95 protein-coding genes, 3 pseudogenes and 1 riboswitch (2 of these 99 cut by a window edge) are annotated in these 115,343 nt (G+C 72.1%); of the genes and pseudogenes, 68 read left to right on the forward strand and 30 right to left on the reverse strand.

Annotation, left to right across the window (positions count from 1 at the left end; genetic code table 11):
* From SRB17_RS35705 to SRB17_RS35740, 8 genes are all read left to right on the forward strand, one after another.
* Nucleotides 1-1,081, forward strand: partial view of an RsmB/NOP family class I SAM-dependent RNA methyltransferase gene (locus tag SRB17_RS35705; protein WP_323376815.1) — the 3' portion only. The gene continues 338 nt to the left of window position 1, outside the view; only the last 1,081 of its 1,419 coding nucleotides appear in the window; its start codon lies off the left edge, out of view; it ends in the stop codon at nucleotides 1,079-1,081.
* A gap of 133 nt (nucleotides 1,082-1,214) precedes the next feature.
* Nucleotides 1,215-1,901 (forward strand): ribulose-phosphate 3-epimerase, encoded by a 687-nt coding sequence (rpe, locus tag SRB17_RS35710; protein ID WP_153544710.1) that lies wholly within the window; start codon nucleotides 1,215-1,217, stop codon nucleotides 1,899-1,901.
* 90 nt (nucleotides 1,902-1,991) lie between these two features.
* Nucleotides 1,992-3,035 carry a sugar-binding domain-containing protein gene (locus tag SRB17_RS35715; protein WP_323376816.1) on the forward strand — a complete coding sequence of 348 codons (1,044 nt, stop codon included), beginning with the start codon at nucleotides 1,992-1,994 and terminating at the stop codon, nucleotides 3,033-3,035.
* 1,080 nt (nucleotides 3,036-4,115) lie between these two features.
* On the forward strand, nucleotides 4,116-4,523 hold the full coding sequence (locus SRB17_RS35720) for a ribonuclease domain-containing protein (protein ID WP_228396464.1): 408 nt from the start codon (nucleotides 4,116-4,118) through the stop codon (nucleotides 4,521-4,523).
* Complete coding sequence (locus SRB17_RS35725) at nucleotides 4,520-4,834, forward strand: barstar family protein (RefSeq protein WP_153544712.1); 315 nt, start codon at nucleotides 4,520-4,522, stop codon at nucleotides 4,832-4,834. Before SRB17_RS35720 ends, SRB17_RS35725 begins: the two co-directional genes overlap by 4 nt.
* A 133-nt stretch (nucleotides 4,835-4,967) precedes the next feature.
* A complete protein-coding gene (locus SRB17_RS35730; protein WP_323376820.1) occupies nucleotides 4,968-6,410 on the forward strand; it encodes a GuaB1 family IMP dehydrogenase-related protein in 1,443 nt (480 codons plus the stop codon).
* Nucleotides 6,411-6,698: 288 nt separating this feature from the next.
* The gene (locus SRB17_RS35735) at nucleotides 6,699-8,189 is read left to right on the forward strand and encodes an amino acid permease (protein ID WP_323376822.1); all 1,491 of its coding nucleotides are present in this window, start codon (nucleotides 6,699-6,701) and stop codon (nucleotides 8,187-8,189) included.
* A gap of 27 nt (nucleotides 8,190-8,216) precedes the next feature.
* Nucleotides 8,217-8,669, forward strand: a complete 453-nt coding sequence (locus SRB17_RS35740; protein WP_031174468.1) for an Lrp/AsnC family transcriptional regulator — start codon at nucleotides 8,217-8,219, stop codon at nucleotides 8,667-8,669.
* 18 nt (nucleotides 8,670-8,687) lie between these two features.
* Here SRB17_RS35740 and SRB17_RS35745 read toward each other — a convergent pair whose 3' ends face one another.
* Nucleotides 8,688-9,428: a GntR family transcriptional regulator gene (locus tag SRB17_RS35745; RefSeq protein ID WP_153544716.1), complete on the reverse strand. Its 741-nt coding sequence runs from the start codon at nucleotides 9,426-9,428 to the stop codon at nucleotides 8,688-8,690.
* A 213-nt stretch (nucleotides 9,429-9,641) separates the two neighbouring features.
* Between SRB17_RS35745 and SRB17_RS35750 the strand changes: the two genes are divergently transcribed.
* The 10 genes from SRB17_RS35750 (at nucleotide 9,642) to SRB17_RS35795 (ending at nucleotide 21,621) form a co-directional block, all read left to right on the forward strand.
* Nucleotides 9,642-10,802 carry an ABC transporter substrate-binding protein gene (locus tag SRB17_RS35750; RefSeq protein ID WP_323376823.1) on the forward strand — a complete coding sequence of 387 codons (1,161 nt, stop codon included), beginning with the start codon at nucleotides 9,642-9,644 and terminating at the stop codon, nucleotides 10,800-10,802.
* Nucleotides 10,799-11,698, forward strand: coding sequence for an ABC transporter permease (locus SRB17_RS35755; protein WP_153544720.1), 900 nt, complete (start codon nucleotides 10,799-10,801; stop codon nucleotides 11,696-11,698). Before SRB17_RS35750 ends, SRB17_RS35755 begins: the two co-directional genes overlap by 4 nt.
* A complete protein-coding gene (locus SRB17_RS35760; protein ID WP_153544722.1) occupies nucleotides 11,683-12,504 on the forward strand; it encodes an ABC transporter permease in 822 nt (273 codons plus the stop codon). Before SRB17_RS35755 ends, SRB17_RS35760 begins: the two co-directional genes overlap by 16 nt.
* 5 nt (nucleotides 12,505-12,509) lie before the next feature.
* On the forward strand, nucleotides 12,510-13,580 hold the full coding sequence (locus SRB17_RS35765; RefSeq protein WP_153545027.1) for an ABC transporter ATP-binding protein: 1,071 nt from the start codon (nucleotides 12,510-12,512) through the stop codon (nucleotides 13,578-13,580).
* A 14-nt stretch (nucleotides 13,581-13,594) separates the two neighbouring features.
* Entirely contained in the window at nucleotides 13,595-15,061 is a 1,467-nt protein-coding gene (locus SRB17_RS35770) for an HAD-IA family hydrolase (protein ID WP_323376824.1), read from the forward strand.
* Nucleotides 15,062-15,156: 95 nt separating this feature from the next.
* A complete protein-coding gene (locus tag SRB17_RS35775) occupies nucleotides 15,157-18,027 on the forward strand; it encodes an ATP-binding protein (protein WP_228396444.1) in 2,871 nt (956 codons plus the stop codon).
* Nucleotides 18,017-18,454 (forward strand): roadblock/LC7 domain-containing protein, encoded by a 438-nt coding sequence (locus SRB17_RS35780; RefSeq protein ID WP_153544724.1) that lies wholly within the window; start codon nucleotides 18,017-18,019, stop codon nucleotides 18,452-18,454. Before SRB17_RS35775 ends, SRB17_RS35780 begins: the two co-directional genes overlap by 11 nt.
* 7 nt (nucleotides 18,455-18,461) lie before the next feature.
* Nucleotides 18,462-18,839 (forward strand): DUF742 domain-containing protein, encoded by a 378-nt coding sequence (locus SRB17_RS35785; RefSeq protein ID WP_323376825.1) that lies wholly within the window; start codon nucleotides 18,462-18,464, stop codon nucleotides 18,837-18,839.
* A 243-nt stretch (nucleotides 18,840-19,082) separates the two neighbouring features.
* The gene (locus SRB17_RS35790; RefSeq protein ID WP_153544728.1) at nucleotides 19,083-19,871 is read left to right on the forward strand and encodes a carbon-nitrogen hydrolase family protein; all 789 of its coding nucleotides are present in this window, start codon (nucleotides 19,083-19,085) and stop codon (nucleotides 19,869-19,871) included.
* Between the two features lie 52 nt (nucleotides 19,872-19,923).
* The gene (locus SRB17_RS35795) at nucleotides 19,924-21,621 is read left to right on the forward strand and encodes a flavin monoamine oxidase family protein (RefSeq protein ID WP_153544730.1); all 1,698 of its coding nucleotides are present in this window, start codon (nucleotides 19,924-19,926) and stop codon (nucleotides 21,619-21,621) included.
* A gap of 39 nt (nucleotides 21,622-21,660) precedes the next feature.
* On the opposite strand, the gene SRB17_RS35800 is transcribed toward SRB17_RS35795, so the two are convergent.
* A complete protein-coding gene (locus SRB17_RS35800) occupies nucleotides 21,661-22,590 on the reverse strand; it encodes an LLM class F420-dependent oxidoreductase (protein WP_153544732.1) in 930 nt (309 codons plus the stop codon).
* A 103-nt stretch (nucleotides 22,591-22,693) separates the two neighbouring features.
* Nucleotides 22,694-23,380 (reverse strand): DUF5995 family protein, encoded by a 687-nt coding sequence (locus SRB17_RS35805; protein WP_153544734.1) that lies wholly within the window; start codon nucleotides 23,378-23,380, stop codon nucleotides 22,694-22,696.
* Nucleotides 23,381-23,733: 353 nt separating this feature from the next.
* Between SRB17_RS35805 and SRB17_RS35810 the strand changes: the two are divergent.
* Nucleotides 23,734-24,202, forward strand: a pseudogene (locus tag SRB17_RS35810) (glycoside hydrolase family 6 protein); the annotation flags it as partial.
* Here the strand turns inward: SRB17_RS35810 and SRB17_RS35815 are convergent.
* Nucleotides 24,154-25,560 (reverse strand): uracil-xanthine permease family protein, encoded by a 1,407-nt coding sequence (locus SRB17_RS35815; protein ID WP_153544736.1) that lies wholly within the window; start codon nucleotides 25,558-25,560, stop codon nucleotides 24,154-24,156. The pseudogene SRB17_RS35810 and the gene SRB17_RS35815 sit on opposite strands and share 49 nt — an antisense overlap.
* 146 nt (nucleotides 25,561-25,706) lie before the next feature.
* Here SRB17_RS35815 and SRB17_RS35820 point away from each other — a divergent pair, with 146 nt between their 5' ends.
* On the forward strand, nucleotides 25,707-26,987 hold the full coding sequence (locus tag SRB17_RS35820; protein WP_153544738.1) for an alginate lyase family protein: 1,281 nt from the start codon (nucleotides 25,707-25,709) through the stop codon (nucleotides 26,985-26,987).
* An 84-nt stretch (nucleotides 26,988-27,071) separates the two neighbouring features.
* Nucleotides 27,072-27,530 (forward strand): acyl-CoA thioesterase, encoded by a 459-nt coding sequence (locus tag SRB17_RS35825; RefSeq protein WP_323376827.1) that lies wholly within the window; start codon nucleotides 27,072-27,074, stop codon nucleotides 27,528-27,530.
* Here SRB17_RS35825 and SRB17_RS35830 read toward each other — a convergent pair.
* Nucleotides 27,490-28,704: an MFS transporter gene (locus SRB17_RS35830; RefSeq protein WP_153544742.1), complete on the reverse strand. Its 1,215-nt coding sequence runs from the start codon at nucleotides 28,702-28,704 to the stop codon at nucleotides 27,490-27,492. The genes SRB17_RS35825 and SRB17_RS35830 overlap by 41 nt on opposite strands.
* 132 nt (nucleotides 28,705-28,836) lie before the next feature.
* Here SRB17_RS35830 and SRB17_RS35835 point away from each other — a divergent pair, with 132 nt between their 5' ends.
* The gene (locus SRB17_RS35835) at nucleotides 28,837-30,435 is read left to right on the forward strand and encodes an ROK family transcriptional regulator (RefSeq protein WP_153544744.1); all 1,599 of its coding nucleotides are present in this window, start codon (nucleotides 28,837-28,839) and stop codon (nucleotides 30,433-30,435) included.
* A 107-nt stretch (nucleotides 30,436-30,542) separates the two neighbouring features.
* Here SRB17_RS35835 and SRB17_RS47730 read toward each other — a convergent pair.
* The 3 genes and pseudogenes from SRB17_RS47730 to SRB17_RS35850 form a co-directional block, all read right to left on the reverse strand.
* Nucleotides 30,543-30,882: pseudogene (locus SRB17_RS47730) on the reverse strand (DUF5958 family protein).
* Nucleotides 30,883-30,926: 44 nt separating this feature from the next.
* The gene (locus SRB17_RS35845) at nucleotides 30,927-31,670 is read right to left on the reverse strand and encodes an SDR family oxidoreductase (protein ID WP_153544746.1); all 744 of its coding nucleotides are present in this window, start codon (nucleotides 31,668-31,670) and stop codon (nucleotides 30,927-30,929) included.
* A gap of 104 nt (nucleotides 31,671-31,774) precedes the next feature.
* Nucleotides 31,775-32,665, reverse strand: coding sequence for an RNA polymerase sigma-70 factor (locus SRB17_RS35850; protein ID WP_153544748.1), 891 nt, complete (start codon nucleotides 32,663-32,665; stop codon nucleotides 31,775-31,777).
* Between the two features lie 291 nt (nucleotides 32,666-32,956).
* A riboswitch (FMN riboswitch) is annotated at nucleotides 32,957-33,087 on the forward strand.
* A 157-nt stretch (nucleotides 33,088-33,244) separates the two neighbouring features.
* On the opposite strand from SRB17_RS35850, the gene SRB17_RS35855 reads away from it, so the two are divergent.
* The 10 genes from SRB17_RS35855 (at nucleotide 33,245) to SRB17_RS35900 (ending at nucleotide 41,308) form a co-directional block, all read left to right on the forward strand.
* Entirely contained in the window at nucleotides 33,245-33,853 is a 609-nt protein-coding gene (locus SRB17_RS35855; RefSeq protein WP_323376828.1) for a riboflavin synthase, read from the forward strand.
* Nucleotides 33,850-34,491, forward strand: a complete 642-nt coding sequence (locus SRB17_RS35860) for a nicotinamide mononucleotide transporter family protein (protein WP_323376829.1) — start codon at nucleotides 33,850-33,852, stop codon at nucleotides 34,489-34,491. Before SRB17_RS35855 ends, SRB17_RS35860 begins: the two co-directional genes overlap by 4 nt.
* The gene (locus SRB17_RS35865; RefSeq protein ID WP_153544750.1) at nucleotides 34,488-35,771 is read left to right on the forward strand and encodes a bifunctional 3,4-dihydroxy-2-butanone-4-phosphate synthase/GTP cyclohydrolase II; all 1,284 of its coding nucleotides are present in this window, start codon (nucleotides 34,488-34,490) and stop codon (nucleotides 35,769-35,771) included. The genes SRB17_RS35860 and SRB17_RS35865 overlap by 4 nt, the downstream gene beginning before the upstream one ends.
* Before the next feature lie 29 nt (nucleotides 35,772-35,800).
* On the forward strand, nucleotides 35,801-36,286 hold the full coding sequence (gene ribH / locus SRB17_RS35870) for a 6,7-dimethyl-8-ribityllumazine synthase (protein WP_323376830.1): 486 nt from the start codon (nucleotides 35,801-35,803) through the stop codon (nucleotides 36,284-36,286).
* A gap of 34 nt (nucleotides 36,287-36,320) precedes the next feature.
* A complete protein-coding gene (locus SRB17_RS35875) occupies nucleotides 36,321-36,593 on the forward strand; it encodes a phosphoribosyl-ATP diphosphatase (RefSeq protein ID WP_016434182.1) in 273 nt (90 codons plus the stop codon).
* A gap of 62 nt (nucleotides 36,594-36,655) precedes the next feature.
* Nucleotides 36,656-37,504, forward strand: coding sequence for an ATP phosphoribosyltransferase (gene hisG, locus SRB17_RS35880; protein WP_153544754.1), 849 nt, complete (start codon nucleotides 36,656-36,658; stop codon nucleotides 37,502-37,504).
* Between the two features lie 14 nt (nucleotides 37,505-37,518).
* Complete coding sequence (locus tag SRB17_RS35885; protein WP_153544756.1) at nucleotides 37,519-37,983, forward strand: PH domain-containing protein; 465 nt, start codon at nucleotides 37,519-37,521, stop codon at nucleotides 37,981-37,983.
* A 225-nt stretch (nucleotides 37,984-38,208) separates the two neighbouring features.
* Complete coding sequence (locus SRB17_RS35890; protein WP_323376831.1) at nucleotides 38,209-39,543, forward strand: hemolysin family protein; 1,335 nt, start codon at nucleotides 38,209-38,211, stop codon at nucleotides 39,541-39,543.
* Nucleotides 39,540-40,628 carry a hemolysin family protein gene (locus SRB17_RS35895; protein ID WP_153544761.1) on the forward strand — a complete coding sequence of 363 codons (1,089 nt, stop codon included), beginning with the start codon at nucleotides 39,540-39,542 and terminating at the stop codon, nucleotides 40,626-40,628. Before SRB17_RS35890 ends, SRB17_RS35895 begins: the two co-directional genes overlap by 4 nt.
* Before the next feature lie 50 nt (nucleotides 40,629-40,678).
* Complete coding sequence (locus tag SRB17_RS35900) at nucleotides 40,679-41,308, forward strand: DUF6461 domain-containing protein (RefSeq protein ID WP_153544763.1); 630 nt, start codon at nucleotides 40,679-40,681, stop codon at nucleotides 41,306-41,308.
* A 60-nt stretch (nucleotides 41,309-41,368) separates the two neighbouring features.
* Here the strand turns inward: SRB17_RS35900 and SRB17_RS35905 are convergent, their stop codons facing one another.
* Nucleotides 41,369-45,808 carry a Tat pathway signal protein gene (locus tag SRB17_RS35905; protein WP_228396445.1) on the reverse strand — a complete coding sequence of 1,480 codons (4,440 nt, stop codon included), beginning with the start codon at nucleotides 45,806-45,808 and terminating at the stop codon, nucleotides 41,369-41,371.
* Between the two features lie 438 nt (nucleotides 45,809-46,246).
* On the opposite strand from SRB17_RS35905, the gene SRB17_RS35910 reads away from it, so the two are divergent.
* Genes SRB17_RS35910 through SRB17_RS35925 form a run of 4 tightly spaced genes read left to right on the forward strand, consistent with a single transcriptional unit; the run spans nucleotide 46,247 to nucleotide 50,497 of the window.
* Nucleotides 46,247-47,170: a hypothetical protein gene (locus SRB17_RS35910; RefSeq protein WP_153544765.1), complete on the forward strand. Its 924-nt coding sequence runs from the start codon at nucleotides 46,247-46,249 to the stop codon at nucleotides 47,168-47,170.
* A 47-nt stretch (nucleotides 47,171-47,217) separates the two neighbouring features.
* Nucleotides 47,218-48,492: a peptidoglycan-binding protein gene (locus SRB17_RS35915; RefSeq protein WP_323376833.1), complete on the forward strand. Its 1,275-nt coding sequence runs from the start codon at nucleotides 47,218-47,220 to the stop codon at nucleotides 48,490-48,492.
* Nucleotides 48,489-49,208, forward strand: coding sequence for an ABC transporter ATP-binding protein (locus SRB17_RS35920; RefSeq protein ID WP_153544767.1), 720 nt, complete (start codon nucleotides 48,489-48,491; stop codon nucleotides 49,206-49,208). Before SRB17_RS35915 ends, SRB17_RS35920 begins: the two co-directional genes overlap by 4 nt.
* Nucleotides 49,205-50,497, forward strand: a complete 1,293-nt coding sequence (locus tag SRB17_RS35925; protein WP_153544769.1) for an ABC transporter permease — start codon at nucleotides 49,205-49,207, stop codon at nucleotides 50,495-50,497. Before SRB17_RS35920 ends, SRB17_RS35925 begins: the two co-directional genes overlap by 4 nt.
* 11 nt (nucleotides 50,498-50,508) lie before the next feature.
* Here the strand turns inward: SRB17_RS35925 and SRB17_RS35930 are convergent, their stop codons facing one another.
* Nucleotides 50,509-51,042 carry a hypothetical protein gene (locus tag SRB17_RS35930; protein WP_153544771.1) on the reverse strand — a complete coding sequence of 178 codons (534 nt, stop codon included), beginning with the start codon at nucleotides 51,040-51,042 and terminating at the stop codon, nucleotides 50,509-50,511.
* A 154-nt stretch (nucleotides 51,043-51,196) separates the two neighbouring features.
* Between SRB17_RS35930 and SRB17_RS35935 the strand changes: the two genes are divergently transcribed.
* Nucleotides 51,197-51,649, forward strand: coding sequence for a peptidase inhibitor family I36 protein (locus SRB17_RS35935; RefSeq protein ID WP_153544773.1), 453 nt, complete (start codon nucleotides 51,197-51,199; stop codon nucleotides 51,647-51,649).
* 70 nt (nucleotides 51,650-51,719) lie between these two features.
* Here SRB17_RS35935 and SRB17_RS35940 read toward each other — a convergent pair whose 3' ends face one another.
* Nucleotides 51,720-53,579: an AAA family ATPase gene (locus SRB17_RS35940; RefSeq protein ID WP_153544775.1), complete on the reverse strand. Its 1,860-nt coding sequence runs from the start codon at nucleotides 53,577-53,579 to the stop codon at nucleotides 51,720-51,722.
* A 428-nt stretch (nucleotides 53,580-54,007) separates the two neighbouring features.
* Entirely contained in the window at nucleotides 54,008-54,676 is a 669-nt protein-coding gene (locus SRB17_RS35945) for a hypothetical protein (protein ID WP_194294242.1), read from the reverse strand.
* Nucleotides 54,677-54,859: 183 nt separating this feature from the next.
* Here SRB17_RS35945 and SRB17_RS35950 point away from each other — a divergent pair, with 183 nt between their 5' ends.
* The 5 genes from SRB17_RS35950 (at nucleotide 54,860) to SRB17_RS35970 (ending at nucleotide 60,061) form a co-directional block, all read left to right on the forward strand.
* The gene (locus tag SRB17_RS35950; RefSeq protein WP_153544779.1) at nucleotides 54,860-55,816 is read left to right on the forward strand and encodes a hypothetical protein; all 957 of its coding nucleotides are present in this window, start codon (nucleotides 54,860-54,862) and stop codon (nucleotides 55,814-55,816) included.
* Nucleotides 55,817-55,897: 81 nt separating this feature from the next.
* On the forward strand, nucleotides 55,898-57,439 hold the full coding sequence (locus SRB17_RS35955; RefSeq protein WP_323376834.1) for an amino acid permease: 1,542 nt from the start codon (nucleotides 55,898-55,900) through the stop codon (nucleotides 57,437-57,439).
* 289 nt (nucleotides 57,440-57,728) lie between these two features.
* On the forward strand, nucleotides 57,729-59,099 hold the full coding sequence (locus SRB17_RS35960) for a peptidase C39 family protein (protein WP_153544781.1): 1,371 nt from the start codon (nucleotides 57,729-57,731) through the stop codon (nucleotides 59,097-59,099).
* A gap of 54 nt (nucleotides 59,100-59,153) precedes the next feature.
* Entirely contained in the window at nucleotides 59,154-59,300 is a 147-nt protein-coding gene (locus SRB17_RS35965) for an SCO1431 family membrane protein (RefSeq protein WP_153544783.1), read from the forward strand.
* A gap of 107 nt (nucleotides 59,301-59,407) precedes the next feature.
* Nucleotides 59,408-60,061, forward strand: a complete 654-nt coding sequence (locus tag SRB17_RS35970; protein ID WP_153544785.1) for a TetR/AcrR family transcriptional regulator — start codon at nucleotides 59,408-59,410, stop codon at nucleotides 60,059-60,061.
* 57 nt (nucleotides 60,062-60,118) lie between these two features.
* On the opposite strand, the gene SRB17_RS35975 is transcribed toward SRB17_RS35970, so the two are convergent.
* On the reverse strand, nucleotides 60,119-61,351 hold the full coding sequence (locus tag SRB17_RS35975; protein ID WP_153544787.1) for a glycoside hydrolase family 18 protein: 1,233 nt from the start codon (nucleotides 61,349-61,351) through the stop codon (nucleotides 60,119-60,121).
* Nucleotides 61,352-61,698: 347 nt separating this feature from the next.
* Here SRB17_RS35975 and SRB17_RS35980 point away from each other — a divergent pair, with 347 nt between their 5' ends.
* From SRB17_RS35980 to SRB17_RS35990, 3 genes are all read left to right on the forward strand, one after another.
* Nucleotides 61,699-62,871: an acyl-CoA dehydrogenase family protein gene (locus tag SRB17_RS35980; protein ID WP_153544789.1), complete on the forward strand. Its 1,173-nt coding sequence runs from the start codon at nucleotides 61,699-61,701 to the stop codon at nucleotides 62,869-62,871.
* Between the two features lie 345 nt (nucleotides 62,872-63,216).
* The gene (locus tag SRB17_RS35985) at nucleotides 63,217-64,317 is read left to right on the forward strand and encodes a hypothetical protein (protein WP_323376835.1); all 1,101 of its coding nucleotides are present in this window, start codon (nucleotides 63,217-63,219) and stop codon (nucleotides 64,315-64,317) included.
* Between the two features lie 30 nt (nucleotides 64,318-64,347).
* Nucleotides 64,348-65,445 carry a phosphotransferase family protein gene (locus tag SRB17_RS35990; RefSeq protein WP_153544791.1) on the forward strand — a complete coding sequence of 366 codons (1,098 nt, stop codon included), beginning with the start codon at nucleotides 64,348-64,350 and terminating at the stop codon, nucleotides 65,443-65,445.
* Nucleotides 65,446-65,451: 6 nt separating this feature from the next.
* On the opposite strand, the gene SRB17_RS35995 is transcribed toward SRB17_RS35990, so the two are convergent.
* Complete coding sequence (locus SRB17_RS35995; protein WP_153544793.1) at nucleotides 65,452-65,886, reverse strand: hypothetical protein; 435 nt, start codon at nucleotides 65,884-65,886, stop codon at nucleotides 65,452-65,454.
* A gap of 244 nt (nucleotides 65,887-66,130) precedes the next feature.
* Between SRB17_RS35995 and SRB17_RS36000 the strand changes: the two genes are divergently transcribed.
* From SRB17_RS36000 to fxsA, 4 genes are all read left to right on the forward strand, one after another.
* The gene (locus SRB17_RS36000; RefSeq protein WP_069782031.1) at nucleotides 66,131-66,571 is read left to right on the forward strand and encodes an Lrp/AsnC family transcriptional regulator; all 441 of its coding nucleotides are present in this window, start codon (nucleotides 66,131-66,133) and stop codon (nucleotides 66,569-66,571) included.
* Nucleotides 66,572-66,633: 62 nt separating this feature from the next.
* Complete coding sequence (locus tag SRB17_RS36005) at nucleotides 66,634-68,244, forward strand: amidohydrolase (RefSeq protein ID WP_153544795.1); 1,611 nt, start codon at nucleotides 66,634-66,636, stop codon at nucleotides 68,242-68,244.
* 559 nt (nucleotides 68,245-68,803) lie between these two features.
* A complete protein-coding gene (locus tag SRB17_RS36010) occupies nucleotides 68,804-69,601 on the forward strand; it encodes a polyprenol monophosphomannose synthase (RefSeq protein ID WP_323376837.1) in 798 nt (265 codons plus the stop codon).
* A gap of 87 nt (nucleotides 69,602-69,688) precedes the next feature.
* Entirely contained in the window at nucleotides 69,689-70,240 is a 552-nt protein-coding gene (fxsA, locus tag SRB17_RS36015) for an FxsA family membrane protein (RefSeq protein WP_153544799.1), read from the forward strand.
* 82 nt (nucleotides 70,241-70,322) lie between these two features.
* Here fxsA and SRB17_RS36020 read toward each other — a convergent pair whose 3' ends face one another.
* The 4 genes from SRB17_RS36020 to SRB17_RS36035 form a co-directional block, all read right to left on the reverse strand.
* The gene (locus tag SRB17_RS36020) at nucleotides 70,323-70,697 is read right to left on the reverse strand and encodes an RNA polymerase-binding protein RbpA (protein WP_003977404.1); all 375 of its coding nucleotides are present in this window, start codon (nucleotides 70,695-70,697) and stop codon (nucleotides 70,323-70,325) included.
* A gap of 278 nt (nucleotides 70,698-70,975) precedes the next feature.
* Entirely contained in the window at nucleotides 70,976-72,322 is a 1,347-nt protein-coding gene (locus SRB17_RS36025; protein WP_323376841.1) for an MFS transporter, read from the reverse strand.
* Nucleotides 72,323-72,385: 63 nt separating this feature from the next.
* Nucleotides 72,386-73,162, reverse strand: coding sequence for a glycerophosphodiester phosphodiesterase (locus SRB17_RS36030; protein WP_323376842.1), 777 nt, complete (start codon nucleotides 73,160-73,162; stop codon nucleotides 72,386-72,388).
* The gene (locus SRB17_RS36035; RefSeq protein ID WP_323376844.1) at nucleotides 73,159-73,812 is read right to left on the reverse strand and encodes a hypothetical protein; all 654 of its coding nucleotides are present in this window, start codon (nucleotides 73,810-73,812) and stop codon (nucleotides 73,159-73,161) included. Before SRB17_RS36035 ends, SRB17_RS36030 begins: the two co-directional genes overlap by 4 nt.
* A 102-nt stretch (nucleotides 73,813-73,914) precedes the next feature.
* On the opposite strand from SRB17_RS36035, the gene SRB17_RS36040 reads away from it, so the two are divergent.
* Entirely contained in the window at nucleotides 73,915-75,426 is a 1,512-nt protein-coding gene (locus tag SRB17_RS36040) for a PLP-dependent aminotransferase family protein (protein ID WP_153544803.1), read from the forward strand.
* A 182-nt stretch (nucleotides 75,427-75,608) separates the two neighbouring features.
* Here SRB17_RS36040 and SRB17_RS36045 read toward each other — a convergent pair whose 3' ends face one another.
* Entirely contained in the window at nucleotides 75,609-77,213 is a 1,605-nt protein-coding gene (locus SRB17_RS36045; RefSeq protein WP_323376845.1) for a hypothetical protein, read from the reverse strand.
* 40 nt (nucleotides 77,214-77,253) lie between these two features.
* A complete protein-coding gene (locus SRB17_RS36050; RefSeq protein WP_153544805.1) occupies nucleotides 77,254-77,448 on the reverse strand; it encodes a hypothetical protein in 195 nt (64 codons plus the stop codon).
* Between the two features lie 311 nt (nucleotides 77,449-77,759).
* On the opposite strand from SRB17_RS36050, the gene SRB17_RS36055 reads away from it, so the two are divergent.
* The 5 genes and pseudogenes from SRB17_RS36055 to SRB17_RS36075 form a co-directional block, all read left to right on the forward strand.
* The gene (locus SRB17_RS36055; protein WP_153544807.1) at nucleotides 77,760-78,152 is read left to right on the forward strand and encodes an ankyrin repeat domain-containing protein; all 393 of its coding nucleotides are present in this window, start codon (nucleotides 77,760-77,762) and stop codon (nucleotides 78,150-78,152) included.
* A gap of 301 nt (nucleotides 78,153-78,453) precedes the next feature.
* A complete protein-coding gene (locus SRB17_RS36060) occupies nucleotides 78,454-79,872 on the forward strand; it encodes a HEAT repeat domain-containing protein (RefSeq protein WP_153544809.1) in 1,419 nt (472 codons plus the stop codon).
* Between the two features lie 174 nt (nucleotides 79,873-80,046).
* The gene (locus tag SRB17_RS36065) at nucleotides 80,047-81,174 is read left to right on the forward strand and encodes a glycosyltransferase family 4 protein (protein ID WP_153544811.1); all 1,128 of its coding nucleotides are present in this window, start codon (nucleotides 80,047-80,049) and stop codon (nucleotides 81,172-81,174) included.
* Nucleotides 81,171-82,346, forward strand: coding sequence for a glycosyltransferase (locus SRB17_RS36070; RefSeq protein ID WP_153544813.1), 1,176 nt, complete (start codon nucleotides 81,171-81,173; stop codon nucleotides 82,344-82,346). Before SRB17_RS36065 ends, SRB17_RS36070 begins: the two co-directional genes overlap by 4 nt.
* Nucleotides 82,343-83,176: pseudogene (locus SRB17_RS36075) on the forward strand (SGNH/GDSL hydrolase family protein); the annotation flags it as partial. The gene SRB17_RS36070 and the pseudogene SRB17_RS36075, both read left to right, overlap by 4 nt.
* Nucleotides 83,177-84,192: 1,016 nt before the next feature.
* On the opposite strand, the gene SRB17_RS36080 reads toward SRB17_RS36075, so the two are convergent.
* Nucleotides 84,193-85,032: a putative hydro-lyase gene (locus SRB17_RS36080; protein ID WP_153544815.1), complete on the reverse strand. Its 840-nt coding sequence runs from the start codon at nucleotides 85,030-85,032 to the stop codon at nucleotides 84,193-84,195.
* A 110-nt stretch (nucleotides 85,033-85,142) separates the two neighbouring features.
* Here SRB17_RS36080 and SRB17_RS36085 point away from each other — a divergent pair, with 110 nt between their 5' ends.
* The 4 genes from SRB17_RS36085 (at nucleotide 85,143) to SRB17_RS36100 (ending at nucleotide 93,212) form a co-directional block, all read left to right on the forward strand.
* On the forward strand, nucleotides 85,143-85,844 hold the full coding sequence (locus SRB17_RS36085) for a GntR family transcriptional regulator (protein ID WP_153544817.1): 702 nt from the start codon (nucleotides 85,143-85,145) through the stop codon (nucleotides 85,842-85,844).
* Between the two features lie 117 nt (nucleotides 85,845-85,961).
* Nucleotides 85,962-87,491, forward strand: coding sequence for a hypothetical protein (locus SRB17_RS36090; RefSeq protein ID WP_323376847.1), 1,530 nt, complete (start codon nucleotides 85,962-85,964; stop codon nucleotides 87,489-87,491).
* 31 nt (nucleotides 87,492-87,522) lie between these two features.
* Nucleotides 87,523-88,401 (forward strand): hypothetical protein, encoded by an 879-nt coding sequence (locus SRB17_RS36095; protein ID WP_323376849.1) that lies wholly within the window; start codon nucleotides 87,523-87,525, stop codon nucleotides 88,399-88,401.
* Between the two features lie 65 nt (nucleotides 88,402-88,466).
* Nucleotides 88,467-93,212 (forward strand): hypothetical protein, encoded by a 4,746-nt coding sequence (locus SRB17_RS36100; RefSeq protein ID WP_153544821.1) that lies wholly within the window; start codon nucleotides 88,467-88,469, stop codon nucleotides 93,210-93,212.
* Nucleotides 93,213-93,229: 17 nt separating this feature from the next.
* On the opposite strand, the gene SRB17_RS36105 is transcribed toward SRB17_RS36100, so the two are convergent.
* Nucleotides 93,230-93,760, reverse strand: a complete 531-nt coding sequence (locus SRB17_RS36105) for a hypothetical protein (RefSeq protein WP_153544823.1) — start codon at nucleotides 93,758-93,760, stop codon at nucleotides 93,230-93,232.
* Between the two features lie 420 nt (nucleotides 93,761-94,180).
* Here SRB17_RS36105 and SRB17_RS36110 point away from each other — a divergent pair, with 420 nt between their 5' ends.
* The 4 genes from SRB17_RS36110 to SRB17_RS36125 are packed head-to-tail and all read left to right on the forward strand — an operon-like array spanning nucleotide 94,181 to nucleotide 98,727.
* Nucleotides 94,181-97,243: a nitrate- and nitrite sensing domain-containing protein gene (locus tag SRB17_RS36110; RefSeq protein ID WP_153545048.1), complete on the forward strand. Its 3,063-nt coding sequence runs from the start codon at nucleotides 94,181-94,183 to the stop codon at nucleotides 97,241-97,243.
* Nucleotides 97,240-97,674 (forward strand): roadblock/LC7 domain-containing protein, encoded by a 435-nt coding sequence (locus SRB17_RS36115; RefSeq protein WP_153544825.1) that lies wholly within the window; start codon nucleotides 97,240-97,242, stop codon nucleotides 97,672-97,674. The genes SRB17_RS36110 and SRB17_RS36115 overlap by 4 nt, the downstream gene beginning before the upstream one ends.
* A gap of 9 nt (nucleotides 97,675-97,683) precedes the next feature.
* Nucleotides 97,684-98,079, forward strand: a complete 396-nt coding sequence (locus SRB17_RS36120; RefSeq protein WP_153544827.1) for a DUF742 domain-containing protein — start codon at nucleotides 97,684-97,686, stop codon at nucleotides 98,077-98,079.
* 39 nt (nucleotides 98,080-98,118) lie between these two features.
* Entirely contained in the window at nucleotides 98,119-98,727 is a 609-nt protein-coding gene (locus SRB17_RS36125) for a GTP-binding protein (RefSeq protein WP_153544829.1), read from the forward strand.
* A gap of 140 nt (nucleotides 98,728-98,867) precedes the next feature.
* Here the strand turns inward: SRB17_RS36125 and glpK are convergent, their stop codons facing one another.
* The 5 genes from glpK to SRB17_RS36150 form a co-directional block, all read right to left on the reverse strand.
* Nucleotides 98,868-100,391 (reverse strand): glycerol kinase GlpK, encoded by a 1,524-nt coding sequence (glpK, locus tag SRB17_RS36130; RefSeq protein WP_153544831.1) that lies wholly within the window; start codon nucleotides 100,389-100,391, stop codon nucleotides 98,868-98,870.
* A 66-nt stretch (nucleotides 100,392-100,457) separates the two neighbouring features.
* Nucleotides 100,458-101,207 (reverse strand): MIP/aquaporin family protein, encoded by a 750-nt coding sequence (locus SRB17_RS36135; protein WP_153544834.1) that lies wholly within the window; start codon nucleotides 101,205-101,207, stop codon nucleotides 100,458-100,460.
* 382 nt (nucleotides 101,208-101,589) lie between these two features.
* A complete protein-coding gene (locus tag SRB17_RS36140) occupies nucleotides 101,590-103,239 on the reverse strand; it encodes a GGDEF domain-containing protein (RefSeq protein WP_323376850.1) in 1,650 nt (549 codons plus the stop codon).
* A 159-nt stretch (nucleotides 103,240-103,398) separates the two neighbouring features.
* Nucleotides 103,399-104,589 (reverse strand): lipid-transfer protein, encoded by a 1,191-nt coding sequence (locus SRB17_RS36145; protein ID WP_153544838.1) that lies wholly within the window; start codon nucleotides 104,587-104,589, stop codon nucleotides 103,399-103,401.
* A complete protein-coding gene (locus SRB17_RS36150) occupies nucleotides 104,586-105,011 on the reverse strand; it encodes a Zn-ribbon domain-containing OB-fold protein (protein ID WP_323376865.1) in 426 nt (141 codons plus the stop codon). Before SRB17_RS36150 ends, SRB17_RS36145 begins: the two co-directional genes overlap by 4 nt.
* A gap of 97 nt (nucleotides 105,012-105,108) precedes the next feature.
* Between SRB17_RS36150 and SRB17_RS36155 the strand changes: the two genes are divergently transcribed.
* A complete protein-coding gene (locus SRB17_RS36155) occupies nucleotides 105,109-105,918 on the forward strand; it encodes a M15 family metallopeptidase (RefSeq protein WP_153544842.1) in 810 nt (269 codons plus the stop codon).
* Between the two features lie 46 nt (nucleotides 105,919-105,964).
* A complete protein-coding gene (locus tag SRB17_RS36160) occupies nucleotides 105,965-106,501 on the forward strand; it encodes an NUDIX domain-containing protein (protein WP_323376852.1) in 537 nt (178 codons plus the stop codon).
* Nucleotides 106,502-106,511: 10 nt separating this feature from the next.
* Here SRB17_RS36160 and SRB17_RS36165 read toward each other — a convergent pair whose 3' ends face one another.
* Nucleotides 106,512-108,872, reverse strand: a complete 2,361-nt coding sequence (locus SRB17_RS36165) for a glycoside hydrolase family 31 protein (RefSeq protein ID WP_153544846.1) — start codon at nucleotides 108,870-108,872, stop codon at nucleotides 106,512-106,514.
* A gap of 215 nt (nucleotides 108,873-109,087) precedes the next feature.
* Here SRB17_RS36165 and SRB17_RS36170 point away from each other — a divergent pair, with 215 nt between their 5' ends.
* Complete coding sequence (locus tag SRB17_RS36170) at nucleotides 109,088-111,064, forward strand: acetoacetate--CoA ligase (protein WP_153544848.1); 1,977 nt, start codon at nucleotides 109,088-109,090, stop codon at nucleotides 111,062-111,064.
* 16 nt (nucleotides 111,065-111,080) lie between these two features.
* Here the strand turns inward: SRB17_RS36170 and SRB17_RS36175 are convergent, their stop codons facing one another.
* Nucleotides 111,081-112,400: an aminotransferase class I/II-fold pyridoxal phosphate-dependent enzyme gene (locus tag SRB17_RS36175; protein ID WP_323376853.1), complete on the reverse strand. Its 1,320-nt coding sequence runs from the start codon at nucleotides 112,398-112,400 to the stop codon at nucleotides 111,081-111,083.
* Between the two features lie 56 nt (nucleotides 112,401-112,456).
* Between SRB17_RS36175 and SRB17_RS36180 the strand changes: the two genes are divergently transcribed.
* Nucleotides 112,457-113,728 (forward strand): MFS transporter, encoded by a 1,272-nt coding sequence (locus SRB17_RS36180; RefSeq protein WP_323376854.1) that lies wholly within the window; start codon nucleotides 112,457-112,459, stop codon nucleotides 113,726-113,728.
* Between the two features lie 24 nt (nucleotides 113,729-113,752).
* The gene (locus tag SRB17_RS36185) at nucleotides 113,753-114,646 is read left to right on the forward strand and encodes a hypothetical protein (RefSeq protein WP_153544850.1); all 894 of its coding nucleotides are present in this window, start codon (nucleotides 113,753-113,755) and stop codon (nucleotides 114,644-114,646) included.
* A 116-nt stretch (nucleotides 114,647-114,762) separates the two neighbouring features.
* Here the strand turns inward: SRB17_RS36185 and ptsP are convergent, their stop codons facing one another.
* A protein-coding gene (gene ptsP, locus SRB17_RS36190) for a phosphoenolpyruvate--protein phosphotransferase (protein ID WP_153544852.1) crosses the window boundary here: on the reverse strand, nucleotides 114,763-115,343 show its 3' end. It continues 1,090 nt past the right edge of the window; 581 of the gene's 1,671 nt are visible here — the last part of the coding sequence; its start codon lies beyond the right edge, outside the window; the stop codon is at nucleotides 114,763-114,765.

Below are 115,343 nucleotides of genomic sequence, written 5' to 3' on the forward strand. Positions count from 1 at the left end.
GCGGATCCCGACGCACGCCGCCGTGTCCTCCTCCGTGGAGCTGGCGCGGGTGGTGCTCGGTGACGGGCGCGCCAAGTTCGTCAACGCCGTGCTGCGGAAGGTGGCCCAGGACGACCTCGAGGGGTGGATCGAGAAGGTCGCGCCCCCTTATGACGAGGATCCGGAGGATCACCTCGCGGTCGTCCACTCGCATCCCCGCTGGGTCGTCTCCGCCCTGTGGGACTCCCTCGGTGGCGGGCGCGCCGGCATCGAGGACCTGCTGGCGGCCGACAACGAACGGCCCGAGGTGACCCTGGTCGCGCGGCCGGGGCGGGCCACCGTCGAGGAACTGCTCGGTGAGGAGGCCGCCGTGCCGGGGCGCTGGTCGCCGTACGCCGTGCGGCTTGCCGAGGGCGGGGAGCCGGGCGCCGTGCCGGCGGTGGGCGAAGGACGGGCCGGAGTGCAGGACGAGGGCAGCCAGCTGGTCGCCCTCGCGCTCGCGGGCGCGCCCCTGGAGGGGTCCGACAGCATGTGGCTCGACGGGTGCGCCGGGCCGGGCGGGAAGGCCGCCCTGCTGGCCGCCCTCGCCGCGGAGCGCGGGGCCACGCTGCTCGCCTCCGAGAAGCAGCCGCACCGGGCGGGTCTCGTCGCCAAGGCGCTGGCCGGCAACCCGGGGCCCTACCAGGTGATCGCCGCCGACGGCACCCGGCCGCCGTGGCGGCCCGGCACCTTCGACCGCGTGCTCATGGACGTGCCGTGCACCGGGCTCGGCGCGCTGCGCCGGCGTCCCGAGGCCCGCTGGCGGCGCCGCCCGGAGGACCTCGACAACTTCGCGCCCCTCCAGCGCGCCCTGCTGCGCACCGCGCTCGACTCGGTGCGCGTCGGCGGGATCGTCGGCTACGCGACCTGCTCCCCGCATCTCGCCGAGACCCGCGCGGTCGTCGCCGACGTCCTCAAGCAGCACCCCGACGCCGAGCTGATCGACGCCCGCCCCCTGCTTCCGGGCGTGCCCGCACTGGGCGAGGGCCCGGACATCCAACTCTGGCCCCACCTCCACGGCACGGACGCGATGTACCTGGCCCTGATCCGCAGAACCGGTTGAAACGCCGCTGGGTGACAGCGCCCCGAAAGGGGCGCGGGGAACTGCGCGAGCAACCACCACTCACCCGCAGACGAATCACCACCGCAATGGACCGCCGTTACAGCCCAGCGCAGCGGCATGGCAGGCTTGGGGCATGGCCGTGCAGATCAACCCCAGCATCCTGTCCGCCGACTTCGCCCGCCTCGCGGAGGAGGCCAAGGCGGTCCAAGGCGCCGACTGGCTCCACGTCGACGTCATGGACAACCACTTCGTCCCGAACCTCACGCTCGGCGTGCCGGTCGTGGAGTCCCTGGCGCGCGCGACGGACACCCCGCTGGACTGCCACCTGATGATCGAGGACCCCGACCGGTGGGCGCCCCAGTACGTCGAGGCGGGCGCCTCCTCCGTCACCTTCCACGTGGAGGCCGCCGCCGCTCCGGTGCGACTCGCCCGGGAGATCCGCGCCAAGGGTGCCCGCGCCTCCATGGCGCTGAAGCCCGCGACGCCGATCGAGCCGTTCGAGGACCTGCTCCCGGAGCTCGACATGCTGTTGATCATGACGGTCGAGCCCGGCTTCGGCGGCCAGGCGTTCCTCGACATCATGCTGCCGAAGATCCGCCGCACCCGTGAGCTGATCAGCAAGCACGGCCTGCAGCTGTGGCTCCAGGTGGACGGCGGTGTCTCGGCCTCCACGATCGAGCGGTGCGCGGACGCCGGAGCGGATGTGTTCGTGGCAGGCTCGGCGGTGTACGGGGCGAAGGACCCGGCGGAGGCGGTCCGTGCCCTGCGCGCGCAGGCCGACACGGCTGCCGCCAAGGCGTCCTGGGCATGCGACCACTGAGCCACAGGTACGTGAACGGTTAAGTGATCGGCCCCTATCGGGGCCGATCCGCAGCGCCGAATCTGCAAGGATGAACGGCGAATCCAGAGTGTGAACAGCAGTGAGGAGATCGCCGTGTCGGGTATGTCGGCGGGCCGGTCAGCCATGCGGATGGGACCCGCTGAGCTGGTGCAGGCGGCGGCCATGGCCCGCCGCTTCTACCTCGAGGGCAAGTCCAAGATCCAGATCGCGGAGGAGTTCGGCGTCAGCCGCTTCAAGGTGGCCCGGGTCCTGGAGACGGCTCTCGAACGGGATCTCGTGCGCATCGAGATCCGTGTCCCGGCCGAGCTGGACGCCGATCGCTCCGACGCGCTCCGTGCCCGCTACGGCCTGCGGCACGCTGTCGTGGTCGAGTCCCCGGCCGAGGCCGAGGAGACCCCCGACCCCGAGAACCTGGGGGAAGTGGCCGCCGACCTGCTCGGCGAGCTCGTCGACGAGGGGGACGTGCTCGGGCTGGCCTGGGGCCGGTCCACCATCCACATGGCGGCGGCGCTGGACCGGCTGCCGCCGTGCACGGTGGTGCAGCTGACGGGCGTGTACGACGCCGGGACCTCGGAGCGTGGCTCGGTCGAGGCCGTGCGCCGCGCCGCCCAGGTGTCGGGCGGCGACGCCCACCCCATCTACGCGCCGATGCTGCTGCCGGACGCGGCCACCGCGGCCGCGCTGCGCAACCAGACCGGGATCGCCCGGGCCTTCGAGTATTTCGACAAGGTCACGGTCGCCTGCGTCTCCATCGGCTCCTGGGAGCCGGGCATCTCGACCGTGCACGACATGCTCAGCGACGAGGAGCGGGCGCACTACGCCTCGCTCGGCGTCGCCGCCGAGATGGCCGCGCACCTCTTCGACGCCGAGGGGCGCCGGATCGGGCGGGACCTGGGGGAGCGGTGCATCACCGTCAAGGCCGACCAGCTGCGTCGTATCCCGGAGGTCGTGGCGATCGCCGGCGGTCAGCGCAAGGCGTCCGCGATCGACGCGGTGCTGCGGTCCGGGCTGGTCACCAGCCTGGTCACGGACACCTCCGCCGCGGACTACCTGATGACGGCCGGCCCGACGCCGAAGCCGGCGCTCAGCCGCGCGGACCCCGACGGCCACTGAGGGCTCCGCGGCGGGCGGGGTTCTCGCGGTGGGGGCAACGGGGCGGATCGACGGGGCAGGTCGTACGGCGAGACCACGGGCCGGCACTGGGCCGGCTCTCGTGGTCGGTCCACGGGCCGTTGCGGGTCTCAGCGACAGGCCCAGCGGTTTGCGGCGGGCGGTGGCGGTCGGCGCGTCGTGGGCCCTCCACTGCGGGGGCGAGTGGGTGTCGGCTCGCCGTGTGCGGCGGGTGTGGCTCGTCGTGTCGGCGGTCGAGGTCGGTGCGGCCGCTGGGGTGGGCGTGCGGGCGTCGTCGGTCGCGGACTGGCCGGTGTTGTGCGGGGGCGGGCGGGTGTCGGCTCGTCGTGTCCGGCGTGGTGCGGCACGTTGCGTCGGGGCGGGCGGCGGCGGGTCGCGGCGGCGTGGGAACCGTGCGGCCGTGGCAGCATCGTCGGCATGTCGCCGTGGTTCGTCCCTCGCATGCCCAGATGGCCCGTGACATCGTCCCGGGCGGCCGGACGGCCGTCACCCCGGACGGCCGGGCAATCCATGGCGCCGCCCCACACGCCTGGACGCCCGTCAACGCTGCCCCGCACGCCCAGCCGGCCCCTGACGGCGCCCCGCACCCCCGGGCGGACCCCCACGCTGCCCCGCACGCCCAGCCGGCCCCTGAGGCCGTCCCGCACCTCCACGCGACCCCTGGCGCTGCCCTGCACGCCCAGCCAGCCCCTGACGACGCCCCGCACGCCCAGCCGGCCCCTGAGGCCGTCCCGCACCTCCACGCGACCCCTGACGTCGCCCCGCAGTCCTGGGCGGACCTACGCACCGCCCCGCACCCCCGGGCGGACCCCCACGCTGTCCCGCACGCCCAGCCGGCCCCTGACGGCGCCCCGCACGCCCAGCCAGTCCCTGACGCCGTCCCGCACACTGAGCCAGACCCTCACGGCGCCCCGGACACCAAGCCGGCCCCTGACGCCGTCCCGCACACCAAGCCGGCCCCTGACGGCGCCCCGCACCCCCGGGCGGACCTACGCACCGCCCCGCCCGATCTGCCCCGCCCCCGGAGGCTCCTCATGGGCACCGGCCCGCGTTGTCGCCGGGCTGGTGGCCGTTGTTCTCGTCGTCCTGCTCGCCGGATGTTCGTCCGGTTCGGGGGCCGGTGCCGGCGCCGGGGTGAGGACGGGGCCGGGAGTGGTCGGTACGAGTGCGTCCGTGCCGGCGTGGGCGCACGGTATGGGCACGGTCAGGGAGTCGCGGCTGCCGGTCGAGGCGCGCAGGACGCTCGTACTGATCGACAAGGGCGGGCCCTTCCCGTACGCCAAGGACGGTGTCGTCTTCGGGAACTTCGAGGGGCATCTGCCGAAGCACCGGCGCGGCTACTACCACGAGTACACGGTCAGCACGCCCGGCTCGCACGATCGCGGTGCCCGGCGCATGGTCACGGGGCAGGGCGGCGAGATCTACTACACCGATGATCACTACAACTCGTTCCGGGCGGTGCTGAGATGAAGGAACTCGTGGTCACGCTGGACCTCGACGGAGTCGCGGACAAGGCCGGCCTGATGGACCGTGCGGCCCGTGCCCTCGCGCTGCCCGACTGGTTCGGCCGCAACTGGGACGCCCTGGCCGACTCCCTCGGTGACCACACGGTGTGGCCCGAGGACGCGGTCGAGAGGGGACTGCTGATCGTCGTGCGGAACTGGCGGCCGTACGCCGAGGCCCGGCCGGACGAGTGGCGGATCGCGCAGGAGGTGTTCGCCGAGGCCGCGGACCACACACCCGCCCTGTCCGTCGCCCTCGCTCTCGGAGGATCCTCCTAAGTGATCGGCGCTCACCCTGGAGGTTCTGTGCCGGCATGACAACCCGCCCGACATGGGACAATGAAGTACGTGCTCTTTTCCCCCTGGCGCACCCGTCGGGGGGTCACCTCTGATCGACTGGGATGTGCGGCACGTGCGTTTCCTCAATGACATCCAGCCCGCGTACGACCTGACGTACGACGACGTGTTCATGGTGCCGAGCCGCTCCGCGGTGGGCTCGCGTCAGGGTGTGGACCTCAGCTCGCCGGACGGCACGGGCACCACCATCCCGCTCGTCGTGGCCAACATGACCGCAATCGCCGGCCGCCGCATGGCCGAGACGATGGCCCGCCGCGGCGGTCTGGTGGTCATCCCGCAGGACATCCCGATCGACGTCGTCACCGACGTCGTCTCCTGGGTGAAGAGCCGGCACCTGGTGCTCGACACGCCGATCGTGCTGGCCCCGCACCAGACCGTCGCCGACGCCCTGGCGCTGCTGCCCAAGCGCGCCCACAACGCCGGTGTGGTCGTGGACGAGGAGCAGCGGCCCGTCGGCGTCGTCACCGACGCGGACCTCACCGGCGTCGACCGCTTCACCCAGCTCGAAGTGGTCATGTCCAAGGACCTGCTGCTGCTCGACGCGGACATCGACCCGCGCGAGGCCTTCAACACCCTGGACCACCACAACCGCCGCTACGCCCCGGCCGTCGACAAGGACGGCAAGCTGGCCGGCATCCTCACCCGCAAGGGCGCCCTGCGCGCCACGCTGTACACCCCGGCGGTCGACGCGAACGGCAAGCTGCGCATCGCCGCCGCCGTCGGCATCAACGGCGACGTGGCGGGCAAGGCCAAGCAGCTGCTCGACGCGGGCGTGGACACGCTCGTCATCGACACCGCGCACGGCCACCAGGAGTCGATGATCACCGCCGTCAAGCTGGTGCGGGCGCTCGACCCGCAGGTGCCTATCGTCGCGGGCAACATCGTCTCCGCCGAGGGCGTGAAGGACCTGATCGACGCCGGCGCGGACATCATCAAGGTCGGTGTGGGCCCCGGCGCCATGTGCACCACCCGCATGATGACCGGCGTGGGCCGGCCGCAGTTCTCCGCGGTCCTGGAGTGCGCCGCCGAGGCGAGGAAGTACGGCAAGCACGTGTGGGCCGACGGCGGTGTCCGCCACCCGCGCGACGTGGCCATGGCCCTCGCGGCCGGCGCGTCCAACGTGATGGTCGGCTCCTGGTTCGCCGGCACCTACGAGTCCCCGGGCGACCTCCAGCACGACGCCAACGGCCGCGCCTACAAGGAGTCCTTCGGCATGGCGTCCGCGCGTGCGGTCGCCAACCGTACGTCGGAGGAGTCGGCGTACGACCGTGCCCGCAAGGCGCTCTTCGAGGAGGGCATCTCCACCTCGCGCATGTTCCTCGACCCGGCCCGCCCGGGTGTCGAGGACCTGATCGACTCGATCATCGCGGGTGTCCGCTCCTCCTGCACCTACGCCGGTGCCGGCTCCCTGGAGGAGTTCGCCGAGAAGGCCATCGTGGGTATCCAGAGCGCCGCCGGCTATGCCGAGGGCAAGCCGCTGCACGCGAGCTGGAGCTGAGCCCAACTCCCTTCCGTACGGCCCCCGTTGTTCCCGTTCGCCGGGAGAACGGGGGCCGTTGCCCTGCAACGGTCGACAGCCGGCGCACAACGATTTGTCATTCCGGGCCGAGGAACGCAATGATCATGCGGGGACGCGCAAGGTTGCTGCATTACGCCCGTGAAGGCCACCCCCGTAAGGTGCTGCGCTGTACGTGGCGTGGCGGGGACTCCGCTCGGTCGGCTCCTGCCCTCGCAGGCTGCCACCGGTCCCCGAACGCAATGACCGGCAGGACGAAGGAGCCAGCGCGTGCTCGACCAAGGCGCACCCCCGCACGACCGCACAGCGACCGCCCCCGCATCCCCGGGCGTCGCCGCGCGCCTCATGCGGCGCAAGCCCGTGGAACGCCTGGTCGCGGAGGGCGGCCAGGGCGAGGGAGGCTCGCTCCGGCGGTCCCTCGGCCTGTGGCAGCTCACCATGATCAGCATCGGTGCCACCCTCGGCACCGGCATCTTCGTCGTCCTCGGCGAGGCCGTCCCCAAGGCGGGTCCGGCCGTCACCCTGTCCTTCGTGATTGCCGGCCTCACCGCGCTGTTCTCCGCCCTGTCCTACGCCGAGCTGGCGGGCACCATCCCCGTCTCCGGCTCCTCGTACTCGTACGCATACGCAACGATGGGCGAACTGATCGCCTGGGTCTGCGGCTGGTGCCTGCTGCTGGAGTACGGCGTTTCGGTCGCCGCCGTGGCCGTCGGCTGGGGCGAGTACCTGAACGAGCTGCTGAGCGGCACCATCGGCGTCACCATCCCGAAGGCCTTCGCCAACCCGCCCGGCGTCGACGGCGGTGTCTTCAACCTGCCCGCCCTGATCGTCGTGATCCTCGCGATGGTGTTCCTGCTGGGCGGCGCCAAGGAGTCCGCGCGGGCCAACACCATCATGGTGTCCGTGAAGATCGCCGCGCTGATCCTGTTCTGCGCGATCGGCTTCATGGGCTTCAAGTCCGGCAACTACTCCCACTTCATGCCGCTCGGCATGGCGGGCGTCAGCGGCGCCGGCGCCACGCTGTTCTTCTCGTACATCGGCTTCGACGCCGCCTCCACCGCCGGTGAGGAGGCCAAGGACGCCCAGCGCGACCTGCCTCGCGCGATCATGCTGTCCCTGGTCATCGTGACCGCCCTGTACGTGCTGGTCGCCGCCGTCGCCGTCGGTGCCAAGCCGTGGCGGAGCTTCAACGACTCCGAGGCCACGCTCGCCCAGATCATGAAGGACGTCACCGGGCAGAGCTTCTGGGGCACCCTGCTGGCCTTCTGCGCGGTCATCGCCATCGCGAGCGTCGTCCTGACCGTGCTCTACGGCCAGACCCGCATCCTGTTCGCCATGTCCCGCGACGGCCTGGTGCCCAAGATCTTCGCCAGGGTCCACCCGAAGACCGGCGCCCCGCGCGCCAACACGGTCATCGTGTCACTGTTCTGCGGTGTCCTCGCCGCCGCGATCCCGCTCGGCCAGCTGGCGGACGCCACGAGCATCGGCACGCTGTTCGCCTTCGCGCTGGTCAACGTCGCGGTCGTGGTGCTGCGCCGGACGCGCCCGCACATGAAGCGCACCTTCCGCGTCCCGCTGTCGCCGGTGCTGCCCGCGCTGGGCTTCGCCTTCTGCGTGTGGATGATGGGCAGCCTGTCCACCGTCACCTGGATGGTGTTCGGTGTCTGGATGGCCGTCGGGCTCGTGTTCTACTTCGTATACGGCTATCGCCGTTCCCGTCTCGCGACCGGTGACGGCCTCGCGGTGACGGCAGAGAAGTGACCGGACCGAAGAAGTGAAACACCCGCTGTGCTGAACGATCTCGACGAACGTATCGTGCACGCCCTCGCCGAGGACGCCCGCCGCTCCTACGCCGACATCGGGCAGATGGTCGGCCTGTCCGCGCCCGCGGTGAAGCGGCGCGTGGACCGGCTGCGGGCCACCGGAGCGATCACCGGATTCACCGTGCGGGTGGATCCGGCGGCGCTCGGCTGGGAGACCGAGGGCTACATCGAGATCTACTGCCGGCGGAACACCTCGCCGGACACCATCCAGCGGGGCCTGGAGCGGTATCAGGAGGTCGTGGCCGCGTCCACCGTGACCGGGGACGCGGACGCGATCGCGCAGGTCTTCGCCTCCGACATGCGTCACTTCGAGCGGGTGCTGGAGCGGATCGCCGGGGAGCCGTTCGTGGAGCGGACCAAGTCGGTGCTGGTGCTGTCGCCGTTGCTGCGGCGTTTCTCTTCGGGGGCGCCGGGGTAGGCGGCGGTCCCCGCGGCTCTACTCCGCCGTCTTGCGCGCCAGCGCATTGTTGTCGATCGAGTTCCGCACGCTGAAGCTCACCGCGTCCGAGCGGTACCGGTCGTCCGACCACTCCACCGGCCGCCCTTCCCGGGTCGTCGTCACGCGTCGCACCCGCAGCAGCGGACTCGTGCGGCGAACCCCCAGCAGCTCGGCGTCCTGCGCCCCGGCGGCGACCGCGTCGATGACATGCTCCCCGTACGCGAAGACAAGCCCCGTGTCGTCGTACAGCCGCTGGGTGACCGAGGGGCACTCCGGCTCGATCGACTCGACCGCCGGGGAGATCCAGTCGGCGTACACCGTGCGTTCGAGCAGCACCGGTTCGCCGTCCAGACCGCGCACCCGGAGCACGTGCAACACCTGTGTGCCGAGGGGAAGTTGGAGGCGTACGGCGTCCTCGGCCGTGGCAGGGCGGTACTCCTGGGACACCACCTGGCCCGTGGCCTCGCGGCCCATCGCGCGGGCCCACTGGGCGAAGCTGCGCAGTTCCTCGAAGCTCTGGCTGCGGCGGCTCGCGAGCACGACGCGGCGGGCGCCCTGGCGGGAGCCGATGAGCCCCTCGGAGGTCAGGGCGGCGACGGCCTGGCGGACCGTACCGCGTGAGACGCCGTAGGCCGCGGCGAGCTCCGACTCCGAGGGCAGCCGGCTGCCGACCGTGTACTCCTCGCGGTCGATCGCGCGCCGCAGCTCGTCGGCGATCTCCTCGTGTCGCGCCGTCATGCTTCCCCTCTGCTCAGGTCACTGTGCACAGCGTGACCAGCCTAATCGAGACCTGAGCGTGATCTGAAACGGCCTGGATTGTGCAGCCAACCAGGGCCCAAAGTTTCGCTCCCGTTTACAGACAGGACACCGCGAGCGGGCGTACTGTGACCCAACTTGTTCAGACAAGTTCTCCGCACTGCCTCAACCCTCGTGTGCACCCCTGGAGAGATCGTGACCGTGTCCCTGCCGAGAAACGCCGTCCTCGGCGGCTCCCTCGCCGTCGTCGCCGCGCTCGCGCTCAGCGCCTGCGGCGCCGCCCCCGACAACGCGTCGACCACCACCAAGGACGGCAAGAACGCCGCCACCGCCACCTCAGCGGCCGACTTCGGCGGCATGGCCGCCCTGGTCAAGGCGGCCAAGAAGGAAGGCACGCTGCACATCATCGCCGTGCCCCGCGACTGGGCCAACTACGGCGCGATCATCGACGGCTTCCAGAAGAAGTACGGCATCAAGATCCAGGACGAGAGCCCCGACGGCTCCAGCCAGGACGAGATCAACGCCGTCACCACGCGCAAGGGGCAGGACCGCGCCCCCGACGTTCTCGACCTGGGCTCCTCGTTCGCGCTGAGCGCCGCCCAGCAGGGGCTGCTCGCGCCGTACAAGGTGACCTCCTACGCCGACATCCCCGAGGGCCAGAAGGACCCGCAGGCCCGCTGGTACAACGACTACGGCGGCTATGTCTCCATCGGCTGCGACGCCAAGCGCGTGAAGACCTGTCCGACCAGCTTCAAGGACCTGCTCAAGCCCGAGTACAAGGGCCAGGTCGCCCTCAACGGCAACCCCACCAAGTCCGGCTCGGCCTTCGGCGGCGTCTACGCGGCGGCCCTCGCGAACGGCGGCTCGTTCGACGACATCCAGCCCGGCCTTGACTTCTTCGCCAAGCTGAAGAAGAGCGGCAACTACACGCCCGTCGAGTCCACCCCGGCCACCGTCGAGAAGGGCGAGACGCCCATCTCCATCGACTGGGACTACCTGAACGCCGGTTACGCCGACGAGTTCAAGTCCAAGGGCCTCGACTGGAAGGTTGCCGTCCCGAGCGACGGCCAGTACGCCCAGTACTACTCCCAGGCCATCAACAAGGACGCCGCGCACCCGGCGGCCGCCCGCCTGTGGCAGGAGTACCTGTACAGCGCCGAGGGTCAGAACCTGTGGCTGGGGGGCTACGCCCGCCCGGCCCTGATGACCGCCATGGAGAAGGCCGGCACCCTCGACAAGACCGCCGCCGCCAAGCTCCCGAAGGTCACCGGCACGCCGTCCTTCCCGTCCGAGACCCAGCAGAGCAAGGCCAAGACGGTCATCGCGCAGGGCTGGGGGAAGGCCGTCTCCGGATGACCGCCGCTCTCCCGCGCGCGGACGTGGCGCCCGTCGCTTCGCAGAAGCGGCGGCGCCGCGCCCCCGGCTGGCTCGCCGTCGTCCCCCTGCTGGTATTCGTCGCGATCGCCTTCGGCCTGCCCGCGGTGGCCATCGTGAACGGCGCCTTCTCGGTCGACGACGCCACCACGGGCGCCACCAGCTACACCGGCGCCAACATGACGGCCTCGCTGAAAGGCCCGTACCTCACCGCCCTGCTCGGCAGCGTCAAGCTGTCCGCGATCTCCGCCGCGCTCGGCGCCCTGCTCGGGCTGCCGCTCGCCCAGGCCGTGGTCAGCTCCCGCTCCCGCTGGCTGCGCGAGGCCGTGCTGACCGCCTCGGGCGTGCTCGCCAACTTCGGCGGTGTCCCGCTGGCCTTCGCCTTCGTCGCCACCCTCGGCAACGCGGGCGTCCTCACCGTGCACCTGGGCCTGAAGGACAGCGGCTGGGACCTCTACAGCTTCTGGGGTCTGGTCCTCGTCTACCTGTACTTCCTCATCCCGCTGATGGTCCTCACCATCACGCCCGCGCTGGACGGCCTGCGCGCGCAGTGGCGCGAGGCCGCGCTGAACAACGGCGCCACCGGCGTGCAGTACTGGCGGCACGTGGCCCTGCCCGTGCTCGCGCCCTCGCTGCTCGGCGGCCTGGTGCTGCTGTTCGGCAGCGCCTTCGCCGCCTACGCCACCGCCGCCGCCATGGTCGGCAGCGCGGTCCCGCTGGTCACCCTGCAGATCGCCGACGCCCTGTCCGGCAACGTGCTGGTCGGCCAGGAGAACGTCGCCCTCGCCCTCAGCCTCGACATGGTCCTGGTGGCGGGCCTGGTGATGGCCGTGTACCTGCCCCTTCAGCGACGGAGTGCCCGATGGCTCGACGCCTGACCCCGTGGCGGTGGGTCGTCCTCGGCCTCGCCGCCCTGTACTTCCTGGTGCCGCTCGCCGCCTCCGTGATCTTCACGGTGGACGTCCCCGGCCAGGGCGTCACCTTCGACGCCTACACCAAGATCCTCTCCGCCGACGGCTTCCTCTCCAGCCTGCTGCTCTCGCTGGAGCTGGCCGTCGCCACCATCGCGGTCGTCCTGCTGCTGATGGTGCCCGCCGTGGTCGCGCTGCGGCTCGGCGCGCCCCGGCTGCGGCCGGTGGTGGAGGTGGTGTGCTCGCTGCCGCTGGTGGTGCCGCCGATCGCGTTCGTCGCCGGCATCGCCACCGTCCTGAAGTGGGGCCCGGAGCATCTCTCCCGGACGCCGCTGTTCGAGACGTTCGTGGTGATCCAGAACGACAGCTTCCCCGTCGTGCTCGTCCTGGCCTATGTCGTGATGGCCCTGCCGTTCGTCTACCGCGCCCTGGACGCCGGCCTGCGCGCCATGGACGTACGGACCCTGGTCGAGGCGGCCCGCAGCTGCGGCGCCTCCTGGCCCAAGGCGCTCGTCCGGGCCGTGCTGCCCAATCTGCGCGGGGCCCTGCTCAACGCGTCCTTCCTCACGCTGGCCCTGGTCCTCGGCGAGTTCACGGTCTCCCACCTGCTGGGCTACGCCCCCTTCGCCGTGTGGATCTACAACGTCGGCGGCGAGCAGGCCCAGATGTCCGTCGCCGTGTCCGTGCTCAGCCTGCTCGTCACCTGGGCCCTGCTCCTCGCGCTCGCCGGTGCCGGCGGCGGACGCAACCGAACCGCACCTTCCCGGGGATGACCTATATGACCGCCACCCTGCCCGAGACCCGCACCCAGGCCGCCACCGTCGAATTCCGTGCGCTGCGGCGGGAGTTCGGGTCCACCGTCGCCCTCGACGGCCTCGACCTGACCGTCCGCCCGGGGGAGTTCCTGGCCCTGCTCGGACCCTCCGGCTGCGGCAAGACCACCGCGCTGCGCATGCTCGCCGGGTTCGAGCACCCCGACTCCGGCGCCGTGCTGGTGGACGGCGAGGACGTCACGCACGTACCGGCCCACCGCCGCGACGCCGGCATGGTCTTCCAGTCGTACAGCCTCTTCCCGCACCTGAACGCCGTCGACAACGTCGCCTTCGGGCTGCGCATGCGCGGCGTGCGGACGGCCGAACGGCGGGCCCGCGCAGCCGAGTTGCTGGAGCTGGTGGGACTCGCCGACAAGGGCGAGCGCTATCCGCACCAGCTGTCCGGCGGCCAGCAGCAGCGCATCGCGCTGGCCCGCGCCCTGGCCCTGCGCCCGCGCGTGCTCCTGCTCGACGAGCCGCTGTCCGCGCTGGACGCCAAGGTGCGGCTCACCCTGCGCGAGGAGATCCGCCGGCTCCAGCAGGAGCTGGGCATCACCACCCTGTTCGTGACCCACGACCAGGAGGAGGCCCTCTCGGTCGCCGACCGGGTCGCCGTCATGCGCGCCGGCCGCCTCGAACAGTGCGCCGAACCGGCCGAGCTGTACGGCCGCCCCGCCACCGCCTTCGTCGCCGAGTTCGTCGGCACCATGAGCCGGATCCCGGGCGAGCTCAAGGACGGCACGGTCGAGGTGCTCGGGCAGCGGCTGCCGGCCGACGGCGAGGTGCCCGACGGCCCGGTGGACGTGCTGGTGCGGCCGGAGGCCGTCCGGGTGGGCGCCGACGCGCAGGGCACCGCCCGGATCGTCGCCACCGCCTTCCTCGGCGCGGTCGTCCGCGTCACCGTACGGCTCGCCGACGGCACCGAGGTCAAGGCCGACCTGCCCGCCCACGAGGCCGGCGGACTCGGCGCCGGAGCCGCCGTCGACGTGTCGCTGCCCGAGCGGCCGGTGCTCGTGGCCGAACGTATCCAGAAGTGAGGAATCTCCCGAACGTGACCCCCCAGACCCATCAACGCCCGCTGCAGGCCGTTCTGTTCGACATGGACGGCACGCTCGTCGACACCGAGCGGCTGTGGTGGGAGGCGGTCGAGCAGGTCGCCGGGCGCCCGCTGACCGAGGCCGACCAGCCCGACGTGCTCGGCCGCCCGGTCGAGCACACCGCCGCCTGGCTCGGTACGGCGACGGGCCGGCCGGAGGCGGACCTCGCGGCCGAACTGCACCGCGAGTTCGCCGACCGCGTCCGCACCGGGATCGTGCCCCGGCCCGGCGCGCCGGCCCTGCTGGACGCGCTGGCCGCCGCCGGTGTCCCGGTCGCCCTGGTCACCGCGTCCCCGCGCGCTGTCGCCGACGTCGTCCTCGACGCCCTCGGCGCCGAGCGGTTCGCGGCCTCCGTCACCGCCGACGACACAGCCCGCACCAAGCCGGCGCCCGACCCCTACCGGGCCGCCTGCCGTGCCCTCGGTGTCGACCCCGCCGCCTGCGTGGCCGTCGAGGACACCGAGACCGGCGTCGCCTCCGCCGAGGCCGCCGGGTGCGCGGTCCTCGCCGTACCGTCCCTCGCGCCGATCGGGACCGCGCCCGGCCGGACCGTACGGGAGAGCCTCACCGGGGTGACGGTCGAGGAACTGGGGCGGATGGTCGCGCCCGAACTGCGGGTCATGAGCTGGAACCTGTGGCTCGGCGGCAGCGAGGTCGACGACCACCGGGCCAAGCAGCTCAAGGTCGTCCTGGAGAGCGGCGCCGACGTCGTCGGACTCCAGGAGACGGGCGGCAGCGCGGCCCAGGAGCTCGCCGAGGCGCTCGGCTGGCACCACCACCGGGCCGGCGAGAACCTCGGCGTCATCAGCCGCCACCCCATCACCGCCCGCTTCGGCGACCCGGACGTCGGCTTCTACGGCGCCGCGGGCGTCCGGATCGCGGTGGCACCCGGCCGCGAGGTCGACGTGTGGACCGCGCATCTGCACTACACGCCGTACGGCCCCTACGAGTCCGCCTTCGACGGACTGCCGGCGGCGGAACTCATCGCTCACGAGGAGCTGCGGCTGGCGCAGATGCGGGACGCCCTGGACCGCATCGCCCAGTCGTCCGGTTCGGGTGTCCCGGTCGTCCTGGTCGGCGACTTCAACTGCCCCTCCCACCTGGACTGGCCGGACGTGGCCTGGCCGGTGACCCAGGCCGCCGAGGACGCGGGCTTCGCCGACTCCTACCGCGAGGCCCACCCGGACCCGGCGGCCGAGCCCGGCCACACCTGGTCGCCGATCCACCCGGTGCACGAGGACGGCAGCGGACGGCCCGAGCCGCAGGACCGGATCGACTACGTCCTGCACCGGGGCCTGACCGTGCGGGACGCGCGAACCCTCGTCACCGGCACCCCCCGGCCCTGGCCGGACGTCGCGGACAACGACTGGCCCTCCGATCACGCGGCGGTCGTCACCACCTTCGCCTTGACCAGGATGTGACCGGGGGTTACCACAGGTCACCATTGCGTTGCGGGGTGACTGTCCCGTAGGTTGTGCCGCACTTTCTACCGACTGGTAACCCCGGCAGGTACTCCATGCGCTGGCCCCTCGGCCGTCCCACCACCGTCCGCGCCCGGATCGTGGCCCTCGCGCTCGCTCCGGCCGTCGCGCTGATGACGCTGTGGGGCTTCGCGATGGTGTCCGTCACCGCCGAACTGCGCGGGCTGATCCGGCTCCAGGGGGTGTACGAGGACTTCGGCACCCCCGTGGACACCGCGATCGGGCAGATCCAGATCGAGCGCCGGATGTCCGCCGCCTACCTGGGCGCCTGCCTCGACACGGCCACGGGTGGTCAGCTGCTCGAACAGCAGCGCCGTACCGACCGGGCCGTCGACGCCATGCGGCAGGCGATCCGGGGTGGCGACCGCAGCCGGCTCACGGCCCGGCAGCGGCAGGCGCTGGACACCATGGCGGCGGTGACCGGGAAGCTGGAGGGGCTGCGCTCGAAGGTGCTGTCCCGGCACATCACCTGGGACCGGGCCGTCGACGAGTACAGCGCGCTCGTCGAGCCCGGCTTCGACGTGGAGTCCACGCTCACCGCCCTCCAGGCCGGACAGCTCGCCCGCGAGGCGCAGGTCGTCATCGAGCTGGTGCGGGTCAGGGAGTTCGTCTCGCGCGAGGACGCGCTGGTCGCCGGGGCGCGGGCGGCCGGCACGCTGACCGACCGGCAGTACGACACGCTGACCGCCACCATCGAGGACCGGCGGGTGTTCCAGCGGACGTACGTGCCGGACCTGCCCACCGACTCGCGTGCCCTGTTCGAGGACTTCCAGCGCGGGGACCTGTACCGCTCGCTGGTACGCGGCGAGGACGCGCTGCTGCGGGCCGGAGCCGCGGGCGCCGGGCAGGCCGTCGCGGCGGACACCTGGCGGTCCACCACCGACCGGGCTGTGAAGCGGTACATGCAGCTGTGCACGCGGTCCGCCGAGAACTCCGCGGCACGCGGGCGGGCCTTCGCCTATCGCGAGCTGACCAAGTCGGCCGTCGTCGGCGTGGTGGGGCTTGCCGCCGTGGGGCTGTCGCTGTGGTTCGCGGTGCGCGGTGCGCGGCGCATCTCGCGGCGCCTGGAGACCCTGCGGGACGCCGCCGACGTCCTGACACAGCGCCGGCTGCCCGAGGTCATGCGGCGGTTGAGCGCCGGCGAGGAGGTCGATGCGGCGGCGGAGGCGCCACCGCTGGCCGCCGACGAGGTGCGCGACGACGAGATCGGGCAGGTCGGCCGTTCCTTCAACACCGCGCGGCTCGCCGCCGTCGAGGCCGCCGTCACACAGGCGACCCTGCGCCGCGGCCTGTTCGCGGTACTGCTCAACATCGCGCGCCGCAACCAGGCGCTGGTGCACCGCCAGCTGAAGCTCGTCGACACCCTGGAACGGCGCACCGAGGACCCCGACATCCTGCGCGAGCTGTTCCGCATCGACCACCTGACCACGCGCATGCGCCGGCACGCGGAGAGCCTGATCATCCTCTCCGGCGCCACGCCCGGCCGCCGCTGGCGCCGGCCCGTGCCCGTCGCGGACGTCGTCGCCTCGGCCGTCAGCGAGATCGAGGACTACGCGCGCGTGGTGGTGCCGCCGATGCCGGATTTGGGCGTGGCGGCGGACGCGGTCGCCGACGTCGTCCACCTCATCGCCGAACTCCTGGAGAACGCCACGGTCTTCTCGCCGCCGCACACCCAGGTCACGCTGCGCACCGGGCGGGTCGGGAGCGGGTTCGTGCTGGAGATCGACGACCGGGGCCTCGGCCTCGACGCCGACGCCCGCGCCCAGGCCCACGCCACCCTCACCGACCCCGACGCCTTCGACCCCACCCGCCACGACCGCCTCGGCCTCTACGTCGTCGGCCGCCTCGCCGCCCGCCACGGCATCGAGGTGAGCCTCGGGGACTCGCCGTACGGCGGCACGACGGCGGTGGTGCTGTTGCCGGAGGCGGTGCTGGCGCAGGCGGAGCCACGCGAACGGGGCGCAGCCGTGGGTGAGTTGCTGTCCAGAAAGCGGCCGGCCGAACCCGGACCGGGCGAGCCGCAGCGCCCGCCCGCCGGTGAACCGCCCCGCCGCAACCGACTCGCGTCCGTGCCTGCGCCGGGTGCGGGGGCCGTGTCCGTGCCCGCCCTCGACTCCGAGTCCGTGTCCGAGGTGCCGAAGGGGGACCGGTCGTCGGCCTCGCCTGTGTCCGGGTTGCCGGCGACGGCGCCGACGCCGGTACCCCGGACGGCGGCGCCTGCCCGTGGTTCGGAGGCCAAGTCCGGGGTCATCAGGGGGGAGTGGCCGTCGTCCGCGCCCAGGACCGGCCCCGAGACCGTATCCGGGTCGACGGTGGCTCCGCCCGCTCTGCCCAGCCGGACCCGGCAGGCCTCCCTTGCCCGGGAGCTGCGGGACGAACCGCCGCCGCGCGACACCGGACCCGAGCGCGAGATCGACGCCGAGGACATGCGCGCGATCTTCGGCGCCTTCCAGCGCGGCCTCGACCGTGGCCGCAAGGGCCTGCCGGCGACTCGCGACACCGCTGCCGCGCAGCCGACGGCACCGCAGTCCCCCGGGGGCGCGGGGAACGGCGCCACCAGCCCCCACGCACCCGCGCCTGAACACGCGCCCACCCCCGCACCCGCCGCGGAACCCGCACGCGCCGCGGAACCCGCACGCGCCGCGGAACCCGCACGCGCCGCGGAACCCGCACGCGCCGCGGAACCCGCACGCGCCGCGGAACCCGCACCGGCCCCGGAACCCGCACCGGCCGCGGAACCCGCACCGGCCCCGGAACCCGCACCGGCCGCGGAACCCGCACCGGCCGCGGAACCCGCACCCGCCGCTCCGGAACACGCCCCCACCCCCGACCACCCGGACGACGTGATCACCGACGCCATGACCACCCACGCCGACGAAGGGACCGACTCCGACGATGGACGGTGACGACCAGATCCCCGAGCCGACCGCATCGCCCGCCGCAGCGCCCGGCACGGGCCTCGGCTGGCTGCTGGACGATCTCGTGGCGCGCACCGAGCACGTCCGGCAGGCCGTGCTGCTGACCGCCGACGGCCTCCCGCTCAGCAGCTCGGACGGGATGCGCCGGCGGGACATCGAGCACCTGGCCGCGGTCTGCTCCGGCTTCCACGGCCTGGCCCGCTCGGCTGGCGAGCGGTTCGCCGCCGGCGAGGTACGGCAGACCATGGTGATGCTCGACGACGCCTACCTCTTCATCACCCCGGCCGGGCACGGCAGCCGGCTCGCCGTCCTCAGCGAGGCCGGCACCGATGTCGGCCAGCTCGCCCACGAGATGGCCCTGCTCGTCCGTCGACTCGGCCGCCACCTGGACGCGGCCGCCCGCAGCCCCAGATGATCCCGCGGTGAGCGACGAGCACTGGTACGAGGACGAGACCGGTTCGATGGTGCGCCCCTACACGGTGACCCGCGGCCGCACCCGGCCCGCAGGCGCGCACCCGATCGACCTGATGTCCCGGGTCACCGCGCTGGACACCGACGTGCCGGGACCGGACGTCGACCATGCCCGTGCCGCCCTGCTCGACCTGATCCGGCGCGGTCCGCGTCCCGTGGTGGAGCTGGCCGCGGACGCCGACCTGCCCCTGACCGTCCTGCGGGTGCTGCTCGGTGACCTGGCCGAGGCGGGCCTGATCCGCGTCGACGAGCCCCGCCGCCCGGCCGGTGACCCGGCCACCGACCCGCGACTGCTGCAGGAGATCGTGCGGCTGCTGCGGGAGATCTAGCTGCCGGGACACCGCCTCCCCGTCCGGCGGGGAACCCCAGCCGTGACCTGCGTCTCAGGGGCGACGGGAACCGGCCACGGGAGCGCGCAACGAATCGCCGTCCGGCCCGGACTCCACGCAATGAACCGCGCACGGGCGCGCAACGGCTCCTTCTTGTCCGGCCGAGCGCGCCGACCGTACCTTTTTCATGGCCCCGAAAACGTCGAGGGCCACCCCCGAAGCCACTTTCCGGTGAGGATCCGCATGCGCACCGCCCTGCTCCAGAGCTCCGGCCGCCCCGGCTCGATCGCCGAGAACCTCAAGGTCCTCGACGAGGCCGCGGGCCGTGCCGCCGCCGCGGGCGCCGCGCTGCTCGCCGCACCGGAGATGTTCCTGACCGGGTACGCGATCGGCGACGACATCGCCCGCCTCGCCGAGCCCGCCGACGGCGACAGCGCGGACGCGATCGCCGAGCTGGCCCACCGGCACGGCCTCGCCATCGTCTACGGCTACCCGGAGCGCGACGGCGAGACCGTGTACAACTCCGCCCAGCTGATCTCCGCCGACGGCACCCGGCTCGCGAACTACCGCAAGACCCACCTCTTCGGCTGCTTCGAACGCGATCACTTCACGCCGGGCGAGCAGCCGGTCGTGCAGGCCGAGCTGAACGGCCTCACCGTCGGCCTGATGATCTGCTACGACGTCGAGTTCCCGGAGAACGTCCGCGCCCACGCCCTGGCCGGCACCGACCTCCTCGTCGTCCCGACCGCGCAGATGCACCCCTTCCAGTTCGTCGCCGAGTCCCTCGTGCCGGTGCGCGCCTGGGAGAACCAGATGTACGTCGCCTACGTCAACCGGGTCGGCCAGGAAGGGGAGTTCGAGTTCGTCGGCCTCTCCGTGCTCGCCGGTCCCGACGGCGTCGCCCGCACCCGGGCCGGCCGCACCGAGCAGCTGGTGTTCGCCGACGCCGATCCCGCCTTCCTGGCCGCCTCCCGCGAGGCCAACCCGTACCTGGAGGACCGCCGCCCCGGTCTGTACGGGTCCCTCGGCTGAGCCGCCGTAACAGCCTCCCCCTGTTTCACCTCGTGCAAGGAGTCCGTACCCCATGACGTCCACGGTGCCCAACGCCGTCGAGCACACCGACGAGCAGCAGCCGCCGATCACCATGTTCGGCCCGGACTTCCCCTACGCCTACGACGACTTCCTCGCCCACCCGGCGGGTCTCGGCCAGATACCCGCGACCGAGCACGGCACCGAGGTCGCGGTCATCGGCGGCGGCCTGTCCGGCATCGTGGCCGCGTACGAGCTGATGAAGATGGGCCTCAAGCCCGTCGTCTACGAGGCCGACCAGATCGGCGGCCGGCTGCGCACGGTCGGCTTCGAGGGCTGCGACGAGTCGCTGACCGCCGAGATGGGCGCGATGCGCTTCCCGCCGTCCTCCACCGCCCTCCAGCACTACATCGACTTGGTGGGCCTGGAGACCAGTCCCTTCCCGAACCCGCTGGCCGAGGCCACCCCCTCGACCGTCGTGGACCTCAAGGGCGAGTTGCACTACGCCGAGACCATCGACGACCTGCCCCAGGTGTACCGGGACGTCGCCGACGCCTGGAACAAGTGCCTCGAAGAGGGCGCCGACTTCTCCGACATGAACCGCGCCATGCGCGAGCGGGACGTCCCGCGCATCCGCGAGATCTGGGCGAAGCTCGTCGAGAAGCTCGACAACCAGACCTTCTACGGCTTCCTCTGCGACTCCGAGGCGTTCAAGTCCTTCCGGCACCGTGAGATCTTCGGCCAGGTCGGCTTCGGCACCGGCGGCTGGGACACCGACTTCCCGAACTCCATCCTGGAGATCCTGCGCGTCGTCTACACCGAGGCCGACGACCACCACCGCGGCATCGTCGGCGGATCCCAGCAGCTGCCGCTGCGCCTGTGGGAGCGCGAGCCGGAGAAGATCGTCCACTGGCCGTACGGCACCTCGCTGAAGTCCCTGCACGTGGACGGCGAGCCGCGCCCGGCCGTGACCCGGCTGCACCGCACCGCGGGCAACCAGATCACCGTGACGGACGCGAACGGCGACATCCGCACCTACAAGGCGGCGATCTTCACCGCCCAGTCCTGGATGCTGCTGTCCAAGATCGCGTGCGACGACTCGCTGTTCCCGATCGACCACTGGACGGCGATCGAGCGCACCCACTACATGGAGAGCTCCAAGCTCTTCGTCCCGGTCGACCGGCCGTTCTGGCTCGACAAGGACGAGGACACCGGCCGGGACGTCATGTCGATGACCCTGACCGACCGCATGACCCGCGGCACCTACCTGCTGGACGACGGCCCGGACAGGCCGGCCGTGATCTGCCTGTCCTACACCTGGTGCGACGACAGCCTGAAGTGGCTGCCGCTGTCCGCGAACGAGCGGATGGAGGTCATGCTGAAGTCACTCGGCGAGATCTACCCGAAGGTCGACATCAGGAAGCACGTCATCGGCAACCCGGTGACGGTCTCCTGGGAGAACGAGCCCTACTTCATGGGCGCGTTCAAGGCCAACCTGCCGGGCCACTACCGCTACCAGCGGCGCCTGTTCACCCACTTCATGCAGGAGAAGCTGCCCGAGGACAAGCGCGGCATCTTCCTCGCCGGCGACGACATCTCCTGGACGGCCGGCTGGGCCGAGGGCGCGATCCAGACCGCGCTGAACGCGGTCTGGGGCGTCATGCACCACTTCGGCGGCGAGACCGACCCGGCCAACCCCGGCCCGGGTGACGTGTACCACGAGATCGCCCCCGTGGAGCTGCCCGAGGACTGACAGAAGAGCGAGCAAGGACCAAGGCGCGGGCGGCCGGACTCAGACTCCGGCCGCCCGCGCCTTTTCAAACACCTCCGCGGCGACGTCCGCCAGCTCGCGCGCGTCCCGCGCGGTGCCCTGAAGGTCGATGAGGATCTCGTCCAGTCCGATGCCGGCGTGCTCCACGAGGTCCGCCACGATCTGGTCGACATCGCCCTGGAAGGGCCGGCGGTCCGCCCCGTCGTACGGCTTCGCCCGACGGCTGGTGTTCACCCGCAGCACCGTCCGGATCGGCTTCGTACGGCCCCGCTCCTCGGCCAGCTCCCGCAGCTGCCGCCACTGGGCGGCGACCGCCTGCGCACCGATCCCCACCGGCAGCCACCCGTCGGCATGGTCGACGAGCCTGCGGAAGGCCCGCCCGCCGCCCGCGGCCAGCAGCACCGGGATCGGCCGGGCGGGCTTGGGCCCGACCACGGCAGAAGTGATCTTGGTCAGCTGCCCGTCGTGGACGACCGGATCGGGACCCCACACGGCCCGGCACACCTCGATGATCTCGTCCAGGACCGCGCCGCGCTCCGCGATCGGCCGGACCCCCGAGGCCGCGTACTCGTCCAGCGACCAGCCGGTGCCGAAGCCCGCGACGACCCGGCCCCCGCTCGCCGCGTCCAGCGAGGCCAGCGCCTTGGCGAGCTGGAACGGCAGGTGCAGCGGCGCCACCAGGACGCTGGAGCCCAGCTCGGCCCGCTCGGTGGCCGCCGCGGCCAGGGTGAGGGTGACCAGCGGGTCCGCCACGTTCCGGTACTCGTCGGGCCAGGGCAGGCCCTCGACGCCGTACAGACCCTGGGTGGCGGGCTCGGGGAACAGAGCCCGTTCGAAGACCCACAGGCTGTCGTAGCCGATCCGCTCGGCGGCGCGTGCCACCGCGGGCACGTCCGTGCCGATCGCATACTGCCGCATCTGGGGGAGGCCCAGGCCGAGACGGATCGCCATACCGCTGCTCCTCTGTGATCGGATCGGATACCCGCCGGACAACGTACGGCGATCATCGGGGTGTTCCTCGGGCGACTCGCGCAGGGGCGCAATCCGGCCAGGTTCAGTCGGCGAGCGGCGTCAGCAGCATCCGCCCCGCGAAGCCCACCACCGTGTCCAGCCGTTCGGCGAACTCCCCGGCCATGTCGGCGCAGTGGCGCAGCGCCCACAGGGCCCGCGCCGCCACCCAGGCCGCGTCGCGGGCCCGCTCCAGGCTCCAGGAGCCCAGCAGATGGGTGAGCGGGTCGGCGATCTGCAGCAGATCGGGGCCCGGCATCAGATCCTCGCGGATGCGTTCCTCCAGCGAGACGAGGAGTTCGCCCACGCGGTCGAACTCGTCCTCCAGCTCGGGTGGTTCACAGCCGAGTGTTCGGCAGGCGTCCACCACGGCGAGCGCCAGGTCGTGCCCGATGTGCGCGTTGATGCCGGCCAGCGCGAACTGCAGCGGACGTACCCCGGGGTGCCGGCGGAGCTGGAACAGCGGACGCCAGCAGGCGGGCGGTCGGCGGTCGGCGGCCGCCGCGTCGACCGCCGCCAGGTAGCGCTCGGCGAACCGCACGTCCAGCGCGGTCGCCGCCCGTGGATCCGGGAACCCCCCGCCGTCCAGGCGCCGGTCGACCTCCTCGGTGACGGTGAGGTAGACGCGGTTGAACACGGCGACGCCGTCCCGTCCGGGCAGGGACGCGTCGAGCGCGCGCATCCGGGAGACGACCGTGTCGACGGGGGTGGTGAGGTGTTCCAACTGCGCCATGGGGGAAGGGTCCCAGCCCTGGGCCGGCGCGCGCGCCGACCGGCCCGGTGCTTCGCCGGAACGGGGGAACGGACCGCCGCGGTACGGAAGCGGGGGAGCGGCACCGTGTCAGGCTTGCGTGCCCGCCGCCTGGCCGAGCGCCGGGCCGCGCGCCGGCGTGCCCTGCGGCAGGGGTGCTGGTCGGCTCCGTCGTGGGCGTGGTCTCGGCACAGAACGCCCGGCGGGAGGGCTGTCACAGGTCGACGATCGTCCGCAGGCCCGTCGTGGCTGATCGCGACCACGCGGCGGCAGCCGCAGTTCGGACACGGCTCCATGCCCCTTCGGGGCGCGGCCGACCCGCCGCGACGCATCCCGCCCGGGCCGGCAGGTTCCTGAAGCCTGCGAACCCGAGGGCCCCCGTGGACGACGACGCCGGCGACTCCGGCTGGAACCCGCCGGCCCGGCAGGCCGTGCTGCTGCGGCAGGAGGGGCGGCCGCCGCCGACGGTGTCCTCGGCAACGTCTCCGGCTGCCGCACCACCGCCGGCGAGACCGCCTACGACCGTCAGGTCCTCGACGCGTTCGGCGGCCCGGCGCGCCTCGGTGCCGTGATCGACACCAGCCGCGACGGCAACGGCGCCCCGCCGGACGGCCGGTGGTGCGATCGGCCGGCCGGAAGATGGGCCGGGCGCCGACCCCGGACACCGGCGAGGCCCGGATCGACGCGTGGGTGATGCCGCCGGGCGAGTCCGGCGGCTGCCGGGGCGTGGTCGCGACCGTCACACCGTCGTACGCCTATGACGTGGCGCGCGGAGCCTTCTCGTCGTCGGATTCCGTGTCGTAGGCGGACGTGCCCTCGTCCAGGAGCGGCTCCTGCTGTTTCAGATGGGCCGGGGCGAAGGCGCGCAGCGCGTGGTAGCCGGTGATGACGACCAGGGTGCCGAGGGCGATGCCGCTGAGCGAGAAGTTGCTGGTGAACTTCAGGCTGACGTTGCCGACGCCGATGATGATGCCCGCGGCGGCCGGCACCAGGTTCAGCGGGTTGCGCAGGTCCACCTTGGCGTGCAGCCAGATCTGGGCGCCGAGCAGGCCGATCATGCCGTAGAGGATCACCGTGATGCCGCCGAGGACACCGCCCGGGATCGCGGCCACGACCGCGCCGAACTTGGGGCAGACGCCGAAGAGCAGGGCGAAGCCGGCGGCGGCCCAGTAGGCGGCGGTGGAGTAGACGCGGGTCGCGGCCATCACGCCGATGTTCTCGGAATAGGTGGTGTTCGGTGGGCCGCCCATCGCGGTGGACAGCATGGACCCGACGCCGTCCGCCGAGATCGCCGTGCCGAGCTTGTCGTCCAGCGGGTCGCCGGTCATCTCGCCGACGGCCTTGACGTGGCCCGCGTTCTCCGCGACCAGCGCGATCACGACCGGCAGCGCGACCAGGATCGCCGACCACTGGAAGGAGGGCCCGTGGAAGTGCGGCAGGCCGATCCAGTCGGCCTTGGAGACGCCGGAGAGGTCGAGCCGCCAGTGGTCGGTGACCTTGCCGCCGGGGCCCATGGAGTGGATCTTGCCGAAGACCCGGTCGAAGGCCCAGGAGATGCCGTAACCGAAGACCAGCCCGAGGAAGATCGCGATCCGGGACCAGAAGCCGCGCAGACAGACCACGGCAAGCCCGGTGAACAGCATGACCAGCAGCGCCGTCCACTGGTCCTGGGGCCAGTAGGTGGCCGCGGTCACCGGGGCGAGGTTGAAGCCGATCAGCATGACGACCGCGCCGGTGACGATCGGCGGCATGGTGGCGTGGATGATCCGCGCTCCGAAGCGCTGCACCGCGAGCCCCACCAGGAACAGCACCACGCCGACGACGAACACCGCGCCGGTCACCGTGGCGCTCGTACCGCCCTGGGCGCGGATGACGGCGGCCACGCCCACGAACGACAGGGAACAGCCCAGATAGCTCGGCACCCGGCCGCGGGTGGCGAGCAGGAAGATCGCGGTCGCCACGCCCGACATCATGATGGCCAGGTTCGGGTCGAGGCCCATGAGGACGGGCGCGACGAAGGACGCGCCGAACATCGCGACCACGTGCTGGGCGCCCAGGCCCACGGTGCGGGGCCAGGAGAGCCGTTCGTCGGGGCGTACCACCGCTCCGGGCGCGGGCGTGCGCCCGTCACCGTGCAGTTTCCAGCGCACGCCGAGGTCCATGGTGAGGTTTCGCTTTCTTACGTACGTGAAGACGGTCCGAACCATTGTCACGGGTAAGGAGCGGTTCTACGCTCGCACGGTCCTACTCATGAACTACGTTCACATATCTGGTCAACTCTGTGATCAGTGGCAGATCGGAGTGCTCGATGAGTGGAAGATCCCGTGCGGCCGTGCTGCTGGCTGCGGTGGTGACGCTCGGGGCCGCGCTCGTGCCGTCCGCGCACGCCGCGTACGCCCCCTCCGCGCACGCGGCGCCGCAGGCCCCGAGGACCGCCGTCCTCGACGGCGGCCGCCTTCGGCAGACCCGCGCCCGGCTGGACCACGACCCCCGGCTCCGGCGCGCACTGCGGGACCTGACCGCCCGCGCCGACACCTGGCTGGACCAGGGCCCCTGGACGGTCGTCGACAAGCCGAGGCCCGCCCCTGGCGGCGACGTCCACGAATACCTGAGCCAGGCCCCCTACTGGTGGCCCACGACCACCCCCACCGCCGACAACCCCTGGGGCTGCCCGTACGTCCAGCGCGACGGGCAGCGCAATCCGGAGGTCGACAGCGGGACGGACCGGCAGGACGCCGAGAAGGTCTTCGACTCGACGTACGACCTCGCGCTCGCCTGGTACTACACCGGCGAGCGGGCCTACGCCGAGAAGGCCGGGCAGATCCTGCGCACCTGGTTCCTCGACCCGGCCACCCGGATGAACCCCGACCTGGAGCACGCCCAGTTCATCCCGTGCACGTACGACGGCCGGGCCATCGGCATCATCGACTTCTCCCAGTCGTACACCAGCGTGCTCGACGCCCAGGCGATCCTCGCCGCCGGCGCCCCCGGCTGGAGCGCCGCGGACCGCTCCGCGATGGGCAGGTGGAACGCCGACTTCCTGGACTGGCTGAAGAACAGCGACTTCGGCAGGCAGGAGGGTGCGGCCGCCAACAACCACGGCACCTTCTACGACATGCAGCTCGCCGCGCTCGCCTACGCCACCGGTGACACCGCCCTGGCCCGGCGGACCGTGCTGGACGCGCGGGCCAGGCGGATCGCCCCGCAGATCGCGGCCGACGGCAGCCAGCCCCAGGAACTCGCCCGCACCCGCAGCTGGCACTACTCCACCTTCGACCTGGTCGCCTACACCCGGCTCGCGGCGATCGGCCGGCACGTGGGCGTGGACCTGTGGTCGTACCGGGGTCCGGACGGTCAGAGCCTGGTCAAGGCGGTCGACTATCTGCTGCCCGCCGCGACCGGCGCCGCCGCGTGGCCGCACCCGGAGCTGGAGTTCCACCGGTACGCGGCCACGGACGTCGTGCACGCGGCGGCCGACGCCGGCGATCCGGCGGCAGAGGCGGCCGTGGCGAAGCTGGAGGCGCCGCCCGGCGGCGACCTGTGGGCGCTGCGGCCGGCCGCCGAGCAGCTGGACTCCATAGCGGGCTGAAGCGGACCGATGGACCTGGGAGGGGCTTCTGAGCGGTCGCTTAGTATGGATCGTCAGCAACAGCAATGTTCAGGAGCCCCTCCCGTGACCGCCGAAGCCCCGATCGCGCCCGTCGTCTCCTACGGCCGGCTGATCCCCGTCACCGTGCACTTCGACGACCTCGACGCGCTCGGCCTCCTGCACAACGCCCGCTACCCGCTGCTGGTCGAGCGCGCCTGGACCGAGCTGTGGAACGAGCACGGGGTCCGCTTCGACGGCGACTGGCACGCGGCCGGCGACGCCTGCAACGCGGTCCGTGAACTGCGCATCGGCTACGAGGCACCCGTGACCAGCCCCGGCACCTACGCCGTCCACCTCTGGCTGGACCGGCTCGGCACCACCGGCCTGACCTACGGCTTCCGCTTCTGCTCGGCCGACGGCACGCGGACGTACGCCCAGGGCACCCGGGTGCTGGTCCGGCTCGACGCCACGACCCTGCGTCCGGCGCCCTGGTCCGACGCCTTCAGGGCCGTGGGTCGGGAACTGCTGCGGCCGGCCGGCTGACCTCGGTCCGGCCGCCGCGCTCGGCGCTGCGCAGCACGCCCGCGAACACCGCGAGCCCGCACGCCAGCGCCGTCACCACGCAGAACGACACGACCAGGCTGGTCGCCTGGGCCACCCCGCCGATGAGGCTCGGAGCGATCAGGCCCGAGGTGTAGGTGATCGTCGCCACGCCCGCGATGGCCTGGCTGGGGTTGGGCCCGGCGTGTCCGGCCGCCGCGAAGCAGAGCGGTACGACCACCGCGATGCCGAGCCCCATCAGCGCGAACCCGCCGATCGCCACCGCCGGATGCCCGGCGACGACGATCAGCAGACCTCCCAGCACGGCCAGGATGCCGCCGGCCCGGACGGTACGGACCGCGCCGAAACGGTTCACCAGGGCGTCCCCGGCGATCCGGGCCACGGCCATCGTCAGCATGAAGCCGGTCGTGCAGGCCGCCGCCACCCCGGCCGAGCTGTCCAGCCGGTCCCGCAGGAACACTGCCGACCAGTCCAGGCTCGCGCCCTCCGCGAACACCGCGCAGAAGCCGACCGTGCCGATCAGCAGCGCCGAGCGCGGCGGCAGCGCGAACCGCGGCGGCGGCTCCTCGTCCTCGGCGGGCTGCAGATCCAGCACCCAGGTGCAGGCCACCAGTCCGAGTACGGTCAGCACGGCCGAGGCGAGCGAGAAGTGCAGACGGGCGTCCGAGCCGAGGTGCGCCGCGAGCGTGCCGGCCGCCGAGCCGATCAGGGCGCCCGTGCTCCACATGCCATGCAGTCCCGACATGATCGACTTGTCCAGCAGCCGCTCGATCTCGACGCCGAGCGCGTTCATCGCGACGTCGGCCATGCCCGCGCTCGCGCCGTAGGTGAACATCGCCAGGCACAGGGTGTACAGATTCGGCGCGAGCGACGGCAGGACCAGGGAGAGCGTCCACAGCGCGAGCAGCCCGCGCAGGGCCGTACGGCTGCCGAAGCGGTGGCTGATCCGGCCCGCCAGCGGCATCGCACAGGAGGCGCCGAACGCCGTGAAGGCCAGCGCGAAGCCCAACTGGCCCGCGCCGAGCGAAGCATGGTCCTGGATCCACGGCACCCGGGTGGCGAAGGTGCCGGTCACGGCGCCGTGCACGGCGAACACGGCCGCCACGGCGTACCGGGCGCGCCTCACGTCGTCACGCGCGAAGCCCACGTCACTCATGTTCCAGCCCCTCCCCACGGCTCGCCCTCGCGGCACCCGCCGTAAACTATCAGGGACCCTGCCTGATAGATAGACGGTTTCACGGCCGCCGCCGGCGTCCCGCGGTCCCGTCGATCTGGGAGGATTCCCGTCATGCCCGCATCACCCAGCACCGCCCGGGCCATCAACGACCGCCTGGCCCTGCGCCTGTTGCAACAGGAAGGCCCGCTCACGGCCGGGCAGTTGAAGCAGCTGACGGGTCTGTCCCGGCCGACGGTCGCCGACCTCGTGGAGCGGCTCACCGCCGCCGGGCTGATCACGGTGGTCGGCGAGTCCGGTGAGCAGCGCCGGGGCCCCAACGCGCGGCTGTACGGCATCGTCGCCGACCGGGCCCACCTGGCCGCGCTCGACGTCCGTACCGGTGGTGTCTTCGTCCTGGTCTCCGACCTGGTCGGACGGGTGCTGGCCGAGGCGTCCGTGCCGATCGACGGGGACACCGGCACCGGTCCCGCCGTGGAGCAGGCGGTGGCCGCGGTGGAGCGGACCGCCAAGGAGGCCGGGGCGATGGGGGCGCCCCCGCGCGAGGGCGTTCGAGCGTGGGGGAGGCTGCACACCGTCGGCATCGGCGCGCCGGGCCTCATCGACCCGGCCACCGGCGACCTGCGCGACTCCGGCGGACTGCCCGAGTGGCACCGCAGCCTGGCCGCGGCCCTGCACGAACGGTTGCCAGGCGCCCGCGTCACCGTCGAGAACGAGACCAACCTCGCCGCCCTGGCCGAACAGCGTGAGGGCGCCGCCCGGGACCGGGACACCTTCGTCCTGCTCTGGCTGGGCCACGGCGTCGGCGCTGCGGTCGTCCTCGACGGCACCCTGCGCCGCGGCGCCTCGGGCGGCACGGGCGAGATCGGCTTCCTGCCGGTGCCGGGCACGGATTCACTGCCTTCGGCCAGGGACTGCGACGGAGGCTTCCACTCCCTGGCGGGCGCGGCGGCGATCGGCACCCTGGCGGCGCAGCACGGCCTGCCGGTCCCGGCCACGATGGACGGACCGGGCACGGCGATGGTGATCCGGGAGGCCGTGGCGGAGCTGTCGGGAGCGGGAGCCGACTCCGGCGCGGCAGGTGCGGGCGGCGAACGGGGCGCGGGTTCGGACGCTTCGGGGTGTGAGCGGCCCGCTGGTCCGGGTGGTGCGGGGTTCGAGCGGTCTATTGGTTCGGGTGGTGTGGGGTTGGAGCGGTTCGGTGGTCCGGGCGGTACGGGTCCCGAACAGCGCGCCGGCTCGGGCGGTGCGGGGTTCGAGAGGTCTGCTGGTTCGGGTGGTGTGGGGTTCGAGCGGTTCGGTGGTCCGGGCGGTACGGGTCCCGAACAGCGCGCCGGCTCGGGCGGTACGGGTTTCGAGGGGTCCGCTGGTTCGGACGGCGCGGGTCCCGAACGGCCGGCCGGTGTGGGCGGGCCGGCTTCCGGGCGGTCCGCCGAGCGTTTTCTCCATGCCCTCGCCGATCGGATCGCCATCGGTGCCGCGTCCGTGGTGGCCGTGCTCGACCCCGGCTGTGTAGTGCTGGGCGGCGAGGCCGGGCAGGCCGGCGGCGCGGTACTCGCGGGGCTGGTGGAGGAGCGGCTCCGCCGTATGTCCCCCCTGCTCACGGAGGTACGGCCGAGCACCCTCGGCGGCACGGCGGTGCTGCGCGGCGCCCTGCTGACCGCCCGCGACCGCGCCCAGGACGACCTGTTCGCACCCCAGGACCGGAACTGACCGCAAGCCGGCCGTTCTCCCGCCCGGCCCCACCGGTCGCCCGGTGCGCACCCCCGCCGGCGTTCCGCGAACCAGGACCGATCGCCCGCCGCCCCCGACCCCGAGGCTCAGCCGGCCGGTGTCCCGGGCTCGGGCCCGCCCGTCCCTCGGTGCCAGAAGTGGCTGCAGCCGGCGGCGCAGAACCGCTCCCGACTGCGTGCGTCCGCCGCCCACAGGACCTGGATCAGCAGCCGGAACGCCTTGATCCGCTCATGGTCCGGCGTCAGCGCGGCCACCTTGCCCAGCTGGATGCCGATCGGGCCGCGCGAGACGAGGACCGACGCGGGCCTGGACGCAGAAGTGGTACAGATCGCGCCGTACGGCGGACTGCTCCTCGGTGTTCAGGCCCTCGAACCAGGCGATCCCCTCCGGCAGCGGCCGCAGGCCCTGGGCGAGTTCGTCGAGCATCACCTCCTGCGCGTCCACCCCGTCCCTCCCTCCCGGCCGATCCGTCACCCGCCGAAGCGGCGCCCCAGATACTCCTCGAACGTCGTCTTCCCCACCGCCTGTTCCGGCGCCAGCAGTCCGCCCTCGCGGCAGGCCCGGTAGGTCCGGCCGAACAGCGGCACCGGTGCGACCGCCCGGCGCCGCCCGGTCGCGCGGAGGTACGCGCGGGCCAGCGAGTCCAGGGGCCGTACTTCGGGGCCGCCCATGTCCGCCACCCGCCCGGCCGGCGCGGCGAGCGCCAACTCGACCAGCCGGTCCGCGACTTCGGTCACCTCCACCGGCTGGTCCGGGACCCCGGCCGGGACCAGCATGACGGGCGGCTTGGCCAGTGCGCCGAGGACCGTGGCCAGCAGGTCGTGGAACTGGGTCGTGCGCAGGACGGTCCAGCCGAGCCCCGACTCCTCGATCCGCCGCTCCACGTCCAGCTTGGTCTTGTAGTAGCCGAGCGGGACCCGGTCGATGCCGACGATGGAGATGTAGACCAGATGGCCCACCCCGGCCCGCCGGGCCGCGCCGATCAGCTGATCGGCGGAGGCCTCGTCCCCACCCCGCTGCGTGGTCGCGCAGTGCACCACGGTCTCCACGCCGGCGAGCGCGGTGTCGAGCCCGCTGCCACCGACGCGCAGATCGACGGCGTACGGCGGCGTGTGCCGGCTGAGCACCCGCACCTCGCGCCCGTCCGCCCGCAGCCGCTCCGTCACCTGCGTGCCGAGCGTGCCGGTCCCGCCGGTCACCAGGATGGTGGTCATGCTGATCCCGTCCTTCCGGACTCGGGGTGTCCCCGGTCGGAACACCCTCCTGCGCTGAGACCACGCAGCCCCCCGGAAATGTGACAGGCCCCGGGACGGCCCTGCTACGACCGGGTCAGCTGCCGCTGCATGTAGGCCAGCTTGTCCGGGTTCATCATGGTCCGCACGTGGGTGATCAGCCCGTCCCGCAGCTCGAAGGACGCCACCCCTGCGAGCACGTCGCCCGCCCACGCCACCAGCGCGCTCGTGCCGTTGACCTCCGCCACCGCGAAGTCCAGGCCGCCCGTGAACCGCTCGGCCCCGCCCACCAGGAAGCGCACCACCTTCTCGCGTCCCTCGACCGGCCGCCGGACCGCGGACACCTTGCCGCCGCCGTCGCCCCAGTACGTCACGTCCGCCGCGAGCATCTTCTCCAGGCCGGCCAGGTCACCCTCGCGGGCCGCCGTGAGGAAGGACAGGAGCAGTTCCTCCCGCCGCTGCGGCGCCGGCTCGAAGCGTCCCTCCGGCACGGCGACCCGGGCCACCGCCCGCCGGTACAGCTGGCGGCAGTTGGCCTCGCTCAGGTCCAGGACGCCGGCGATGTCCCGGTGGGCGTAACCGAACGCCTCGCGCAGCACGTACACCGCCCGCTCGGTCGGCGTCAGCCGCTCCAGCAGGACCAGCAGCGCCATGGAGACCTGCTCGCGCCGCTCCGCCGACTCCAGCGGGCCGAGCGTGCCGTCGGAGGTGAGCACCGGTTCGGGCAGCCACGTCCCGGGGTACTCCTCGCGCCGCGCCCGTGCCGAGGTCAGCCGGGTCAGACAGAGGTTGGTGACGGCCTTGGCGAGCCACGCCCCCGGCTGCTCGATCGCCGCCCGGTCGGCGCCGCTGAACCGCAGATACGCGTCCTGCACCGCGTCCTCCGCCTCGTGGGCGGAGCCCAGCAGGCGGTAGGCGAGGCCGAACAGGCGGGGCCGGTGGGACTCGAACTCGTCGGCGGGCGGGGATGACGTCATGCGGCTCAGCCTGCCAGACACCCGGCGACGTCCTGATCACACCCTGAAGCCCTGGCGGCCCGGCGGCGGGCAAGGGCCGTCGTCACCGCCACCGGACCCGCCCGCACGATAAAAGGACTAGACCAGTAAGGTCAATGGGTCCGGACCAAGGGTCAATCCGCTCTGGGGGTCCGGCAGTTGCGCGGGTCCGACTGCGCCGTGCAAGGCCGGCGACACATGCTGTGAGGGAGCCCACACCTTCCGCCTGTCTGGAGTGCCGCCCGGCGTGGCAGACTGGCCCTGTACCAGAAGCAGCGCACTCCGGGGTCGGTGAAAGTCCGAACCGGCGGTTACAGTCCGCGACCCGGTCGCTTCCAGCGGCCGGTTGACCAGGTGAAATTCCTGGACCGACGGTTAAAGTCCGGATGGGAGGCAGTGCGCGGCGGGCGGGCACGTATATGCGTGCGCGTCGCCGTATCTGGGCTCGTCCGTGAGCGGACGGCCCTTTTCGGCGTCGCCCCGATGTGTGCTCACCCGTACATTCTGTCGTCATCGACAGGCCCCGGAGTCCGTGCCCGAAGAGGCAGGAGGACCCGGGAAGTGTTCACCGGAATCGTCGAAGAGCTGGGTGAGGTCACCGCCGTCGAGAACCTCGGCGACGCCTCCCGCTTCCGGCTCCGTGGCCCCGTCGTGACCGAGGGCGCGCAGCACGGCGACTCCATCGCCGTGAACGGGGTCTGTCTCACCGTCGTGGAGCACGAGGGCGACGAGTTCACCGCCGACGTCATGGCCGAGACCCTGAACCGTTCCAGCCTCGGCGCGCTCGCCGTCGGCTCCCGCGTCAACCTCGAACGCCCCATGGCCGTGGGCGCGCGTCTCGGCGGGCACATCGTGCAGGGCCATGTCGACGGCACCGGCGCGGTGCTGGAGCGCAAGCCCTCGGAGAACTGGGAGATCGTGAAGATCTCCCTCCCCGCGGACCTCTCCCGCTACGTCGTCGAGAAGGGCTCCATCACCGTCGACGGCATCAGCCTCACGGTCGTGGACGCCGGCCCCGACCACTTCACCGTCAGCCTCATCCCGACCACCCTCGCCCTGACCACGCTCGGACTGAAGCAGCCCGGCGACCCGGTCAACCTCGAGGTCGACGTCGTCGCCAAGTACGTCGAGCGGCTCCTCGGCGACCGTGCCCAGGGAGCCGCCAAGTGAACTGGCTGAACTCCGAGGCCTTCACCCTCTTCGGCCAGCGCATCATCTGGTCGGACATGGCCGGCAACATCCTCGGCCTGATCACCCTCGCCCTCGGCTGGCGCCGTTCCCTGTGGACCTGGCCCGTGCAGTTCCTCTCCGGCCTCGTCCTCTTCGCCGCCTTCTACGGCCATCTGACGGGCAGCGCCGGCAAGCAGGCCGTCGTCATGGCCGTCGCCCTGTACGGCTGGTGGCAGTGGCAGCGCGACAAGGGCCGCTCCGCCGACGGCCACATCGCGCCCCGGTTCGCCACCTGGCGCGAGCGCGCGGCGATGCTCGGCGCGGCCGCCGCCGGCACGGTCGCCGTCGCCCTGCTCTTCACGGCCTACCCGTCGCTGTCCTGGGACCCGTGGCCCGACGCCTACATCTTCGTCGGCACCGTCGTCGCCATGTACGCCCAGGCCAAGGGCATGGTCGAGTTCTGGATCGCCTGGCTGCTGGTCGACCTCGTCGGCGTCCCCCTCAACTTCGCCAACGGCTACGCCTTCTCCGGTTTCGTCTACGTCATCTACGGCGCACTCGTCCTGTGGGGCATGCGCGACTGGTGGCTGCGCTCCCGCAGGGGCCCGCAGCCCGTCCTGGAAGGAGCCCCGGCATGACCTCGGCACCGCCCCTGTACGACACGGACAGCATCGAGAACTTCGGTCTCGACCCGGTGGAGCAGGCCATCGCCGACATCGCGGCCGGCCGCCCGGTCGTGGTCGTCGACGACGAGGACCGGGAGAACGAGGGCGACCTCGTCATCGCCGCCGAGATGGCCACCCCCGACATCGTCGCCTTCATGATGAGCGAGTGCCGGGGACTGATCTGCGCCCCGATGGAGGGCGAGGAACTGGACCGGCTGCGGCTGCCGCAGATGGTCCAGGACAACACCGAGTCCATGAAAACCGCGTTCACCATCTCCGTGGACGCCTCGGCCGCTCACGGTGTGAGCACCGGTATCTCCGCCTCCGACCGTGCGACGACGCTTCAGCTCCTCGCGAGCGGCACGGCGGAGCCGACGGACTTCGTCCGGCCCGGCCACATCTTCCCGCTGCGTGCCAGGACCGGCGGTGTCCTCGTCCGCAACGGCCACACCGAGGCCGCCGTCGACCTCGCCCGGCTCGCGGGTCTGCGCCCGGCCGGCGCCATCGTGGAGATCGCCGGCGAGGACGGCCGTATGCTCCGCCTGCCCGAGCTGATCCCCTTCGCCCGCAAGCACGGACTGACGATCATCTCCATCGAGGACCTGATCGCCTACCGCCGCGGCAGCGAGCCCACCGTCCGCCGTGAGGCCGAGACCCGCCTGCCCACCAGGCACGGCACCTTCACCGCCTACGGCTACCGCTCCACCCTCGACGGCGTCGAACACGTCGCCCTCGTCCACGGAGAGATCGGCGACGGCGAGGACGTCCTGGTCCGCGTCCACTCCGAATGCCTCACCGGTGACGTCTTCGGCTCCCTGCGCTGCGACTGCGGCCCCCAGCTGGACAGCGCCCTGCAGCGCATCCAGGAGCAGGGCCGGGGCGTGGTGGTCTATCTGCGCGGCCACGAGGGGCGCGGCATCGGGCTGCTGTCCAAGCTGCGCGCCTACGCCCTCCAGGAGCAGGGCCATGACACCCTCGACGCCAACCTGGAGCTCGGCCTGCCGGCCGACGCCCGCGACTACGGCGCCGGTGCGCGGATCCTCGCCGACCTGGGCGTGCACAGCGTCCGGCTGATGACCAACAACCCCGACAAGACGGACGCGCTGGAGCGCCACGGCCTGAGGGTCACCGGCCGCGAGCCGATGCCCGTCCAGGCCGGCGAGCACAACCTCCACTACCTGCGCACCAAGCGCGACCGTATGGGACACGACCTGCCCTGGCTGGACACGCCGGCCGTGGCGGCCAACCAGTAAGCACGACAGCAAGGCACTTGAGGAGAGACGTGAGCGGCAAGGGTGCACCGGAGTTGTCCGTACGCAATGCGAGCGACCTCAGGGTCGCCGTCATCGCGGCGCAGTGGCACGAGAAGGTGATGGACGGTCTGGTGAACGGCGCCCTGCGCGCCCTGCACGAACTGGGGATCGACGAGCCGACCCTGATCCGGGTCCCGGGCAGCTTCGAACTGCCGGTGGCCGCCAAGGTGCTGGCCGGGCGTGGCTACGACGCCGTGGTCGCCCTCGGCGTCGTCATCCGCGGCGGCACCCCCCACTTCGACTACGTGTGTCAGGGCGTCACCCAGGGCCTCACCCAGGTCAGCATCGAGACCGGCGTGCCCGTCGGCTTCGGCGTGCTCACCTGTGACACCGAGGAGCAGGCCCTGGACCGGGCCGGCCTGGAGGGCTCCAACGAGGACAAGGGCCACGAGGCGGTGACCGCGGCAGTCTCGACCGCCGCCACGCTCCGCTCAGTATCCGAACCCTGGCACTGAGGCACCGGCCGGAGCGCGTAGGGTAAGGAGCACCATGTCCAAGAAGACGTTCGAGGAGCTCTTCACCGAGCTCCAGCACAAGGCCGCCCACGGCGATCCCGCCACCTCCCGCACCGCAGAGCTGGTCGGCAAGGGAGTCCATGCCATCGGCAAGAAGGTCGTCGAAGAGGCCGCCGAGGTCTGGATGGCCGCCGAGCACGAGGGCAAGGAGGCGGCCGCCGAGGAGATCTCCCAGCTGCTGTACCACGTCCAGGTGATGATGGTCGCCCGCGGAATCTCCCTGGACGACGTCTACGCCCACCTGTGACCCACGTGCCGCAAAAGCCGTAAAGCCGTAGAAAACCCCTTCACGCAAAGGAAGCCGACCTCATGCTGCGCATCGCCGTCCCCAACAAGGGTTCACTGTCCGGCCCTGCGGCGGAGATGCTGCATGAGGCCGGCTACCAGCAGCGCCGCGAGTCCAAGGAGCTGCGGATCGTCGACCCGGTGAACGAGGTCGAGTTCTTCTACCTCCGCCCCCGCGACATCGCGATCTACGTCGCCTCCGGCCGCCTCGACGTGGGCATCACCGGCCGCGACCTGCTGATCGACTCCGGCGCCGACGCCGAGGAGATCCTGCCGCTCGGCTTCGCCCGCTCCACCTTCCGCTTCGCCGCCAAGCCCGGCACCGCGAACGGCATCGAGGACCTCAAGGGCAGGACGGTCGCCACCTCCTACGAGGGCATCGTGGCCAAGCACCTCGAGGACAGCGGCGTCGACGCCTCCGTCGTCCACCTCGACGGCGCCGTGGAGACCGCGATCGAGCTCGGTGTCGCCGAGGTCATCGCCGACGTCGTGGAGACCGGCACCAGCCTGCGCAACGCCGGCCTGGAGGTCTTCGGCGAGCCGATCATGAAGTCCGAGGCGATCGTCATCCGCCGCACCGGCGCCGACGGCGAGGAACCGAAGGTCCGGCAGTTCCTGCGCCGCCTCCAGGGCGTCCTGGTCGCGCGGACGTACGTGATGATGGACTACGACTGCCGGGTCGAGCAGCTGGAGAAGGCCGTCGCGCTCACCCCGGGCCTGGAGTCCCCGACCGTCTCCCCGCTGCACAACGAGGGCTGGGTGGCGGTCCGCGCCATGGTCCCCGCCAAGGAGGCGCAGCGGATCATGGACGACCTCTACGCCATCGGTGCCCGCGCCATCCTCACCACGGCCATCCACGCCTGCCGTCTTTGAGGGGTCCGCGCGCGATGTCCGACACGCCCACCACCCCCTCCCTCCCCGTCACCTTCCGGCCGGGCCACACCCGGGCGATCCTGCTCACCGCCGGTGTTGTGATCTTCCTTACCATCTCCGGGATCGCGATGCTGCTGGGGCAGCTCGGCCCGGGTGAGCGGGCGAGCTTCGTCATCACCGGGGCGCTGATCTTCTGGGCGCTGGCCCAGCTGGCCCGGGTGAAGGTCGTCGCCGACGAGTCCGGTGTCACCGTGGTCAACATCGCCGGCAAGCGGCGACTGGACTGGGCTGAGATCGTCCAGGTGAACCTCCGACCGGGGGATCCCTGGGTGTTCCTCAACCTCAGCGACGGCACCAGCCTGCCCGCGCTCGGCATCCAGCCGGGCCTCGCCAAGCAGCGCGCCATCGCCGACGCGCAGGCCCTGCGGGCCCTCGCCGACGCCCGCTCCACGGCCCACCCGGGTCATGATCAGGGCTGACTCGGGGGCGAATCGGGGCTGACTCGGGGTCGTCCACCCTGCCCGATTGGCCCGTGTGTTGATTAATCTGGTGGCGGAGGCCCTTTCGCTGCGCCTCCGCCCCTGGACACCGCCCGGTGCACAGGGGTTCCTGCTACCCGAGGAGTGACTCCCTCCAGCGATGGACGGATCGTCCTGTAGTACCTGCGCCGCCCCGACCCGACATACCGGGAAGGCGGTGGCAGCGTGACCATCTCCCTGCTGCTCCTCGGAGCGGCTTTCCTGCTGATCCTCGCCAACGGATTCTTCGTGGCGGCCGAGTTCGGCCTGGTGACCGTCGAGGCCACGGACGCCGAGAAGGCGGCCGCCGAGGGCGACCGACGGGCCCTCAGGGTGGCCGAGTCGCTCAAGGAGCTGTCCTTCCAGCTCTCCGGCACCCAGCTCGGCATCACCATCACCTCCCTGGTCGTCGGCATGCTCGCCGAACCGGCCCTGGCCCGGCTGCTGCACGGCCCGTTCGCCGCGATCGGCATACCGGGCGGCGCCGTGTCCGGTGTCGCCGTGGTCGTCGGCATGCTGCTGGCATCCGCGATCCAGATGGTGATCGGCGAGCTCGTGCCCAAGAACTGGGCCGTGTCCAAGCCGCTGACGGTCGCCCGGTTCGTGGCCGGACCGCAGCACCACTTCGCCCGCCTGTTCCGCCCGGTGATCGCCGCGCTCAACACCGTCGCCAACAGGCTGGTCCGCGCGCTCGGCGTCGAACCCGCCGAGGAACTGGCCTCCGCCCGCACCCCGGGCGAACTCGTCTCCCTGGCCCGGCACTCCGCGCAGGCCGGCGCCCTGGAACAGGACACGGCCGACCTGTTCGTGCGCACCCTGTCCCTGGGCGAGCTGACCGCGCAGCACGTCATGACACCGCGCGTGAAGGTCAGCGCCCTGCAGGACACGGCCACCGCCGAGGACGTCGTCAACCTCACCCGGGCCACCGGCCTGTCCCGCTTCCCCGTCTACCGGGAGAAGATCGACGAGATCGTCGGCATGGCCCATCTGAAGGACGCCCTCGCCGTCCCGGTGCACGACCGGCTGCGCACCCCGGTGACCCGCATCGCCCGCAAGGCGCTGCTGGTCCCGGAGACCCTGCCGGTCCAGCCCCTGCTCGCCCGGCTCCGCTCCGAGCAGCCCATCGCGGTCGTCGTCGACGAGTACGGCGGCACGGCGGGCGTGGTCACCCTGGAGGACATCGTCGAGGAACTCGTCGGCGAGGTCCGCGACGAGCACGACGCCAAGGACATGCCCGAGCTGGCCCCCGCCCCGCCGGAGGACGGCCGGCCGGCCTGGGACGCCGACGGCAGCTGCCGCGTCGACATCCTCCAGCGCATAGGCCTCGACGTGCCCGAGGGACCGTACGAGACGGTCGCCGGACTCGTCGCCGACCTGCTCGGCCGTATCCCGGCCCCCGGTGACCGGGCCGAACTGCCCGGCTGGCGGCTCTCGGTCCGCCAGGTCGGCCACTACCGCGCCGAGCGGGTCCGCCTGGTCAGGACGGCCCCGTCGGTGAACGTGATGGAGGCCGCCCGATGAGCGTCCTCCAACTGGTCTTCGCCGCGCTGCTGGTGCTGACCAACGGCTTCTTCGTGGGCGCCGAGTTCGCGCTCGTCTCCGTGCGCCGCAGCCAGATCGAACCGCTGGGTACGGCGCGGGCCCGCCAGGTGCTGTACGGCCTGGAGCGGCTGCCGCAGATGATGGCCGCGGCCCAGTTCGGCATCACCGTCTGCTCGCTGACGCTGGGCGCGGTGGCCGAGCCGACGGTGGCCCATCTGCTGGAGCCGGTGTTCGCGGCCGTCCACCTCCCCGACGGCATGGTCCACCCGCTGGGCTACGTCATCGCGCTGGCCGCGGTGGTCTTCTTCCACCTGGTCATCGGCGAGATGGTGCCGAAGAACCTCGCGATGGCGGCCCCCGAGAAGGCCGCGCTGTGGCTGAGCCCCGGCCTGGTCTACTTCGCCCGCCTGTGCAAGCCGATCACGGTGACCCTCGGCGCCTGCGCCCAGGGCATCCTGCGCCTGTTCCGCGTGGAGCCGAAGGACGAGGTGGAGGCGGTGGTCACGAGCGAGCAGCTCAACCGCCTGCTGGAGGACTCCGGCCAGGCGGGGCTGCTCGACCCCGAGGAGCGGGAACGCCTGGAGGACGCCCTGGAACTGGGCTCCCGCCCGGTGACCGACGTCCTGCTGCGCCGGGAGTCGCTCGTCACGGTGACCCCGTCGGTCACGCCCGGCGAGATCGTCGAGCTGACGGCCCGTACGGGGTACTCCCGCTTCCCGGTCTCGGCGACGGACAAGGGCCCGTTCATGGGCTATGTCCACGTCAAGGACGTCCTGGACCTGGAGCACTCCGACCGTGCCGTCCCGCAGCACGTCTGGCGGCCCATGGCCACCCTACGGGCCGAGCTGCCGCTCGACGACGCGCTGACGGTCATGCGCCGGGCGGCGACCCACCTGGCCCAGGTGGCGGACGCCTCGGGAAAGGTGCTCGGCCTGGTCGCCCTGGAGGACGTGCTGGAACTGCTCGTCGGCGAAGTCCGGGATCCCGCGCACCGGGAAACACCCGAGGTGAGGCTGACGGAACCGCGGGCGAGCGGCGAACCGGAGGAGGCGCTGGCGGGCTGACGTGGCGGGCTGACGGGGTCCCTCGCGAAGCCGTACGGCACGATGAGGCCATGACGATTCAAGGCATGCGCTGGCTGGCGGAGTCCGAGTGGTACTACAGCGTCACCTTCGCCCGTGGCCTCACCCCGGAGGAGCTGGCCGTACGACTCGGCGCCACAGCCGGCGGCGCGAATCCGTCGGCCACGGCGGAGGAGGCCGTCGCTCTGCTCAGCGATCCGGACGTCGGCGTAGCCCGGATCGGGGAGGCCGGGGGATGGGCGTTCGCCGCTGAATACGGAGAGGCCCGCGGGAGCCGGCACGACGTTCTCCGGCACATCTCGCGTGACGGGGTCGAGGCGGTGAATCTCGACCCTCAGGCGTTTCATCCGCCTCCGCTCTTCTCCTGCGCCGCCGACGGTGAACTGCTCTGCTCGTTCGGCCTCGGTGAGGAACGGCGGCGGTGGGGATCCCAGCCGGATCTTCTGCAGGAGGACCTGGAGGCCGCGGGCATCATCCTCCCGACGGGGGATTACCTTCAGGTGAGTGGTGAGCGGCACAGCCTGCGGATCGCGATGTCCCTGGGAGTGATCGAGAAGCGTTTCCGGCTCGCCCTGCCACGCGACCTGCTCGAGCACGACCGGCTTCCCCTCGTCGTGCTGAGCGGCCGCCCCGCCCTCGACTCGCTGGGCAGTGACGCCTAGAACCATGCAAGGAGGGGGTGGCGTCCGGGCGGACGCCACCCCCTCACCTGCGCTCACCCGCTACGGGCTGGTGCGCTGCCAGGTGCACGTGACGTCCGACGCGGTGCAGTGGTCGAATCCCGGCGTGGCGAGCCAGAACGGATCGTCGTCGAGCATCCGGTTGTACGGGACGAAGCCGCCGGTACGGCCGAACGGCGCCAGGGCGCCGGTGTTCTGGGCCAACGGGATGCTGGCCCGGCCGCACTTCTCCGACCAGGTGGGCAGGTCGTAGTCGTCATCGTCGTGGATCGTCCAGGTGGTGTCGTTCAGCGGCGTGGCGTAGAACTGCGCGCACTGGTCACCCGAGGTGACACCGCTGTCGGGCATACCGCCGCTCTCGTACGTCGTCGCGAAGGCGTACTCGTCGCAGCTGGCGTCCGGTGTCTCGCTGCGGCCCACCCAGCTGTCGGGACACACCACGGACCGGTTGTTCTGCTGCCCGTTCGCCAGATAGTGCAGCGGCGCGTTGTGCTCTCTGCTGCCGAAGTGGTGGCTGTTCTTCTCCTTCATGAGCCAGTAGTAGGCGCCCGCCGCCGGGTAGCGGTCGGTGTTCACGGTGTAGGTGGGGGTGTACGCGGGGAAGACGCAGCCCGCGTTCGTGGCTCCCTTGGTGATGTCGTCGCAGCGGACGTCCAGGTCGCCGAGGGTGTTGCCGAGATCGGCCTCGTCGGATGCCTCCGGGTACGCGGAGATCTGCCCCGTGATGGACCATCCGAGGGTGATCGTGTCCTTCCCGGTGCCGTTCCACAGGGTCTGGAAGGAGACGTTCCCGACGTGATCGTCCTCCGGGCCGAGCCAGGTCAGGCCCCCGTCCGTCTGCTGCTGCGACTGGGTGCAGTCGGAGCACGTCGAGCCGGCGCTCCAGCCCAGGGTCACCGAGCCCAGCGTGGGGTCGATCTCGGTCGGTACCAGGGAGAGAAGCTGGTCGAACTCGCCGACGTTGTTGTACAGCTTTATCTCCTGCTTCATGGCGAAGCTCGCGGTGCCGACCACCTTGTCGTCCACCGTGAAGACCACGTTGAGCGGGGTGATCGCCTTCAGACAGGCATCGGTGCGTGTGTACCAGTCGTGGCCGGACGTGCGCTCGTCGCACCACGGAACGAGTGAGTCGATGCCGTTCGCGCTCAGGGCCTTGTTCGCCCTCTGTGCGAGGGCGGACTTCTCGCCTGTCGGCCTACCGATGTTCAGACAGAGCTTTTTGCCCTTCTTGTCCGTCTTGGAGCAGGTGCTGCCGCTCGTCCCGGTCGACAACGCCTTGGCCAGAGCGGCGGACGGCAGCCCGGTGTTGCGGTGGGCCTCCTCGACGTCGCCCGCCCAGCTCGGCATCGGCGCGGTGTCGTCGGGGTTGGGGAAGGTGATGCTGGGCATGCCGCTGTAGTCGCCGGGTACGAAGGCCACCGCGCCCCAGGCGATGTCGTCGTCCGCGGTTCCGTTGCTGGTGGTGTTGGAGAGCCTGACCTCGGGGGTCACGCCGTTGAACCGGAAGGCGCCGAGGGGGACCCACTTGTTTGCCTCGTTGGCGGACTGGTCGATCGTGACCTTCTTGGTGCCGAAGGCGGTGACGACCTCGTAGTCGGCCTCCTTGGTCTGTGCTCCGGTGTCCGGGATGTGCACATAGACCATGGCCTGCTTCTCGGGCAGAGGCTGGTTCAGCTTCCACGCGCCGTCGATGGTCATCAGACCGCCGTCGCCGCCGAGATGGCCGGCGTCACGGGCGTGGGCGTACCAGAAGTGGCCGCCGTAGCCGCCGCCGATCTGGTGCAGATCCGCCTTCGCCTCGTAGTGGGTGCCCAGGGTGTCCGCGTAGAACGTGAACTGGAAGGTGCCCGACGAGGTGATCTGCCCGCAGTCGCTCCACGTCTCCGTGCCGTTGGGCACGGATGCGACCACCTGGGACCCGGCGGGTGCTCCGGAGCAGACCGGGGTGCCGTTCTTCAGGCGGTAACCACGGCCTGGCTCCTGGATCAGCGTCTGATACTTGATCAGCTCGTGCCCGCAGTCGTTGTCGCAGTTGGTCTTCCAGGTGGCGTTGGGCTTGTTCCACCAGTACTGCGCGTAGCACTCCTCGGTCCCGCAGTTGGGCGGCGAGGTCGGGTCACAGTTGTTGTCGCTGTTGCAGAAGGTGCTCAGCGGCGGGGAGACCTGGCTGCGCTGGGCGGTGCTGGTCCACCAGGCGGGCCGGAAGCCGGCGGAGGAGAAGCCGGACTCGCCGGGCCAGTCCTGGCGACCGGAGGTGGCGTAGGAGTAGCCGGTGTCGATGGACCAGGCGGCCCAGCCCATCACCTTCTCCTCGTACGGCCAGTCCTGGGGATGTGCGGCGTCGTGGTTGGCTTCGGTGCCGTCCACGTCGGTGTCCATGAAGGGGTGGCCCCAGCTGTTCTTGTAGATGGGGTTGGCCGGGTTGTTGTACCAGCCCAGTCCCCAGTACCCGTTGTGCTGCGAGGCGTCGGACGGCGGGTTGAAGCCGAGGTTGTAGTTCCACACCGCGGCGAACCAGTTCTCCACACGGGAGGGGTCGTCGTTGTTGACGGTGATCTTCTGGCCGTCCGTGTGGACCTCGTTCCACTTGTCGGCGAGGATCTTCAACGAGGCGGCGATGTTGGTCGCGTAGTCGAGGGCGACGGCCTTCTGCAGGCTCGGCGACAGGCTCGTCTCACCCGGCTTCTCGTGCCCGGCCAGGCGCATGCCGTCGGTGACCTGTCCGACGCCGTAGCCGCAGTCGCTCTTGTCCCAGTTGATGTTCCAGTAGGAGTCGGGGTCGCCCGGGTCGATCTGGTGGCCGTAGTAGCCGTCCACGGCCGCCAGCGGGTTGCCCATCTGGCCGGGGATGGCGCCGGATTCGGCCTGCCACAGGTTGGACTCCTGGGCCATGATGCCGAGCATCACGTTGGCGGGGATGCGCCCGCCTCCGATCAGCGTGGGCGGCGGAAACAGGCTCTGCGGGTCGATCGTGCCGAGGCCGGTCTGGTTGCGGTAGCCGCCCTGGTTGAGGTAGCCGGCATGCAGATCGCCGCGTACGGCCATGTCGACGGCCCACTCGACCTGGTTCGGGGTCGGCTGCAGTGCCTGTGCGCCGACGTCGTTGCGGGACACCGAGCACCAGCGGTCGGGGTCGGTCGGGTCGTGCGACACGATCGACGTCACGTCCGCCGCGGCCCGCGTCGACTGTGCGTGGCCGCCGGAGCCCGACGCCTGCGTACTGCCCCGGGTCAGTGCGGGCGAGAGCCTGTCCTGTCCGGCGGAGGCCCTGGCACCCGTGACCTTCTGACTGATCTGCACGCCGGTGAGAGTGGCCGTCGACGTCACGGTCACCGGCGCGTCCTTCAGCGTGCCCGGTGCCTGTGCGGTGCCGCTCGGCGCGGAGGGGTCCGTCTTGGCGAAGCCCTTGCCCGCGTTCCTGATCCGGGCGACGCCCGCCCGCATACCCGGGGTCAGGACCGGATCGACCGCCAGCCGTCCCTGACTGGAGATGTCGGTGTCGGCCGGTGCGTCGACCCGGGTGACGCCGGTGCCCCGGGTGTGCGGGGTGCCGGACACCTTGCCGGTGAGGAACACCTGGGCGCCGCCGCCCCGTTCGAGGTCGAAGGCGCCGAGCTTGCCGGTGGCGACCGTGGCCGGCGTGCCGTGGCCCTTCCACACCCGGGCGCGCGCCTTCTGACCGCCGTCGCGTTCGACGAAGGCGATCCCGCCGCCCGTGGCCGGCTGGATGTCGAACGGCAGACCGCCGGCGGTCAGCAGGTTCCTGGCCTTCCCGGAACGGTCGATGTGGACGAGCCGGCGGCCCAGGGCGGCGACGGTGCCGTCCGCGACGGGTACGGCACTGGTGACCTCGCCCTTCGTGGCGGCCGAACCGAGCGTCCGCCCCGCGGAGTTCACCGTCACCACCCGGGTCCGGGTGGCCGCCGGGTCGTTCATGTCGCGGAAGGCGGTGAACGCGGCGGTGCGGGTACCCGGGTTGCACGACGGGTCGAAGTACGCGAGCGACGCCGTGAACGACAGCTTCGTCACCCGGCCGGAGCCGAGGTTCACGATCGCGGCGAACGCCCCGCCCTGCATGAGGTCCGGTTTGTTGGTGAAGCTGCGGGGCGCGTAGACGACAGCCGCGTGGTCATGGTCGATGACGCATTGATTGCCGATCCACGAGTCCGCGGGCATGCCCGGCTCGCTGAGAACGGCCGCGGTCTTCCAGGCGTACGCCGTGGCGCTGTCGGCCACGAGGACGTGCAGGCCGTCGGTGTCCGCCGCGGCGGTCACGGCCCGGTCCCGGCTGGTCCTCCAGCCCTTGCCGAGCTTCTTGTCCGGCTGCGTGACCCGCCCGGTCGGGGCCGGGCCCGCGTGACTCGGGGCGGGCTTGTCCTGGGGTGCTCCGAGGGCGGGTGCGGCCTGGACGAGGCCGCCCGCCAGTGCGGAACAGGCCGCGACCGCGGCCAGTTGCGCCCGTATTCGTGTTCTGGGTCTCAAAAGAGAGTTTCCCGTTTCTCGTTGACGTCTCCCGTGCCCTCGTGGGCACGACCCGGCCCGCCCAGCCCGTCACAAAGATCGGAGCGCGCGCCTGCGCGCACACCTTCGGCCGACGAGCCGTTCGACGTCAACTGCCTTTGCGAAACGTGAGATTGGCGCCGAATGCGCGCTGCTCCCAGAGGTTTCGTGTGTGAATTCTTGATCGTGTCCTTGTCTATTCTTTGCCCATGGGTCGCGTCCCATGTGTGCCGTTCGGCAAGCGATTGCCGGGCTTGCCCTTCACATCATGATCACGCTTCCTCCTGATGGTCCCTTTTTGTCGGGGAGTTGACGTCGTGATCATTACCTGGTGCAGTTCACGCGTCGGCATCCCGACGTGTGCAAACAAGGCAGGGGGGAAGTGTGTTCAGTAGCCGACGAATGTACCGTTCTGCGGCTGTGCTGGTGCTCGGCGTGGGGGGACTGCTGGCCACGGTGAGTGGCTGTGGCACGTCGTCCACTTCCGGTCGGAATTCAGGAGCGGATCTCCTGGCCGCCGACGCATCGCCGACGGCCATCCCCACATTGTCCTCCACGGCGTCGGTCTCCCTGCCCATCGAGGACTATCTGCTGAAGAACGACGAACATTCGCAGATCCTCTACGCGTCGAAACTGCTCGTGCGGCAGTGCATGGCACGCTTCGGTTTCGACTACGCCGTCGACGCCGCATGGAAATCGCCCCTGAATCCGAAGGACGACGCCGCCAACATGGCCCGGCGTTACGGAATTTCCGATGCCGGGACGGCGGCGCGCTACGGCTATCACCCGCCCGCCGACGCGATGCCGGCCGCGCCTCCCAAGACGCCTCCGATGAGCGACGCGGAATTGAATGTGTTCCTCGGCGACACCCCGCGGCCCGACAACAAGGCGCCACACCTCAAGCAGTACAAGGGGCAGGCGATTCCCCAGCACGGCTGCTCGGGGGAGGCGCAGGGAAAGATCGGCAAGGGACTGCAGGAACGACTTCCCGAGAGCATCAACGACGCCAGTTTCCAGGAGTCGATGTCCACGCCGCAGGTGTCCGCCGCGTTCCGTTCCTGGTCCACCTGCATGAAGGAGCACGGCTACTCGTTCCGGACTCCGCTGGAACCGCTCAGAAGCCGGTTGCCGAACTCGCCCTCGGCCACTGAGATACAAACGGCCGAGACGGACGTCGCATGCAAGCAGAAGACCAACCTCATCGGCATCTGGGTGGCGGTCGAGACGGCCATGCAGAAGGAGCTGATCGAGAAGAACCAGGAGGCACTGACCCAGGTGCGCGACACCGCGCGGCAGACCATCGAACGATCCGCGAAGGTCATCGCCGAGGGCGCCGTCTCGTGAAGCGATCCGAGCAACACACGCGGGGAACGGCGGAGGGGCCGGACGACGTGATCACCGGCTCGCGGCTGGATCGCCGCCGCCGCTCGACGGTCGTGGCCGCCTGCTGTGCGGCCGTGCTGTCGGCGAGCGGCATGTTCGCCGCGCAGTGGGTGCAGTCACCCGCGGAGGCGGCCGCACGCACCCGGGCGCCCAGGCCCAGCGTCATCACCGCCCCGGTCGTGCGCCAGGTCATGCGGAACACCGTCGTCTTCCGCGGCACCTTCTCCGACGGGCGCACCATCTCCGTCACGCCGACCAGCGTCGCCACCTCGCAGCGTGGCTCTCAACCGGCGGCGCTGCTGGTCACCGGCGTCTTCGCCCAGGCAGGCCGACGCGTGCAGGCGGCGCGGCCGCTGGTGGAGTACGACGAGCGGCCCGTCTTCGCGCTGCCCGGGACCCTGCCGATGTACCGGGACCTGACCGTCGGCGACAAGGGCAAGGACGTCGCCCAGTTGCAGAAGGCACTCCGTTCGCTGGGCCGGCCGACGGGCGGCGATCCGTCCGGCACCTTCGGATCGGGTACGGCCGCCGCGGTACGACGCATGTACGCCGCCATGGGATATGCCGCACCCGTGGCCGGCTCCGCCGACACCGCCACCGGCAAGGCGCAGCCCGGCACCACCGCGCAGGACGGCTCGTCGGCCGTGCACCGGTCCACCGGGTCGCAGCCGACCGTGATGCTGCCCTTTTCCGAAGCCGTCTTCGTGCCGTCCCTGCCGGCCAGGGTCGTCTCCGTACCCGTACACGTGGGGGACACCGTCAAGGGCCCGGTGATCACGCTGGCCCGTGGCGACATGACGCTCACCGGATTCCTGGATCCCTCCGAACGGCGCCTGGTCGGAGCCGGAATGAAGGTGGAGATCCTGTCCGAGGCGACCGGCGCCCGTGCCATGGGCACGGTGGACTCCGTGGGCGCCGTGGTGACGCCGGGATCGGGGGACGACAAGCCGGCGTCCGACGGCAGTGCCGACACGGCCGCGGGCGGCAGCGCGTACGTACCCGTGAGGATCAGGAGCGCCGGCCGATGGGACGAGAAGTTCGCGGGCCAGGACGTGCGCATCACGATCACCGCCGCGGCGACGTCCGGCGCGGTGACCGCGGTGCCGGAAGCCGCGGTCTCGGCGGGGGCGGACGCCCGTACCACCGTGACCGTGGTGACCGCCGCGGGCACGCACCGCGTCGTCGCGGTGACCACGGGAGTCTCCGCCGACGGACTGGTGCAGGTCACGCCGGTCCACGGGCATGCCCTGCAGGCCGGAGACCGCGTGGTGGTGGGGAAATGACCACACCGCCGACCGCGGTCCTGCAACTGCGGGGCGTCGCCAAGACGTATCCCGGTGTCCCGCCCGTGACGGCCCTGCACCCGACGGATCTCCGAGTCGAGACGGGCGACTTCCTGGCCGTGGTGGGTCCTTCCGGATCCGGAAAGTCCACCCTCCTCAACCTCATCGGCATGCTGGACCAGCCCACCGAGGGTGACTACCGGCTCTCCGGCACCGACGTGTCGTCTCTGACCGAGGGCGACCGCGCGGCCCTGCGGGGGCGCCGCGTGGGATTCGTCTTCCAGGCCTTCCATCTGCTGCCCCACCGCACCGCGCTGGAGAACGTCGCACTCGCGCAGCTCTACGTCACCGGGCGCGGCGAACCGCGTCGGGCGAACGCGGCACGCGCCTTGCACAGCGTGGGGCTGGGGCATCGGCTGGAGGCCCTGCCCTCCCGGCTGTCCGGCGGCGAGCGGCAGCGGGTGGCGATCGCACGTGCCCTCGTCAACTCGCCGGACATCCTGCTGTGCGACGAGCCCACGGGAAACCTGGACTCGGCCACGGCCCGCTCCGTGATGGACCTCCTGGCGGAGCTCAACCGGGCCGGCACCACCATCGTCGTCATCACTCATGACCCCGCCGTGGCGCAGCGGGCACGGCGTCAGGTCACCATCCGGGACGGACGCCTGAGCGAGACGGCACCGGCCGGCCGACCGGTTCCGGGAGGCCGCGGATGATCCGGCGCAGCTCTCGGAGGCGGGCGGCCACGCGGCCCCACGGGGTGGCTCCCACCCGGTTCGACTGGCGTGATGTCGCCGCTGAGGCGTTGGCGGGCGTCGTGCAGCGTCCGATGCGCTCCGTGCTCACCATGCTCGGCACCGTCCTGGGCGTGGGTTCCTTCGTCGCCGTGCTCGGCCTGACCTCCACCGCTGCCGGACAGATCGGGGACTCGTTCAGTCTGCTGCAGGACACCACGGTGACGGTCGACGACGCCGGGGCCGCCGCACGTGGCTCGGACACGTTCCGGGAGCCGGCCATGGATTTCCCGGCCGGCGCCGACGAGCGCCTGGACCGGCTCAACGGCGTTGTGGACGGAGGAGTCTGGTGGAACGTGCCGCTGCGGAACCCGACCGTGTCCGCACGGCCCGATGCCGGCGCCGGCCCGGCCGGGGCCGACGACAGCGCCCGGTCCGGCCTGCGTGTCCTCGCGGCATCGCCCGGGGCGCTCCGCGCCATGCAGCCGACGCTCTCCGCGGGGACCCTGTTCAACGAGTTCCATCAGCGTCACAAGGAGCGCGTCTGTCTGCTCGGGGTCACCGCGGCCCGTCTGCTGGGCATCACCCGGGTCGACAACCAGCCGGCCGTGTTCGTCGATGGAGCGGCCTACACGGTGCTCGGCGTGGTCTCCGACACCCAGCGTCTGCCCCAGAGCCTGCTCGCCGTCATCATCCCCGCCGGCACGGCACTGGATGCGTACGGTGCCCCGGTGGACGACCCGGCCCAGGCACTGATCCGTACCCGGACCGGCGCGGCTCCCCTGGTCGCCCGGCAGGCGCCCCTCGCCCTGCGGCCCGATCACCCCGGCCTGCTGCACGCCGTACCGCCGATCGATCCCCATAAAATACGCGACCAAGTCGACACGGACATGTCCGGACTCTTTCTCGTGCTGGCGGGGATCTGCCTGGTCGTCGGGGCGGTCGGCATCGCCAACACCACGCTCGTGGCGGTGCTGGAACGCACCGGGGAGATCGGCCTGCGCAGGGCGCTGGGTGCCCGCCGCCGCCACATCACCGCCCAGTTCCTCACCGAGTCCACCGCGTTGGGCGCCCTCGGCGGTCTGGTGGGCACGGCCATCGGTGTCGCGGTCGTCGTCGGCACGGCACTCGCCCGCGACTGGACCGCCGTCCTGGAGCCGTACACCGTCCTGCCCGCACCGTTCATCGGCGTGGTCATCGGGCTCCTCGCGGGTCTCCATCCCGCCGTGCGCGCCGCGCGGATCGAACCTCTGGAGGCGCTCCGACGATGAGCCACGTGAGACTACTTGCCGGCCAAGGCCAGATTGGCTCCGTCCCGCAAATCCTGGAAACCCTGTGCGATGACGGCAGCCGGGGGAAGACATGAACGGCGAGTTTCCGCTGCGGCCGGCCCGGACGCGCAGCCCAGTCGCTCATATTCGCGCACCGCGGTCTGAAGTTTATGGGCGGTCGATGTCAATGTCGTGAATCCGGCGCGCCCGTTGATTTCTCGCAATGCCAGCGCAGCGACATCGGACGTCGCCCGGGCCGCCGCCCCGCATTCGGCGGTGAACATGCGAGCCGACGAGGTGGAGCAGGGAGAGCTCGCACCGGATCCGAACTTGTCCTCGTCCGCCGACATGTTCGCCTCGAGCGCGTTTTTCACCTTTTCCGCGGCCACCGCTTTGGGGGATTCCGGCTGGGAGGATTTCTGTGCCCGTGCGGCCGAAGTGGCCGAAGGCCGGGTCGATCCCTCCTTGTGGGCGCCGCTGCATCCGGTGATGACGGCCGTCGACACGCTCAGTACGGCTATCGCCCGCAATGCATGTTTCTTCATGTTCGCCTCCGCTCGGAAATTCGTCACCCGAGCTGTATAGCACAGAGTTGTCACTTGACGTGAACACAAAACGAATGCGATTGTCTTCTCGCGTCGGAAGTGACTATTCATCGGCACTTACGGACGCTGAAACAGAAACCTCAAAGGGGACATCATGCGCATAAGATTTGCCTTCGGCGCTGCGCTGCTCGCCGCTTTTGCCCTGCTCTTCGGAGCCTCATCGGCCCAGGCCACGACCAACGGTTCCACCACGCTGTGCTCGCACTACGACGGAACTCTCTGCCTCTTCTACAATTCGAACCTCGGAGGATCCCGCGTCGGGATCTACGGCCAGGTTCCGAATTACGCGATCGACGAACCAGGATGCAGCTCGCAGGGCTGCCCGACGTACGAGTTCCTGACCAGCGGCAGCGGTGAGTGGAAGCCCGTGAAGAACGACGCCGCCTCCGTCTACAACGAGGCCAGCTGGGTCTACTGGGTCTACTACAACAGCAGCTACAGCGGTCCGCGGGACCAGTGGGACCCGGAGGGGTACGGCACGTTCTACGGGAACCTGAACGCCACCTACAACGAGAACGCCTCCCAGCTGGCGAACGCTGACATCTGATGTCCGCGCCCTCCAGGCGGGTGAAGGCCCGCCTGGAGTTCCGTCGTGGCCGTCCCACGGCCGCCGGCGCTCACATGGCCGACGGATCCTGCGGCCCCCGCCCCGACAGCACCTCCCCGTACGCCTGCATCAAGTCGGGCAACCGCAGCGTGGCCAGGTCCTCCCGGGACAGCGTCCCCGCATACGTCGAGAGCCGAAGATCACGGTACGCGCAGCTCTTCTCGTACAGCGTCCGCAGGAAGCGTCCGTTGCCCAACTCGTCGATCCACCCCTGCTCGACCACGTGCCCGGCGATCGAGCGCAGCTCCTCCAGCGCCTCCTCGTCCCACACGTCCCCGTTCTCCGCGGCCAGCACCTTGCCGATCTCGGTGAGTTCCTGCGGCCGGTAGGAGGGGAAGTCGACGCGGGTCGTGAACCGGGAGGACAGTCCGGGGTTCGCGGCCAGCAGCCGGTCCATGCCCTCCGGGTAGCCGGCGAGGATCACCACCAGATGGTCCCGGTTGTCCTCGGCCCGCTTCAGCAGCACCTGCAGGGCCTCGTCGCCGTACGCGTCCCCCTTGCCGTACCCGGAGTTGGACAGCGAGTACGCCTCGTCCACGAACAGCACCCCGCCGATCGCGGAGTCGATCAGCTCGTTGGCCTTCACGGCCGTCTGCCCCAGGTATTCGCCGACCAGGTCGGCCCGCTGGGCCTCGACCAGGTGGTCACCGCCGAGCAGCCCGAGGGCGTAGAAGACCCGTCCCAGGATCCGGGCCACCGTGGTCTTCCCCGTCCCCGACGGCCCCGAGAAGACGAAGTGCCGTTTCGGCGGCTGCACCGGAAGTCCCTGCCCGGCCCGCAGCCGGGCCATGTTCAGCTGCGCGGACAACGCCTTGACCTGGCGTTTCACCGGTTCCAGCCCCACCATGCGCTCGAGCTCGGCGAGTGCCTCCTCCAGCAGGGCGGGATCGGTCGGACCGGCCGGAACGGGGGAGGAGAGACCTGTCTTCACGCGGACCCCCGGATCATTCACCGACGGCAGGGGTCCCGTCGGCAGATCCGGCTCCGGCAGCCGCAGATCGCGCCCCTCGATGCCGAACAGCGGATCGAATCCGTCCGGCCCGTCCACGCTGTCCTGCCCGGCGCCGGTCAGTGTGATCGCGGCCAGGTCGGCGGTGTCGTCGTACCCGTCGCCCTCGGCGATCGCCGCGAGCCGCGCCGAGGTGTCCATGAACGCCGGGTCGACCCGGTGCACGGCCCGGTACAGGGGGAGCGCGGCGGCGGAGCGTCCCGTGCCCTCGTGCGCCCGCGCCAGCCAGTAGCGCAGCTCCTTGCGCTGCGGCTGCTCGCTGCGGCAGCGCATCAGTGCTGCCGACAGCAGGGGTTCGGCCTGGCCGTACATCTCCAGCCGGACCCTGGCCATGCCGCCGAACAGGCCCGCCTCGATGCCGAGCATCGGATCGTCCAGCAGCGGGTCGGTGTGCCGTACCAGCTGCTCCCAGTCCTTGACCAGATAGGCGCGGCAGGCGTGCAGGAAGCGGACCTGCGGGTCGGTGTCGACCGGGGGCAGGCCGGCGAGGGCCCGGTCCAGCTCGGGCACGTGCCGGCCGTCCAGCCAGTGCGAGGCGTGCGCCAGCAGCAGATCGCGCGGGCTCTCCAGCACCGGCTGCACCCACCAGCCCAGCCAGTACCACGAGTTGAGCGTCCTGCGGTGCCGGGCGCGCTGTTCGCCGAAGCGGTCGCGGTGCCGGACCATCCTCAGCAGCGCGGTCGTCGTGTCGACCCGGAGCGCGTGCAGCCCGAGCCAGCCGTCGGCCATCCCGGGGTCCATCCGCACCGCGGTGCGGAACTCCTCCTCCGCCTGCGGATAGGCGCCCATCGTGTAGGCGTCCACACCCCGCAGCCAGGCCAGGTCGGCCGGGGCCTCGGGGCCCTGCGTGCCGAAGTCCATCCCGTCCCCCCACAGACCGTGTCCCCGTGGATCACCACCGGGCAGTCGCCCGACGGCCGCCGCGGTCGAACCGCTGTGCCGCGGACCGGAGTTACCGGTGCGCGAGGCAGCCTCGAAGGTCGCACCGAGGGCATCGTACCCGCGTGACGACCGCGTGCCGAAGGGTGTCGCACGAGCCGTTTGACGAGGTGGGAGCAGACGGGACGCAGGCGGCTCGGTGACCGAGGGTGAGCGGATCGGTGCGCCGGGCGCCCGGAAAGGCCTGCGTGGACAGAACGAAGCCCCCGGTCACGGGGGAACAACCGGGGGCCTCGCGTCGGTGGGCGGTCCCGATCGACCGCTCATTGAGAACGTAAGACCTGTACGGCCCCCCGGTCAAGCGGAGTTGAGGCACTGGGAGAAGTTCCTCCGCAAGGGTCTTCACACCTTCACCACAACGCGGACGGTCCGTCACTCTGGGTCACACCTTGGTCCGGTCCACGGGTTGCCTCAGGGCCCGGCAGCACCTCGTACCCCTCCGGCGTCTGCCGCACCAGAAGATCGGCATGGGGGCGCGAAGGATCCGCGGCGAAGTGCGCGCGCTCCGCCTCGACCCAGCCGTCCCAGAACTCCCGCTGCTCCGCCCCGTCCCGCAGCCGGCCGCGCGTCCAGGACTCCTCCCGGGGCAGCTCCATCCACAGCAGCCGGGCCAGATGCGGCCGCAGCGCCCGGCGGCCGGCGCCGACCCCCTCGACGAGCACCACGGGCGCGGCCGGCAGCGGACGCGGCGCGCCGAAGTCGCGGGCACGCCAGTCGTACGGCGTGCAGGACGCGCTCTCGCCGCGGGCGAGCGGCTGGATCACCTGGGCCATGAGCCGGTCGGTCCAGTCGAAGAGCTGCTCATGGCTGGCGATGTCGTCGAGGTGCAGCACCGGAGCCCCGCCGAGCGCGGCGGCCAAGCGCCCGGCGAAGGTGGACTTTCCCGAGCCGGCGTGCCCGTCCACCCCGATCAGCCGGACCGGTCCGAGGGAGGGGGGAAGCCCGCGCAGCAGGGCGGCGAGGTCGCGAATGGTGGTTCCCCCGGAGGTGGGTCGGTGTGGGCGGTTCTCCGGAAACAGTGTAGTAACAGTGGAGGAGTGGTCGCGTTTTGAATCACCGGCTGGCAGCCAGTCAATGTCGGGGATAAACATTCGCGAATCCCCTGACCGATATGTCGAATTAGGCGTTCCGGGTGTGCCCGCCGCTGAGTAGGGTGCCTCCAGCGCAACCGCTGTGCGCCGCAAGGGGACTGGCAGGGGGACATGGCCGCGGAGTTATTCGAAGGGCACTACGTGTGGCATCCGGCGGCCGACGACCGTGTCCTGGCGAGCGTATGCGTCGATGTGCGCGCCGGACGTTATCGATACGCGCACGAGGCCCTCGCCGAGACACGTACCGACTTCGCCCTGCGCGCCCACCGCTCGTTGGTCCTCGCCTCCGAGGCGACCGGCACCGATCTGGTCGAGCGCTGGCTCGCCGAGGAGCCGACGCCCGAGGCGGCGCTGATGTGGGCCCGGGTCGCCGTGCAGCGCGCCCTGCGGGCGGCCGACGCCCGCGACGAGCGCGCCGAGGCGCTGGAGCGGATCGCGCTGACCGCCTGCGACCGCGCCGCCGCCCTGGCTCCCGAGGACCCCACACCCTGGGTCGCCAGACTCGCCATGGCCCGGCTGCACCGGCCGCGCGACCCGGCGCCGCGGGGCCTGCTCACCGCACCGCCCGGCCCCTGGCGGCTGTTCGCGCACGTCCTGTCGCTGGACCCCTGGCACCGCGAGGGTCACCACCGCTTCCTGTCCTTCTTCTTCACGCGGTACGGCGGTTCCGTCAACGCGGCCTGGGACGTGGCCGCCTTCCTCAGCCAGCGGGCACGGGCCGACTCCGCACTCCGGCTGCTGCCGCTGGTGGCCCTGGTGGAGAGCTACAACCCCACGCAGCTGCTCGCCGACCGCGTGTGGGAGCAGCCGCAGTGGCGCTCCACCACGCTGGCGATCTACCAGAACTGGCTGCCGGCGGTGGCGCGTTACCGCTTCACCCCGGTGCTCGACCTGGCCTACCTCGCGCACGCCCTGATCATGGGCCGGCGCGAGTTCGAGGCCCGGGCGGTGTTCACGGCGATGGGCCCGTACGCCTCGCGCATGCCCTGGAGCGCCTTCGGCGACCCCGCCGAGCAGCTCTCCCGGGCCCGGCGCGCCTGCGGCCTGCCCGTCCCGCGGCCCGACTGATCGGCACGTGCTCTGCCCCGTCACTCGGATCACTCGGATTCATTCGGATTCATTCGGATTCACTCAGAGAAAGGCCGAACTGTGTCGGAACGGACATCGACGTCCCGGGCGAAGGCCCGCGCGGGTGAGGACGCGGTCGTGCTCGACGACGACGCGACCCTGCACGCGATGGGCTATCCGCGGAAACTCACCCGGCGTTTCCAGGCGTTCGACAATTTCGCGATCTCCTTCACCATCATCAATATCCTCTCGGGTATTTTCTCGTCCTTCGGATTCGGAATGAACGCGGGCGGCCCGCGCATTCTCGTGTTCGGCTGGATCGGGGTCTGCGTCATGGTGCTGCTCATCGGCGCGGCCATGGCGGAAGTCGCCTCCGCCTATCCGACGAGCGGTGCCCTGTATTTCTCCGCCGGTAAACTCGCAAAGCGGCACAAGGGTGCCTGGTCCTGGTTCACCGGCTGGCTGAACTTCGTGGGCCAGATCGGCGGCACCGCCGCCACCGGCTATGCGGCCGCCACCTTCATCCAGGTCTTCGTGCAGCTGCAGTGGCCCTCCTACCAGCCGACCACGCACCAGACGGTCCTGATCACCGCTCTGATCATCGTCGTGCAGGGCCTCGCCAACACCTACACCGTGCAGCTCGTCGCCGTACTGAACCGCATTTCCGTGTGGTGGCTGCTGATCGGACTCGTCGTGATCGTGGGCGCACTGATAGTGATGCCCGATCACCATCAGTCGGCGTCCTTCGTGACGCATTTCGAGAACAACACCGGCTTCACGAACGGACTTTACGGCGGCATGCTCGGTCTGCTGGTCACCAGCTGGACGTTCACCGGGTTCGACGGCAGCTTCCACATGTCCGAGGAAACGGTCCACGCGACGGTCAGCGCGCCCAAGGGGATCACCCGCGCCATCGGCTATTCGGCGATCACCGGTCTCATCCTCATGCTGGCGCTGGTCTACAGCATCGGCGACTACCAGAAGGTGGCCGGCGCGGCCGCGCCGCCCGTCCAGATCCTCATCGACGGCCTCGGCCTGCGCACCGCCGAGGTGATGCTTCTCATCGTCATCGGCGCGATGCTCTTCTGCGGTCTCGCCAACCTCACCAGCAACACCCGGCAGATCTTCGCCTTCTCCCGGGACGGCGCGATGCCCGGCTCCCGCTGGTGGCACTCGGTCTCGCCGCGCACCCGTACGCCCGTGAAGGCGGTGTGGCTCGCGGTGGCCTGCTCAGTGGCCCTGGTCGTGCCGGGCTGGTGGTCCCACACCGCGTTCACCGCGATCGTCAGTGTCAACGTGGTCGGCCTCTTCCTCGCCTACGCCGTGCCGATCTTCCTGCGGCTGCGGCTCGGCGGCGAGTTCCAGCCGGGGCCCTGGCACCTGGGCCGCTGGGGCCGGCCGGTCGGCTGGCTCGCGGTGATCTGGATCGTGCTCAGCAGCGTGCTCTTCATGCTGCCGCAGGTCTCGCCGATCACCGTCGACTCCTTCAACTACGCACCGATCGCGCTCGCCGTCGTGCTGGTCGTGGCCACGGTGTGGTGGTTCGCCACCGCCCGCCGCCGCTTCCAGGGGCCGATCAGCTACGGCCGTCCCGACGAGGTCGCCGCGATGGATCTCGTCTGACGCCGAGCACCACGGTGAGAGGCATCCAGCTCGGGTGATTGCGGGGAGCCGTGCGGCCGCCGGCCGGTGGTGGGCCGGTCGCGCAGTTCCCCGCGTCCCTTCGGGGCGCCGACCGCTGTCGCGCGGCTCCTCGAGGGCCGCACGCCCACCTCCCGGTCCCCCCGCCAGTGGACCAGACCAATATTCATCGCGCCGCATGCGCAGAAGTGCTGGCAGCACCATGTTTCCTGCTCCATAGTTGGCGCACCAACCGCACCCGATCATCGGACACCTGGGGGTAATCGCGCCCATGAGCAGAGCCCAGCAGCCGTCCCGCAGAACCGTCCTCACCGCAGCCGTCGCCGTGGCGGTGGCCGGCGGGACGGCCCCCGCTGCCGCCGCCGCGCAGCGACCGACCACCGACACCGCCGACCCCGGCCAGGCGCCGGCCCGCCCGATCGACTACCACGCCTGGACCACGTACCGCGAGTGGCGCCTCGGCGCCGCCCAGGGCGTCCGGGCCGTCGCGGGCGCCCGCCCCGGAGTCGTGATCGGGGCCCCGGCCGGCCGCACCGACTACACCGACCCGCACACCGGCACGACCGCCACCTGGGACTACGCCACCTGGACCTCCCCGGTCCACCGGCTCACCGTCCCCGCCACCGAGGTCGTGTCCTCCTGGAACGCCCACACCCCCGACGGCACCTGGCTCCAGGTGGAACTCCAGGGCACGTACTCCGACGGTACCGGGACCCCGTGGTACGTGATGGGCCGCTGGGCGGCCGGGGACCAGGACATCAAGCGGACCTCGGTGGACGGCCAGACCGACGGCAAGAGCACCATCTGGACCGACACCTTCGCCATCGACGACGCGAGCACCGGCCTGCGCCTGACGTCGTACCGGCTGCGCCTCACCCTCTACCGCAGGCCGGGGACACACCTGACGCCGACCGTGTGGCGGCTGGGCGCCATGGGATCCGACATCCCCGACCGCTTCACCGTCCCCGCCTCCACCCCGGGCCTCGCCCAGGAACTGGCCGTCCCGCGCTACTCGCAGGAGATCCACAAGGGCCAGTACCCGCAGTACGACGGCGGCGGCGAGGCCTGGTGCAGTCCCACCTCCTCGCAGATGATCATCGAGTACTGGGGCGGCCGGCTCACCCCCGAGCAGCTGTCCTGGGTCGACCCGACGTACGCCGACCCGCAGGTGGACAACGCCGCCCGCTTCACCTACGACTCCCAGTACGAGGGCTGCGGCAACTGGCCGTTCAACGCCGCGTACGCGGCCACGTTCGAGGGCCTGCAGGGCGTCGTCACGCGGCTCGCCTCGCTCACCGACCTGGAGACGCTGATCGCGGCCGGCATCCCGGCCATAACGTCCCAGTCGTTCCTGCAGAAGGAGCTGACCGGCGCCGGTTACGGCACCTCCGGTCACCTGATGACCGTGATCGGCTTCACCGCGGACGGCGACGTGATCGCCAACGACCCGGCCTCGCCGGGCGACGGCGCGGTACGACGGGTCTATCTGCGCCGGGAGTTCGAGAACATCTGGCTGCGCACCAAGCGGTACAACGCCTCCGGAAAGGTCGCCTCCGGCACCGGGGGAGTGTGCTACCTCTACTTCCCGGCCCACCCGAGCCCGCGCCAGGTCAAGGCGCTCGCGGCGGTGGGTGTGCACTGACCCTGTGAGCAAGCTCATCGCCGCACAGGCCGTCGCGGGTGGCAAGGTGGCCCCATGGATATGACCGCACACCGGGCCACCGCCACCCGCGCCCGCACCGGAGGCCCCCGCGAGGACGGCCCGAAGATCCTCGAGCACGTCATGGGCTGGGTCCTGGTGGCCGTCGTCGCGATGTTCGTGACCCAGCTCGGCCTGCTCTGACGCCCGGGCCCCCAGGCCCGCTCTGCATCGACCCGCTCACGTGTGCGGCATGTTCTGACATACTGCGGAGGTCCCGCCGACCGCCTGGAACAGGGTCGAAATTGACTATGCCGCCTCAGCGTGCCGCCGTCCGGCCCCGGATGCGCGGTACCGAGCGCTCGCTGGCCCGTCGCGCCGAACTCATCGCCATCGGGCGGAAGCTGTTCGCCGACACGTCCTACGACGCGCTGTCCATGGACGACATCGCCCGTCAGGCGCATGTCGCCAAGGGGCTGATCTACTACTACTTCCAGTCCAAGCGCGGCTACTACCTGGCGATCATCAAGGACTCCGTCGCCGACCTGGTCACCTTCGCCGCGGAGGGCCTCGAGATCCCCGCCGTGGACCGGGTCCACCGCACCATCGACGGCTATCTGCGCTATGCCGAGAACCACCAGGCCGCCTATCGCACCATCGTCAGCGGCGGTGTCGGCTTCGACGCCGAGGTGCACGCCGTCCGGGACGGCGTCCGCGAGGCGATCATCGCCACCATCGCCGAAGGGGCCTACGGCCGCAGCGACATCGCGCCGCTCGCCCGGATGGGACTGCTCGCCTGGGTGTGCAGCGTCGAGGGCGCGACGCTGGACTGGATCGACCGCCCCGAGCTGTCCCGCGGCACCATGCGCGAGCTGCTGGTGAAGACGCTCGGCGGAGCCCTGCGCGCCGTCGAGGAGCTGGACCCGGCCTACCCGGCCCCGCCGCCCGCCCGCCGCGACACCTGACGCACCGGGGGAGCGGAGGCTCGTGGTCCTCCGCTCCCGGGTCCCCTTGACCAGGGTCTAGTGGATGGCCTTGATCAGCTCACCGTTCGCGGTGTCGCCGCTCAGCTCCCAGAAGAAGGTGCCGCCGAGGCCCTGCTGGTTCTTGTACGTCATCTTGGTGGCGATGGTCGCCGGGGTGTCGTAACTCCACCAGTCACTGCCGCACTTGGCGTAGGCCGTGCCGCCCACGGTGCCGGTCGCCGGGCACTTGGTCTTGAGCACCTTGTAGTCGTCGATGCCCTGCTCGTACGTCCCCGCCGCCGGTCCGCTCGCCGTCCCGCCGGGGGCCGCCTGCGTGACCCCGGTCCAGCCGCGGCCGTAGAAGCCGATGCCGAGCAGCAGCTTGGCCGCCGGGATGCCGAGGCCCTTGAGCTTGGCGATGGTCGCGGAGGTGTCGTAGCCGGCCTTCGGGATGCCCGAGTAGGAGGTCAGCGGGGAGTGCGGGGCGGTGGGGCCGGTCGCGTCCCAGGCGCCGAAGTAGTCGTACGTCATCGGGTTGAACCAGTCGACGTAATGCGCGGCGCCCGCGTAGTCCGCCGCGTCGATCTTGCCGCCGCCGGAGGCGTCCGCGGTGATCGCCGCCGTGACCAGCGCACCGCTGCCGAACTTCGACCGCAGGGCCGCGATGACGTTCTTGAACGCCTCCCGGCCACTGGTGTCGCAGGTGTTGCCGCAGGCGTTCGGGTACTCCCAGTCGATGTCGATGCCGTCGAACAGCCCGGCCCACTTGGAGTTCTTCACCAGGTCGTAGCAGGACTGGGCGAAGGCGGCGGGGTTCTTCGCGGCCTCGCCGAAGCCGCTCGACCAGGTCCAGCCGCCGAAGGACCACAGGATCTTCAGTCCCGGGTGCTTCTTCTTCAGCTTCAGCAGCTGGTTGAAGTTGCCGCGCAGCGGCTGGTCCCAGGTGTCGGCGACGCCGTCCACCGACTCGGCGGCGGTGTAGGCGCGGTCGGTGGCCGCGTAGGAGTCGCCCATGGCGCACTTGCCGCCGGTGACGTTGCCGAAGGCGTAGTTGATGTGGGTCAGCCTGGCCGCCGACCCCGAGGTCTCGATGTTCCTGACGTAGTACTTGCGGTCGTAGGTACCCCATTCGGTGAAGTAGCCGACGACCTTCGAACCGGCCTTGACATGCGCTGCGGCCGGGGCTGCCGCGGTCGCGGTGCCCGCGCCGGCGAGCAGTCCGGCGCCGAGGACGGCGGTACACGCGGTCGCGACGAACGCCCGCAGCCGCGAGCGGTGGGGAGTGTGCATTCGGGTGTCTCCTCGTGGGGGAGAGGGGAACGCGCGCCGATTGGCATGAACGCGGTAAAGCGTTGGTCATGCACAGTAGGAGGACTAGACCACTGAGTCAATGGTTCGGACCAATCCCGACGGCGGTTCCGCCGGTGCGTAACGTTCCGGCTGGATTCTTGGAGTAAGCGGTCGTTAACTGGTGACGGGAGGTCGCTGATCGGGCATACTCACAGCGCACAGCCGCTGGTCAGCCGCTTCCGAGACCCGGGAGCGGGCGCCATCGGCCATCACGGAACGACCAGGCGGAGCCGCCCCCACCCGACGGGCCGTACCGCCGGTGCCCGACCAGGGAGGAGACCGACGCCATGTCCGACCGCGACCCGCAGCCGGTGGAGCGTCAGCTGCCGACGGAGGAGGCGCGCGATCTGCTCGCCCTCGTCCGGGACATCGCCCAGCGCGAGATCGCGCCGAAGGCGGCAGAGGAGGAGGACGCGGGGCGCTTCCCGCGCGAGGTCTTCACCCTGCTGTCCGCATCGGGCCTGCTCGGCCTGCCGTACGACTCCGAGTACGGCGGCGGCGACCAGCCCTACGAGGTCTACCTCCAGGTCCTGGAGGAGCTCGCCGCGGCCCGGCTCACCGTGGGGCTCGGCGTCAGCGTGCACACGCTCGCCTCCTACGCGCTCGCCACCTACGGCACCAAGCAGCAGCAGGTCGAGCATCTGCCCGCCATGCTCGGCGGCGGCCTGCTCGGCGCGTACTGCCTGTCCGAGCCGTCCTCCGGCTCCGACGCGGCCTCGCTGCGCACGAAGGCCGTCCGTGACGGCGACCAATGGGTGATCAACGGGACCAAGGCCTGGATCACGCACGGCGGCATGGCCGACTTCTACACCGTGATGGCCCGCACCGGTGAGGAGGGCCCGCGCGGGATCACCGCGTTCCTGGTCCCCGGGGACGCGCCGGGCCTGAGCGCGGCGGTGCCCGAGAAGAAGATGGGCATGAAGGGCTCACCCACCGCGCAGGTCCACCTCGACGGCGTCCGGGTCGGTGACGACCGGCGGATCGGCGAGAAGGGCCAGGGCTTCTTCATCGCCCTGGCCGCCCTGGACTCCGGGCGGCTCGGCATCGCCGCCTGCGCCATCGGCCTCGCCCAGGCCGCACTGGACGAAGCGGTGCGCTACGCCACCGAGCGCCGGCAGTTCGGCCGCCCCGTCGCCGACTTCCAGGGCCTGCGCTTCATGATCGCCGACATGGCCACCCAGATCGAGGCCGGCCGCGCGCTCTACCTCGCGGCGGCCCGGCTGCGCGACGCCGGCAAGCCGTTCGCCAAGCAGGCCGCCATGGCGAAGCTGCACTGCACCGACGCGGCCATGAAGGTGACCACGGACGCCGTGCAGATACTCGGCGGGTACGGCTACACCGCCGACTTCCCGGCCGAGCGCTATATGCGCGAGGCCAAGGTCCTGCAGATCGTCGAGGGCACCAACCAGATCCAGCGGATGGTCATCGCCCGTCACGTGGCGGGACCCGAAGCCCGCTGAACTGTCCCGTGCGGACCGTCGGGGCCGCCAGCCTGATCCACTCCGGATCGTGGCGGCCCGGCAGGGTCCGGCCCCGGTCGGCCCAGGTCCGCATGAGATCGCGGTAGATGGGCGGGTCCTGCGGCGCCGGCGGCGGCGGAACCGATTCTGCCGGGCGCGGGACGAAGACGCGGCGCTGACGCCCGGCGGCCGAGTGCATGGGGGTCATACCCGGGCAACGCGGCAGCGGCCGGACAGGTCACCGCCCGGCGGAATCGAGCGTCAGTTCAGGCACGTCCCGTCCCCGCTCTGGCCTCCTCAGGTTGTCTGACGTACCGTCAGCCGACCATCGCTGAGGGGGTGTCCGTGGCCGACGACCGTCCCGTACCGCTCGACGAGTACCCGGTGCACCAGGTGCCGCTGTCCATGAAGCACGTGGCGACCGGCGACCGGAACGCCTACGACCGCTGCATCTTCCACGTCTTCGACCACGCCGGCCGTGCCCTGCTCATCCTCGGCCTCGGCGTCTACCCCAACCTCGGTGTGATCGACGCCTACGCCACCCTGCGCACCGGGGACACCCTGCACGCCGTCCGCGCCTCGGGCGCCCTGGGAGAGGACCGGATGCGGCTCGCCGTCGGCCCGCTGCGCATCGAGGTCCCCCGGCCGCTGCAGGAGCTGCGGCTGATCTGCGCGGACGAGCAACTGTCGTACGACCTCACCTGGACGGCCGCCTTCCCCGCCCTCTGGGAGCCGCACCACCTCCAGCGCCGGGGCGACCGGCTCACCCTGGAGGGCCGCCGCTTCGTCCAGGCCGGCACCGCGGAGGGCGTGATCCGGGCCGGCGGCGAGGAGTTCCGAGTCACCGCGGACGGCTGGACCGGAACCCGGGACCGCAGCTGGGGCGTGCGGCCGATCCCCGGCGAGGACGGCGGGCGGCTCGCCGCGGACCACCCCACCGAGGGCTTCCACTGGATCTGGTGCCCGGTCCGCTTCGACGACCGCTTCCTGATGGTCATCACCCAGGAGGACGCCGACGGCCACCGCACCCTGAACGACGCGACCCTGGTCCGCCCCGGCCGGCGCGACCGCCAGCTGGGGTGGCCGCAGTCCGAGATCGGCTACCGCTCCGGCACCCGCGACCCGGAACGGGCGGTCATCCATCTGGGCGACGCACGAAAGGCGCGGAGACTTGACGTCGAGATCCTGGCCTCCTCGCCGCTCGCCCTCGGCGCGGGCTATCCGCCGGCGGACGACTGGCAGCACGGCACCTGGCGGGGGCCCGGCTGGACCGACCGGCGCGCCTACGACATGAGTCTGCCCCACCCGCTCGCCGCCTACGGCGTCACCGACCACTCCGCCCGCTTCCGGTTCGACGGGCGGACCGGCTACGGCATCTTCGAGCACGGCTCGTTCGGCCGGCACGACCCGAGCGGCTTCACCGGCTTCGACTCGGTCGCACCCTGAGACACCGGTCGCCCTGAGGGAGGAGCCCGCATGGCCACGGCACCGCGTCCCCGTACCACCACCCGCGATCGCGAGGAACTCACCCGGCGCCTCACCGACTGGCTCGGCACCCGGCTGCCCGGCGCCAAGGCGACCGGCGTCACCGTCCCCGCCTCCAACGGCATGTCCAGCGAGACCCTGCTGTTCGACCTGGAGCACCCCGAAGCTCCTTGCCGGGCCTGCGCGTTGCGGCTCGCGGCGGATCCGGCGGCGTACACCGTCTTCCCCGAGTACGACATGGCCCGCCAGTACCGCACCCTGCGCCTGGTGGCCGAGCACACGGACGTGCCGGTACCCCGAGTGCTGTGGCTGGAGGAGGACCCGGGCCCGCTCGGGGCGCCGTTCTTCGTCATGGAGCGGGTCGCCGGCCGGGTGCCGCCGGACGTCATGCCGTACACCTACGAGGGAAGTTGGCTGCACGGGGCGAGCGACGCCGAGCGCGAGCACCTGGAGGCCGCGACGGTCGGACTGCTGGCCCGTCTGCACGACCAAGTGCCGCTCGCCGAGGCGCAGTTCCTCACCCCGCCCGGCCCGGGCGACGCACTGCGCCGGCATGTGACCGCCCAACGCGCCTACTACGCCTGGGTGATCGACGGCCTGCCGCGCTCACCCCTCATCGAGGCAGCCTTCGACCGGTTGGAGGAACTGTGGCCGCGCGCGGTGGGCGAACCCGTCCTCAGCTGGGGTGACGCACGCATCGGAAACATCGTCTACGACGGTTTCCACCCTGCCGCCGTCCTGGACTGGGAGATGGCGGCACTCGCCCCGCGCGAGGTCGACCTCGGCTGGATGATCTATCTGCACCGCTTCTTCCACGACCTCACGGTCGCCTCCGGACAGCACGGACTGCCGGACTTCCTGCGACGGGACCGCGTCGAGGCCCGCTACGCCCGCCTGACCGGCCACACCCCGCGGGACATGGACTTCCACACCCTCTACGCCGCCCTGCGGCACGCGATCGTCATGCTGCGCATCGCCTACCGGCAGGCGTACTTCAGGGAGGTCGCCGTCCCGGCGGACCCGGACACACTGATCCTGCACCACGACAGCCTGCGCGCCATGGTGCGAGGCACCTACTGGATGCGGTGAGGCGGCTCAGGCGGCCTGGCGTCGCATCGCCGGCACGCGCATCGGGCGCGAGCCCGGACCGCCGACGTGCGAGAAGGGCTGCGTGCGCCAGTCCAGCCCCTGGGGGAGCGTCAGCAGCAGGGCGGTGTCCTGCTCCTGCGGCGCGACGGACTCGTCCGCGGGGCGGGCGTCGGCGGCCGAACGCCCCGTGCCCGCACAGACCGTGAGCCCGAACGGGTTCCACGGCGAGGCGCACAGCGCGTGCTCGGGCAGCACCTGCTCGTCCGCCAGCAGCGCGATCGGCTGGGCGCAGTCCGGGCAGATCACCCGGTACATCTCGAAGGTGTCGTAGGCGTCCAGATCGTCGTCGAGGGCGTCGGGTTCGACGCCCTCCGGCTCGGGCTCGACGACCGGCTGCTGCCGCTTGGACGCGGATCGACCAGGGCGATGGACACTCTGCATGGGATTCTCCCCCTAAGGCTGGGCCGTTACGGCGCTGCGGCCTCGACCACAGCAAGCACTTCCCGTCCGCCCTCGGCGGTAATCACGAGAACGTCACGGAGCCCGTTCGGTGTGTGTGGCCTTCGTCACATGCCGTGTGCAGGTGCCCACTGCGGGCCTTATGCGCTGCTTTTTGTATCGAACCGGCCATGACCTGCGCTCTCGGCTATCCGAGGAGATCAAGCGCACTGTAGGTTCTGACGCCATGGAGGAGCTGGACCGACAGATCGTGCAGCTGCTCGTCAAGGACGGGCGGATGAGCTACACCGACCTGGGCAAGGCCACAGGCCTGTCCACGTCCGCCGTGCACCAGCGGGTGCGCCGGCTGGAACAGCGTGGCGTCATCCGCGGTTATGCCGCGGTCGTCGACCCCGAGGCCGTCGGGCTGCCGCTCACCGCGTTCATCTCGGTGAAACCGTTCGACCCCAGCGCCCCCGACGACATCTCGGACCGCCTCGCCGGCGTCCCCGAGATCGAGGCCTGCCACAGCGTCGCCGGCGACGAGAACTACATCCTCAAGGTGCGGGTGGCGACACCGCACGAGCTGGAAGAGCTGCTGGCGAGGCTGCGGAGCCTGGCGGGCGTCTCGACGCGGACCACGGTGGTCCTGTCGACGCCGTACGAGGCACGGCCGCCGCGGATCTGATCACTGCCTTTCGGCACGCCCCAGGTGCAGCGCCTCCCCGGCGGCAGGGGAAACTGTCCGCTATGAGCGACCGCACCGCCGACCCCCAGCCCCCCGAGACCGTCCTCCTGCGCCGAGGAGAGGTGCACAGCCCCGCGGACCCCTTCGCCACGGCGATGGTGGTGGAGCGCGGCCACGTCGCCTGGGTCGGCTCGGAGGGTGCCGCCGATGCCTTCGCCGACGGCGTGGACGAGGTGATCGACCTCGACGGCGCCCTGGTGACCCCGGCCTTCACCGATGCCCATGTGCACACCACGGCCACCGGCCTGGCCCTGACCGGCCTGGACCTGTCCGGCGCCGCCACCCTGGACGCGGCCCTCGCCCTGGTCCGCGACTTCGCCGCCGCCCGCCCGGACGACCGCGTCCTGCTCGGCCACGGCTGGGACGCCGCCCGCTGGCCCGGCGGCCGCCCGCCGACCCGCGCCGAACTCGACGCGGCCACCGGTGGGCGCCCGCTGTACCTCTCCCGCATCGACGTGCACTCGGCGGTCGTCACCACGGCGCTGTTCGACCTCGTGCCCGCTCTGGCGCCGGTGGACGGACCCTTGACCGCCGACGCCCACCACGCCGTACGCGAGGCCGCCCTCGCCGCGATCACCCCGGCCCAGCGCGCCGAGGCCCAGCGCACCGCGCTCGCCCGGGCGGCCTCCGTCGGGATCGGCTCGGTGCACGAGTGCGGCGGCCCGCGGATCTCCTCCGAGGACGACTTCACCGGCCTGCTGAAGCTCGCCGCCGAGGTGCCGGGCCCCCGGGTCGTCGGCTACTGGGCCGAACAGAACGTCGAGAGGGCACGGGACCTCGGCGCCGTGGGGGCGGCGGGCGACCTCTTCGCCGACGGCGCCCTCGGCTCGCACACCGCCTGTCTGCACGAGCCGTACGCCGACGCCGGTCACACCGGCACCGCCTATCTGGACGCCACGGCCGTCGCCGCCCATGTCGTCGCCTGCACCGAGGCGGGCCTGCAGGCCGGCTTCCACGCCATCGGCGACGCCGCCGTGACGGCCGTGGTGGAGGGAGTGCGCGCCGCGGCGGAGAAGCTCGGCCTCGCCCGGATCCGCGCCGCACGGCATCGCGTCGAGCACGCCGAGATGCTGACCCCCGAGACCGTCGCCGGCTTCGCCGAGCTGGGCCTGATCGCCTCTGTGCAGCCCGGCTTCGACGCGCTGTGGGGCGGTGCGGACGGCATGTACGCCCGTCGGCTGGGCGCCGAGCGGGCCCGCACCCTCAACCCCTTCGCGGCCCTGCTGCGCGCCGGTGTGCCCCTCGCCTTCGGCTCCGACAGCCCGGTCACCCCGCTCGACCCGTGGGGCACCGTCCGCGCCGCCGCGTTCCATCACACGCCCGAGCACCGGGTCTCCGTCCGGGCCGCCTTCACGGCGCACACGCGCGGCGGCTGGCGGGCCGTGGGCCGGGACGAGGCCGGCGTCCTGGTGCCGGGCGCACCCGCCGACTACGCGGTCTGGCGCACCGACGAGCTGGTCGTCCAGGCCCCGGACGACCGGGTGGCCCGCTGGTCGACGGACCCGCGCTCCGGCACGCCCGGCCTGCCGGACCTCACCCCCGGCCGTGACCTGCCGGTCTGCCTGCGCACCGTGGTGGGCGGACGGACGGTGTTCGTACGGCCGGGCGAGTGATCTACGGGGGTGGCGCGGCGGCGATCGCTCGCCGCCGCTTTGCCGCCCGACCTGCGCATCCTCCCCGGAACTTGCGCCATCCGTGCCGTTGTCGCAGGCCAGAGGGCTGTTGACAGTCGACGGCCGGGGGCCGGTAGGTTCGGCCGAGTCCACCACCGGACGCCCGACCGGGGAACGTTCGCCCCACTCGTCGCAGCGCTGCTGGGTCAGGGACGGTGTGCCGCACCGGGGCACCGTCGCTTGGGAGCCAGGCTCAGCGCCCGCGCCGCCGAGGGAACGTTCCGGCCGGTCGGCAAGGTGTGACCCGGGTGGGGCCCGTGCGCTCAGTAGACAACGGCTTTCGGTCGATCCGCAGCCAGCGGGTCCCAGGTCGGCCCGAAGGGCGCCGGGCCCCCATCCGTCGTGGTGGGAGAGCGGCCCCGGCGTGCCGTGAAGGTGCCGAAAAACGCATTCTTACCCCACTCTTGTGGAATCGACACCACCAATGGCAGGAGTCGGGACGTCATACCAGGCGGCGGCCACTATGGTGGACGCCTGCGTACGACCAGAAGGGGCAGCAGTGAACGACGGCGACGGGACCCGCGCGGCCAAGGCTCAGGGGAGGCAGTTCGGTCCGCTCGGCACGGCCTTGGTGATCATTCCGACCTACAACGAGGCGGAGAACATCAAGACCATCGTCGGCCGGGTGCGCAAGGCCGTCCCCGACGCGCACGTGCTGATCGCGGACGACAACAGCCCGGACGGCACCGGCAAGCTCGCCGACGAGCTGGCGGCCGAGGACGAGCACGTCCAGGTGATGCACCGCAAGGGCAAGGAGGGCCTGGGCGCCGCCTACCTCGCGGGCTTCCGCTGGGGCCTGGAGCACGACTACGGCGTGCTGATCGAGATGGACGCCGACGGCTCCCACCAGCCCGAGGAGCTGCCCCGCCTGCTGACCGCCCTCAAGAGCGCCGACCTGGTGCTCGGCTCCCGCTGGGTGCCCGGCGGCCGCGTGGTGAACTGGCCCAAGTCCCGCGAGTTCATCTCCCGCGGCGGCAGCCTCTACTCCCGGCTCGCCCTCGACCTGCCGCTGCGCGACATCACCGGTGGATACCGCGCCTTCCGCCGCGAGACCCTGCAGGGTCTGGGCCTGGAGGAGGTCGCCTCACAGGGCTACTGCTTCCAGGTCGACCTGGCCCGTCGCGCGGTCAAGGCCGGCTACCACGTGGTCGAGGTGCCGATCACCTTCGTCGAGCGGGAACTCGGCGACTCCAAGATGAGCAAGAACATCCTCATCGAGGCGCTGTGGCGGGTCACCGCCTGGGGTGCCGAAGAGCGGGTCGCCAAGCTCACCGGCAAGAACAAGCGGGGCAAGTAGTCCCCGCCGGCGGCGGCCGGACATCCGTCGGCGGCGGCCGGACATCCCCTTATCCCGCGCTGAGCAGCCGCCAGGCACACTGGGGGCATGACGACTGGCGCTCCGACCTCTCCGTACACCGCCCGGCCCCGGCGCTCGCGGCTGCGCAGATATCTGCCGCTGGGCATCGCCGCGTGGCTGGTGCTGGAGATCTGGCTGCTGACCCTGGTCGCCGGCGCGGCGGGAGGGCTCGCCGTGTTCCTGCTGCTCGTGGCGGGTCTCGTGACCGGCTCCGTGGTCATCAAACGGGCCGGCCGCCGCGCCTTCCAGAGCCTGAACGAGGCGCTGCAGCGGGGCGGCTCGCCGGAGCGCGGCGGCGGCAACGGCCTGATGATGCTCGGCGGTCTGCTGCTGATGATCCCGGGAGTGGTCTCCGACGCGGCCGGCCTGCTCCTGCTGCTGCCGCCGGTGCAGAAGGCCGTGAGCCGGTACGCGGAGAACGCCCTGGACAAGAGGCTGCGCACGGCGACCCCGGGCAGCCTCGGCGACGCCTTCCAGCAGGCCCGTATGCACCGTCCCGACGGCAAGGTGGTGCAGGGCGAGGTAGTCCGTGAGGACCGGCCCGAGCCCGGGGAGCAGTGGCCGCCGCTGACGCGGTGAACCCGCCCGCTCCCGGGCACAGCACAACCGCGGGCGCCGTACGTCGACCTCACGTACGGCGCCCGCGGTTTTCGTATGCGCGTTATGCGGACTTACGGCTGTCCCGAGGGTGAACGGCGATGTTCATCGCCCCCGAGCGCAGAACAGCCAGGCGCTCCTCGAGGACCTCTTCGAGCTCCTCACGGGTGCGCCGCTCCATCAGCATGTCCCAGTGGGTACGCGCGGGCTTGGCCTTCTTCTCTTCAGGGCCGTCGCCGTCGACGAGGAGTGCCTGGGCTCCGCAGACCTTGCACTCCCACTCCGGCGGGATCTCCGCCTCGACCGAGAAGGGCATCTCGAACCGGTGCCCCTTCTCGCATGCGTACTCCACGGCCTGGCGCGGGGCCAGGTCGATACCGCGGTCCGTCTCGTAGCTGGTCACTACGAGGCGCGTACCGCGAAGAGCTCGCTCACTCATGAATCGTGCCTCCCGGGCTTGTCGCCCACAGGACAGGTGTCGCTGTCGTCGTCATCCGGTCAACGTCCGGTCGGCGGTAAAGATTCCCGTTCCGTGTCCCGTTCCGGGTCATGCGTCGCCGTCGTAGCCGCCCCTTGTTCTACCCACCGGCGCCCGGTTTGTCACATCTGCTAGCAGATGTCACCCAGCGTTTCGGCATCTTTGACGCGCAGTAACGGTACGCCTGGCAGGCCAAAGGCGTACACTACCGCCCTTTCGCGTTGAACGCTAAATCGGTGCTAAATCTTCTCCGGAACCGGGTTGCCCGCCTCGCCGATCGCCCGCCGCACCGGGACGCGCGCCAGCAGCACGAAGCCGATGACGAAGAAGGCCACCAGCGAGATGATCGCGGACCGATAGCTTCCGGTCAGCTGGTAGGTCATGCCGAACAGCAGCGGCCCGAGCCAGCTCATCCCGCGGTCGCTCAGTTCGTACGCCGAGAAGTACTCGGCCTCCTTGCCGGGCGGCACGAGATGCGAGAACAGCGACCGGGACAGCGCCTGGCTGCCGCCGAGGACCAGCCCGATCCCGGCGGCCAGCACGAAGAAGAACACCGGTGCCTTCGCGGGCAGGAAGTATCCGGCCGCCAGGGTGACCGTCCACGCCACCAGCGAGCCCAGAACCGTCCGCTGGGCACCGTACGTCCGCGCCAGCCGTCCCATCGCCAGTGCCCCGGCCACGGCCAGCACCTGCACCAGCAGCACGGCCACGATGAGCGTCGACTGGGAGAGTCCCAGTTCCTGCGAGCCGTAGACGGAGGCCTGGGTGATCACCGTCTGGATGCCGTCGTTGTAGATGAGGTACGCCAGCAGGAAGGCGAGCGTCAGCGGGTGCCGCCGCATGTCCCGGACCGTCGCCGTCAGCTGCCGGAGCCCGGGTGCCGAGGCGCGCTCCACGCGCGTGTGCCGGTCGCGCAGCCTGCGCAGCGGTACGAGCGTGAAGGCGCCCCACCACAGGCCCGCCGAGGCCAGGCAGACGCGGACGGCGGCCGTCTCGGTCAGGCCGAAGGAGCCGTGCGCCGAGTACAGGACGAGGTTGGCGACCAGGACCGTGGAACCCGCGGCGTAGCCGAAGGCCCAGCCCCGTGAGGAGACCGCGTCGCGCTCCTCGGGCGGGGCGATCTGCGGCAGATAGGAGTTGTAGAGCATCATCCCGACGGACTGCGCCGCGTTGGCCACCACCAGCAGCGCCCCGCCGAGCAGGTACCGGTCGCCGTCCAGGAAGAACATGCCCGTGGTGGCGGCTGCCCCGGTGTACGCCGCGGCCGCGAGCAGCGGCTTCTTGCGGCCGGTGCGGTCGGCCACGCTGCCCACGAGCGGCATCACCACGACCGCGAGGATCACCGACAGGGACACCGAGTAGGCGAAGAAGGAGCCCGCCCGGACCGGGACGCCCAGCGGATGCACATAGCCGTCGGCGTCCGCGGCCCGCTCGGCGACCGCGGTGAGATAGGGCCCCAGGAAGACCGTCACCACGCTCGTCGAATAGACCGAGCAGGCCCAGTCGTAGAAGTACCAGCCGCGCTGCTCGCGCCGGAGGCCGGCGGTGTCGTCCGCAGCGTCCCTCCGCACGGTGTCCGTGCTCACCCGTGCCCTCGCTTCCCCGCTCAACTGCCCAAGTGCGAAGGCCCGGGCCGGGCGGCCGGGTGGTCAGACCCAGGCGCCGCGCTCCTCCATGACCTTGCGCAACGTGTCGATGTGATCGGTCATGATGCCATCGACTCCCAGGTCCAGGAGCCGGTGCATGCGCGCGGGTTCGTTGATCGTCCACACGTGCACCTGCAGCCCGCGCGCGTGGGCTGCGCGGACGAACCGGTGGTCGACCACCGGGACGCCCGACTGGGCCTCGGGCACCTGCGCGGCGACGGCGGACCGGCGCACGGCGGCCGGCAGACCCCAGGAGCGCAGCCGCAGGTTCAGCACCCCCCGGGTGCCGAACGAGGTGGCCAGCTTCGGCCCGGCCAGCCGCTGCGCACGCAGCACGCGGGCCTCGGAGAACGAGCCCACGCAGACCCGGTCCCAGGCGCCGGTGCGCTCGATCAGCTCCAGGAAGGGGCGCAGGGCCGGCTCCGCCTTGATGTCGACGTTCCAGCGGACCTCGGGGAAGGTCTCCAGCAGCTCCTCGAACAGCGGCACCGGTTCCCGGCCGGCCACGCGCGCGTGCCGTACGTCTTCCCACGGCAGGTCCGCGATGCGCCCCGCACCGTCCGTGACCCGGTCCAGCGTCGAGTCGTGGAAGGCGACGAGCCGGCCGTCGGCCGTGGCGTGCACGTCGGTCTCGATGTAGCGGTATCCCATCTCGACGGCGCGCCGGAACTGCAGCGCGGTGTTCTCCAGCCCGTCGGCGGCCCCGCCGCGGTGGGCGAAGGCGATCGGGCCGGGATGGTCGAGGTAGGGATGGCGTATGGCCGGTGTCGGGAGGGTCACCCAGGCAGTATGGCCCCCTCCGGTGTCGCGGCGGCAACGACCGTACTGCCGTCCGATGCCGCCGGGACGGCGAACACCCGCAGGAACAACTGCGCCAGTGGCCCGATGGACGCCGCGTACAGCACGGTGCCGACGCCGATGGTGCCGCCCAGCAGGAACCCGGTGACCACCACCGCGACCTCGATCCCGGTCCGCATGAGCCGGACGGAGCGGCCGGTGCGCCGGTGCAGCCCGGTCATCAGGCCGTCACGGGGACCCGGACCGAAGCGTGCCGCGATGTAGAGGCCGGTGGCCACGCCGTTCAGCGTGATCCCCGCGAGCAGCAGCGGAACGCGCACGGCGAGGGAGTGTGCGTCCGGGACGAGGGCCAGCGTGCCGTCCATGGCGAGGCCGATGACGAAGACGTTCGAGACCGTGCCGAGCCCGGGGCGCTGGCGCAGCGGGATCCACAGCAGCAGCACCGCCGCTCCCACGATGATCGACACCACACCGATGGTCAGCCCGGTGAGCTCGGCGAGGCCCTGGTGCAGCACGTTCCAGGGCTCCAGGCCCAGGTCCGCTTCGACGAGCAGGGCGGAACTCGCGCCGTAGAGCACGAGCCCGGCGTACAGCTGGATCAACCGTCGTCCGAGACGGCGTCGAGTGGACACGAAGTACCCCCCTGGGTGGTGGCGGTGGCCTGACCCGTGTCACTCTGTGGCTTGAGATGGACGGCCATCCATGGCCAATTCGGGGAAGGTGGACTGATCGTCATGGCGCAGTGGACCTCTGCGATGGGGGCCGCGCAGCTCGCCCGGCTCCTCACGTCCCAGCAGGACCGCCCGGCCGGCCCCGGCACCCGCCGTCCGCCCGCCTACCGCGCCCTCGCCGACGGCATCCGGCTGCTGGTGCTCGAAGGACGTGTCCCGGTGGCCGCCCGCCTGCCCGCCGAACGCGAACTCGCCCTCGCGCTGTCCGTGAGCCGTACGACCGTCGCGGCCGCGTACGAGGCGCTGCGCGGCGAGGGCTTCCTGGAGTCCCGGCGCGGCGCCGGCAGCTGGACCGCCGTACCGGCCGGCAACCCGCTGCCCGCCCGTGGTCTGGAACCCCTGCCCCCCGAGGCCCTGGGCTCGATGATCGACCTCGGCTGCGCCTCGCTCCCGGCCCCCGAGCCATGGCTGACCCGCGCCGTGCGGGGCGCCCTGGAGGAACTGCCGCCGTACGCCCACACGCACGGCGACTACCCGGCCGGCCTGCCCGCGCTGCGCTCGATGATCGCCGAGCGCTACACCGCGTGCGGGATCCCCACCATGCCCGAGCAGATCATGGTGACGACCGGCGCGATGGGCGCCATCGACGCGATCTGCCATCTCTTCGCCGGGCGCGGCGAGCGGATCGCCGTCGAGTCCCCGTCCTACGCCAACATCCTCCAGTTGATGCGGGAGGCCGGCGCCCGTCTGGTGCCCGTCGCGATGGCCGAGGGCCTGTCCGGCTGGGACCTGGACCGCTGGCGGCAGGTCCTGCGCGAGGCCGCGCCCCGCCTCGCGTACGTCGTCGCCGACTTCCACAACCCCACCGGCGCGCTCGCCGACGAGGACCAGCGGCGCCGACTGGTGGACGCGGCGCGCTCGGCCGGCACCGTGCTCGTCGCCGACGAGACGATGACCGAGCTGTGGCTGGACGAGGGGCTCGCGGACGGCGGGATGCCGCGCCGGGTGTGCGCCTTCGACCCGGCCGGCTCGACCGTCATCACGGTCGGCTCGGCGAGCAAGGCGTTCTGGGCGGGCATGCGGATCGGCTGGGTACGGGCGGCTCCGGACGTCATCCGCAGCCTGGTCGCCGCACGGGCGTACGCCGACCTCGGTACGCCGGTGCTGGAACAGCTGGCCGTCAACTGGCTGTTCAGTACGGGGGGTTGGGAACAGGCGGTGGAGCTGCGCCGGGCCCAGGCCCGCGAGAACCGGGAGGCGCTGGTGGCGGCGATCCGGCGCGAGCTGCCGGCATGGGAGTTCAGCGTCCCGAGCGGCGGTCTGACCCTCTGGGTCCGCGCCGGCGGCCTGTCCGGCTCCCGGCTCGCCGAGGCGGGCGAGCGGACCGGCGTCCGCGTCCCGTCCGGCCCGCGCTTCGGCGTGGACGGCGCGTTCGAGGGCTATCTCCGGCTGCCGTTCACCGTCGGCGGGGCGGTGGCGGACGAGGCGGCGGCCCGGCTGTCCGCCGCGGTCCGCCTGGTGGAGACGGGAGCCACGGGGGGCGGCGTGGAGGCGCAGGGCACGTTTGTGGCGTAGGCCGGGCGCCCCAATGGCTCGGGGCACCGGGTTCTTCGGCGACTGCGGGCGCGTGGGGGCTTGTCGCGCCGTTCCCCGCGCCCCCGGGGAGCTGCAGCCGGAGGGCCCTGAAGGGGCGCGGGGAACTACGCGAACGGCCACGACGGCCCCGCACCCGGCAGTAAACCCGAACCCCAACGGCGCTACCCCGCGGCCTCCGCAGCCACCGCCGGCTTCGTGAGATCCGTCGGCTCCGGAGCCTCCGTCGGCTGAGCCCCCACGGCAGTGGCCCGCGCCGGCAGCAACTCCAGCACCGCCTGCCGGTCTGCGTCGCTGGTCGCGTCGTCGTACGGATCCGGCGTACGCGGCACCTGGAGCCGGTGCACCGGACCCGACCCCAGCCGCGCGTACCCCCGCCCCGGCGGCACATGCCCGAGCGGTGTCGTGTGCGGTGGGGCGCCCAGCACCGCCTCCACCTGCCGAGGCGCCGCGGGCCCGAGCACGACACGCGCGCGTGTGTGCTGCCGTACCGCGTCGCTCAAGGTCTCCGCGCTGTCGAACTGCTCGGCCACCACGACGGTCACGTTGGCCGCGCGGCCGTGCCGCAGCGGCACGGCGAGCAGCGCCTGCGGGTCCTTGCGGCCGTCCGTCTCGGCGAGGTGGGCGAAGACGGACGGGCGGTCCAGCATGATCCACAGTGGGCGGCGGGCGTCGGCCGGCGGCGGGTCGCCCGCCTGCCTGGCCAGGTTGACGGCGATGAGCCGCCGCTCGGTCTCCTGCGCCGCCCACTCCAGGCTCGCCAGCGCCCCGGGCAATGCGCACTCCACGGCCAGCACGCCGTCCCGGCCGGTCAGGCACGCGTACTCGCCGGTGCCGCCGCCGTCGACGATCAGGACGTCGCCGTGCTGGAGGGCCTGCAGGGCGATGGAGCGCAGCAGGGTCGAGGTGCCGCTGCCGGGGTGGCCCATGGCCAGCAGGTGCGGCTCGGTGGAGCGGATGCCGGTGCGCCACACGACCGGCGGCACGTCGATCTGTTCCTCTCCGTAGGAGAGGGGGAGCGTGCGCTGGACCTCACTGGGGTCGGTGAAGCCGAGGACGGTCTCGCCGGGCGCGGTGACGAAGTGCTGGGCGGGGATGTCGGCGGGCAGTGGAGGCAGCACGGTGACCGTGAGCTGGTTGCCCTCCTCGTCCCAGGCGAAGTGGTACTCGCGTCCCCGGCCGGCCTTCGCGGTGAGCAACTGCTCGATCCGCATGCGGGCCTCGGACTCGCCGTCCGGGAAGTAGGCGGGGTAACGGATCACGAGCTGGCCGACGCGCCCGGCGTCGTCGAACTCGTAGGTGATGAAGGCCGTTTCCCACTCCCCGCCGTGCGCGTAGAGCGGCGCCGGGTCCTCGGCGCTGGAGAAGTACGGCACCAGGGCCTCGTAGAGGGACTGGAGGCGTTCGCTCTGGCACTCGTCGGGCCCCTCGGGGACCGGCGGGGTGTGGTCACGGCCCTGCCAGGCTGCCGCCGCCATCACGGTGATGACGGCGAGCAGCGGCCCGTACGGCATCAGCGCCACGGCCAGGATCACGGAAGCCACGAGGAACAGCAGCGGCCCGCGCTTGTCCTGGGGTGTGTCCGCCCATCTGCGCCGCCCGGCCGAGGCCAGCCGACGCAGCCCGCGCGTGACGGTGATCAGCGGGTGGAGGACATCGGTCGCGCTGTCGGCCGCCGTCCGGGCCAGTTCCCGGCTCCGGGCGAGCTGCGTCCGGGCGATCTGGGCGCTGTCCTTGCTCAGAATGCGGGGGAGAGGGCGCCGGGCCACTGCTGTCTCCTGGTGGTGCGTGCGGGTGGGACGGCCGGGGTCAGAACTTGATGCCCCCCAGGAGGCTCGCCAGGCTCTCGCCGCCGGCCTTGATGCTCGGGGCGATGCCCGTGTTGGCGAGATAGAAGCCGAACAGGGCGGTGACCGTGGCGTGCGAGCCCTTGAGCCCGTCCTTGCGGAAGAACAGGAAGACGACGACGCCGAGAATGAGCACGCCGGACATGGAGAGGATCATTTGAGGCCTCCTGGTGTCGAGGGGGGACAGTCACCATGAGTTCTTCCAGGATCACAGGATGTATCCATATGATTAAAGGTGCAACTGGGTGAATTACGGTTGATTTCACCCGGTCGGCAGAGCGGTTCACGGCCCGGCTGGGCCGGTCGGTTGCCTCCGGTGGGGGCTGTCCGTGATCTTTGCCGCGGACACATCGGGTCATGTGCCGCGCGAGCCAGTACCCTGGCGATTCACTCGTACGGCCGCGTTCCGCTCTCGCTGCCGTACGCTCCCTGAAGTCCCCGAAGTTCGCAGGAGAGGCGGTCCCGCCGATGAGTGAAGCCCCCGACCCCGAGGTCGTGGAGCTGGCGACCAAGATCTTCGATCTGGCCCGGCAGGGGCAGACCGAGGCACTCGTGGCGTACGTCGACGCCGGCGTTCCGGCCAACCTCACCAACGACCGCGGCGACTCCCTGGTGATGCTCGCCGCCTATCACGGCCACGCCGAAGCGGTGCGCGCCCTGCTCGCCCGGGGCGCCGCGGCGGACCAGGTCAACGACCGAGGCCAGACCCCGCTCGCGGGCGCGGTCTTCAAGGGCGAGGCGGACGTGATCAAGGCCCTCCTGGAGGGCGGAGCCGACCCCGCCGCGGGCACGCCGTCGGCCGTCGACACCGCCCGTATGTTCGGCAAGACGGAACTCCTGGAGCTGTTCGGCGCGCACTGACGCGCCTTTCCTGAGCAGGTACGACACGGAAAACGGGGGAGGCGGTAAAGGGCCGCCGGAAATACGGTCGCGGCAGCGCGAACGGCCGGGTCATCATGACGACGTGATTCACGGACGCGATGGCTGGGCAGGCGTTGCCGCACCGCGCGGGCCGTGATGCGGTCCGCATGGGCCACCGACGAGAGGCAGAGAGAGATGGTCTTCAGCAAGCACGAGACGGCGGGCGCTCCGACGTTGTGTCACGCGGCCAGGTAATGCGTGTTTCCCGGTTGCGTCGACGCTTGATGTGAGGCTGTTTCCCATGTTCGATCCGGTCATAGCGCCCAGCGGTACGCTGCTCGGCCTGCTCCAGCGAGGCCGCGGCGACGGCACGCTGCACGCGCTCACCGCCCCGCGCGCCGAAGCCCTCGCGGCCCTGGACCACTGTGTACTGCGCGATCCCCGCCACGACTGGCAGGTGGAGAACCGCTCCCTCTACTACGCCCGGCTCTACCTCGACCTGAACGGCGAGCTGGACGCGATCGAGGCGCACCTCTTCGACCCCGAGGACGTCCTCGACACCGACGAGTCCCGCACCGGCCTCGCCCTGGCCGTCCTCGGGCATCTCGCGTCCTACGGCAGGCGGGACGCACTCGAACTGCTGCGCCGGTACGCCGCCCACGGCTCCAACTGGGCCTGGGCCCTGGACGAGCTGGCCCTCAGGGACGACGACGCGGGCCTGCGCGCCCTCGCCGCGCCCGTTCTGGCCCGCTTCCCCGCCGACCCCGAGGGGGAGGCCGAGCTGGCCGCCGCCGTACGCGACGCCTTCGAGCCGAGGCCATGGCGCCTGTGGGCGAAGGATCCGCGCGAATCGATCGCCACACGCGTGCGTGCCGCCCAGGAGACCGGCTGTTTCGACCGCTGGCAGCGGCAGATGCGGCCCACCGGCCCCCGGCCGGGATGGAGCGTGCGCGCCGTCTTCGAATGGGCGCAGCAGGGCATGGACCGCGGCGCCGCCCTCCACGTCCCGGCCGCCCGCTGTCTGGTCGCCGTGGCCGGCCCCGAGGACCGGCCGGAGATCGTCCAGGCCGCCCGGACGGGCATCGACGGCGCCCGCTGCACCGCGCTGCGCTATCTCGCCGACAGCAACGACCCCGAGGCGCTCGACCTGATCGAGGCGGCCGTCGCCGACGGCACGACCGTCGTCGTGGAGGCCGCCGTCGACGCCTTCGAACGGATGTGCAGCATCACCGCCGTCGAGCGTGCCCGCCGCTGGGCCCAGCGCCCCGACGCGCTCGGTGCCGCCGCCGGACGCATGCTCGCCTGCCGCGGCGGCGCCCAGGACCGCGACCTCGTGCTCGGCGCCCTCCGCGAGGCCGTACGGGGCGAGGGACCGGACGCGCCCACGCTGTGGACCCTCGTCGACGGCGCCGGGCGTCTCGGCATCGCCTGCGCCGCCCCCGTTCTGCGCCACGTCTACCGCGAGACGGCCTCCTCCCATCTCCGCGGCCGCGCCGCCCGCGCCCTGGCCGCCACCGACCCCTCCTTCGCCACCGGCTTCGCCGTCGAATGCCTGTGGGACTGCGAGGAGACCACCCGCGAAGTCGCCGCCCGGCACGCCGAGACCGGTGACGCGCGGGTCGTCGAGCGCCTGCGCCGCCTGGCCGCCGATCCGGCCGAGGAGGCGGAGGTACAGACGGCGGTACGCAGCCGCTTCGGACCCGACGCCGCTCTCGGCTGACCCCCGCCCCGGGCGGACGACCGCCCGCCGGGTGAACACCGGGTGTCCCGCAGGTCAGGCGGTCATGACGGCCGTCTGACCTGCGTGGGTGTGCAGCTCAACGCTCACAGGACGTTCTCCGGGCGGAAAGATCGAAGTTGACGCGGCCACGTCCTGCGCGGCGACAACACCCGTATGCGTGTCGTCATCGTGACCGAATCCTTTCCCCCCGATGTGAACGGCGTGGCCCACTGCGCGCTCCAGACCGCCCGGCACCTCGTAGATCGCGGTCACCATCCGCTCGTCGTCGCCCCCGCCCCCGCTCCCGGCAGCGGACCGGACACGGACGCCCCGTGCCCGGTCGTCCGGATCCCCTCCCTCCCGCTCCCCGGCTACCCCCAGGTCCGCGTCGCCCTCCCCAGCCGACGGCTCGCCGCGGCGCTCGTCCAACACCGCGCCGACGTGGTCCATCTCGCCAGCCCCTTCGTCCTCGGCGTGCGCGGCATGGCCGCCGCCGCCAAGCTCGGCATCCCTGCCGTCGCCGTCTACCAGACCGACCTGGCCGGTTACGCCCGCACCTACATGGGTGCCGGCGAGGCGGCCGCGTGGCGCCGGATCCGCTCCGTGCACGCCGCCGCCGACCGCACCCTCGCCCCCTCCAGCGCCGCCCTGAGCGACCTGGAGACGCACGGCGTGCCCCGGGTCCGGCTGTGGCCGCGCGGCGTGGACACCGTACGTTTCCGGCCAGATCTGCGCGACGAGGCACTGCGTCGCGAACTCGCCCCGAACGGCGAGCTGATCGTCGGCTACGTCGGCCGGCTCGCCCCCGAGAAGCACGTCGAACTCCTCGCCGGTGCCTGCGGCCTGGACGGCGTCAAGGTCGTGGTCGTCGGCGACGGGCCCAGCCACGCCCATCTCACCGAGGCCCTGCCCGGTGCCGTCTTCCTCGGCCGCCGCACCGGCGGCGACCTCGCCCGGATCTTCGCCTCGCTGGACCTGTTCGTGCACACCGGCCCCTTCGAGACGTTCTGCCAGACCGTCCAGGAGGCCATGGCCAGCGGAGTCCCGGTCGTCGCGCCCGCCGCCGGCGGCCCGCTCGACCTGGTCGCCCACGGCCGCACCGGATACCTGGTCCCGCCGCGCGACGCCGTCGCCGTGCAGGAGGCCGTCCGGGAACTGGCCGCCAACCCGGCCCGGCGGGCCGCGTTCGGCGCCGCCGCGCGCGCGATGGTCGAGGGCCGCACCTGGGCCGCCGTCGGCGACCAGCTGATCGCCCACTACGACGACGTGCTCGCGGCGCGGAAGACGGCGGTGGCGGCATGACCGGCCACTCCCTGCGCATCGTCCGGCTCGCCAACTTCGTCGCCCCGGCCTCCGGCGGCCTGCGCACCGCACTGCGCGAGCTGGGCAAGGGCTTCAAGGCGGCGGGCCACGACCCCGTCCTGATCGTGCCCGGCGAACGGCACACCGACCGCGACACCGAGCAGGGCCGCGTCATCACCCTCCCCGGCCCCCTCCTGCCCGGCACCGGTGGCTACCGCGTCCTGACCGACAAGCGGCGCGTGGCCGCCCTCCTGGAAGAGCTGGCCCCGGACCGCCTGGAGGTCTCCGACCGCACGACCCTGCGCTGGACCGGCCGCTGGGCCCGCCGCGCGCGCGTGCCCGCCGTGATGGTCTCCCACGAGACCGCCGACGGCGTGCTGCGCACCTGGGGCCTGCCCGAGCACCTCTCCCGGCGCGCCGCCGACGCGCTCAACACCCGTACCGCGCACGTCTACTCACGGGTGGTGTGCACCACCGAGTTCGCCGAGCGCGAGTTCGTGCGCATCGGCGCGCGCAACGTCGTACGCGCCCCCCTGGGCGTCGACCTGACGGAACGCCACCCCACGCTGCGCGACCCGGGCCTGCGCGCCCTGCACGCGCGCGGGGACGAGGCGCTGCTCGTGATGTGCTCCCGGCTGTCCGTCGAGAAGCGGCCCGGGACCGCGCTGGACGCCCTGGACGCGCTGATACGGCGCGGGCGCCGGGCGGTGCTCGTGGTGGCCGGGGACGGGCCGCTCAGGGCCCGGCTCGAGCAGCGCGCGCGGGAGCACGGGCTGCCCGTGACCTTCCTCGGGCACGTCTCCGACCGGGCCGCGCTCGGCGCCCTCCAGGCGAGTGCGGACATCGCCCTCGCGCCCGGGCCCGCCGAGACCTTCGGGCTCGCCGCCCTGGAGGCCATGGCGTGCGGCACGCCCGTCGTGGCGAGCAGATCGTCCGCGCTGTCCGAGGTCATCGGCTCCGCCGGGGCGACCGCGGCCGACCACGGCGAGGCGTTCGCGGACGCCGTGGAACTGCTCCTGGACCGTGGCGAGCATGCACGCCGGGAGGCGGCACGCGCGCGAGCGGAGTGCTTCGGCTGGGGTGCGGCCGTGGAGGCGTTCCTCGCGGCCCACGACGCGGAGGTGCTCCGCCCGACCGGGGTCCGTCGCACCGTGCCGGAGGGCGTGGCATGAGCCCCGTCCGCTTCGTCGCCCTCGGGGACTCGCTCACCCAGGGCGTGGGCGACCCCGCGGGGGACGGCTGGCGGGGCTGGGCCGCGCTGCTGGCGCCCTCCCTCGCCGAGACCGCCGACGCCGTGGAGTTCACCAACCTCGCGGTCAGCGGTGCGCAGACCCGTGACGTGCTGGAGCGGCAGACTCCGGCCGCCCTCGTACTCCGTCCCGACCTGGTGTCGGTGGTGATCGGCGTCAACGACACACTGCGCCGCACCTTCGACATCCAGGCGGTGGCCGCCCATCTCGACGCGGTCTACGCGGCCTTCACCCGCGAGGGCGCCACCCTGCTCACCGCCTGCCTGCCCGACCCCGGCGCGATGCTGGGACTGCCCAGTGCTCTGGCCCGTCCGCTGGCCCGCCGGCTGCGGGCCGTCAACACGGTCGTCCACGCGCTGTCCGAGCGCTACGGTGCCGTCCACCTGCACGCCACGGACGGTTCCTGGATCACCGACCGGGACCTGTGGAGCGCCGACCGGCTGCACCCGGGCGAGCGCGGCCACCGGCAGCTCGCCGTCCGCTTCCACGCCCTGCTCTCCGAGGCGGGCCGTCCGACCGGACAACCGCCGTCCCCCGAACCGGAGTTCCCCGCGCCCACCCGGGCGGCGAGCCTGCTGTGGCTCGCCACGGCGGGCACGGCCTGGGTGGCCCGGCGCTGCAAGGACCTGCTGCCCCAGCTGCTGCGCCTGGCCGCCGACGAGCTGCACCACCGGGCCCGGGGCACCAGCGCCCGCCTCGACCTGAGTGCCTCGGCGGCGGCGTCCGCGGCCCTGGCCGCCCTGACGGAGGCCCCCACCCAGGACGCCGAGGCTCAGCGGCGCCCTGCAGCCACGAACACACCGGGGACACCGAGCCCGACGGCGCCGACCGGCTCCGAAACGGCCCGCGCTGCGACGGTCGCCGGTGCAGCCGGAGCTGCGACGGTCGCTGGTTCTGTCCTGGCTTCGAAGGTCGCTGGCTCTGCCTGTGTTGCGACGGTCGCTGGTCCCGCCCGCGCTTCGACGGTCACTGGGGCGGCCGGAGCGGCGAGGCCGGGGGTGGTGGTCGGTGCGGCTGGTGAAGTGAGGCCTGCGGTGGTGGTCGGTGCGGCCACGGTGCCGGACACGGGCGGCCAGGCCGGCGTGCCTGGTGTGGCGCGCGTGGTCCGGGCGGTCGGCCTGGCCGGTGACGCGAGGTCGGGGGTGGCGGTTCGTGCCGCCACGGTCCCGGAGCCGGATACGCCTGGAGAGGCCGCGGCGCCAGGTGCGGTCGGCGCGGCCTCGTCGGTCGGCGCCGCCTGTGGGGCGAGGCAGGCGGTGCCTGCGGCCAGGGTGGCAGATTCGGGCTGTCCGGTTCCGGCGCCCTGTGCGGTCGGCGCGGCCTCGGCGGTGGGTGCGGCCTGTGCGGCCACGGTGCCGGATACGGCTTGCGCAGGCATCGGCCCGCAGGCGGCGCGAACCACAACGGTCACCGGGTAGTTCCGGCGGTCGGAGGGCCGCCCGAGAGACCGCCGGGCGCCCGTCCGACGGGCCCGGATCGCGCCGACGAGCGGGCCTCCCCGGGGAGTTCCCCTGGCGGGGCCCGCTTCGGTGTCGGCGCCTTGGTAGTCGGCCGGCGCGGGCGTCGCAGCGGGGAAGTCGAGCACGCGCGCGTGGCACAGGTCCGTCTTTGTCTCCTCCGCCGCACCGGTACGAGCGGTGCCGTGCCCGGGGCGTGTCGCGGTGGCCTGCTTGCCGGGGGGCGGCGGGCGGGTCACGGGAGCGCGCCGCGTGGTCGCACCGCACACGGAAGGATCACGTCCGTCGCGCGGAGGCCGACCCCGGCGGCCTCAGACGATGCCGACCAGCCGGTACTGCTCGTCGCGGGCGTCGGTCAGGAGCATCTGGCCGGGGGCGTGGGTGATGGCGAACGGCGGCCGGGAGGCCATCACCGCCGCCTGCGGGGTCACACCACAGGCCCAGAACACCGGGATGTCACCGGGCGCGGCGGTCACCGGCTCGCCGAAGTCGGGGCGGGCCAGATCCTCGACACCGAGGCCCGCGGGGTCTCCGCAGTGCACCGGCCCGCCGTGCACGGCCGGCAACAGGCTGCTCTCCCGGATCGCGGACCGGATGTGCTCCGCCGGCACCGGCCGCATGGACACCACCATCGGCCCGCGCAGCCGCCCGGCCGCCCGGCACGGGCGCGTGGTGACGTACATCGGCACGTTGCGACCCTGCTCGACGTGCCGGATCGGCACCCCCGCCCGGGCGAGCGCCCACTCGAAGGTGAAGCTGCAGCCGAGCAGGAACGACACCAGGTCGTCCCGCCAGTGCGCGCGCACGTCGGTGGGCTCCTCGACCAGCTCGCCGTCCCGCCACACCCGGTAGCGCGGCAGATCCGTGCGCAGGTCGGCGCCCTCGGCCAGGACGGTCGACGTGGAGCCGGCGTCCGTGACGTCCAGCAGTGGGCACGGCTTGGGATTGCGCTGGCAGAACAGCAGCATGTCGTACGCCCAGTCGGCCGGTACCGAGATCAGGTTGGCCTGGGTGTGGCCCGCGGCGACACCGGAAGTCGGGCCCGCGAGGCCGTCCCGGAAGCGGGCCCGGGCGGTTTCCGGGGTCCACGCGTGCGCGTGCTCCTCGACTGCCGTGACGGGGAGGTCCTCGGTACGTGGTGTCTGTGTCATGCCGGCTCCTCGGGACGTGAGCAATGCCGTCCCGGGCACGGTAGAGGATCGTTCAACGATCCTTCAATACCCATGTTGTTTCGTCCCGGACTGTGCGATTGAATTCCGGCATGGCAGAGCAGTTGACGTCACTGGCCGACGACCGTGCGCTCCTGGGGCGTACCAGCACGGCGGAGCGGGTCTCGGACATCCTCCGGAGTCGCATCGCCGACGGGTACTTCCCGCCCGGCACCCGGCTGTCGGAGGACGCCATCGGCGGGGCGCTCGGGGTCTCCCGCAACACCCTGCGCGAGGCGTTCCGGCTGCTCACGCACGAACGCCTGCTGGTCCACGAGCTCAACCGCGGGGTGTTCGTGCGGGTCCTGACCGTCGAGGACGTCGAGGACATCTTCCGCGCGCGCTCCCTGGTCGAGTGCGCCGTCGTGCGCGGGCTCGGCGAGCCGCCGTACCGGCTGGAGGCGGTGGCCGCGGCGGTTGCGGAGGGGGAGCGGGCGACCGCGGAGAACGACTGGAACGCGCTGGGCACCGCCAACATCCACTTCCACCGGGAACTGGTCGCCCTCGCGGGCAGCGAACGCACCGACGAACTGATGCGCAGCGTCTTCGCCGAGCTGCGGCTCGCCTTCCATGTGGTCGACGACCCGCGCCGGCTGCACGAGCCCTATCTGGCCCGCAACCGCCGGATCCTGCAGGCACTGCAGGCCGGAGACAAGCGCGAGGCCGAGCGGCTGCTGGAGACGTACCTCGCGGACTCACTGGAGCGGATGGTGGAGGTGTACCGGCGACGGGTGGGCGAGGGAAGCGCCCCGTAAGGGCGCGGGCCGGCGACGGCCGGCCCGCGCCCGAAGAACGAACCGCACCCCTGTCGGTCAAACCGGCGGAGCCGCTCGTTTGGGTCGATGTCAGACCCAGGACCTACTCTGTGCACCGTGACTTCGCCTGCATCGACGGACAGCGTTCCGCCCCAGCTCAGCGCGGGGCCGCGCCCGGCTCCGGGCCCGGCCGCCGACGAGGGCCTGGCGCGGCGGCTGCGCGCGCTCGCCTGCACCGCGCCGCTGCACGACCTCGACGCACGCAAGGCCAACCTGGCCGGTGAGTACTCGGTGTACGGCATGGCCGAGGTGGCCCTCGCCGCCATCGACCTGGTCACGCTCAACATGGACTTCGACACCGGCGCCGACCACGAGCAGATCGTGGCCCGCCTCGTCCCGCGCATCGCCGCCCAGGCCCCGCACCGGCCGACCGCCGAGCACGAGCGTGTGGCCCGCTGGGTCCTGGAGAACCTGATCAACGTCGGCAGCGTCGACCGCGGCTTCCGCGCCGTCTACGGCACCTTCGCGCCGGACGGCACGTACGTCCGCCGGGACTACGACTTCAAGCTCATCGAGGAGGTCCCGGGCCCTGGTGGCACGGTGTACCTGCGCACGACGGACGAGGCGGTCAACGTCCTGGTCGGCGCTCTCGACACCGACGTCACCAGTGCCCAGATCGCCGCCGAGGTCAAGCTGGAGGTGCTGATCAGCCGCGGCCGGCTCGCCGACGCCCAGCTCGCCGCCGAGCAGGCCCGCTACCGCACGGTGCAGTACTCGGAGACCCTGCGCCGCGCCCTGGAGGCCACCCGGCGCAACGTCCGCGCGGTCGACTGGCTCAATGCCGTACCCGACATGATCGCCGAGGCCCTGGACCACGTGGCCGACCGTTACCGCCACGAGAACGCGATCCTCACCAACATCCGCAAGGCCCGCGACGAGACCGAGGAGCCCGAGCACAAGCGCCGCGCCGCCGAACTGGTCGACATCGTCAAGGACTGCATCCGGCGGCACACCCAGCTCCAGTCCCGACTTCTGGAGGCGGGCCCGCTGTTCCGCGCCGAGCAGGACCGGCAGGCCTTCGCCACACCGGCGACGACATCCGGAACAGACCTGTACGGCCATCTCGTCGCCCCCGTCCTGCCGTTGCCCCTGGACCAGGCGATCCGGGTCACGGACGCGTTCTTCGCCCACGGCACCGGACTGCGCACACCGGTGTCCGTCCGGGTGGCGGACCTCGTCGACATACTGCTGACGCCTCCGGTGGAGCGGGAGCACCTGGGCGCGGAGATGCCCGAGCCCGACCTGATCGCCACACCGGACGACAGCCGGTTCAGCGAGGAGCAGCTGGCCGCGGCGATGGACCTGCTGGACCTGCCGGCCGACGCCCCGCGCCGGCTGTCGGGACTGCTGGCCGAGGCCCGGCGCACCGGTGACCCCGATCTGGCCTATCTGGTGGCCCTGCTGGCCGTTCACGCGGCCAGCCCGGCCGTCGGTACCGCCTACCGGCAGGGTGAACAGAAGCTGCTGTTCGCCGTCGACGACGGCACGGAGCTGGACGACCCCGAATTCGGCGGGGCCGACCTGATCGTGGGAACCGCCCTGCTGGACGCGGCCGGGATGGCGGCGGACCGGACGGAAGCAGCATGAGTCGACAACAGCCTGACAAGGAGCCCCAACCGTGAGCGAGCACGTCGAGTGGAGTGAGGCGGAGTCGTCGGCACCGTCGGCGCCCGCCGCCGTCACCCCCGCCGACGCCGCCGACGCGGCGCGGCTCGTCGCCTTCGGGCTGCAGCCCAAGCTGCAGCCCGCGCGGGACCAGGAGTACACGGAACTGCTGCGCCGCTACCGCGACGACCCGGCGTTCGCGCGGCTGGCCGACGCCGTCGCCGCCGGCCTGGGCCTCGTCGTGCTGGAAGTGTCCCCGCGCGCGGGAATGGCCGTGACCGCCGCCGAGGACTCGGTGTTCGCCGTCCGCATGGGCGACTACGCGCGTCGCACCGCCGCCGACTCCGGCGACCGCTTCCTGCACGGCCTCGCCCATCTCGCCGTCGCCGCACTGGCCTTCCCGCGCCCGGAGGACCTGGCCGACGACAGCTACATCGGCCGCGTCAGCGTCAACGGCGTCGACGCCTTCGTACGGCAGGCCTGCCGGCGCCTGGAGGAGCGGGCCGAGGAGCTGGGCGAGAACACCGACCCGGCGACCGACGCGCCCGGCCTCGAGGCCGCCTGGCGGATCTGGGCCAGACGCAGCGCCACCGGAGCCACCAAGGACGCCCGCCGCCCGGCCGCCTCCACCACCGGCATCGTCGCCAAGGCCCTCACGTTCCTCACCGACTCGGGCTTCCTGCAGCGCACCGGCGACGACAACGGCGGCACGTACCGCACCACGGCCCGCTACCAGCTCCAGGTCCGCGACCTGGCCGGCAGCGCCGCCATGGCCGAACTGCTCGAGCTGGGCGTCGTACCGGTGACCGACGGCACGGCCAGCCTGCTGGCCGCCGAGGACACCGAGAACCTGGAGCTCGTGGCCGACGCCGGGCTGCCGTTCCACTCCTGAGGGCCGCCGCGCTTCCGAAGATTCCCGAACCACCGCACCTTTCACCAGACTTACGAGAGTCCGCCATGTACGAGCTGTCCCGGGTCCGCCTCTACTCCATCGGTCCCGCCGGTGCGCGCTACGCCGACACCGTGCTTGACCTGCGGGGTGTCGGCGAGCCCGTGCCCGACCCGGCGCCCACGCAGGCGGAGTTCTTCGAGGAGGAGCCGTCCGGCCCGCCGCGCCGGCCCGCGCCCGCCGGCGTGCTCTTCCTGGAGAACGGCGGCGGCAAGTCCGTCCTGCTCAAGCTGATCTTCTCGGTGATGCTGCCGGGCCACCGCAACACCCTCGGCGGCGCCAGCTCCGGCGTGCTGCGCAAGTTCCTGCTCGCCGACGACTGCGGGCACGTGGCGCTGGAGTGGCAGCATGTGCAGACCGGCGAGTGCGTCGTCGTCGGCAAGGTGAGCGAGTGGCGTGGACGGCAGGTGTCCAACGACCCGCGCAAGTTCGCCGAGGCCTGGTATTCATTCCGGCCCGGCCCCGGGCTCAGCCTGGACAACCTGCCCGTCGCCGAGTCCACCGCCGTACGGCCACCCGTCGAGGGCACCTCGGGCGCCCAGGGCCGGCGCCGCACCATGAAGGGCTTCCGTGACGCCCTCACGGAGGCCGGCAAGGCCTACCCGCACCTGGAGGTGCACTGGGAGGAGATCCACGACCGCTGGATCGAGCACCTCGGCGACCTCGGTCTCGACCCCGAACTCTTCCGCTACCAGCGGGAGATGAACGCCGACGAGGGCGAGGCGGCCGGTCTCTTCGCGGTCAAGAAGGACTCCGACTTCACCGACCTGCTGCTGCGCGCCGTCACCGACACCCGCGACACCGACGGCCTCGCCGACCTCGTCAGCGGCTTCGGCAACAAGCTGGGCCGGCGCGCCGAACTGATCGCCGAACGGGACTTCACCGCCGGCTCCGTCGACCTGCTCGGGCGGATCGTCGAGGCCGCCGAGGCCCGCTCACGCGCGCGTGACGTCCATACCGGTGCCGAGCGCCGTACCCGCACCCTCGCCCGGCGGCTGTCCGCGCGGGCCGTGCAGGAGCGGGTACGGGCCGCCGACCTCGCCCAGCGGGTCACGGCCGCCGCCTACGCCGTCACGCACTCCGAGGGCGCCCGTGAGCGCAGCGCCCTGATCGCCGCCGAACTCGCCTACCGGCACGCCTCCCTGGCGCTCGCCGCCGCTGAGAAGTCCGCCGCCGCGCAGAAGCGCGAACTGGCCGACGCCCGCACCCTGCACTCCGCCTGGCAGGCCGCGGAGGCCGTGCTGCGCCACCGTGCCGCCGCCGACCGCGTCGCGCGCGTGTCCGCCGCCATCCAGGAGGCCGAGCGGGACGCCGCGCCCGCGCTCGCCGCGCGCGCCAAAGCCGCCGTCGACCTCGTACGGGCCCTGCACGCGGCCGCCGAGAGCGCCGAGGCCCTCGCCAACGAGGAGGAGGAGCGCTCCGCCGCCATCCAGGAAGTGGGTGATTCCGCCTACCGCGACTCCACCACCGCCGCGACCGAGGCCCAGCGCGCCCGCAGCGAGGCCGGGCACCTGCGCCAGCGCCTCGCCGAGGTCGAGCAGGAGACCGCCGAGGCCGTCCGCGCCGGCTGGCTCGACGACAGCGCCCCGGACGCCGACCCGGCCCGCGCCGCGCTCGCGGCCAGCGACGCCGAGAAGACCGCCGTCGCCGCCTGGGACACGGCCCGCGAGGCCGCCCGCAAGGTCACCGAGCACGCGCGCGAGGCGGCCTCCGCCGAGTCCCGCGCCGAACTGACCGCCGCCCGCGCGGCGGACGCCGCGACGGCGGCCGAGCGGTCCTACGAGGCCGAGCGGCGCCTCACCGAGTCCCTGGCCGCCGAGGAGCGGCTCGCGGAGCTGCTGAGCCTGCCGGGCGCGGCCGCGGCCGGACAGCCCGGAGTGCCCGGGCCCCGGTCCGGCGCCGACGACGCGATGGGCACCCGGGGCGGCACGCGCGTCGGCGCGACGGACGGGGCCGAGGGCTCCGCGGGCGGGGGCCACGGCGCCGCGGATCCCATGGGGCCGGGCACGAGCAGCACCTCTCGCCCGGGCGCCGACGGCCCCCTCACCCCCGAGGAACTCGACCGCTTCGCCGATGAATTGCGTGACCTCCTCGACGATGCCGTCTCGACCGCCGAACGGCACCTCTTCGAGCTGCGCACCGCCGCCGCCGACGACTCCCGGATCCTCGGCGCGCTCGGTGACGGTGGACTGCTGCCGCCGGGCCCGGACGTCCTGGCCACCGTGGAGTTCCTCGGCGAGCACGGCATCCCGGCACTGCCCGGATGGCGCTATCTCGCCCAGGCCGTCGACCCCGCCGACCACGCGCGCGTGCTCGCCGCCCGCCCGGAACTGGTCGACGGCGTGGTCATCACCGACCCGGACACGCACGCGCGTGCCCGCGAGGCGCTCGGCGACGCCGCCCTGCTGCCCCGCTCCGCCGTCGCCGTCGGTACGGCCGCCGCCCTGCTCGCCCCGCCGCCCGCCGACAGCGCCGCCGCCACGGACGTCTTCCTCGTGCCACCGAACCCGGCGATGCACGACGAGCACGCCGCCGACGAGGAACGGCAGGCACTGCGCGCCCGGGCCACCGAGCGCGACGAGGAGATCCGCACCCTCGCCGCCCGGCTCGGCAAGGACCGTGAACTGGCCGCCCGGCTCGCCTCCTGGCGCACCGGCTGCCCCGCCGGCCGCCTCACCGAGCTGGCCCGGACCGCCGAAGAGACCCGGGCGTTCGCCGAGGAGGCCGAGGCCGAGCTGGCCGAGGCCCGCACGGTGCGCGCGGAGGCCGACGAGGCCGCCGCCGAGGCAGTACACGTCCGCGACGAGCGGCAGGAGGCCGCGCAGAAGGCCCGCCGTGCGGCCGACGCCCTCGCCGGCCTCGCCTACCGGCTCCGCGAGCGCGCCGGCTGGCAGGTCAAACTGCGCGAACTCGCCGACGAGGCCACCGAGTCCGAGGCCCGCGCCCAGGTCTGCCTGGAGCGCGCCCGCGCCGCCGACGAGGACCGCCGCGCCGCCCAGCGCGCCGCCGACGACGCCCGCCGCACCGCACGTGCCCTGCGCGCCGAGCGTGCCGAGATCGCCGGCGCCCCCGACGACGTACCGGTCGAGGACGCGAACGCCCCCCAGGCGTCCCTGCCCGCACTCCGCGAGGCCTACCGGGCCGCCTCCCAGGTGTACGAGAAGGTCGGCGTCGGCGCCGACCTGCGCGCCGAACAGGCCCGCGCGGAGAGCGACGAGAGCGCCGCCCGCGCCGAGCTCGACCGGCTCAGCAACAAGGTCCGCACCCGTGCCGAGCAGTTGCTTCAGTCGCCCGACGGCTCCGACGGACCGTCCCGGCAGGCCGCCGCCGCCCGCGCGGAGGAGCTGGTGCAGCTCCTGGAGACCCGCATGTCCAGCGCGAGCGAGCACCTCGGCCGGCTGCGCGGCGAGGCCGAACGGCACGCCCCCGAGGACGGCGCGGCACACACCGAGCTTGCCGAGGAACTCGAACCCCGCGACGCCGAGCACGCCCAGGCGCTGCTGCGCACCGCGACCGGCGAGCTCGCCGCCCGTACCGAGGCGCTGGCCGAGGCCCGTGAGGCCCACGCGGAGCTGCTGGAGGCCCACCGGGCCGCCGAGGACGCGGCCGGCGGCTTCGACGAGATCGCCGCGATGCTCCGCGACCTGCTGCGCGAGCACGCCCCCGAGGAGGAACAGGAGGAGCCGGAGCCGTACCCGGGCAGTCTGGAAGAGGCCCGGCACTCCGCGGCAGAGGCCCGCCGCTCGCTGCGCGGCTGCGCCGCCGACCTGTCCGCCGCCGAGGCGGCCGTGCGCGAGGCGAGCGACGTCCTCGTCCGGCATGCCAACTCCACGCGCTTCGAGCAGGTCCGCACCCCCGCCCGGCAGCAGATCCGCGAACTGCCCGCCTCCGCGCTGCCCGAGCACGCGCAGAAGTGGGCGGCCGCGTTCGCACCCCGACTGCGCGTCCTGACCGACGAGCTGGCCCAGCTCGAGCGAAACCGCGACTCGATCGTGGACCGCCTCAGGGGCCTGGTGGAGTCGGCTCTCACCACCCTGCGGTCCGCCCAGCGGCTGTCCCGGCTGCCCGAGGGACTCGGCGAGTGGTCCGGCCAGGAGTTCCTGCGCATCCGCTTCGAGGAGCCCGACCAGGCCACGCTCACCGAACGCCTCGGCGAGGTCATCGACGACGCCACGCGCGCGGCCGTGAAGAAGAACTCCGACCTGCGCCGGGACGGCATGTCGCTGCTGCTGCGCGGCGTCGCGGCCGCGCTGCAGCCGAAGGGCGTGGCCGTCGAGATCCTCAAGCCCGACGCCGTACTGCGCGCCGAACGCGTCCCCGTGGGGCAGATGGGCGACGTCTTCTCCGGCGGCCAGCTGCTCACCGCGGCGATCGCCTTGTACTGCACGATGGCCGCGCTGCGCAGCAACGACCGGGGCCGGGACAAGCACCGGCACGCCGGCACGCTGTTCCTGGACAACCCGATCGGCCGCGCCAACGCCACCTACCTGCTGGAGCTGCAGCGGGCCGTGTCGGACGCCCTCGGTGTACAGCTGCTCTACACCACCGGTCTGTTCGACACGACCGCCCTGGCCGAGTTCCCGCTGGTCATCCGCCTGCGCAACGACGCCGACCTCAGGGCGGGCCTGAAGTACATCAGCGTGGAGGAACACCTCCGGCCCGGGCTGCCCCAGCAGCCCCAGGCCGGAGAGTCTGTGCACAGCGAGATCACGGCCACGCGCATGTTCAGGAAGCCGGTACCGAACACGCCGTAGCGGCGCGTCCTGGGAACTCAGGGGTGGGACAGCTGCCCGGTGCCGCCCCGACGGCGTATACGGTCCTGCTCGCGCAGGGCCGCGCGCTCCGCACGCCGGCGGGCGCGCCGCTCGCGGCGCAGTGCCCGGGCCGTGCTGCTCGGCTCGGAGAGCACGCCGTACCGCTGGTTCCACACCTGGCGGGTCACCCAGACGTCGACCACGGCCCAGGTGGCCACCACCGTGCTCACCACGCTGCTGATCACCATGGGGAAGGCCAGCCAGGACTCGGCCAGCGTGCACAGGAACGCCACCATGGCCTGGATGAGCGTCACCGCGATGATCAGGAGGGCCCGCACCGCCGCCGTACGCACCGGATCCGGCATCGGGTGCCGTCGGGCGGGCTCCTCGATCCACAACGGCCGGTAGTACGGCCGCTGTTCGCCTGCGGGCTCCCCGGCGCGCCCACGCGCCCGAATGTCGCGATCCGGTGCCTCCGGGCTCCGCCGCGCCGCCGAGCGCCCTGCCGCGCTCTCCTCGGGCGCCTCGCGCCACTCCACCGTCCCCATCACCGCGTCACTCCCCACCGCCAGCAGACCGCTCGCCCCGGTGTCACAAGACCCCGACCCCCCAGTGGCTGCCCGGCTTGCGCTGTTTTACGCCGCCGGGGTGCGGGATGCGGCACCTGTGGCCCATTCCGCCCCCATTTCCCATAGAGAAGGACGAACGACCGCGCCCGATGATTCCCGGCCGGAGAAAAATTCCAGCCAACCGCCCGGTCACGGCGCCGCCTTCCGGCCCGGCGCGGCTGCCGGATCGCGGTGGCAATCTCCCGCAATGCCCGGACAACTCGGCATCTCTCGCAGCGGGAGCGGAAGTTCTCCCTCCGGACATGTCTTCGAGTTAACTGTGAGGCGGTAGTAGGCTCGCGCCGTTTGATGACGGACATGTGCACCCCCGGCCGGCCGGGGGTCGAGCTGGGGGAGGCCATGCGCTTTCGCGGGAAGTCGATCCGCCGGAAGATCGTGGCGCTGCTTCTCGTGCCGCTGGTGTCCCTGACCGCCATCTGGGGCTTCGCAACGGTACTCACCGGGCGTGAGGTCGCCCGGCTGTTCCAGGTGACGGACGTCAAGCAGGACATCGGCTATCCCGCCGAGGACACCGTCCGCGAACTGCAGCAGGAGCGTCGCCAGACCCTCGTCTACCTCGCCGACCCGAGAGCCGCCGACGCCCTCTCCGCGCTGCAGCGCACCCGCGCCGCCACCGACCGGGCGATCGCCAGGATCCGCAAGAACGCCGGCGACCACGACGTCGTCGACGGCATGGACGCGGACGACAGCGAACGTCTCACCGCCGTCCTGGACGCCTTCGACGGCCTCGGAGACCTGCGCCACGGCGTGGAGCAGGGCACGGTCACCCGCGCCCAGGCCTACGGCCTCTACAACCGCCTGGTCGACCCCTGTTTCACCCTGTTCGCCGCCCTCGAAGGCATCGACGACGTCGACCTGGACGCGCAGGAACGCGCGCTGGTCAACGTCAGCCGCGCCCGTGAGCTGCTCTCCCGCGAGGACGCCCTGCTCGGCTCCTCCCTCGTCGTGGGTCGGCTCACCCGCGAAGAGACCCGTGACATCTCCGACCTCGCCGCCCAGCGCACCGTCCTGTACGACGTCAGCCTGCCGCTGCTGCCGGCCGCCGAGCGCGAACGCTACGAGCGCTTCTGGAAGAACGCCACCACGGCCCCGCTGCGCACGGCCGAACAGACTGTCATCGACACGGACTCCGGCACGCCACGCGGAGTCACCGCACAGGGCTGGGACTCCGCGGCCGCGAACGTCCTGACCGAACTCGGCACCCTCGACGACCAGGTCGGCGACCGCCTCCAGGGCCGTACCCACCCGGTGGCCATGGGCGTCATCCTGCAGGCGGCCGTCGCGGGCCTCCTCGGTCTGGTCGCGCTCGTGCTCTCCGTCGTCCTGTCGGTCCGGATCGGCCGCGGCCTCATCCGCGACCTGCGCCAGCTGCGGCTGGAGGCGCACGAGGCCTCCGGCGTCCGGCTGCCCAGCGTGATGCGCCGGCTGTCCGCGGGCGAGCAGGTCGACGTCGAGACCGAGGTGCCGCGCCTCGAGTACGACAAGAACGAGATGGGCGAGGTCGGCCAGGCCCTCAACACCCTCCAGCGGGCCGCCGTCGAGGCCGCCGTCAAACAGGCCGAACTGCGCTCCGGAGTCTCCGAGGTCTTCGTCAACCTCGCCCGCCGCAGCCAGGTGCTGCTGCACAAGCAGCTCACGCTCCTCGACACCATGGAACGCCGGACCGAGGACACCGACGAACTCGCCGACCTCTTCCGCCTGGACCACCTCACCACCCGGATGCGCCGGCACGCCGAGGGCCTGGTGATCCTCTCCGGCGCCGCGCCCTCCCGGCAGTGGCGCCGCCCGGTGCAGCTGATGGACGTCGTACGCGCCGCCGTCGCCGAGGTCGAGGACTACGAACGCATCGAGGTACGGCGGCTGCCCCGCGTCGCCGTCACCGGCCCGGCCGTCGCCGATCTCACCCACCTCGCGGCCGAACTGCTGGAGAACGCCACGGTGTTCTCGCCCCCGCACACCGCCGTCCAGGTCGTCGGCGAACGGGTGGCCAACGGCTTCACGCTGGAGATCCACGACCGGGGTCTCGGTATGACGGCCGAGGCGCTGCTGGACGCCAACCTGCGCCTCGCCGAGACCCCCGAGTTCGAACTGTCCGACACCGACCGGCTCGGCCTGTTCGTGGTCAGCCGCCTCGCCCAGCGCCAGAACGTCCGGGTCTCCCTCCAGCCGTCGCCCTACGGCGGCACCACCGCGGTCGTCTTCATCCCCGACGCGCTGCTGAGCGACGAGGTACCCGACACCAACGGCCTCGGTTTCCGCCTCGACCGGGACCGCCCCGTGAGGGGGATCGGGCCGGCGGGCCGTGGCGCCGGACGGTCCGCGGCGCCGGCGCAGCTGCCCGGTGTGCCGACCTCACTGCTGGACGGCCCGGTCGAACTGGAGGCGCCGGTGGATCTCGACGCCATCGACGCCTTCCCCGGCGTCCTGGACGAGGACAGCGAGCGCGGCGGACTGTTCCGGCCCCGCCGCTCCCGCACCCGCGCCGACGAGCAGGCACCGTCGCCGTCCGCCGACCGTGCGTCACACGAAGAGGCCGACGACCGCGGACCCGTACCGCTGCCGCGCAGGCAGACCCCCAAACTGGTCAGCTCGCACGGCAGGCCCGTCCCCGACCAGCGCCCCCACCGCGACGAACCGGACCAGCAGCCCGCCGCCGCCCCCGGCCGCCCCGGACCGGCCGGACCGGCCCCGCTTCCCTCCCGCCGCCGCCCCACCACGTCCCACCGCCCCGCGGTACCCACCGACCGGGTCAAGGAACGGGATGCGGCTTCCGCCGAGCTCTCCGACCGGGTCGAGGGGCGGGATGCGGCTTCTGCCGAACTCGCCGATCGGGTCCGGGAACGGGACGCGGCTCCCGCCGAACTCACCGACCGGGTCCAGGAACACGAGGCAGCCGCCGCCGAAGTCGCCGGCGCGGGGCCCGACGTCCCTGCGCTGCCCCGGCGTACCCCACCAGCCGATCCCGCCGCGGAGGTCACCGGCACCGGGCCCGACGTCCCCGCCCTGCCCCGGCGCCCCCGGCCGGCCGAGCCCGCCGGCGGCCCGGGTGCCACGGGCCGGTCCGGCGCCGGACCGGTCGAAGACGCCGACGCGGAGCCCCGTCCCGGCGACATCCCCGGTCACCCGGCCACACAGCCGGCCGTCGGCGCGTCGGGCGACGAGCCGGTCACCGGGCCCCTGCCCCGGCGCGTCCGTCAGGCCAGCCTCGCCCCCCAGCTCAAGCAGGACACCGCGCAGCGCGCCGACCGCGCGGCGCAGCCCGCCGACCGCGACGCCGAGGAGGTCCGCAGCCGGATGGCCTCGCTGCAGCGCGGCTGGCAACGCGGCCGGGAGGAGAACGCCGGGGGCGACGGAGACCACAACGGCACAGCACGAGGAACGACTAAGGGGGACGGTCGATGACCGCACCGAAGGCGACCGGCCACACGGCGACCGACAAGGGACAGCTGAACTGGCTCCTGGACGACCTGGTCGACCGGGTCGCCAGTATCCGCAAGGCCGTCGTCCTGTCCGGCGACGGGCTCCCGACGGGGGTGTCCAAGGACCTGACCCGCGAGGACGGCGAGCATCTGGCCGCCGTCGCATCCGGCTTCCACAGCCTCGCCAAGGGCGTGGGACGGCACTTCGACGCCGGCGGTGTCCGGCAGACGGTGGTCGAGCTGGACGACGCCTTCCTCTTCGTCACCGCCGCCGGGGACGGCAGCTGCCTCGCCGTCCTCTCCGACGCCGACTCCGATGTCGGACAGGTCGCCTACGAGATGACGCTCCTGGTCAAGCGGGTCGGCACGCATCTGGGCACCGCTCCGCGCACCGATCTGCCCGCAGGCGGGTAGTGGGATGACATGAGCGCAGACGGTCAGGGAAGAAACCACTGGTTCGACGACGAGGCCGGACCGGTCGTCCGTCCGTACGCCATGACACGCGGCCGTACCACGAGTCCGGCCCAGCACCGGCTCGATCTGATCGCGGTGGTCGTCACGGAACCCGGCGCGGGCGATCCGGAAACGGATCCGGCGCTGTCGCCCGAGCACGTGGAGATCGTCGGGCTCTGCCGCCGCTCACCGCAGTCCGTCGCCGAACTCGCCGCCGGCCTCGACCTGCCGACCGGCGTGGTACGGGTGCTCATCGGCGACCTGGTGCACGCGGAACTCGTCCATGTCACGCGCCCGGTGCCACCGGCCGACCTGCCGGACGAGAGCATTCTGCGCGACGTGATCAACGGCCTCCGGGCGCTGTGACCCGTCAGGCAAGACCCCCTCGAGCAGGAGAAGAAACCGATGATCTCCGGGCGTTCTGAGCGCGGCAAGCCCCCGGTCGAGCCCGTCACGCTCAAGATCCTGGTGGCCGGCGGCTTCGGCGTGGGCAAGACGACCCTCGTCGGCGCGGTCAGCGAGATCAGGCCGCTGCGCACCGAGGAACTGCTCAGCGAGGCCGGTCGCCCGGTCGACGACACCAGCGGGGTGGAGGCCAAGCACACCACCACCGTGGCCATGGACTTCGGCCGTATCACCCTGCGCGAGGACCTCGTGCTGTACCTCTTCGGCACGCCCGGGCAGGAGCGGTTCTGGTTCATGTGGGACGAGTTGTCCGAGGGCGCGCTCGGTGCCGTCGTCCTCGCTGACACACGGCGTCTCGAGGACTGCTTCGCCGCCGTCGACTACTTCGAGCGGCGTGCCATCCCCTTCCTCGTCGGCGTCAACTGCTTCGAGGAAGCCTCCCGTTACCCGGCCGACACGGTCCGCCAGGCCCTCGACCTGGACGACGGCGTACCCGTCCTGCTGTGCGACGCGCGGGAGCGGGAGTCGGTCAAGGAGGTGCTGATCGGAGTCGTCCGGCACGCGATGGACCAGCGCGCGGCCGACCGCCGCCGGGCCACCCTCGGCTGACCCACGGGCACGGCCCGTACCCCCGCCGACCGGGGTACGGGCCGTGGTCCGTGCGGAGCCGTCACACGCGTGTGCCGCATGAGGAGCTTTCACGCGCGCGTGCCGAGTGAAGAACCTTCACGCGCGCGTGCCGCGCGTCCTTACGCGCCGTCCTGCTCCTCCAGCCAGCCGAAGCTCTTCTCCACGGCCTTGCGCCAGTTGCGGTACTGGCGGTCGCGTACCGACGGCTCCATCGCCGGAGTCCACTGTGCGTCCTGCCGCCAGTGCGACTTCAGCTCGTCCAGGTCGTTCCACACGCCCGTCGCCAGGCCGGCCGCGTAGGCGGCGCCCAGGCAGGTCGTCTCCGACACCCGTGGCCGGATCACCGGGACCCCGAGGACGTCCGCCTGGTGCTGCATGAGCAGGTTGTTCTTCGTCATGCCGCCGTCGACCTTCAGGGTGGTGATCCGCACCCCGGAGTCCTGGTACATGGCGTCCACGACCTCCCGGGTCTGCCAGCTCGTCGCCTCCAGCACCGCGCGCGCGAGATGGGCCTTGGTGACGTACCGGGTGAGGCCGGTGACGACACCCCGCGCGTCGGAGCGCCAGTACGGCGCGAACAGGCCCGAGAACGCGGGCACGATGTAGGCGCCGCCGTTGTCCTCGACGCTCGCCGCCAGCGTCTCGATCTCGTCGGCGCTGCTGATGATCCCGAGCTGGTCGCGGAACCACTGGACCAGCGCGCCCGTTATCGCGATGGACCCCTCGAGGCAGTACACCGGCGCCTCGCCGCCGATCTTGTAGCCCATCGTCGTGAGCAGCCCGCTCTTGGACGGCACCGGCCGGTTGCCGGTGTTCAGCAGCAGGAAGCTGCCGGTGCCGTAGGTGTTCTTGGCGGTGCCCACGTCGTAGCAGGCCTGCCCGAAGACGGCTGCCTGCTGGTCGCCCAGCGCGGAGGCCACGGGCACCCCGGCGAGCTGCCCGACCGCGGTGCCGTACACCTCTGCGGAGGACCTGATCTCGGGCAGCACCGCCTCGGGCAGGTTCATGGCGGAGAGGATGGCGGGATCCCACTGCAGTGTCTGAAGGTTCATCAGCATGGTGCGGCCGGCGTTCGTGACGTCGGTGACGTGCCGGCCGCCCTCGGTGCCCCCGGTGAGGTTCCAGATCAGCCAGGAGTCGATGGTCCCGAAGGCGATCTCGCCGCGTTCGGCCCGCTCCCTCAGTCCGGGCACATGGTCCAGCAGCCAGGCCGCCTTGGGCCCGGAGAAGTAGCTGGCCAGCGGCAGCCCGGTCTGCTCACGGAAGCGGTCCTGGCCGTCCGTTCCGCCCAGTTCGTTGCACAGGGCGGCGGTACGGGTGTCCTGCCAGACGATCGCGTTGTGCACCGGCTTGCCCGTGGCGCGGTCCCACAGGACGGTCGTCTCCCGCTGGTTGGTGATGCCGAGCGCGCTCAACTGGTCGGCGCGCAGCCCGGCCTTGGCGAGCGCCCCGGCCACCACGGCCTGCACCTTGGACCAGATCTCGGTCGCGTCGTGCTCCACCCAGCCCGGCTTCGGGAAGATCTGGCGGTGCTCGCGCTGGTCGACGGCGACGATGGCCCCGCCGTGGTCGAAGACGATGCAGCGGCTTGACGTGGTGCCCTGGTCGATGGCGGCGACATAGGTGTCGGCGGTGTCCGTCATGGCAGTCCCCTGGGTCGCTGGATGTACGGAACGTGGCGTACGGCTCGCGAAATGACGTACGGGCGATCAGAACGCCGCGTTGTAGATGGCGCCGGCGAGTGCCCCGCCGATCAGGGGCCCGACGACCGGGATCCAGGCGTAACCCCAGTCGGAGGTGCCCTTGTTGGGGATCGGCAGGAAGGTGTGCACGATCCGCGGCCCGAGGTCGCGGGCCGGGTTGATGGCATAGCCGGTGGGGCCGCCGAGGGAGAGCCCGATGCCGACGACGAGCAGGGAGACGATCAGCACGGTGGTGCCGGACTCGCCGAGTCCCTTCGTCAGCCCGAAGGCGAGGATCGGCAGCACGAGCGCGATGGTCGCGATGATCTCGGTGATGAGGTTGGCGACCGGGTTCCGGATCTCCGGGATGGTCGAGAAGATGCCGAGCGTCGGCACCGGTTCGTCGGCCGTGTCCTCCGTCGTGCCCTCCTTGCGGATGTTGGCCTGGAACTGGGCGAGGTAGACCAGATAGGCCAGTACGGCCCCGAGCATCGCGCCGACGAGTTGGCCCAGCAGATACACCCAGACCTTGCCCCACTTGCCGGTGTCGACGGCGATGCCGATGGTGACCGCGGGATTGAGCTGGCCGCCGGAGAGGGGAGCGGCGGTGTACGCGCCCGCGAGGACGCCGAAGCCCCAGCCGAACGCGATCACGACCCAGCCCGAGGCCCGCGCCTTGGAGTATCTGAGCGTGACGGCGGCGCAGACACCGGCACCGAAGAGGATCAGGATCGCGGTGCCGATCACTTCGCCGACGAAGATGTCTCCGTTGCTCATGGCGGCTCCCTTGGCGCCGATTGGGGGCCGTCGGCCCCGGGCCTCCGTGCAGGAACGTTCCGTTGGCGTCTTCAGCCGCGGGCAGGCAGCCCCGCGCCTCGCCCGGTGTCCGTGACGAGCGTGCCGTCGCAGCCGTACCGCCGCGGAGGGACGGGCCGTGAGCAGGACAGACCCGTGGCGCAGTGCGCCTGATAGCGCCGAGAATGTACGGCGATGTCGGCTGACACCGGGAAGTGTTCACCGGCGCCCCGGGGGCGTCAAGGTTGCCGACGGCGACGGTGACGGGTACTCGCCCCGCGGCCCGGCGGCGACGGTGCCGGCGACTCGCTCGCCGCCCAGGTCACCGCTGCCGTGCCTCAATCGGCGTATTCCGGAAGGTTGTTCACCATCCTGGCTCGGCGGTCGCGTACCCGGCCTGTGCCGGCGTCGTGCCCGAGCCGCGCCGGACCTCGTGACCGGACAGCCCGGCCCGCCCGAGCACCCAGCTCGCGCCGTGCAGCGCCTTGGCCGCCTGCTTCAGCGGCGCGAGCTGGGCGGCTGCCTGGCGGTGGTCGCCCACGCTGCCCGGCGCGCACACCACGGTCGCGAGGGACAGCGTGACGATCCGGTCGCCCACCGACCAGGGCGCGTCGAGCACGGCCGTCACCAGCGGGTCGAGCGCCTCCTCCTCGGCCAGCACCAGGAAGTCGTCCCCGCCGATGTGCCCCACGCGCGCGTGCCCCGAGACCGCCTGCTGCAGCGCGCGCCCCACCGACCGGATCAGCTCGTCACCCGTGGCGAACCCGGCACCGTCGTTGACCTGCTTGAAGTGGTCGATGTCCAGCCAGCTGAGCGCGAACGACCGGCCGTCCGCGATCCACCGGTCCACCTCGCTGGTGATCGCGTCCGAACCGGGCAGCCGGGTCAGCGGATTGAGCCCGGCGGCCTCCTCGACCCGGCTCTCGGCCAGGGCCCGCACCAGGTCCGCGAGCCGCACGACGCCCACGCACCGGCCGTGCCGGTCGACCACGGCGACATCGTCGGACGTCCGGTCCCGGCCGCCGATCGCGACGACGTCCAGCACCTCCCAGGCGGTGGCGTCGACGCCGACCGTGCGGGGCGCGTCGCCCAGTTTGAAGGCCGGCCGGTCGGCGTACAGGGCGTGCCCGTAGCGGCCGGACATCGACAGCAGGAACCGTGAGCGGTGCACCGAGCGCACGGGCCGGCCGGCCTGGTCCACCAGCAGCACACCGGACACGTCCGGCGAGCCGGTCAGCAGCGCCCGCACCTGCCCCGCCGAGGCGGTCACCGGCAGTACGGCGGCCGGGCGCACGAACTCCCGCACCGACGGCCCGGACCGGGGCACACCGACGGTGCCGGGGGAGCGGGGCGGAACGTATACGTCCGCGGCGGGGATCCGGGCCGGCGGCGCGAACAGCTCGCCCTGGGCCAGCTGCGCCCCGGCCGACATCGCCGCCGCGCACTGCAGCTCGGTCTCCACGCCCTCCACCGCGACCAGGGCACCCAGCTCCTCGCACAGCGTCCGCATCGCCCGCACCGCGGCCGGCCGGGACAGCAGCGAGGCGTCGAGTTTGACCAGGTCGGGGGAGAGGTCGGTGAGCAGCCGGAGCGGGATGTCGCCGTCCCCGATGCCGTCCGCGCTGATCCGGAAGCCCTGCTCGCGCAGCACGGCCACCGCCTCCAGCAGGGCCCGTTGCGGCACGTGCGTGTAGGGCGGGACCACGTCCAGCGTCACCTCCCAGGGCAGGCGCCCGGCCGCGCGCACGGCGTCGTGCAGCGGGGCGAGGCCGCCGAGGTCGGCGAGGGTGGCCGCGAACACGTTCAGGTGCAGCGGCAGCAGGGCTTCCTTGTGCGTCGCGGCGCGGAGCGCCAACACCGTGAGTCTTCCGTCGAGTTCGGGGTCTCGGCGGGCCTCGGCCAGGATGTCACCGGTCTCCGGGCGGGCGAGTGTCTCCAGTGCGGTGACCGCGCCCGTCCTCAGGTTGACCACTGGCTGGAAGGCGAAGCGGAGAGTGTCCGTCCAGGAGTGCACGGGAGCATGATGGCGCTGCCCGCGTGCGCCCAGGCGCAGTTCATGAGACGTTCACGCAGCATTCCCGGGTGATCACACAGAGTGGCAGACCTCTGTGGTCTCTGGTGTCACACGCCCTCTATGCCCGGAGTCGTCGCCCGCACGTGACCGCCCACGCCGTCAGCTCACCGCGACCACCGACGATCCGTGCCCGAAGAGCCCCTGGTTGGCGGAGATCCCCACGCGGGCCCCGGCGATCTGCCGGTCGCCCGCCGTGCCTCTCAACTGCCAGGTGAGCTCGCAGACCTGGGCGATGGCCTGGGCCGGCACCGCCTCCCCGAACGAGGCCAGGCCGCCACTGGCGTTGACGGGTATGCGGCCGCCCGGGGCCGTCGCGCCCTCCCGCAGGAGCTTCGCGGCCTGGCCCTCGCCGCACAGTCCCAGGTCCTCGTACCACTGCAGCTCCAGCGCGGTGGACAGGTCGTAGACCTCGGCCAGGGAAAGGTCGTCGGGCCCGACGCCGGCCTCTTCGTAGGCGGCCCGGGCGATGGAGGTCCGGTAGGTCTCGTCGGGGGCGCTCACCGCCACGGCGGAGTCCGTGGCGATGTCCGGCAGGTCCAGCACCGTGTTCGGGAAGCGCGGGGTCACCGTTGACACCGCCCGGATCCGCACCGGCCGGGACACCCCGTGCCGGTGCGCGAACTCCATGCTGGAGAGCACCAGGGCCGCCCCGCCGTCGGAGGTGGCGCAGATGTCGAGCAGCCGCAGCGGATCGGCGACGACCGCGGACGCGGCGACCTCCTCGGCGGTGACCCGCTTGCGGTAGCGGGCGTACGGGTTGAGCGCGCCCATGGCGGCGTTCTTCACCTTGACCAGGGCGAAGTCCTCCGGGGTGTCCCCGTGCACCGCGATCCGCCGTCGCGCGTACAGCCCGAAGTACGTCGGGTTGGTCGCTCCCAGGACCCGGAAGCGCAGCCAGTCCGGATCCTCCGGCCGCTCGCCGCCAGGCGGCCGGAAGAACCCCTTGGGCGCCGCGTCCGCCCCCACCACGAGGACGACGTCCGCGAGCCCGGCGAGTATCTGCGCCCGGGCCGTGGCGATCGCCTGCGCCCCGGAGGCGCACGCCGCGTACACACTGGCGACCCTGGCCCCCTGCCAGCCCAGGGCCTTCGCGAAGGTCGCTCCCGCCACATACCCGGGATATCCGCCCCGCACCGTGTCGGCGCCCACGACCGAGCCGACCTCGCCCCACTCGACACCGGCGTCCGCGAGCGCCGCGCGGGCCGCCGCCGTGCCGTACTCCACGAAGGAGCGGCCCCACTTGCCCCATGGGTGCATGCCCGCGCCGAGCACCGCCACGTCCGTCGTCATGCCCTCACCCCCGTCGGCCGCCAGTGCCAGGTCGTCCAGGTCGTCTCCGCGTCCTCGTGGAGCACTCCGGGGACGACCTCCACCTCCATGCCCACCGTCAGGTCGGCGACGGTGATCCCGGGAGCCGCCTGTCCCAGCACCACGATCCGCTCGGCCGCCAGCTCCACTGCGATCAACGTGTACGGCTCCCACGGAAGTTCCGGATTGCTCACATAGGGTGACGGCGGTCGGTACCGGCTGTCCGTGTACGACCAGACCCGCCCTCGTCGCGACAGCGGCACCTCCTCGAGATCTCCGCCGGCACACCCGGGATTTCGGCAGTGGGTGTCTTCCCGCGGGAAGAACACCGAGGCACATGCCCCGCAACGGGTGCCGAGGAGCCTGAAGTCGTCTCCTGCGCCGGTGAACCATCCGTCGACCACGGGCGTGCGTATGTGAGACATGGCCCTCCCTGCCGCGATATCTGACGGGACGTCAGAAGTGTGTCACGGGCATCCGGAATTGGGCAGTGCAGGAGACATGACACGACTCACCAGTGCAGTACGCGGGCTGATCACCGCCTTGGCGGCCCTGCTGGCCGTGACCGCCACCCCGGCCACCGCCCAGGCGAAGACCGAGCCCAAGGCGCCGAAGGACTTCGTGGCCCTGAGAACCGTGGACCCGACGATCATCCAGGAGATCCGCTACTTCACCCCGCACAACTTCGTCGGCGAGCGCATCGACGGCTACGAGCAGCCGATGTGCATCCTCACCCGCCCCGCCGCCGAAGCCCTCCACAAGGCGCAGCTCACCCTGCTGCGCAAGGGCTACACCCTCAAGGTGTACGACTGCTACCGGCCGCAGCGGGCCGTGAACCACTTCGTCCGCTGGGCCGAGGACCTCGACGATCAGTCGATGAGGGGCGAGTTCTATCCGAACGTCGACAAGACCCGCCTGTTCGCGGACGGCTACATCGCCGAGAAATCCGGCCACAGCCGCGGCTCGACCATGGACCTCACGATCGTCAGGCTCCCCGCGAGGCCGACCCGGCCCTACCACCCCGGGCAGCCGCTCGTGCCCTGCTACGCGCCCAAGGACGAGCGCTTCCCCGACAACTCCGTCGACATGGGCACCGGGTTCGACTGCTTCGACACCCTCGCGCACACCCTCGACCCGCGCATCCAGGGCCAACAGCGCGCCAACCGGCTGCTGCTCAAGAACACCATGGAGAGCCTCGGTTTCGTGAACCTCGCCGAGGAGTGGTGGCACTACACGTACAAGCCCGAGCCCTACCCGGACACCTATTTCGACTTCCCCGTGTCAGCGAAGTCGCTCATCAGCGGCCACTGAGCAACCTTCGGAAGATGTCCCTCCTCTGATCGGATACAGTCCGCGCGTGTCCGAAACTCAGCACTCAACTGACAACTCCGCACCGAACTCGCACTGTTCGAGTTGCGGAGCGCCCTATGGAGAGGGCGTTTCCGGCTGGCCGCGCACCTGCCCGACCTGCGGGACTGTCGCCTACCGCAATCCTCTGCCGGTGGCGATCGCGCTCCAGCCCGTGTACGACACCAAGGGCACGGCCCTGGTCGTCATCACCCGGACCGTGGCCCCCGCGCGCGGGGGCACGGCGCTGCCCGGCGGCTACATCGACGACCGGGAGGACTGGAAGCAGGCCGTCGTGCGCGAGCTCAAGGAGGAGACCGGCATCGACGCGGCCGCCCGGGACGTGCGGCTCGTGGACGCCATGAGCTCGCCGGACGGCCATCTGCTGCTGTTCGGACTCCTCCCTGAGCGCCCGGTGGAAGGGCTCCCGCCCGCCGACCCCACGGACGAGACCGAGGGCTGGCAGCTGCTGCGCCGGCCCGAGGAACTCGCCTTCCCACTGCACACCGTGGCCGTACGCGCCTGGTTCGAGGGCCGCTACATCTGAGCGGCGCGGCTCAGCCGAGCCCCCGCACCCGCACCGGGTACGCAGGCTCGGCGGAACCGCTCTCCCGCTCCCGGGTGACCACGACCCGAGGGCCGTGCCGGCGGGCGACGTAACGTTCGATCTCCGGCTCGTCCCAGGCGCCGCCCGCGTCCCGCACGACAAGACCGCCGCCGGTACGGCCACGCGCGGGTGCCCACACCTCCAGCTCGAGGCCGCCGTCGGCGCCGCGTACGGGGAGGACCGCACCCGCGCGTGCGAACACCGGTATCCGCGACAGCGGCGCGTCGACGAGCACCTGCGCAGGCCCGTCGTACGCCTGCTCCGTCACGGTGTCGTACCAGCGGCCCCGCGGCAGCAGCACCGCCCGCCGGTCGGCACCCGGATCCAGCACCGGAGCCACCAGCAGGGCATCGCCGAGCAGAAACGTGTCCTCGCAGTCGCGCAGCGCCCGGTCCTCCGGCGCCCCCCACCACAGCGGCCGCACATAGGGCGCGCCGGTACGCCGCGCCAGCTGCGCCAGCGTCATGAGGTACGGCAGGAGCCGCCGCCGTTCGAGCAGCGCCACGCGCGCGTGCTCCAGCACCTCGGCACCGAACTCCCAGGGCTCCCGGCGCCCCGCCCGCAGACTCGCGTGGGTGCGGAACAGCGGCAGATACGCGCCGAGCTGGAACCACCTCAGATACAGCTCCGGCGACGGACTGCCGTCGAAGCCGCCCACGTCCGGGCCCGAGTACGGCACCCCGCACAGCCCGAGCCCCAGCACCAGCGACAGCGAGGCCCGCAGCCCGGGCCAGCCGGTCGCGACGTCCCCGGACCAGGTGCCCCCGTACCGCTGCATCCCCGCCCAGCCCGACCGGGAGAACAGGAAGGGCCGCTCCCCGGGCGACAGCTCGCGCAGCCCCTCGTAGCCCGCCCGGGCCATGCAGAGCGCGTACACGTTGTGCGCCTCGCGGTGGTCGCCCCCGCGTCCCTCCAGGGCGTGCCGGGCCGACCGCGGCAGGGTGAGCTCCCCGAAGGCGTTGAACGACGTCGGCTCGTTCATGTCGTGCCAGAACCCGGCGAAGCCCTGCCCGAGGCGCTCCTCGTAGAGTCCGCCCCACCACTTACGCACGCGCGCGTGCGTGAAGTCCGGATACACCGACTCCCCGGCCCACACGACACCGCGCACCGTCCGCCCGGAGGCGTCCCGTACGAACGCGTCCACGGCCGAACCACCGTCGTACACGGCGTTGCCCGGTGCCGCCTTCACCGCCGGATCGACGATCGACACCAGCCGGATCCCGTCCCGGCGCAGTTCCTCGGCGAGCTGCGGCAGCTTCGGGAACCGCTCCCTGTCGACGGTGAACACCTGGTGGTCGTCGTAGTGATCGATGTCCAGGTGCACCGCGTCCAGCGGCAGCCCGCGCTCCCGGTAGCCGGCGACGATCCGGCGCACCTCCTGCTCGCTGCCGAAACCCCACCGCGCGTGCTGGTGGCCCAGCGCCCACGCCGGTGGCAGCGCCGGCGCCCCGGTCAGCGAGGCCCACGTGTGCAGCACGCGCGCGGGGGTGCCCACCATCACCCAGCAGCGCAGCGGCCCGCCGTCCATCCGCAGCTCGCAGCGGCCCGACCGGTCGTGCCCGGACCCGGCGCCCTCCTCGCCCTCGCGCAGCACGACCGTGCCGTCCCACGTGGTGTCGTGGAACACCAGATGCGTGCCGGCGTCGGCCACCACGAGCTGCACGGGCATGGTCACGTACAGCGGATCGTCGCCGGGGCCGAACGCCCGGCCGGGATCGGTGTTCCACAGCCGGTACGTGCCGTCCCGCAGCCGGGGCCCGGAAGCCCGGCCGCCCAGACCGAAGAAGCGGGCGTCGGCCGCCACCTGCGACCGCTGCATCCAGCGTGCCGCGCCCCCGCCGACCGGCTCCCACCAGCGCGGCGGCAGATCCCGGCGCAGGGTCACGCCGCCCGGCGTGCACACCTCCACCGCACCGTGCCGCGAGACGGTGACCGTCACCCGCTCGGCGACCACCCGCCAGCCACCGTCCTTGTCCGGCTCCAGCACCACCCGCGGATCCGGCTCCGGACAGCTCCCCGCGAGCGCGTACGACGGCTGCGGACCCGCCCCGTCCCACCCCCAGAACACCGCCCCGTTCACCGCGACGGTGATCCGCAGCTCGGACCGGCCGAACCGGATCAGCCCGCCACCCGGCCCGGGCTCCACGCCCTCCACCTGCCCCGGGACCCGCGCCCGCTCGGCTGCCCGGCGCGGCAGCCCGGCGGCGTCGATCCGCCGCCTGCGCCACGCGGCCCGTACGGAACGCAACCCCCGCGCGACCCGCCCCGAACCCACCACACTCACCGAACGCACCAGGTCACGACCGTCCATGCTGCTCACCCTGCCACTGAGCGCCCCACGCGCGCGTGCCGTTCAACTGCCGTTCACCCGTGCCGGGACCACATCTTCACGACACCGACTATGTGGGGCGCACCCTGGTGCAGAAGTCGATCACATGGCATCGTCCCTGTCAGCCGCGTCACGCGCATACCCCAGCCCGTGCGCGGACCGACGCACACGACGCGCACAGCCCGGGAGCCGCACCCATGACGACCGCGAACCCCCAGCCGCTCTGGCAGCCCGATCCCGAGCGGATCGCCCAGGCACGCATCACGCAGTTCCAGGCATGGGCCGCCGAGCACCACGGCGCCCCCGCCGACGGCGGCTACCCCGCCCTGCACCAGTGGTCCGTCGACCAGCTGGACACCTTCTGGAAGGCCGTCACGGAGTGGTTCGACGTCCGCTTCTCGACGCCCTACGCGCGCGTGCTGGGCGACCGCGCCATGCCCGGCGCCCAGTGGTTCCCCGGGGCCACCCTCAACTACGCCCAGCACGCCCTGCGCGCCGCGGCCGACCGCCCGGACGAGCCGGCTCTCCTGTACGTCGACGAGAGCCACGAACCGCGCCCGGTGACCTGGACCGAGCTGCGCCGCCAGGTCGGCTCCCTCGCCGCCGAACTCCGGGCTCGCGGTGTCCGCCCCGGCGACCGCGTCAGCGGCTATCTGCCCAACATCCCACAGGCCGTCGTCGCCCTGCTCGCCACGGCCGCCGTCGGCGCCGTCTGGACCTCCTGCGCCCCCGACTTCGGCGCCCGCAGCGTCCTCGACCGCTTCCAGCAGGTGGAACCCGTCGTCCTGTTCGCCGTCGACGGCTACCGCTACGGCGGCAAGGAGCACGACCGCCGCGAGATCGTGGCCGAACTGCGCCGTGAGCTGCCCACGGTGCGCGCCGTCGTCCACATCCCGTTGCTCGGCACCGAGGCCCCCGAGGGCGCCCTGGAGTGGTCGGCACTGACGGGGGGCGACGCCGAGCCCGTCTTCGAGCAGGTCCCGTTCGACCACCCGCTGTGGGTGCTCTACTCCTCCGGCACCACCGGCCTGCCCAAGGCCATCGTCCAGTCCCAGGGCGGCATCCTGGTCGAGCACCTCAAGCAGCTCGGCCTGCACTGCGACCTCGGCTCCGAGGATCGTTTCTTCTGGTACACCTCGACCGGCTGGATGATGTGGAACTTCCTCGTCTCCGGCCTGCTCACGGGCACGACGATCGTCCTGTACGACGGCAGCCCCGGATACCCGGACACCGGCGCCCAGTGGCGGGTCGCCGAACGCACCGGGGCCACCCTGTACGGCACCTCCGCCGCCTACGTCATGGCCTGCCGCAAGGCCGGCGTCCGCCCCGCGCGCGACCACGACCTGTCCGCCGTCCAGTGCGTCGCCACCACCGGCTCCCCGCTGCCGCCCGACGGCTTCCGCTGGCTGCACGACGAGTTCGCGGACAGCGGGGCCGACCTGTGGATCGCCTCCGTCAGCGGCGGCACCGACGTCTGCTCGTGCTTCGCCGGCGGCGTCCCGACCCTCCCGGTGTACACCGGCGAACTCCAGGCGCCCGGTCTCGGCACCGACCTGCAGGCCTGGGACCCGAGCGGCAAGCCCGTGATCGACGAGGTCGGCGAGCTGGTCGTCACCAACCCGATGCCCTCCATGCCGATCCGCTTCTGGAACGACCCCGACGGCAGTCGTTACCACGACAGCTACTTCGACACCTACCCCGGCGTCTGGCGGCACGGCGACTGGATCACCGTCACCTCACGCGGCACCGTGATCATCCACGGCCGCTCCGACTCCACCCTCAACCGGCAGGGCGTGCGCATGGGCTCCGCCGACATCTACGAGGTCGTCGAGCGCCTCCCCGAGATCAAGGAGTCCCTCGTCATCGGGATCGAGCAGCCCGACGGCGGCTACTGGATGCCGCTGTTCGTGCACCTCGCGCCCGGCGCCGTGCTCGACGAGGCACTCCTGAACCGCATCAAGCGGACCATCCGCGAACAGCTCTCGCCGCGCCACGTACCCGACGAGATCATCGAAGTGCCCGGCGTCCCGCACACCCTCACCGGCAAGCGCATCGAGGTCCCCGTCAAGCGCCTCCTGCAGGGCACGCCCCTGGAGAAGGCGGTCAACCCGGGCTCCATCGACAACCTCTCCCTGCTCGGCTTCTACGAGGAACTCGCCCGCAAGCGCGCCTGACCCCCGGGGGAGGGGGTCACCCTCCATAGGTGGCCTCGGACTCGCCCAGCACGACGGCGAAGTCCGAGGCCAGCCGCGCGGCGTCGGCGGGCTCCAGCCCGGCGGCCGTGATCCGCACGCCGGGACCGGAGGCCAGGCGGAACCGCGCCCCGGCCGCGACCCACCAGCCGTGGGACCGCAGCCCGTTCACCACCGCCGACTCGTCGCGCACGGGCACCCACAGGTTCATCCCGCTGGAACCGTGCGAGGCGACACCCCGTGCCGCCAGTTCGCCGGCCAAGGCCGTACGGCGCGACGCGTACGTCTCACGCGCGCGTGCCACCAGCGCACGTGTGCCCTCGTCCGTCATCAGTCCGTGCACGGTCTCCTGCAGCAGGTGACTGACCCAGCCCGAGGTGAGCAGCAGCAGACCGTCGTGCCGGGCGAGCGTGACCGGGTCACAGGCCGCGGCCGCCCAGCGCAGATCGGTCCCCAGGAACTTGCTCACGGTCCGCACATGCACCCAGCGCGCCGGCCCGGTACCGGTCACCGTGTGCAGCGGGGCGTCCGCCACCTCGGAGGCGTGGTCGTTCTCCACCACCAGCACATCGGGCACGTCCAGCAGCACCTCGGCCAGAGCGTCGCGGCGGGCGGCGGAGAAACTCCCGCCGTACGGATTCTGCGCCCGCGGACTGAACACCACGGCCCGCACCCCGGCCCGGAGCGCCCCGCGCAGGGCCTCCGGGCGCATGCCCTCGTCGTCCACCGCGACCGGCACGGTGCGCAGCCCCAGCGCGGCGACCAGATCCAGCAGATGGTGATAACCCGGATCCTCCATCGCCACGCCGTCTCCGGGACGCAACTCGACCGACAGCACCCGGGCGATCAGGTCCAGCGCCCCGTGCGCGAACGTCACGCGTTCCACGGGCACGCCGTCCCGGCCCAGCCACGCACGCACCACGTCCTCGAGCCGCGCCAGCCGGGGCGCGGAGCGATGGGAACGGGCGCCCGGGGAAAGGCGTGAGGGCGGCAGCAGAGCGGGCAGCAGCGCCGGATCGGGGTGCCCGCCGGCCAGGTCCCGTAGCCCTTCGGGCACCTTGGGCGGCCGCCGCGACGCGACCGCCGGAGCCGGCGCGACCACCGTGCCGCCACGCCCGCGCGTGACGACGATGCCCCGCCGCCGCAACTCCTTGTAGGCCGTGGCCACCGTGCCCGGACTCACCCCCAGGCCGTCCGCGAGCCGCCGCACGGGCGGCAGCGCGACCCCCGGGGCCAACGCCCCCTCCGCCACGCCCCGTTCGACGGATGCGGCAATTCCCTTGGCCGTCGTACCACTGATCTCATATTGTGTTGCCACGTTACAGATTATGTATCAATACATAACTCGGAACAAGCTCCATCTGAGGGGGAACAGTGGACGCCAAGCCCGAGGCCAACATCCGGCCCTCGCGCATACCAGGAGGCCGCGACGGACGCCGGATGCTCCTCATCACCTTCGTCGACCGCGTCGGCAGCGGTCTGTGGGCATCCGTCTCCGTCCTGTACTTCACCTACGTCTCCGGCCTCTCCGTCGCCCAGGTCGGCACCCTCGCCGCCGTCTCCGGCGCCGTCGGCATCGCGGGCGCACCCCTCGGCGGACGCATCGCCGACCGATTCCCCCTCACCCGGATCCTGATCGCACTCCAACTCCTGCGCGCCCTCGCGTCCTTCGGCCTGCTCACCACCGACCACTACCTCCCGCTGCTCGCGATCTCGGCCGTCGGCAGCCTCGGCGACCGCGCCTCCAGCGTCCTCACCAAGCTCTACGCAGCCCGCATCGCCGGCCCCGACCGCGTCCGCTATCAGGCCGTCAACCGCACCGCTTCCAACGCCGGATGGGCCCTCGGAGGCCTGGCCGCCGCGGCCGCCCTCACCCTCGGCACCACCACCGCCTACCGCTGGCTCCTCACCGGCGACGCCCTCTCCTTCCTGGCGATCGCGCTCCTCACCCTCACCTGCGCCGAACCCCCGTCCAGCAGCCGCATCGCCGCCGCCGGCACCACATCCCGCGGCGCACGGCCGGCCAACCCCTGGCGTGACCGCACCTACCTCGCCTACGTGGCGACCGATGCCGTCCTCTTCCTCGACGACTCCGTCTTCCAGATCGGCCTGCCCTTGTGGATCGCGCACACCGACGGCGTACCGCACGGGCTCGCACCTCTGCTGCTCGTCCTCAACAACGTGATGGTGGTCGCCCTCCAGGTGCCGCTCGCCCGCTACGGCACCACCACCGCGGCAGCCCGGAAACTGCTCCTCCCCCTGTCCGGCGCATCCACCGCCGGCGGCATCACCCTCGCCCTGTCCGCCACCGGCGGCACCGCCCAGGCGATCTGCCTGCTGACCGCGTCCGCCGCCCTCTTCACCCTGGCCGAGATGCTGCACGCCGTCGTGTCCTGGGAACTCTCCCTCGCCCTTGCCCCCGACACGGCACAAGGCGCCTACCTCGGCGTGCACGGCCTCGCACAGTCGGTCCAGCGCAGCCTCGGCCCACTGGCCGTCACCGCCGCCATCGCCACCGGCCCCCTCGGCTGGACCGTCTTCGGCGCCACCATCGCCGCGACCTGCGCACTCCAGCACCGACTGGTCCACGACCGCCTCCAGCGGACCCCGTTGTCAGTGCCCCCGGTTACGGTGAGTGAGCACTGATCGACCGCGCACTATGGGGGAAACATGGCGCACACCGACCACCAGACCATGCGACGCGTCCTGCGCCGTGAGATCGCCGGCACCATCGGCCTGCTCACCGACGAACACGACTTCGTCGCCATGCGGCGCTACCGCAGCTTCACCTTCGACGACCACGCGACCTACCTGAAACAGGTCGAGGCCGTCCTCAAAGCCCGCGCCGCCCAGGGCACCCACACCACACTCGCCCTGTTCGACCCCGAGGACTACGCCGCCTACTGCGCGGAAACCGGCCTGGACCCGGAGGCCCCGACCAGCAGGACCCGCTTCACCGCGGAGCTCGCGGCCACAGGCCCCACCATCCCCTACGACGGCCAACCCCTCGCCACCCTCGTCCCCGCCCTCGTCGACGAAGCCGTACGGCAGGCGACCTGGGAGTACGCCACCACCGTGCTGTCCCGCCTCGGACCCTGCCCCACCTGTGGCGAGGACATCGGCCGGGCGGCCTTCACCCGCGCCTCCGACCTCCTGGTCCGCATCCTCGACACCGCCCCGCCCGGCGACCGGCACCTCGTGTGCAGTGTCTCCGGACCAGCGGACACCCTCGTCTCCGTCCTGCACGCCGACCAGGACGGCCACGACGGCATCCACCTCGACGAAGCCGAGGCCCTGGAATTCACCAGCGTCCTCGCCCTCGGCCTTGCGACCCGAAGCCCCGGCGGACTCGTCCTGCGCACCAGCGCCCCGGACACGGCCGACCGCGTCCACGGCTGGCGGCTGCGCCACGGCGTCCTCGAGCCGCTCACCGCCTCCGAAGTGTTCGACGCCTACTGCACCGACATCGAATCCGGCGACCCCATCTCCCCCGAATCCGGCGTCGACTACTGCGACCCCCCCGACCTGGGGGACGAGAACACGACACCAGGCCACCGGCACTGACCGTAACCGGCACGCCGAGCACGCCGACGGGCCGGAAACACGCCGAACACGCAGGGGCGCCCCACCCGAAGGCGGGACGCCCCTGCACCCGGCACACGCGCCGCGCCGCCGGTCGGCTACTCGCCGGACAGCACTGCCTGGGCCGCGCCGCGCGCCTCCTCGGCGCTCTCCGAGGCCCGCGCGGCCGCCGCGGCTCGCTCGCACTGCGCCAGCGTGTACTTCGCCAGCGTCGCCCGGACATAAGGAATCGACGCCGCACCCATGGACAGGGAGGTGACACCCAGACCGGTCAGCACACAGGCCAGCAACGGGTCGGACGCGGCCTCACCGCACACACCACAGCTCTTGCCCTCGGCCTTGGCCGCCTCCGCGGACAGCGCCACCAGGTCCAGCAGCGCCGGCTGCCACGGGTCCTGAAGCCGCGACACCGCGCCCACCTGCCGGTCGGCGGCGAACGTGTACTGCGCGAGGTCGTTCGTCCCCAGCGACAGGAACTCGACCTCCTGCAGGATCGAACGCGCCCGCAGCGCGGCCGACGGGATCTCCACCATCGCGCCGAACTTCGCCTGCAGTCCCGCCGCACGGCAGGCGTCCGCGAACGCCTTCGCGTCCGCGCGGTCCGCCACCATGGGCGCCATGACCTCGAGGTAGACCGGCAGCCCCTCGGCGGCCTTCGCCAGCGCGGTCAGCTGCGTGC

Origin of the sequence: Streptomyces sp. RB17, assembly GCF_009604455.1 — a bacterium.
In the GTDB taxonomy this organism is placed as follows: Bacteria; Actinomycetota; Actinomycetes; order Streptomycetales; family Streptomycetaceae; genus Streptomyces.

Excerpts from the sequence above, each read along its gene's own strand:
- rpe (WP_153544710.1), top strand. The coding sequence starts at position 1,215 with ATGGCCGTGCAGATCAACCCCAGCATCCTGTCCGCCGACTTCGCCCGC.
- SRB17_RS35725 (WP_153544712.1), top strand. The coding sequence starts at position 4,520 with ATGAAGGAACTCGTGGTCACGCTGGACCTCGACGGAGTCGCGGACAAG.
- SRB17_RS35745 (WP_153544716.1), bottom strand. The coding sequence starts at position 9,428 with ATGACGGCGCGACACGAGGAGATCGCCGACGAGCTGCGGCGCGCGATC.
- SRB17_RS35755 (WP_153544720.1), top strand. The coding sequence starts at position 10,799 with ATGACCGCCGCTCTCCCGCGCGCGGACGTGGCGCCCGTCGCTTCGCAG.
- SRB17_RS35760 (WP_153544722.1), top strand. The coding sequence starts at position 11,683 with ATGGCTCGACGCCTGACCCCGTGGCGGTGGGTCGTCCTCGGCCTCGCC.
- SRB17_RS35765 (WP_153545027.1), top strand. The coding sequence starts at position 12,510 with ATGACCGCCACCCTGCCCGAGACCCGCACCCAGGCCGCCACCGTCGAA.
- SRB17_RS35775 (WP_228396444.1), top strand. The coding sequence starts at position 15,157 with ATGCGCTGGCCCCTCGGCCGTCCCACCACCGTCCGCGCCCGGATCGTG.
- SRB17_RS35780 (WP_153544724.1), top strand. The coding sequence starts at position 18,017 with ATGGACGGTGACGACCAGATCCCCGAGCCGACCGCATCGCCCGCCGCA.
- SRB17_RS35790 (WP_153544728.1), top strand. The coding sequence starts at position 19,083 with ATGCGCACCGCCCTGCTCCAGAGCTCCGGCCGCCCCGGCTCGATCGCC.
- SRB17_RS35795 (WP_153544730.1), top strand. The coding sequence starts at position 19,924 with ATGACGTCCACGGTGCCCAACGCCGTCGAGCACACCGACGAGCAGCAG.
- SRB17_RS35800 (WP_153544732.1), bottom strand. The coding sequence starts at position 22,590 with ATGGCGATCCGTCTCGGCCTGGGCCTCCCCCAGATGCGGCAGTATGCG.
- SRB17_RS35805 (WP_153544734.1), bottom strand. The coding sequence starts at position 23,380 with ATGGCGCAGTTGGAACACCTCACCACCCCCGTCGACACGGTCGTCTCC.
- SRB17_RS35815 (WP_153544736.1), bottom strand. The coding sequence starts at position 25,560 with ATGGACCTCGGCGTGCGCTGGAAACTGCACGGTGACGGGCGCACGCCC.
- SRB17_RS35820 (WP_153544738.1), top strand. The coding sequence starts at position 25,707 with ATGAGTGGAAGATCCCGTGCGGCCGTGCTGCTGGCTGCGGTGGTGACG.
- SRB17_RS35830 (WP_153544742.1), bottom strand. The coding sequence starts at position 28,704 with ATGAGTGACGTGGGCTTCGCGCGTGACGACGTGAGGCGCGCCCGGTAC.
- SRB17_RS35835 (WP_153544744.1), top strand. The coding sequence starts at position 28,837 with ATGCCCGCATCACCCAGCACCGCCCGGGCCATCAACGACCGCCTGGCC.
- SRB17_RS35845 (WP_153544746.1), bottom strand. The coding sequence starts at position 31,670 with ATGACCACCATCCTGGTGACCGGCGGGACCGGCACGCTCGGCACGCAG.
- SRB17_RS35850 (WP_153544748.1), bottom strand. The coding sequence starts at position 32,665 with ATGACGTCATCCCCGCCCGCCGACGAGTTCGAGTCCCACCGGCCCCGC.
- SRB17_RS35865 (WP_153544750.1), top strand. The coding sequence starts at position 34,488 with ATGACCTCGGCACCGCCCCTGTACGACACGGACAGCATCGAGAACTTC.
- SRB17_RS35875 (WP_016434182.1), top strand. The coding sequence starts at position 36,321 with ATGTCCAAGAAGACGTTCGAGGAGCTCTTCACCGAGCTCCAGCACAAG.
- hisG (WP_153544754.1), top strand. The coding sequence starts at position 36,656 with ATGCTGCGCATCGCCGTCCCCAACAAGGGTTCACTGTCCGGCCCTGCG.
- SRB17_RS35885 (WP_153544756.1), top strand. The coding sequence starts at position 37,519 with ATGTCCGACACGCCCACCACCCCCTCCCTCCCCGTCACCTTCCGGCCG.
- SRB17_RS35895 (WP_153544761.1), top strand. The coding sequence starts at position 39,540 with ATGAGCGTCCTCCAACTGGTCTTCGCCGCGCTGCTGGTGCTGACCAAC.
- SRB17_RS35900 (WP_153544763.1), top strand. The coding sequence starts at position 40,679 with ATGACGATTCAAGGCATGCGCTGGCTGGCGGAGTCCGAGTGGTACTAC.
- SRB17_RS35920 (WP_153544767.1), top strand. The coding sequence starts at position 48,489 with ATGACCACACCGCCGACCGCGGTCCTGCAACTGCGGGGCGTCGCCAAG.
- SRB17_RS35925 (WP_153544769.1), top strand. The coding sequence starts at position 49,205 with ATGATCCGGCGCAGCTCTCGGAGGCGGGCGGCCACGCGGCCCCACGGG.
- SRB17_RS35930 (WP_153544771.1), bottom strand. The coding sequence starts at position 51,042 with ATGAAGAAACATGCATTGCGGGCGATAGCCGTACTGAGCGTGTCGACG.
- SRB17_RS35935 (WP_153544773.1), top strand. The coding sequence starts at position 51,197 with ATGCGCATAAGATTTGCCTTCGGCGCTGCGCTGCTCGCCGCTTTTGCC.
- SRB17_RS35940 (WP_153544775.1), bottom strand. The coding sequence starts at position 53,579 with ATGGACTTCGGCACGCAGGGCCCCGAGGCCCCGGCCGACCTGGCCTGG.
- SRB17_RS35950 (WP_153544779.1), top strand. The coding sequence starts at position 54,860 with ATGGCCGCGGAGTTATTCGAAGGGCACTACGTGTGGCATCCGGCGGCC.
- SRB17_RS35960 (WP_153544781.1), top strand. The coding sequence starts at position 57,729 with ATGAGCAGAGCCCAGCAGCCGTCCCGCAGAACCGTCCTCACCGCAGCC.
- SRB17_RS35965 (WP_153544783.1), top strand. The coding sequence starts at position 59,154 with ATGGATATGACCGCACACCGGGCCACCGCCACCCGCGCCCGCACCGGA.
- SRB17_RS35970 (WP_153544785.1), top strand. The coding sequence starts at position 59,408 with ATGCCGCCTCAGCGTGCCGCCGTCCGGCCCCGGATGCGCGGTACCGAG.
- SRB17_RS35975 (WP_153544787.1), bottom strand. The coding sequence starts at position 61,351 with ATGCACACTCCCCACCGCTCGCGGCTGCGGGCGTTCGTCGCGACCGCG.
- SRB17_RS35980 (WP_153544789.1), top strand. The coding sequence starts at position 61,699 with ATGTCCGACCGCGACCCGCAGCCGGTGGAGCGTCAGCTGCCGACGGAG.
- SRB17_RS35990 (WP_153544791.1), top strand. The coding sequence starts at position 64,348 with ATGGCCACGGCACCGCGTCCCCGTACCACCACCCGCGATCGCGAGGAA.
- SRB17_RS35995 (WP_153544793.1), bottom strand. The coding sequence starts at position 65,886 with ATGCAGAGTGTCCATCGCCCTGGTCGATCCGCGTCCAAGCGGCAGCAG.
- SRB17_RS36000 (WP_069782031.1), top strand. The coding sequence starts at position 66,131 with ATGGAGGAGCTGGACCGACAGATCGTGCAGCTGCTCGTCAAGGACGGG.
- SRB17_RS36005 (WP_153544795.1), top strand. The coding sequence starts at position 66,634 with ATGAGCGACCGCACCGCCGACCCCCAGCCCCCCGAGACCGTCCTCCTG.
- fxsA (WP_153544799.1), top strand. The coding sequence starts at position 69,689 with ATGACGACTGGCGCTCCGACCTCTCCGTACACCGCCCGGCCCCGGCGC.
- SRB17_RS36020 (WP_003977404.1), bottom strand. The coding sequence starts at position 70,697 with ATGAGTGAGCGAGCTCTTCGCGGTACGCGCCTCGTAGTGACCAGCTAC.
- SRB17_RS36040 (WP_153544803.1), top strand. The coding sequence starts at position 73,915 with ATGGCGCAGTGGACCTCTGCGATGGGGGCCGCGCAGCTCGCCCGGCTC.
- SRB17_RS36050 (WP_153544805.1), bottom strand. The coding sequence starts at position 77,448 with ATGATCCTCTCCATGTCCGGCGTGCTCATTCTCGGCGTCGTCGTCTTC.
- SRB17_RS36055 (WP_153544807.1), top strand. The coding sequence starts at position 77,760 with ATGAGTGAAGCCCCCGACCCCGAGGTCGTGGAGCTGGCGACCAAGATC.
- SRB17_RS36060 (WP_153544809.1), top strand. The coding sequence starts at position 78,454 with ATGTTCGATCCGGTCATAGCGCCCAGCGGTACGCTGCTCGGCCTGCTC.
- SRB17_RS36065 (WP_153544811.1), top strand. The coding sequence starts at position 80,047 with ATGCGTGTCGTCATCGTGACCGAATCCTTTCCCCCCGATGTGAACGGC.
- SRB17_RS36070 (WP_153544813.1), top strand. The coding sequence starts at position 81,171 with ATGACCGGCCACTCCCTGCGCATCGTCCGGCTCGCCAACTTCGTCGCC.
- SRB17_RS36080 (WP_153544815.1), bottom strand. The coding sequence starts at position 85,032 with ATGACACAGACACCACGTACCGAGGACCTCCCCGTCACGGCAGTCGAG.
- SRB17_RS36085 (WP_153544817.1), top strand. The coding sequence starts at position 85,143 with ATGGCAGAGCAGTTGACGTCACTGGCCGACGACCGTGCGCTCCTGGGG.
- SRB17_RS36100 (WP_153544821.1), top strand. The coding sequence starts at position 88,467 with ATGTACGAGCTGTCCCGGGTCCGCCTCTACTCCATCGGTCCCGCCGGT.
- SRB17_RS36105 (WP_153544823.1), bottom strand. The coding sequence starts at position 93,760 with ATGGGGACGGTGGAGTGGCGCGAGGCGCCCGAGGAGAGCGCGGCAGGG.
- SRB17_RS36110 (WP_153545048.1), top strand. The coding sequence starts at position 94,181 with ATGCGCTTTCGCGGGAAGTCGATCCGCCGGAAGATCGTGGCGCTGCTT.
- SRB17_RS36115 (WP_153544825.1), top strand. The coding sequence starts at position 97,240 with ATGACCGCACCGAAGGCGACCGGCCACACGGCGACCGACAAGGGACAG.
- SRB17_RS36120 (WP_153544827.1), top strand. The coding sequence starts at position 97,684 with ATGAGCGCAGACGGTCAGGGAAGAAACCACTGGTTCGACGACGAGGCC.
- SRB17_RS36125 (WP_153544829.1), top strand. The coding sequence starts at position 98,119 with ATGATCTCCGGGCGTTCTGAGCGCGGCAAGCCCCCGGTCGAGCCCGTC.
- glpK (WP_153544831.1), bottom strand. The coding sequence starts at position 100,391 with ATGACGGACACCGCCGACACCTATGTCGCCGCCATCGACCAGGGCACC.
- SRB17_RS36135 (WP_153544834.1), bottom strand. The coding sequence starts at position 101,207 with ATGAGCAACGGAGACATCTTCGTCGGCGAAGTGATCGGCACCGCGATC.
- SRB17_RS36145 (WP_153544838.1), bottom strand. The coding sequence starts at position 104,589 with ATGACGACGGACGTGGCGGTGCTCGGCGCGGGCATGCACCCATGGGGC.
- SRB17_RS36155 (WP_153544842.1), top strand. The coding sequence starts at position 105,109 with ATGACACGACTCACCAGTGCAGTACGCGGGCTGATCACCGCCTTGGCG.
- SRB17_RS36165 (WP_153544846.1), bottom strand. The coding sequence starts at position 108,872 with ATGGACGGTCGTGACCTGGTGCGTTCGGTGAGTGTGGTGGGTTCGGGG.
- SRB17_RS36170 (WP_153544848.1), top strand. The coding sequence starts at position 109,088 with ATGACGACCGCGAACCCCCAGCCGCTCTGGCAGCCCGATCCCGAGCGG.
- SRB17_RS36185 (WP_153544850.1), top strand. The coding sequence starts at position 113,753 with ATGGCGCACACCGACCACCAGACCATGCGACGCGTCCTGCGCCGTGAG.